101 protein-coding genes and 3 tRNA genes (1 of these 104 running past the window's edge) are annotated in these 115,343 nt (G+C 49.1%); 22 read left to right on the forward strand and 82 right to left on the reverse strand.

The window, feature by feature from the left end; genetic code table 11:
* Positions 1 to 118: 118 nt before the first annotated feature.
* Complete coding sequence (locus tag EDM56_RS02255) at positions 119 to 1,150, forward strand: cyanophycinase (RefSeq protein ID WP_246009256.1); 1,032 nt, start codon at positions 119 to 121, stop codon at positions 1,148 to 1,150.
* A gap of 229 nt (positions 1,151 to 1,379) precedes the next feature.
* On the opposite strand, the gene EDM56_RS02260 is transcribed toward EDM56_RS02255, so the two are convergent.
* The gene (locus EDM56_RS02260; protein ID WP_122916270.1) at positions 1,380 to 2,108 is read right to left on the reverse strand and encodes an NAD(P)-dependent oxidoreductase; all 729 of its coding nucleotides are present in this window, start codon (positions 2,106 to 2,108) and stop codon (positions 1,380 to 1,382) included.
* Between the two features lie 140 nt (positions 2,109 to 2,248).
* Here EDM56_RS02260 and EDM56_RS02265 point away from each other — a divergent pair, with 140 nt between their 5' ends.
* Positions 2,249 to 2,620 carry a winged helix-turn-helix transcriptional regulator gene (locus EDM56_RS02265; protein ID WP_281274934.1) on the forward strand — a complete coding sequence of 124 codons (372 nt, stop codon included), beginning with the start codon at positions 2,249 to 2,251 and terminating at the stop codon, positions 2,618 to 2,620.
* A gap of 147 nt (positions 2,621 to 2,767) precedes the next feature.
* Here EDM56_RS02265 and katG read toward each other — a convergent pair whose 3' ends face one another.
* The 5 genes from katG to EDM56_RS02290 form a co-directional block, all read right to left on the reverse strand.
* Positions 2,768 to 4,951, reverse strand: coding sequence for a catalase/peroxidase HPI (gene katG / locus EDM56_RS02270; protein ID WP_122916271.1), 2,184 nt, complete (start codon positions 4,949 to 4,951; stop codon positions 2,768 to 2,770).
* A 539-nt stretch (positions 4,952 to 5,490) separates the two neighbouring features.
* Complete coding sequence (locus tag EDM56_RS02275) at positions 5,491 to 6,336, reverse strand: DUF2785 domain-containing protein (RefSeq protein ID WP_122916272.1); 846 nt, start codon at positions 6,334 to 6,336, stop codon at positions 5,491 to 5,493.
* 283 nt (positions 6,337 to 6,619) lie between these two features.
* Entirely contained in the window at positions 6,620 to 6,955 is a 336-nt protein-coding gene (locus tag EDM56_RS02280; protein WP_122916273.1) for an EthD domain-containing protein, read from the reverse strand.
* Between the two features lie 189 nt (positions 6,956 to 7,144).
* Positions 7,145 to 7,591: an SRPBCC family protein gene (locus tag EDM56_RS02285; protein WP_246009230.1), complete on the reverse strand. Its 447-nt coding sequence runs from the start codon at positions 7,589 to 7,591 to the stop codon at positions 7,145 to 7,147.
* Positions 7,588 to 7,926, reverse strand: coding sequence for an ArsR/SmtB family transcription factor (locus EDM56_RS02290; protein ID WP_122916275.1), 339 nt, complete (start codon positions 7,924 to 7,926; stop codon positions 7,588 to 7,590). Before EDM56_RS02290 ends, EDM56_RS02285 begins: the two co-directional genes overlap by 4 nt.
* A 230-nt stretch (positions 7,927 to 8,156) precedes the next feature.
* On the opposite strand from EDM56_RS02290, the gene EDM56_RS02295 reads away from it, so the two are divergent.
* Positions 8,157 to 8,390 (forward strand): hypothetical protein, encoded by a 234-nt coding sequence (locus EDM56_RS02295; RefSeq protein ID WP_122916276.1) that lies wholly within the window; start codon positions 8,157 to 8,159, stop codon positions 8,388 to 8,390.
* A gap of 79 nt (positions 8,391 to 8,469) precedes the next feature.
* On the opposite strand, the gene EDM56_RS02300 is transcribed toward EDM56_RS02295, so the two are convergent.
* The 8 genes from EDM56_RS02300 to EDM56_RS02335 all read right to left on the reverse strand — a co-directional run bounded on the left by EDM56_RS02300 (position 8,470) and on the right by EDM56_RS02335 (position 19,982).
* Complete coding sequence (locus tag EDM56_RS02300) at positions 8,470 to 9,396, reverse strand: DMT family transporter (RefSeq protein ID WP_122916277.1); 927 nt, start codon at positions 9,394 to 9,396, stop codon at positions 8,470 to 8,472.
* A gap of 317 nt (positions 9,397 to 9,713) precedes the next feature.
* Positions 9,714 to 11,060, reverse strand: coding sequence for an APC family permease (locus EDM56_RS02305; protein WP_122916278.1), 1,347 nt, complete (start codon positions 11,058 to 11,060; stop codon positions 9,714 to 9,716).
* A gap of 120 nt (positions 11,061 to 11,180) precedes the next feature.
* The gene (locus tag EDM56_RS02310) at positions 11,181 to 12,800 is read right to left on the reverse strand and encodes an amidohydrolase (RefSeq protein ID WP_122916279.1); all 1,620 of its coding nucleotides are present in this window, start codon (positions 12,798 to 12,800) and stop codon (positions 11,181 to 11,183) included.
* Between the two features lie 34 nt (positions 12,801 to 12,834).
* On the reverse strand, positions 12,835 to 14,178 hold the full coding sequence (locus tag EDM56_RS02315) for an APC family permease (protein ID WP_122916280.1): 1,344 nt from the start codon (positions 14,176 to 14,178) through the stop codon (positions 12,835 to 12,837).
* Positions 14,179 to 14,543: 365 nt separating this feature from the next.
* Entirely contained in the window at positions 14,544 to 15,407 is an 864-nt protein-coding gene (locus EDM56_RS02320) for a MerR family transcriptional regulator (RefSeq protein WP_122916281.1), read from the reverse strand.
* Between the two features lie 223 nt (positions 15,408 to 15,630).
* A complete protein-coding gene (locus tag EDM56_RS02325) occupies positions 15,631 to 17,253 on the reverse strand; it encodes an amidohydrolase (RefSeq protein ID WP_122916282.1) in 1,623 nt (540 codons plus the stop codon).
* Between the two features lie 215 nt (positions 17,254 to 17,468).
* A complete protein-coding gene (locus EDM56_RS02330) occupies positions 17,469 to 18,944 on the reverse strand; it encodes a protein adenylyltransferase SelO (RefSeq protein ID WP_122916283.1) in 1,476 nt (491 codons plus the stop codon).
* Between the two features lie 135 nt (positions 18,945 to 19,079).
* Positions 19,080 to 19,982, reverse strand: a complete 903-nt coding sequence (locus tag EDM56_RS02335) for an NAD(P)/FAD-dependent oxidoreductase (protein WP_122916284.1) — start codon at positions 19,980 to 19,982, stop codon at positions 19,080 to 19,082.
* A gap of 292 nt (positions 19,983 to 20,274) precedes the next feature.
* Here EDM56_RS02335 and EDM56_RS02340 point away from each other — a divergent pair, with 292 nt between their 5' ends.
* The 3 genes from EDM56_RS02340 (at position 20,275) to EDM56_RS32165 (ending at position 22,819) form a co-directional block, all read left to right on the forward strand.
* On the forward strand, positions 20,275 to 20,670 hold the full coding sequence (locus EDM56_RS02340) for an Rrf2 family transcriptional regulator (protein ID WP_122916285.1): 396 nt from the start codon (positions 20,275 to 20,277) through the stop codon (positions 20,668 to 20,670).
* A 232-nt stretch (positions 20,671 to 20,902) separates the two neighbouring features.
* Positions 20,903 to 21,421, forward strand: a complete 519-nt coding sequence (locus EDM56_RS02345) for a DUF3231 family protein (RefSeq protein WP_122916704.1) — start codon at positions 20,903 to 20,905, stop codon at positions 21,419 to 21,421.
* 1,041 nt (positions 21,422 to 22,462) lie between these two features.
* Positions 22,463 to 22,819 (forward strand): DUF3231 family protein, encoded by a 357-nt coding sequence (locus EDM56_RS32165; protein ID WP_122916286.1) that lies wholly within the window; start codon positions 22,463 to 22,465, stop codon positions 22,817 to 22,819.
* Positions 22,820 to 23,051: 232 nt separating this feature from the next.
* On the opposite strand, the gene EDM56_RS02360 is transcribed toward EDM56_RS32165, so the two are convergent.
* Positions 23,052 to 23,345 carry a phage holin family protein gene (locus EDM56_RS02360; RefSeq protein WP_342772366.1) on the reverse strand — a complete coding sequence of 98 codons (294 nt, stop codon included), beginning with the start codon at positions 23,343 to 23,345 and terminating at the stop codon, positions 23,052 to 23,054.
* Positions 23,346 to 23,515: 170 nt separating this feature from the next.
* Positions 23,516 to 23,839 (reverse strand): hypothetical protein, encoded by a 324-nt coding sequence (locus tag EDM56_RS31140; protein ID WP_148040350.1) that lies wholly within the window; start codon positions 23,837 to 23,839, stop codon positions 23,516 to 23,518.
* Between the two features lie 425 nt (positions 23,840 to 24,264).
* Between EDM56_RS31140 and EDM56_RS02365 the strand changes: the two genes are divergently transcribed.
* From EDM56_RS02365 to EDM56_RS02375, 3 genes are all read left to right on the forward strand, one after another.
* A tRNA-Gly gene (locus EDM56_RS02365) sits at positions 24,265 to 24,338 on the forward strand.
* Between the two features lie 195 nt (positions 24,339 to 24,533).
* A complete protein-coding gene (locus EDM56_RS02370) occupies positions 24,534 to 25,184 on the forward strand; it encodes a YHYH domain-containing protein (protein ID WP_122916288.1) in 651 nt (216 codons plus the stop codon).
* A gap of 363 nt (positions 25,185 to 25,547) precedes the next feature.
* Positions 25,548 to 25,904: a VOC family protein gene (locus EDM56_RS02375; protein ID WP_122916289.1), complete on the forward strand. Its 357-nt coding sequence runs from the start codon at positions 25,548 to 25,550 to the stop codon at positions 25,902 to 25,904.
* Between the two features lie 125 nt (positions 25,905 to 26,029).
* Here EDM56_RS02375 and EDM56_RS02380 read toward each other — a convergent pair whose 3' ends face one another.
* The 17 genes from EDM56_RS02380 to EDM56_RS02465 all read right to left on the reverse strand — a co-directional run bounded on the left by EDM56_RS02380 (position 26,030) and on the right by EDM56_RS02465 (position 46,778).
* Positions 26,030 to 27,070 (reverse strand): glycosyl hydrolase family 18 protein, encoded by a 1,041-nt coding sequence (locus EDM56_RS02380; RefSeq protein WP_122916290.1) that lies wholly within the window; start codon positions 27,068 to 27,070, stop codon positions 26,030 to 26,032.
* A 485-nt stretch (positions 27,071 to 27,555) separates the two neighbouring features.
* Positions 27,556 to 27,708 (reverse strand): dihydrodipicolinate synthase family protein, encoded by a 153-nt coding sequence (locus tag EDM56_RS02385; RefSeq protein ID WP_246009232.1) that lies wholly within the window; start codon positions 27,706 to 27,708, stop codon positions 27,556 to 27,558.
* Positions 27,709 to 27,751: 43 nt separating this feature from the next.
* Positions 27,752 to 28,726, reverse strand: a complete 975-nt coding sequence (locus EDM56_RS02390) for an ABC transporter ATP-binding protein (RefSeq protein WP_246009257.1) — start codon at positions 28,724 to 28,726, stop codon at positions 27,752 to 27,754.
* Positions 28,692 to 29,735, reverse strand: a complete 1,044-nt coding sequence (locus EDM56_RS02395) for an ABC transporter ATP-binding protein (protein WP_122916293.1) — start codon at positions 29,733 to 29,735, stop codon at positions 28,692 to 28,694. The genes EDM56_RS02390 and EDM56_RS02395 overlap by 35 nt, the downstream gene beginning before the upstream one ends.
* 11 nt (positions 29,736 to 29,746) lie before the next feature.
* Positions 29,747 to 30,667, reverse strand: coding sequence for an ABC transporter permease (locus tag EDM56_RS02400; RefSeq protein WP_122916294.1), 921 nt, complete (start codon positions 30,665 to 30,667; stop codon positions 29,747 to 29,749).
* Between the two features lie 14 nt (positions 30,668 to 30,681).
* A complete protein-coding gene (locus tag EDM56_RS02405; protein WP_221175958.1) occupies positions 30,682 to 31,632 on the reverse strand; it encodes an ABC transporter permease in 951 nt (316 codons plus the stop codon).
* Between the two features lie 21 nt (positions 31,633 to 31,653).
* Positions 31,654 to 33,249, reverse strand: a complete 1,596-nt coding sequence (locus EDM56_RS02410; RefSeq protein WP_122916295.1) for an ABC transporter substrate-binding protein — start codon at positions 33,247 to 33,249, stop codon at positions 31,654 to 31,656.
* A 195-nt stretch (positions 33,250 to 33,444) separates the two neighbouring features.
* Positions 33,445 to 34,533, reverse strand: coding sequence for a C45 family autoproteolytic acyltransferase/hydrolase (locus EDM56_RS02415; protein WP_183192258.1), 1,089 nt, complete (start codon positions 34,531 to 34,533; stop codon positions 33,445 to 33,447).
* A 621-nt stretch (positions 34,534 to 35,154) separates the two neighbouring features.
* On the reverse strand, positions 35,155 to 36,780 hold the full coding sequence (locus EDM56_RS02420; protein WP_122916297.1) for an amidohydrolase: 1,626 nt from the start codon (positions 36,778 to 36,780) through the stop codon (positions 35,155 to 35,157).
* Positions 36,781 to 36,807: 27 nt separating this feature from the next.
* Positions 36,808 to 38,142, reverse strand: coding sequence for an APC family permease (locus tag EDM56_RS02425; RefSeq protein WP_122916298.1), 1,335 nt, complete (start codon positions 38,140 to 38,142; stop codon positions 36,808 to 36,810).
* Positions 38,143 to 38,645: 503 nt separating this feature from the next.
* Positions 38,646 to 39,845 (reverse strand): aminotransferase-like domain-containing protein, encoded by a 1,200-nt coding sequence (locus tag EDM56_RS02435; RefSeq protein WP_183192259.1) that lies wholly within the window; start codon positions 39,843 to 39,845, stop codon positions 38,646 to 38,648.
* 369 nt (positions 39,846 to 40,214) lie between these two features.
* On the reverse strand, positions 40,215 to 41,909 hold the full coding sequence (locus tag EDM56_RS02440) for a methyl-accepting chemotaxis protein (RefSeq protein ID WP_122916301.1): 1,695 nt from the start codon (positions 41,907 to 41,909) through the stop codon (positions 40,215 to 40,217).
* Between the two features lie 434 nt (positions 41,910 to 42,343).
* Complete coding sequence (locus EDM56_RS02445; protein WP_122916302.1) at positions 42,344 to 42,538, reverse strand: DUF4177 domain-containing protein; 195 nt, start codon at positions 42,536 to 42,538, stop codon at positions 42,344 to 42,346.
* 139 nt (positions 42,539 to 42,677) lie between these two features.
* On the reverse strand, positions 42,678 to 44,255 hold the full coding sequence (locus EDM56_RS02450) for an N-acyl-D-amino-acid deacylase family protein (RefSeq protein ID WP_122916303.1): 1,578 nt from the start codon (positions 44,253 to 44,255) through the stop codon (positions 42,678 to 42,680).
* Positions 44,256 to 44,328: 73 nt separating this feature from the next.
* Positions 44,329 to 45,066 carry a peptidoglycan DD-metalloendopeptidase family protein gene (locus EDM56_RS02455; RefSeq protein ID WP_183192260.1) on the reverse strand — a complete coding sequence of 246 codons (738 nt, stop codon included), beginning with the start codon at positions 45,064 to 45,066 and terminating at the stop codon, positions 44,329 to 44,331.
* Between the two features lie 246 nt (positions 45,067 to 45,312).
* The gene (locus EDM56_RS02460; protein WP_122916706.1) at positions 45,313 to 46,068 is read right to left on the reverse strand and encodes a carbon-nitrogen hydrolase family protein; all 756 of its coding nucleotides are present in this window, start codon (positions 46,066 to 46,068) and stop codon (positions 45,313 to 45,315) included.
* A gap of 107 nt (positions 46,069 to 46,175) precedes the next feature.
* Positions 46,176 to 46,778, reverse strand: a complete 603-nt coding sequence (locus EDM56_RS02465; protein WP_122916305.1) for a TetR/AcrR family transcriptional regulator — start codon at positions 46,776 to 46,778, stop codon at positions 46,176 to 46,178.
* Between the two features lie 160 nt (positions 46,779 to 46,938).
* Between EDM56_RS02465 and EDM56_RS02470 the strand changes: the two genes are divergently transcribed.
* Positions 46,939 to 48,144, forward strand: coding sequence for an MFS transporter (locus tag EDM56_RS02470; RefSeq protein WP_122916306.1), 1,206 nt, complete (start codon positions 46,939 to 46,941; stop codon positions 48,142 to 48,144).
* A gap of 44 nt (positions 48,145 to 48,188) precedes the next feature.
* On the opposite strand, the gene EDM56_RS02475 is transcribed toward EDM56_RS02470, so the two are convergent.
* From EDM56_RS02475 to EDM56_RS02510, 8 genes are all read right to left on the reverse strand, one after another.
* The gene (locus EDM56_RS02475; protein WP_122916307.1) at positions 48,189 to 48,968 is read right to left on the reverse strand and encodes an ATP-binding cassette domain-containing protein; all 780 of its coding nucleotides are present in this window, start codon (positions 48,966 to 48,968) and stop codon (positions 48,189 to 48,191) included.
* Positions 48,969 to 49,943 carry an ABC transporter ATP-binding protein gene (locus EDM56_RS02480; RefSeq protein WP_122916308.1) on the reverse strand — a complete coding sequence of 325 codons (975 nt, stop codon included), beginning with the start codon at positions 49,941 to 49,943 and terminating at the stop codon, positions 48,969 to 48,971.
* A complete protein-coding gene (locus EDM56_RS02485) occupies positions 49,943 to 50,818 on the reverse strand; it encodes an ABC transporter permease (RefSeq protein WP_183192261.1) in 876 nt (291 codons plus the stop codon). Before EDM56_RS02485 ends, EDM56_RS02480 begins: the two co-directional genes overlap by 1 nt.
* Before the next feature lie 3 nt (positions 50,819 to 50,821).
* The gene (locus tag EDM56_RS02490) at positions 50,822 to 51,850 is read right to left on the reverse strand and encodes an ABC transporter permease (protein ID WP_122916309.1); all 1,029 of its coding nucleotides are present in this window, start codon (positions 51,848 to 51,850) and stop codon (positions 50,822 to 50,824) included.
* A gap of 32 nt (positions 51,851 to 51,882) precedes the next feature.
* Entirely contained in the window at positions 51,883 to 53,457 is a 1,575-nt protein-coding gene (locus tag EDM56_RS02495; protein ID WP_122916310.1) for an ABC transporter substrate-binding protein, read from the reverse strand.
* Between the two features lie 29 nt (positions 53,458 to 53,486).
* Positions 53,487 to 55,100: an amidohydrolase gene (locus tag EDM56_RS02500; protein ID WP_122916311.1), complete on the reverse strand. Its 1,614-nt coding sequence runs from the start codon at positions 55,098 to 55,100 to the stop codon at positions 53,487 to 53,489.
* A gap of 45 nt (positions 55,101 to 55,145) precedes the next feature.
* The gene (locus EDM56_RS02505; protein WP_183192262.1) at positions 55,146 to 56,297 is read right to left on the reverse strand and encodes a C45 family autoproteolytic acyltransferase/hydrolase; all 1,152 of its coding nucleotides are present in this window, start codon (positions 56,295 to 56,297) and stop codon (positions 55,146 to 55,148) included.
* Between the two features lie 164 nt (positions 56,298 to 56,461).
* Positions 56,462 to 57,835, reverse strand: a complete 1,374-nt coding sequence (locus tag EDM56_RS02510) for a sigma-54 interaction domain-containing protein (RefSeq protein ID WP_183192263.1) — start codon at positions 57,833 to 57,835, stop codon at positions 56,462 to 56,464.
* A 213-nt stretch (positions 57,836 to 58,048) separates the two neighbouring features.
* Here EDM56_RS02510 and EDM56_RS02515 point away from each other — a divergent pair, with 213 nt between their 5' ends.
* The gene (locus EDM56_RS02515) at positions 58,049 to 58,465 is read left to right on the forward strand and encodes a VOC family protein (RefSeq protein WP_122916314.1); all 417 of its coding nucleotides are present in this window, start codon (positions 58,049 to 58,051) and stop codon (positions 58,463 to 58,465) included.
* Positions 58,466 to 58,667: 202 nt separating this feature from the next.
* Positions 58,668 to 60,611 carry a COG4705 family protein gene (locus tag EDM56_RS02520; RefSeq protein WP_246009233.1) on the forward strand — a complete coding sequence of 648 codons (1,944 nt, stop codon included), beginning with the start codon at positions 58,668 to 58,670 and terminating at the stop codon, positions 60,609 to 60,611.
* A gap of 44 nt (positions 60,612 to 60,655) precedes the next feature.
* Here the strand turns inward: EDM56_RS02520 and EDM56_RS02530 are convergent, their stop codons facing one another.
* From EDM56_RS02530 to EDM56_RS02565, 8 genes are all read right to left on the reverse strand, one after another.
* Positions 60,656 to 61,981 carry a stalk domain-containing protein gene (locus tag EDM56_RS02530; RefSeq protein WP_122916315.1) on the reverse strand — a complete coding sequence of 442 codons (1,326 nt, stop codon included), beginning with the start codon at positions 61,979 to 61,981 and terminating at the stop codon, positions 60,656 to 60,658.
* Positions 61,982 to 61,997: 16 nt separating this feature from the next.
* Positions 61,998 to 62,076: transfer RNA gene (locus EDM56_RS02535), tRNA-Leu, on the reverse strand.
* Positions 62,077 to 62,103: 27 nt separating this feature from the next.
* A tRNA-Thr gene (locus tag EDM56_RS02540) sits at positions 62,104 to 62,176 on the reverse strand.
* 96 nt (positions 62,177 to 62,272) lie between these two features.
* Positions 62,273 to 62,596 (reverse strand): hypothetical protein, encoded by a 324-nt coding sequence (locus EDM56_RS02545; RefSeq protein WP_122916316.1) that lies wholly within the window; start codon positions 62,594 to 62,596, stop codon positions 62,273 to 62,275.
* A 12-nt stretch (positions 62,597 to 62,608) separates the two neighbouring features.
* The gene (locus EDM56_RS02550; RefSeq protein ID WP_122916317.1) at positions 62,609 to 63,175 is read right to left on the reverse strand and encodes a thioredoxin family protein; all 567 of its coding nucleotides are present in this window, start codon (positions 63,173 to 63,175) and stop codon (positions 62,609 to 62,611) included.
* Positions 63,172 to 63,342: a YycC family protein gene (locus EDM56_RS02555; RefSeq protein ID WP_122916318.1), complete on the reverse strand. Its 171-nt coding sequence runs from the start codon at positions 63,340 to 63,342 to the stop codon at positions 63,172 to 63,174. The genes EDM56_RS02550 and EDM56_RS02555 overlap by 4 nt, the downstream gene beginning before the upstream one ends.
* A 154-nt stretch (positions 63,343 to 63,496) precedes the next feature.
* A complete protein-coding gene (locus EDM56_RS02560; protein WP_122916319.1) occupies positions 63,497 to 63,697 on the reverse strand; it encodes a hypothetical protein in 201 nt (66 codons plus the stop codon).
* A gap of 80 nt (positions 63,698 to 63,777) precedes the next feature.
* Positions 63,778 to 63,969, reverse strand: coding sequence for a hypothetical protein (locus EDM56_RS02565; RefSeq protein WP_148040352.1), 192 nt, complete (start codon positions 63,967 to 63,969; stop codon positions 63,778 to 63,780).
* 469 nt (positions 63,970 to 64,438) lie between these two features.
* Between EDM56_RS02565 and EDM56_RS02570 the strand changes: the two genes are divergently transcribed.
* Positions 64,439 to 66,346 (forward strand): GNAT family N-acetyltransferase, encoded by a 1,908-nt coding sequence (locus EDM56_RS02570; protein WP_122916321.1) that lies wholly within the window; start codon positions 64,439 to 64,441, stop codon positions 66,344 to 66,346.
* Positions 66,347 to 66,422: 76 nt separating this feature from the next.
* On the opposite strand, the gene EDM56_RS02575 is transcribed toward EDM56_RS02570, so the two are convergent.
* From EDM56_RS02575 to EDM56_RS02600, 6 genes are all read right to left on the reverse strand, one after another.
* Complete coding sequence (locus tag EDM56_RS02575) at positions 66,423 to 66,941, reverse strand: TlpA family protein disulfide reductase (RefSeq protein WP_122916322.1); 519 nt, start codon at positions 66,939 to 66,941, stop codon at positions 66,423 to 66,425.
* A 27-nt stretch (positions 66,942 to 66,968) separates the two neighbouring features.
* Positions 66,969 to 67,679 (reverse strand): cytochrome c biogenesis CcdA family protein, encoded by a 711-nt coding sequence (locus tag EDM56_RS02580; protein WP_122916323.1) that lies wholly within the window; start codon positions 67,677 to 67,679, stop codon positions 66,969 to 66,971.
* Between the two features lie 80 nt (positions 67,680 to 67,759).
* Positions 67,760 to 69,310 carry a two-component system sensor histidine kinase NtrB gene (locus tag EDM56_RS02585; RefSeq protein ID WP_122916324.1) on the reverse strand — a complete coding sequence of 517 codons (1,551 nt, stop codon included), beginning with the start codon at positions 69,308 to 69,310 and terminating at the stop codon, positions 67,760 to 67,762.
* A gap of 191 nt (positions 69,311 to 69,501) precedes the next feature.
* The gene (locus tag EDM56_RS02590; RefSeq protein WP_122916325.1) at positions 69,502 to 70,413 is read right to left on the reverse strand and encodes a hypothetical protein; all 912 of its coding nucleotides are present in this window, start codon (positions 70,411 to 70,413) and stop codon (positions 69,502 to 69,504) included.
* A 220-nt stretch (positions 70,414 to 70,633) separates the two neighbouring features.
* Entirely contained in the window at positions 70,634 to 70,981 is a 348-nt protein-coding gene (locus EDM56_RS02595; RefSeq protein WP_148040353.1) for a hypothetical protein, read from the reverse strand.
* Positions 70,982 to 71,293: 312 nt separating this feature from the next.
* Positions 71,294 to 73,123: a UbiD family decarboxylase gene (locus EDM56_RS02600; protein ID WP_122916327.1), complete on the reverse strand. Its 1,830-nt coding sequence runs from the start codon at positions 73,121 to 73,123 to the stop codon at positions 71,294 to 71,296.
* Positions 73,124 to 73,384: 261 nt separating this feature from the next.
* On the opposite strand from EDM56_RS02600, the gene EDM56_RS02605 reads away from it, so the two are divergent.
* From EDM56_RS02605 to EDM56_RS02630, 6 genes are all read left to right on the forward strand, one after another.
* Positions 73,385 to 74,467, forward strand: coding sequence for a hypothetical protein (locus tag EDM56_RS02605; protein ID WP_122916328.1), 1,083 nt, complete (start codon positions 73,385 to 73,387; stop codon positions 74,465 to 74,467).
* 143 nt (positions 74,468 to 74,610) lie between these two features.
* Complete coding sequence (locus EDM56_RS02610; protein ID WP_122916329.1) at positions 74,611 to 74,955, forward strand: hypothetical protein; 345 nt, start codon at positions 74,611 to 74,613, stop codon at positions 74,953 to 74,955.
* Between the two features lie 205 nt (positions 74,956 to 75,160).
* Complete coding sequence (locus tag EDM56_RS02615; protein WP_122916330.1) at positions 75,161 to 76,090, forward strand: ArsR/SmtB family transcription factor; 930 nt, start codon at positions 75,161 to 75,163, stop codon at positions 76,088 to 76,090.
* Positions 76,087 to 77,319: an MDR family MFS transporter gene (locus EDM56_RS02620; RefSeq protein ID WP_122916331.1), complete on the forward strand. Its 1,233-nt coding sequence runs from the start codon at positions 76,087 to 76,089 to the stop codon at positions 77,317 to 77,319. Before EDM56_RS02615 ends, EDM56_RS02620 begins: the two co-directional genes overlap by 4 nt.
* A 150-nt stretch (positions 77,320 to 77,469) precedes the next feature.
* Positions 77,470 to 78,381 (forward strand): class I SAM-dependent methyltransferase, encoded by a 912-nt coding sequence (locus EDM56_RS02625; RefSeq protein ID WP_122916332.1) that lies wholly within the window; start codon positions 77,470 to 77,472, stop codon positions 78,379 to 78,381.
* Between the two features lie 114 nt (positions 78,382 to 78,495).
* Positions 78,496 to 79,086: a DJ-1/PfpI family protein gene (locus EDM56_RS02630; RefSeq protein WP_122916333.1), complete on the forward strand. Its 591-nt coding sequence runs from the start codon at positions 78,496 to 78,498 to the stop codon at positions 79,084 to 79,086.
* Between the two features lie 89 nt (positions 79,087 to 79,175).
* On the opposite strand, the gene EDM56_RS02635 is transcribed toward EDM56_RS02630, so the two are convergent.
* From EDM56_RS02635 to EDM56_RS02665, 6 genes are all read right to left on the reverse strand, one after another.
* Complete coding sequence (locus EDM56_RS02635; protein ID WP_122916334.1) at positions 79,176 to 80,195, reverse strand: vWA domain-containing protein; 1,020 nt, start codon at positions 80,193 to 80,195, stop codon at positions 79,176 to 79,178.
* A 50-nt stretch (positions 80,196 to 80,245) separates the two neighbouring features.
* Complete coding sequence (locus EDM56_RS02640; RefSeq protein ID WP_122916335.1) at positions 80,246 to 81,388, reverse strand: AAA family ATPase; 1,143 nt, start codon at positions 81,386 to 81,388, stop codon at positions 80,246 to 80,248.
* Positions 81,389 to 81,404: 16 nt separating this feature from the next.
* The gene (locus tag EDM56_RS02645; protein WP_122916336.1) at positions 81,405 to 81,884 is read right to left on the reverse strand and encodes a DUF6530 family protein; all 480 of its coding nucleotides are present in this window, start codon (positions 81,882 to 81,884) and stop codon (positions 81,405 to 81,407) included.
* Positions 81,885 to 82,216: 332 nt separating this feature from the next.
* On the reverse strand, positions 82,217 to 83,128 hold the full coding sequence (locus tag EDM56_RS02650) for a DMT family transporter (protein ID WP_122916337.1): 912 nt from the start codon (positions 83,126 to 83,128) through the stop codon (positions 82,217 to 82,219).
* 360 nt (positions 83,129 to 83,488) lie between these two features.
* Positions 83,489 to 84,874, reverse strand: coding sequence for a dihydropyrimidinase (hydA, locus tag EDM56_RS02655; RefSeq protein ID WP_122916338.1), 1,386 nt, complete (start codon positions 84,872 to 84,874; stop codon positions 83,489 to 83,491).
* Positions 84,875 to 85,100: 226 nt separating this feature from the next.
* Positions 85,101 to 85,733, reverse strand: a complete 633-nt coding sequence (locus tag EDM56_RS02665; RefSeq protein WP_122916340.1) for a DsbA family oxidoreductase — start codon at positions 85,731 to 85,733, stop codon at positions 85,101 to 85,103.
* 159 nt (positions 85,734 to 85,892) lie between these two features.
* On the opposite strand from EDM56_RS02665, the gene EDM56_RS02670 reads away from it, so the two are divergent.
* Positions 85,893 to 86,741 (forward strand): SDR family oxidoreductase, encoded by an 849-nt coding sequence (locus EDM56_RS02670; protein ID WP_122916341.1) that lies wholly within the window; start codon positions 85,893 to 85,895, stop codon positions 86,739 to 86,741.
* 107 nt (positions 86,742 to 86,848) lie between these two features.
* On the opposite strand, the gene EDM56_RS02675 is transcribed toward EDM56_RS02670, so the two are convergent.
* The 13 genes from EDM56_RS02675 to EDM56_RS02735 form a co-directional block, all read right to left on the reverse strand.
* Entirely contained in the window at positions 86,849 to 88,483 is a 1,635-nt protein-coding gene (locus EDM56_RS02675) for an MDR family MFS transporter (protein ID WP_122916342.1), read from the reverse strand.
* An 18-nt stretch (positions 88,484 to 88,501) separates the two neighbouring features.
* Entirely contained in the window at positions 88,502 to 88,942 is a 441-nt protein-coding gene (locus EDM56_RS02680) for a MarR family winged helix-turn-helix transcriptional regulator (RefSeq protein ID WP_246009234.1), read from the reverse strand.
* 161 nt (positions 88,943 to 89,103) lie between these two features.
* Positions 89,104 to 89,883: an enoyl-CoA hydratase/isomerase family protein gene (locus EDM56_RS02685; RefSeq protein WP_122916344.1), complete on the reverse strand. Its 780-nt coding sequence runs from the start codon at positions 89,881 to 89,883 to the stop codon at positions 89,104 to 89,106.
* A gap of 52 nt (positions 89,884 to 89,935) precedes the next feature.
* Positions 89,936 to 91,480 carry a long-chain-fatty-acid--CoA ligase gene (locus EDM56_RS02690; protein ID WP_122916345.1) on the reverse strand — a complete coding sequence of 515 codons (1,545 nt, stop codon included), beginning with the start codon at positions 91,478 to 91,480 and terminating at the stop codon, positions 89,936 to 89,938.
* Positions 91,481 to 91,549: 69 nt separating this feature from the next.
* Positions 91,550 to 92,362, reverse strand: coding sequence for an SDR family NAD(P)-dependent oxidoreductase (locus tag EDM56_RS02695; RefSeq protein ID WP_122916346.1), 813 nt, complete (start codon positions 92,360 to 92,362; stop codon positions 91,550 to 91,552).
* A 21-nt stretch (positions 92,363 to 92,383) separates the two neighbouring features.
* A complete protein-coding gene (locus tag EDM56_RS02700) occupies positions 92,384 to 92,776 on the reverse strand; it encodes a MaoC/PaaZ C-terminal domain-containing protein (protein WP_122916347.1) in 393 nt (130 codons plus the stop codon).
* Positions 92,777 to 92,794: 18 nt separating this feature from the next.
* A complete protein-coding gene (locus EDM56_RS02705; protein WP_122916348.1) occupies positions 92,795 to 93,238 on the reverse strand; it encodes an FAS1-like dehydratase domain-containing protein in 444 nt (147 codons plus the stop codon).
* A gap of 16 nt (positions 93,239 to 93,254) precedes the next feature.
* Positions 93,255 to 94,400: an acyl-CoA dehydrogenase family protein gene (locus EDM56_RS02710; protein ID WP_122916349.1), complete on the reverse strand. Its 1,146-nt coding sequence runs from the start codon at positions 94,398 to 94,400 to the stop codon at positions 93,255 to 93,257.
* 38 nt (positions 94,401 to 94,438) lie between these two features.
* Complete coding sequence (locus EDM56_RS02715) at positions 94,439 to 96,520, reverse strand: sigma 54-interacting transcriptional regulator (protein WP_122916350.1); 2,082 nt, start codon at positions 96,518 to 96,520, stop codon at positions 94,439 to 94,441.
* A gap of 40 nt (positions 96,521 to 96,560) precedes the next feature.
* The gene (locus EDM56_RS02720; RefSeq protein WP_122916351.1) at positions 96,561 to 97,448 is read right to left on the reverse strand and encodes a GNAT family N-acetyltransferase; all 888 of its coding nucleotides are present in this window, start codon (positions 97,446 to 97,448) and stop codon (positions 96,561 to 96,563) included.
* A gap of 90 nt (positions 97,449 to 97,538) precedes the next feature.
* Positions 97,539 to 98,714: a lipid-transfer protein gene (locus EDM56_RS02725; protein WP_122916352.1), complete on the reverse strand. Its 1,176-nt coding sequence runs from the start codon at positions 98,712 to 98,714 to the stop codon at positions 97,539 to 97,541.
* Positions 98,715 to 98,931: 217 nt separating this feature from the next.
* Positions 98,932 to 100,299 (reverse strand): aspartate aminotransferase family protein, encoded by a 1,368-nt coding sequence (locus EDM56_RS02730; protein WP_122916353.1) that lies wholly within the window; start codon positions 100,297 to 100,299, stop codon positions 98,932 to 98,934.
* Between the two features lie 27 nt (positions 100,300 to 100,326).
* A complete protein-coding gene (locus EDM56_RS02735) occupies positions 100,327 to 101,835 on the reverse strand; it encodes a CoA-acylating methylmalonate-semialdehyde dehydrogenase (protein WP_122916354.1) in 1,509 nt (502 codons plus the stop codon).
* Positions 101,836 to 102,057: 222 nt separating this feature from the next.
* Here EDM56_RS02735 and EDM56_RS02740 point away from each other — a divergent pair, with 222 nt between their 5' ends.
* On the forward strand, positions 102,058 to 103,692 hold the full coding sequence (locus EDM56_RS02740) for a PucR family transcriptional regulator (protein WP_122916355.1): 1,635 nt from the start codon (positions 102,058 to 102,060) through the stop codon (positions 103,690 to 103,692).
* Positions 103,693 to 103,789: 97 nt separating this feature from the next.
* Here the strand turns inward: EDM56_RS02740 and EDM56_RS02745 are convergent, their stop codons facing one another.
* The 6 genes from EDM56_RS02745 to EDM56_RS02770 all read right to left on the reverse strand — a co-directional run bounded on the left by EDM56_RS02745 (position 103,790) and on the right by EDM56_RS02770 (position 113,677).
* On the reverse strand, positions 103,790 to 106,024 hold the full coding sequence (locus tag EDM56_RS02745) for a S8 family serine peptidase (protein WP_122916356.1): 2,235 nt from the start codon (positions 106,022 to 106,024) through the stop codon (positions 103,790 to 103,792).
* 60 nt (positions 106,025 to 106,084) lie between these two features.
* Entirely contained in the window at positions 106,085 to 108,472 is a 2,388-nt protein-coding gene (locus EDM56_RS02750) for an AAA family ATPase (RefSeq protein ID WP_183192264.1), read from the reverse strand.
* Positions 108,473 to 108,602: 130 nt separating this feature from the next.
* Positions 108,603 to 108,806 carry a hypothetical protein gene (locus EDM56_RS02755; protein ID WP_183192265.1) on the reverse strand — a complete coding sequence of 68 codons (204 nt, stop codon included), beginning with the start codon at positions 108,804 to 108,806 and terminating at the stop codon, positions 108,603 to 108,605.
* 46 nt (positions 108,807 to 108,852) lie between these two features.
* Positions 108,853 to 109,176: a hypothetical protein gene (locus EDM56_RS02760; protein WP_122916708.1), complete on the reverse strand. Its 324-nt coding sequence runs from the start codon at positions 109,174 to 109,176 to the stop codon at positions 108,853 to 108,855.
* Between the two features lie 2 nt (positions 109,177 to 109,178).
* Complete coding sequence (gene parC, locus EDM56_RS02765; RefSeq protein ID WP_122916359.1) at positions 109,179 to 111,719, reverse strand: DNA topoisomerase IV subunit A; 2,541 nt, start codon at positions 111,717 to 111,719, stop codon at positions 109,179 to 109,181.
* Between the two features lie 2 nt (positions 111,720 to 111,721).
* Complete coding sequence (locus EDM56_RS02770) at positions 111,722 to 113,677, reverse strand: DNA gyrase/topoisomerase IV subunit B (RefSeq protein ID WP_122916360.1); 1,956 nt, start codon at positions 113,675 to 113,677, stop codon at positions 111,722 to 111,724.
* Positions 113,678 to 113,996: 319 nt separating this feature from the next.
* Here EDM56_RS02770 and EDM56_RS02775 point away from each other — a divergent pair, with 319 nt between their 5' ends.
* Entirely contained in the window at positions 113,997 to 114,371 is a 375-nt protein-coding gene (locus EDM56_RS02775) for a YflT domain-containing protein (protein WP_122916361.1), read from the forward strand.
* Positions 114,372 to 114,439: 68 nt separating this feature from the next.
* Here EDM56_RS02775 and EDM56_RS02780 read toward each other — a convergent pair whose 3' ends face one another.
* Positions 114,440 to 114,748 (reverse strand): DUF1292 domain-containing protein, encoded by a 309-nt coding sequence (locus tag EDM56_RS02780; RefSeq protein ID WP_122916362.1) that lies wholly within the window; start codon positions 114,746 to 114,748, stop codon positions 114,440 to 114,442.
* Positions 114,749 to 114,828: 80 nt separating this feature from the next.
* Positions 114,829 to 115,343, reverse strand: partial view of an ATP-binding protein gene (locus tag EDM56_RS02785; RefSeq protein WP_246009235.1) — the 3' portion only. Its footprint extends 310 nt past the window's final position; only the last 515 of its 825 coding nucleotides appear in the window; the start codon falls outside the window, past its right edge; it ends in the stop codon at positions 114,829 to 114,831.

Raw genomic sequence — 115,343 nt, forward strand, 5'->3', positions numbered from 1 at the left:
TGCCGACTTTATCGACAGCCTGCGCCAACCATGGTTGGCTCGTTTTTTGCAATGTTTTATCGCTGTCACCAAATCTATTAAGGAGGCACGATCCATGCCTAAATGGTCCTTTCCAAAAATGGTAGCCAGCACCGTTCTATCAGCAGGTTTACTGTTCAGCTCCATCCCGGTATTCGCTGCATCAGCCCCTTACACGTTTTTCACCTACGGCAACACAACAGATGTGTCTACGTCCACCACCTTTGGCGAGGTGTTTATGGGCGGAAGCACTGACGTTGACCAAGCTTTCGTTTGGATGAGTGAAAAAGCGAACGGAGGTGACTTCCTCATTCTCCGCGCCTCTGGGACGGATGCCTACAACTCTTATATTTATGACTTGGCTCAAACAGCCGGAAAGCCTTTGAATTCCGTCAGCACATTGATTGTGAAAGACTTGGCAAAGGCCGGTTCCAATTCCTTTGTCATCGATAAAATTAACAACGCGGAAGCCATTTTCTTTGCAGGTGGCAATCAAGCCGATTACGTTACATTTTTGAAGGGCTCCCCCGCACTGAACGCCCTTAACTCCCGAATCGCGCAAGGCATCCCATTTGGTGGGACAAGCGCTGGCTTGGCCATTCAAGGCGAACATAGCTATGATGCGATTGCGACAAAGAACAAGAATCTTGATTCCCCCGCTGCCTTAGCCAATCCGTACAACTCCCTTATTTCCTTGACCCATGACCTGATAACAACACCCGTCAACGATCACATCACCACCGACAGCCATTTCCAGCAACGCGATCGGATGGGACGTTTCCTCACCTTCCTTGCCAGAAGTATTCAAGACGGCTATGAAGCTCCAGACAAGGCCAAAGGAATCGCCGTCAATGAACAGACTGCCCTTTTGGTGGAACAAGATGGCAGTGCGACCGTTGCTGTACAGCCCGGAGCTCCCAACCCGGGCGTGTTTATGGCTAAAAGTAATCAGGCTCCATCCGTTTGCCAAAGCGGCACTCCTTTGACCTATGCCAATATTTCGATCTACAAACTAACAGAGGGAAGCACTTTTAATCTCAACACCTGGAGCGGATCAGGAGGGTTTTCTTATCAGTTGGATGTGAACAATGGTGTTGTTAGTTCCTCAACCGGCTCGATCTACGGAAATTAACGGGTACTTGCACGTATAGGAAAACAATGAAGACACCTACACTCACTACCAGGATGGTGTCTTCATTGTTTACGGACTCGTAATGAAAGATTTCTTCTGCTTACCTAAATGAGCACTTGCAAATAGAACCGCACATCCGATGACGAGACCTGACAACCCAAACTCCAGCCACGCCCCTCCTATACCTTCGAGCAGCAATCCGAACATACAGGGCCGTCTCCTTCCACGCTCAGCGTACCTGCAGCTCGCTTTGGTAAGCGAGACCGACTCTTTTGCCTTTAAACGGCCCTGCAAGCTCGAGGTGGTTTAGCATACAGTTCGCTACATCCTCGTAAGTGACATCCAGCTCCTTCAACCGGCTGAACAGATGGCCGGCAACCTCGGCTTCGGAGAAGTTCTTGATGGTCTCCGGAACAGGCACGGGCAAAATGTCTGTGCACACATGCAAACGAACGGACGACGGTAGATCGGCCGATTCGACCATCGTGCCCGGGCACATGACGGACCAATCGAGATTGGTTTGCCGCAGTCGGTCCAAATTCCGGTTGTGAGTTTGGTACATGGGCGGGAACCCGGGCAAATTATTGCCGATCAGATCGGTATACGGAATGTCGAGCAGCCCGGCGCCACCCATTAACCATACCCGTCCGGAAAACCGCGTGTTATCTTCACACTGGCTGACGATGTTATCGACGATACGAACAAAATCTTCTCCCTGGCCGGCATGACCAGCTGCGATAATAGCGGCGTCTTGCTGCGAGAGCGCTTCGCAGACGCTTTCCGGATCCATGATGTCCTTCGCTATCACCTTCACTTGCCCCGCGATCTGCTCGCCTTGCTGCTCATAAAGCTTCCTGGGATTGCGCACGAAGGCGGTCAATTCATGCCCCTTATTTACGCCTCTGGCCAGTACCCTTCTTCCCGTATTTCCCGTTGCTCCGAAAACAATAATCTTCATCGTTCATTCCCCTTTCTAGGAATTTCCAAATTTTTCATTGCTGAATTGACTTAAGCTTAGCACCGCCCTAAAATCTTGTTAAGAACCCACTTTCATGTAGGGTCCTTACTTGAAAGTAAGCTTGAGCAGGGAGGGATTGGATGGAAGCTGGCACAGAGGCAGCAATGGAAAGAAAATGTCCGATTGAAACGGTGATTCACGTGCTTGGCGGGAAGTGGAAGCCTACGATCTTATGGCTTTTGTTAGACTCCACCAAGCGGTTCAGCCAGCTGGAGAAGCTGATTCCCGGTGTGACGCAGAAGATGCTGGCGCAGCATTTGCGGGAGCTGGAGAACGACCGGCTGGTGACACGGACGGTTTATCCATCGGTCCCCCCGAAAGTGGAATATTCATTAAGTGAATATGGCAAGACATTGGTACCCGTGATGGAAGTCATGTGTGAGTGGGGCGAAACCCATCAACGGCCGGGCTCAAGGCAAGCTGTCCCGGTATCTGCAAGTCCGACGGATTAACAGGATATAAAAGAGAAACTTCAAAAAGTTAATTTCCAAAATTTACAAAAGTAAAGCAAAGAACAGTATTTAACAACAAATACTGTTCTTTGCTTTATTTTTTCAGATTACGCTTTTAATGTTTGGAGACTTAAACCGTAGTAACCATTACTTAAGGTCGAAACGATCTGCATTCATGACCTTTACCCATGCAGCTATAAAGTCACGCACAAACTTTTCATTGTTATCATCTTGAGCATAAACTTCTGCAATGGCACGCAGAACAGAGTTTGAACCGAACACGAGGTCAACAACAGTCGCTGTACGCACGACTTCACCTGTCTTGCGATCACGTCCTTCAAAAACTCCTCCGTCTACAGGCATCCACTTTACTCCCATGTCTAGCAAGTTAACAAAGAAGTCGTTCGTGAGTGTGCCTACACGATGCGTGAATACGCCGTGTTGTGTGCCACCGTGGTTTGCACCTAAAACACGCATACCGCCAATAAGCGCAGTCATTTCTGGTGCAGTAAGGTTCAGGAGCTGTGCCTTGTCTACTAGGAGCTCTGCAGGACTTACACGATACTGCTTCTTCTGATAGTTCCGGAAACCATCTGCGATCGGCTCGAGAACGGCAAAGTTTTCAGCATCTGTTTGCTCTTGTGTTGCATCACCACGTCCAGGAGAAAAAGGAACCGTTACATCAAAGCCTGCATCTTTTGCAGCTTTTTCTACAGCGGCACTACCGCCGAGTACAATCAAATCTGCCATGCTGACTTTCTTACCAAAGTCCTCTTGAATGACTCCTAGGATCGTAAGCACTTTTTCAAGTTGTTTTGGCTCATTCACTTCCCACTCATTAAGTGGAGCAAGACGGATGCGAGCACCATTGGCGCCGCCACGCATATCCGAGCCACGGAAGGTACTAGCGGAGGCCCAAGCCGTTGTTACCAGCTCGCTTACAGTAAGACCCGAATCTAAAATTCGTGTTTTTAGCTCTGCTATATCTTCATCGGTTAATTCATATTCAGTAGCGGGTACAGGATCTTGCCAGATAAAATCTTCTTCTGGAACTTCTGGGCCTAGATATCTTGCACGAGGACCCATGTCGCGGTGTGTAAGTTTGAACCATGCACGCGCAAATGCATCTGCAAACTCTTCTGGATTCTCATAATAACGACGAGAAATCTTTTCGTATACTGGATCCATACGCAATGCCATATCCGCAGTAGTCATCATCGTTGGAACACGAACGGATGCATCTTCTGCATCTGGTGCAAGATGCTCATCAGCAGGATTTACAGCTACCCACTGGTGTGCGCCTGCTGGGCTCTTGGTAAGCTCCCATTCATATCCGAACAGTAGTTCAAAGAAACCATTATCCCATTGTGTCGGATTCGCAGTCCAAGCACCTTCAATACCGCTTGTGATGGTGTCTCGCCCTTTACCTGAACCGTGTGTGCTCAGCCATCCTAAGCCCATTGCTTCAACAGGAGCAGCTTCCGGCTCTGGGCCAACATGAGCAGCATCACCTGCGCCGTGTGCCTTACCAAACGTATGTCCACCCGCCACCAGTGCAACGGTTTCTTCATCGTTCATTCCCATGCGTTGGAAGGTTTCGCGAATGTCGCGAGCACTTGCAAGCGGATCTGGATTCCCGTTCGGACCTTCTGGGTTAACATAGATAAGACCCATCTGAACAGCAGCAAGCGGATTCTCGAGCTCTCGATCGCCGGTGTAACGCTTATCACCTAGCCATTCCTTTTCAGCACCCCAGTAAATATCTTCTTCTGGATGCCAAACGTCCGCGCGTCCACCTCCAAAACCGATGGTCTTACCTCCCATGGATTCAATAGCAGCATTACCTGCTAGAATGTACAAGTCGGCCCAAGAGATCTTATTGCCATACTTTTGTTTAATCGGCCATAGAAGTCGACGGGCTTTATCAAGATTGCCGTTGTCTGGCCAGCTGTTCAGTGGAGCAAAACGCTGTGTGCCGGTTCCAGCACCCCCACGGCCGTCTCCTGTACGATATGTACCAGCGGAGTGCCAAGCCATACGGATAAAAAATGGACCGTAATGTCCGTAGTCGGCAGGCCACCAATCTTGACTGTTTGTCATGAGATCATAAAGATCCTGTTTAAGAGCCTGGTAGTCTAACTTTTTGAATTCTTCTGCATAATCGAAGTCTTCGCCCATAGGATTAGATTTTCTGTCATGCTGATGCAGAATATTCAAGTTCAGCTGGTTGGGCCACCAGTGTTTATTAGACGTAGCACTAGGGTTGTGACTAGTAGTGCTACCATGCGAAAACGGGCACTTTCCAGTGTTAGCTGTTGCCATAGAGTCCATTTGTACCTCTCCCGTCATTTAAATTAAGTATTAAATAATAATACTTCTAATCAATTTATATATCAATTAACAAGAGAAATCAATATTTATTTGGTTCACACCATTTTCGTAAGGATTTAAGGAGCCTTAGAGGTTGCAATCATATCGATGGGCGGTTAATAACGAAGGGAACGTCAAAACACGATAAAATATATAAACGAATCATTTCCAGAATTTATGCTGATTTTTTAACATATGCAGGGGCTGTTTAGGTTATGTACAAGGGGAATTTCCGTTATTCAAATCAGAGCTTTCAGTCGACAGCTGTGTAAGCCAACCCAATTACCAACTCAAATAATGCTCGAGCGAACGAACTCCGCTAATTGAACGCTTGTCTGACTCAACTTGGTCATCGCTATCCCCACCAAACATAGTACGTGCCGAGCATTTGCTTGCGTCCTTTCATTGTCGCTGATGGTTTCTTTTTGTTTTTCTTGACATAAAAAGGGGCAAGCCCTCAGCCAATTTTCCATGGCTTTTGGGACAGCCCCTCTAATCCTTTAACGGATAGAAAACCTGTTCAGTTTTGCCTCAGTACCAAGCATGACAGCGTTAAGCTCATTCCCTCGGTTATCTTGTCCCCTTCTGAAATAGAGACTGCGTAAAAAATTCTTGCTGTTCACGCGAGCAATCACCTGACTGCGACTTCTCGGCAAATTGCAGCATTGCGCTAAGCCTTTAATCCAATCAGCGATTTCTTGATGTGGAAGTAACTCATTGTCCATCATCGTATCCACGATGTTGACCAACCGCTCATCATCCTCATCGCTAAAAATGTGTCTACCATTATGAAGCTTGCCAGAAATAGCGACAAGAACCTCACGCAGCATTGCGACGCTGCTCTCCTCGCACTGCACCAGCTCGACAAAAACATCCGCACCGTGAGAAGCGCTGTGAGCCCAACCTCCTACTGAAAGGTAACCTCGCAGATCCTTCTCCTCTTTATAATAACGGAGCATTGTATGCATTAATTGCTCAATTTCCGCTTGATTGAAAAATGGATTCTGTCTGTGGCGTTGCACAATCAAAGCTATAGGTAAGGCAGAGAACGTCCTTGTAAAAACTGACTGATCATCCTCGCTGCCAATATTATAGAATAAATGGTTCTCATCAGACAGAACAGTTAAGAGGCTACGCAACTCCTCTCCACTGAACCTATTCTCTTCCTTAATCCACATATAAAACATCGGATAAATCAGGTTATCCCGTAATTCTGGCTGAGGATCGCCAATATATTGAAGTAACAAAGGTAAGAAATCTTGATGCTGCTCACCTTCGCGTAACTGATACTCATCTTTCTCAATTCTTTGCAAATCCAGCATCAATTTGGTCCTTGTATCGCTCACTTTCCCATCCCTCTCATCATTCGTTCACTCGCCCATCATCTAATGGTTTCCTCACCAAATACTTCATTCATCATCAATCCTAAAACTTTGCGAGCTTCAGCGCTTCACTTTAGTACGAGACGCCTACTATTGCTTAACCAGACATCGCTGGTGGACCAGCGAATATATGTTTTGCGCGCCGCGCGCACAAGCTTCGGTATCCTGACGCAACGCGATCAAACCCTCGACCTGGAGAGCTAGGGTTCCAAAACAGGTTATATACATGAACGTGTTTCTTTGACCCTTACTCGGAAGTCACGTGTTCTTCGACGACATAAGACCTAGTTCGCGAACGATCAAGAAAATTGAGCTCGTCCTCTGCAACCCCAGATTTTGGAGCATACATCTTAGCTACCCAAGCTTCATATGCACCATGGTCAGGAAATACCAGTTCTGTCATGATATCGAGGTCATCTTTTGTACTAGAGTCGTCCTTTCGTAGAATGTAGTTTTGTTTGTAAACGCTAGGGATTGGTGCCAATCTAGTAATCAGTGGTACATGTTGATTCTCATAGTATTCAATAAGATCTCGTGTATTCATTCCATCCTTTTTGGTAAGAAAGGCCATTACTTTAATCATGTTGACCCACCTCGCTAGCTTTTACATTATTCTGATGGACCACACTCAAATAATCAATTTTAGATCCCGTTTGCTCAATGGCAAGGTTGAATGAAAAAAGCGATGGTTCTGTTCCACCGCTGTGCTCTTTCATTCGTTTAGCAGAATCATAACTTGCGGGACGGCCGTAAAGGCTCTTGCTGCCGTGTACTACTTCTGGTCACGAAGGTGCGTCGACAAATTGTCGAGCGTATTAGACCAGCCGTCGTACACGTACTGATCGCCGGGATGACCAGCGAATCCGCGTAGGTGGAAGATCATCTCGGTGCGATCGCCCTGTTCGGTGAGGGTTAGTGTCACGACAGGGGAGTCCTCGATGGGAGCATCGGGGTAACCCCAGGTGAAGACGAGCCGTTCGAAAGGAATGACGTCAAGGAACACACCACCGGTGTGATACTCCTGGCCAGTCTCCTTATTGACCATTGTGTAGCGGTAGCGTCCGCCTTCGCGGACGTCGAAGGAGATTGACTCCAGGGGTGTCGAAGGTAGCCAGCCAGCGAGTTCCTTCTTCTCGGTCCAGGCGCGCCATACGAGCTCGCGTCGGGCATTCAGGGTACGGGTTATGGAGAACTCCGGTGTAGATGTTGTCATGTTCATTGTTCCTCCTTTTTGGTCATGGACTTGAGGTGCAATTCCAGTGCGTCGAAGTGCTGGTTCCACTCGCGGCGGTGCTTCTCAACCCAGGCCGATACCTCATCGAGAGGCTCGGTGCGCATCGTCAGGGTCCGCCATTGGGCTTTTGCTGTGCGTCCGATCAGCCCAGCTCGCTCCAGTACTTTGAGGTGTTGGGAGATCGCGGGTGCGCTTATCTCGAAGTGCTCGGAGACCTCCCCTACTGTAGCGGCTCCCTGTGACAGCCTTGACAGGATGTTTCTGCGCGTCGGATCGGCGAGCGCAGCGAAGATGAGGCTGAGTGTGTCGTTGGCAACCAATTAAGCATCTCCTTAATTAATGATATTCTTAATAATATAGCGCATTGTGTTGTCGTGTCAAACTGCCTGGAATGGGCTGAACGGAGTTGGGATTCATACTGTACTTGATCCCCATGTCGCGGATTGAAAAAAGCTTCAAATGTCGACAATCATATCAACCTCATGATCCATTCTATTTCTAATTAGCTGTCCGAACAGGGTATACTAGAATCAGAAAGGAGCCGTGCCACATGGATCACAAATCATTTTATTTTACCGTCCCCTGGGATGAAGTCCATTATTTGAAAGAAACGCTGTCTACGATGGAGATGCCGTTTTCCATCGAGCAAAAAGATGCGATTGTGCTGGAAGAAGGGCAGGTCGCATTCGTGTTTCCCACCGTTTCCGCTCGCCATTATCAACATCTGCGCGAGCTGTTTGGCGAAGAAGGCAAGCTTTATCCGGAAGAGACCTCGTCTACCTAATAACAGGGTTCACAGCAAAAAACCAGCAAATCCCTGTTCAGCCGGGATCGCTGGTCTCTCTCCATAGATGATCTTCTCTCTATAACGGAACCGTTGTGTTTTTTTCCATTCTCTTCCGCGACTTGCCGAGTGAAAGGACGATCAGTGTACCGACAATCCCCAACGTGCCCAGCCAATCGGCGAGTCCAAACGACACATTCAACCAAACCACGGATAAAACGGCTGCCGATAACGGTTCGATACAGGCGATCAGGCTCGTTTCCGAGGCGGTCAAATATTGCAAGCTCTCCAAATAACAATAAAATGCGATGACGGTGCCGAAAATAATGATGAACAGGAAGGCGAGTAACGACGCGACCGACCAGTGTCCTGTAAATGCCCAAGGCGGATGGACAAAACTGAACCCGACCCCGCCGACGAGCATCCCCCATCCCACGATTATCGTTGAGCCCCACTTATCCAGCAGCGCTTGCGGATTCAGCGTGTAAAAGGCTAATGCAAATGCGGAGCTGATTCCCCAAAACAGTGCCCATCCGGATACCGACAGACTGGAGAGACTGCCGTGGGTCACCAGTAAAAACGTTCCCGCTATCGCTAGTACAACCGCAAGCAGCTCGCTTCGGGTCGGCAGCCGCTTTGCGCGGACCGCAGCATAGCAAGTGATGAGTACCGGCCCCAAATATTGCAGAACCGTCGCAGTAGCGGCATTGCCGTGTTGGATGGCGGCAAAATAAGTGTACTGGACGGCCAGCATGCCCAAGAGGCCGAACAGCACGAGGCTCGACCTATCATGCTTGCTTTTCCAGATCGCCCAAATTCGCTGTTTTTCTTTGCGGTAGCCAAATGTTAATAGAATGACGCCTGCCAGCAACAAGCGGACAACCGTCAGCCACTCTGGGCTAAAGTTTTGCTCTTGAAACAAATATTGCGCAACCGTGCCGGAAACTCCCCACAACACGGCCCCTATTAAAACCAACGATATCCCCATAAAACGCTTGGACCGCATACTTTCCTTACTCTCCCTTTCGCCGATTCATGATGATGGGTGTTCTTGTATTCTTGATTAGCCTTTTTTCCAGTTTTTGTTCAATCAAAATTTTGTACGCTTCACATGGAATGTAATATATCACATTCTATTAAAACGATCACGTGTTTTCTTTGAATACCAAACACCATGGAAGACTGATCGAGTAGTTTTCACATGAAAAAGACCCTCGCGAGAGCCAGCCTTACGTGCTCTCAACGGGGTCACATCCTTCTTGCTATCATGTGTCTACTACTTTTTCAATCGGTTAAAAAAACTCGAGCTTCGTTCCCCTCTTACTAATGCGCCTCTTCAATCCCAAGCTCTGGAGGCGGCTGTCTGAACATATTCGTCAGGTTTAGCAAGTACAAAAATCCGATTGTAAGCCAAGCTCCGCCCAAGATGAGCGAATGAATATCCAGCTTGACCCAAAACAGTCCGGTCAGAGCAGCTCCGATGAGAGGAATGATCAAGTATCGAATCGTCCCCGACGCTGACCTCTGCTTTTGTCGGATGTAAAAATGGGAGATCACCGACAGGTTTACGAATGTAAACGCGAATAAGGCGCCGAAATTGATCAGCGATACAGCCGTTGTGAGACTTAACAGGAGTGAGCTTAGCGCGATACAACCGATCAGCAGGATGTTGTAGACCGGCGTGCGATACTTCGGTGAAAGATAGCCGAACACTTTGCGGGGAAGCACGCCTTCGCGCCCCATCGCATACAAAATCCGCGAGGCGCTTGCCCCCGATGCCACCGCCGAGGAAAAGCTGGACATGATCCCTTCAGCAAGGATGTAGCTGACCAAAAAGTTGCCTCCGATATGCATCGCGATTTCAATGTAGGCCGATTCTGGGTCCTGAAACGATTGATAGTCAGGCCAGACGAGCTGCAAAAAATACGAGCCGACCAAGTAGTATGCCCCTGCAATGAGCGTGATCAGATAGATTGCCCGCGGAATTGATTTTTGCGGGTCTTTTGTTTCTTCCGACAGTGTCGTTGCCGCATCGAATCCTAAGAAAGAAAAGCATAAAAGTGGGATCACGGAAAGGAAATTCGGCATGCTCACATTAGGATCGATAAATGGATGCAGCGAAAAGAGCGTCCCTGCCCCAAGACCGTTGAGCAAGCCTTTCACCGAAAACGTCACGAACAAGGTGAGCGTTCCGAATTGAAAGAAAAGAAGCGCCGTATTAAATCGGGCCGCAACCGTTACCCCAAGCACATTTACGATGGTGACCGTGACGATGAACGCGATGATCCAAATGTACATGGGAATGGACGGGAAGTACGCCTCCATCGCAATCCCCAAAAGCAACGCGCTGATCATTGGACTGAAAACATAATCCAGCAAAATCGTCCAGCCCACGAGAAAGCCGACATGGGGACTCAGCGATTTTTGCGTAAACGTATAGGCGGCCCCAGCATTCGGAAACGCTTTCACGATTTGCGCATAGCTATAAGCGGTAAACAGCATGACGATCAACGCTACGAGGTAGGCGGTCGGGATCATCCCGTTTGTGCTGTGAACGGCCACACCATAGGTCGAAAACAGCGTTGTCGGCGCCATAAAAGCCAGCCCGAAAAATACAACATATTTTAACGAAAGTGAACGTTTAAGCTTTGGTGCATCTAACTGGTTCATCCTCTGTCCCCCTGTTTTCCAGCACTGCCTTTTTCTATCTCCTGCTCTTTTTTGTTCACATGGAGCAGATGCACATCTGTTCACTTGCACAGACGTGCATCTGCCAAAGTCGTCTCTTTTCTATTCCATTGTTTGTACCCGCTCACGGTCGTATACGACTTTTCCGTCAAAAACCGTCAGGCTCACCTGCACATCGGGAATGTCTTCCTCAGGCACGTCAAACAGATTCTTCTCCAGTACAACGATATCCGCCAGCTTGCCTGCTTCCAACGTACCGAGTTCGTGCTCGCGAAATGAACCGTACGCCGGGCCGGCCGTATACGCTTTCAGTGCATCAGCAAGCGTGATGCGCTCATGCGGATGCCACACAGTCTTACCACTACTATCGATCCTCGTCACCGCCCGATATATTTGCAGTAGCGGATTCAAGACATCGATTGGGAAATCCGTCCCGAAAGCCAGTTTCGCCCCGGCTTGTTGCAGCGTACGAATCGCAAACACATGCTTTTCCCGCTCGTCTCCAATGCGCTCGGTGTACACGCCCCGTTCTGACATCGCAAAATGATCCGGCTGCATCGAAGCAATGACCCCAAGCTCGTGGAAACGCTGGATGTCATCCGGATGAATCACCTCAATGTGCTCAATAGCATGACGTGAATCGCGTTTTCCGTTTGCCTGCTGCGCCTCCTCATACGCATCGAGTGCCAGGCGAATCGCTCCGTCCCCGATCGCATGGAATCGAATGCTAAAGCCATCCTTGTCCGCTGCAGCCACCCATTTTTTGATCGTCTCGGGTGGAAATGACGTCTCACCACGCGTATCCGGTTGATCGGCATACGGCTCCAGCATGTAAGCGGTACGTGAGGTGATAACGCCGTCGATGAACTGTTTCAGGCCGGATACACGCAGCTTGTCAGACTGGTAAGCAGCACGCAACCGCTTGGCCTTTTCAAGGTCGTCCAACGCTGGCCATAGGTGAATGCGCGACGTCAGCTCCCCGTTTGCCTCGAATTGGTTGAACACATCATAAGCCTCGATCGTTTTTAAGGCATGCAGGTCATGGACAGCCGTCACGCCAAGACTTGCTGCATGCGCCAAAAAATTCGCGAAAATTTCGCTCTTTTGCTCATGCGTAAAATTGAAGGCATGGCGGATCACCAAGCCGATCGCTTTTTCATACACAAGCCCGTTCGGCTCCCCGTTCTCGTCTTTGCCAATGATCCCGTACGGTGGGTTCGGCGTATCTCGCGTGATCGACGCAATCTCAAGCGCCTTGGAATTGACCCAGGCATAATGTCCCTCCGCATGAAACAGTACGGCGGGTCGGTCAGGGAGAATTCGATCTAACGAGTGGCGGGATGGGTCTTGCTGCGTATCCCAGTACCCCGCATCCCACGTAAATCCGATGATCCACGGATGCTCCGGTTTGGATGCCGCGAAAGCTTCTACCATCCGAACGGCCTCTGCTTCCGATCGGGCCGCAAACAGGTTGACGCTGCCCAACGCGACGGCACCTTGCATGATATGAAGGTGGAAATCATGGAACCCCGGCATCAGCAATTTGTCGTGAAACGCATATGTTTTCGTCTGCTCGCCTGCGTAGCAATTGATTTCCTCCTCCGTGCCGATGGCAATGATTGTATTGCCTGCAATCGCAATCGAAGCGGGTTCCGGGTGGTCGGTAAGACCGGTAAATACGGCATTACTTGTAAGTATTAGATCAGCTTTCTGCTGACTCATTTGCAATCAATCCTTTCATTTCCCAACAAGATGCTCAAGCTTCCTCAACGGCAAGCTGTGGAGGTGGCTGCCGGAACATTTTGGTTACTTTTAACAAATAGATGAAGCCAATCAAAAGCCACGAACCGCCAAGGATCAGCGAATGGGCGTCCAATTCGATGAAAAACAATCCGATGAGTGCCGCTCCGATAACAGGCATCACCAAATAGCGTATCGTTCCCGCAAACGACCTCTGTTTTTCCCGGACATAATAGTGAACGATTACTGAAACATTCACAAAGAAAAAGGCGAACAACGCTCCAAAGTTTATCAACGATACGGCTGTCATCAAATCCAGAAACAGCGCACTAAGCGTAACAGCACCAATCAGCAAAAGATTGAAAACCGGGGTATGGTACTTAGGAGACAGATAGCCGAACAGCTTTTTCGGCAAAACGCTCTCCCGCCCCATCGCGTACAAAATTCGCGAAGCGCTTGTACCCGACGCGACAGCGGAGGCAAAGCTTGCCGTAATCCCTACGGCAACAAAGAGGCTCGTAAAAAAGTGGCCGCCGATATCCATCGCGATCTCCATGTAGGCCGACGAAGGATTTTTGAAAGACTGAAAATCCGGAAAAATCAGCTGCGCAAAATAGGAACCGCCGATGAACAAAACGCCGCCGATCAATGTAATGAGATAGATCGCCTTTGGCAGCGTGCGATTCGGGTCTTTCGTCTCTTCTGCCAGCGTTGTCACCGCATCAAAGCCTAAAAAGCTGAAACAAAGAATCGGAACGACCGCGAGCAGATTCGACATGCTAACTGCTGGATCATAGAACGGAAGTGTGGAAAATAAAGTCCCTGCCCCTTTGCCTGCAAGCAGTCCTTTTATCGATAAAACGAAAAACAGCACGAACAACAAGATTTGCAAGAGCAACAAATACGTATTCAGCCTAGCCGCAAGCTTAATGCCCAAAATATTGACGACCGTGAACAGCACGACAAAAGAAATGATCCACACAGACATCGGCACAGCCGGAAAGTATGCCTTCAACGCAATCCCCAGAATAAGCGAACTAATCAACGGGCTGAACAAATAATCGATGATGATCGTCCACCCGACGATAAAGCCGAGATGCGGGCTGATTGATTTTTGTGTGAACGTATAAGCGGCTCCCGCGTTCGGAAACGCCTTAACCAGTTGGACATAGCTGTATGCAGTAAACAACATGACGACGAGTGCAATGGCATAAGCCGTCGGCATCATTCCATTCGTGCTGTGTACAGAAACCCCATATGTCGAGAAAAACGTTTTCGGGGCCATGAAGGCCAGTCCGAAAAAGACGACATATTTCAGTGTAAGTGAACGTGTAAGCGTAGGTGCGCTAGTATGTTCCATACATCAATCCTCCTTGTGATCCGTTACTTGGTAACGATCGGTTTTTGTTATTGATATGACAGTTTGTAACCGTTCTCACGATCACGTATCGTATGCCGCCAATACTGCAACGGACAGCAACTCGCACAACCACTCCTTTGCCCTTCTTGATGTCATACTTCTTTCAATCGGTGGAATTATCACTCCATTCTGTTGATGGGTTCATTATAAAGTCTCGTCTAACACCAGAGTAAAGCGGCGTCACGCAAAAACGGTCATGACCGTTTTTGCTGACCGCAAGCGGTCACATCCAATCTAATGAAAAACGTCGAGACGTTTTTCAGAAAAAAAAGCCCTGAAATGATCAAGGCATTTCGCGGGCTTTTCTACTCAGTATTCTCTTGAATCGGAATCTGAATTTCATAGTACGCTTCATCGGATTGATCCGTCAATGAAACGTCAATCTGCATGATCCGCAGTGCGTCACCGGTGATCACATAGCCGTTTTCATCGCAGTATTGGAGCAGTTTTTTCAGCTGGGACAGCATTTTTTCCCTGACGATCCCGCCATAATACGTGCATGCGTAAAGCCCTTTTTTAATCGTTTGCGTGGGCTGATTGGACTCCTCATCTTGCACCAGCAGGAAAATGTGCGATTGGTAGGCACTCAGGTGATGAGAAAAGTCGCTTGATTGCCGAATTTCATCAAAATAATCCTGCTTGATGAAGTCGCCAAATTTGTTGCTGGCAAACACCGGCAGAACGCCGCTTACTTTGTTTTCAAGCTCCAAGAGTCCGAAATATAGCTTCTCTTTATCCGCCCAGCTCACCGGCTTATCCAGCTGGATGTAGTTCCTCTCGTCGAATCGTTTGATGACGATCTCCGCGTCCTTGTAGCTGTTGGTAAACTGCTCGATGTTGCTGATTCGCGTCTGCAAAATCGCGTGAATATGCTGCAAATGCCGTATTTTGTCCTCTAGATTGTCTAACGATTTTTGAAGCAGCTGAACCGACTTTTTGACATTGCGGTCGGTGAGAAACTGCTTGATTTCCTCTAGCGAAAAACCGATTTCCCGCAATTCCTTGATCGTTCCCAACACTTCATACTGTGAAATGGAGTAGTAACGATAGCCCGAATCGGGGTCGATATGATACGGCTTTAGTAACCCGATCTTATCGTAATGCCGCAGCGTATCCACCGTTACATTCCGCAGCTTCGCCATTTCACCTATACTCAACCTCGTGTGCATGGTATTTTCTCCTTCTCGCTAGCTTCTGTAACGAAAATAACACGTCCATGACGATTTCTCCACTGTCTCGCCCCATCATTGTGAAAATAGACAACAGATAGCCGAAAAGAGACCGGTCATGCCGCTCTTCAGCTATCTGTTGTGATGTATGGTACGCGTCTAAAAATGGATGAAAATATTCCGTTACGGAACGCGAGGCAAGTTTACGAGGGTGTAGGCAACGTCATCTTTCACTACCTTTTTCAAACACCACCTTGCCATCAACGATCGTTAGCAGCACGTTCGTCTCCGGTATCGTTTCTGCCGGAATCTCAAATACATTTTGTTCTAGGACAACCAGATCGGCCAGCTTGCCCACTTCCAATGTACCGAGTTCGTGCTCGCGGAACGAACCGTAAGCAGGCCCTGCCGTGTAGGCTTTCAATGCATCGGCCAGCGAGATGCGCTGATCCGGGTTCCAAACCTCTTCCCCTCCGTTGTCAAAACGCGTGACCGCACGATAGATCTGTTGAAACGGATTCAAACCATCAATCGGGGTGTCGGTTCCGAATGCCAGTGTCGCGCCGGCACGTTGCAGCGAATGAGTGGTGAAAACATACGGTTCCCGCTCCATCCCGATCCGTTCGGTATAGACGCCCCTCTCCGACATCCCCATGTGGTTCGGCTGCATCGATGCGGTCACCCCCAGCTTATGAAAACGGTGAATATCATCCGGGTGAATCACCTCGATATGCTCGATAGAATGCCGTGAATCGCGCACACCGTTCACCTTTTGTGCGTTTTCATACGCATCTAGCGCCAGGCGGATCGCTCCGTCGCCAATCGCGTGAAACCGAATGCTGAATCCTTCCTTGTCCGCCTCCACGACCCAATCTTTCAGCATTTCTTCGGGAAAAGAGGTTTCACCCCGCGAATCCGGTTGATCGGCATACGGTTCGAGCATATAAGCGGTGCGGGCGGTCACAACGCCATCGATGAATTGCTTCAGGCCTGACAACCGAAGCTTGTCCGATTGATACTTTTCTCGCACTTGTTTCGGATAATCGAGATTGCCGTTTAAAGCGGGCCACACATGAATGCGAATGGTCAGCTCCCCGCTGTCCTCAAATTCTTTGTACAGCTCGTAATCGTAGAGCATCTCCATCGACTCGGTCGCAAACAAGTCATGGACGGACGTGATACCGAGACTCGCTGCATACGAAAGGAAGCTTGTGAAAAGCTCTCTTTTTTGTTCCTTTGTAAAATCATAGGCTTTCCGAATCACCGCATCCATTGCTTTTTCGTACAAAATACCATCCGGCTCACCGTGTTCGTCCTTGCCGATGATCCCGTACGGAGGATTTTCCGTATCCCGGTGAATGCCCGCGATCTCCAACGCTTTCGAATTCACCCAGGCGTAATGCCCCTCGGCATGGAACAGAAGCGCAGGACGATCGGGCAAAATGCGGTCCAATGCATATCGATCCGGCAGTTGCTGCGAATCCCAGTACCCAGAATCCCATGACGAACCGATAACCCAAGAAGTGTCTGGGTGCGATTCGGCATATTCACGAACGGTTTCAAGCGCTTCTTCTAGAGAAGACGCAGAGAACAAATTCGCCGTCGTCATTGAAACGGCCCCATCCATGAGATGAAGATGAAAATCATGAAACCCTGGCATGATCAATTGATCGGTAAACGTGTATATTTTCGTTGCGTCACCTGCGTGCGCTTTCATTTCGTCCGCAGTACCGATTGCGATGATTTTGTTGTCTGCAATCGCAATGCTCGCAGGCCGAGGTCCATCCGATAATCCGGTGAAGACGTAGTTGCTAGACAGGATTACATCCGCTATTTGTTGACTCATCTGTCTTTCCTTCCTTTCATTGATAGCGTTCGCTACCGGTGTATGGTAATCCCGATCCAACGGTTTTTTTGTGAGAACTACGATACCACACCAATACGTGCGTGAACTCATTATAAAGTCTCGCCTTACACCAGAGTAAACGTCTGTATGCAAAAAAAGCCTTAAAATGGAATGCCATTTCAAAGCTTTTTTACGATAGTTTCCTCTATGCTCTGTTATGTACCGCAAAACGTTTGATACGGTCGTGTTGTATCTGCGGGCGGCGCGGCGTAGTCATTCTGCTCAGCGGAATACGCAAAAGGATTTGCCAATACAGCGAGAAGCCGTTCCATCACGCTGTAATCCGCTTCCCTTACCGCCGCTTCAAGTGCTTCTTCAACCCGATGGTTGCGCGGGATAACCGCCGGATTGCTCTTGCGCATCAGTTCCAGCGAGGCGGTTTTTGCTTCCGGTTGCCTGCCCAATCTCGCTTGCCATTGCTCCTGCCATTTCGCAAATTCCTCCGTGCCGAACATTGCTGTATCCTCCGGCTTATCGATTGACAATGCGCGGAACGTATTCGTGTAGTCCTCACGGTGCTTTTCCATCATACCGAGCAGGCTTTCGATCAACGATTGATCCTGATCTTCTTCGTTAAAGATTCCCAGCTTTGCCCGCATGCCAGAAAGCCAATGACGGTTATACAATTGCGAGAACGAAGCAATCTCCCCTTCCGCTAGTTTGACGGCCTGCTCTTTGTCGTCTTGCAAGAGTGGCAAGAGAGTTTCGGCGAATCTAGCGAGATTCCACGCAGCGATATACGGCTGATTGCCATAGGCGTAACGCCCTTGAACGTCGATGGAACTGAAAACGGTCGCTGGATCAAACACATCCATGAAAGCACACGGACCATAATCGATCGTTTCCCCGCTGATCGCCATATTGTCTGTATTCATTACACCGTGTATAAAGCCGACAAGCTGCCATTTCGCAATCAATGCAGCCTGACGCCCGATCACTTGCTGCAGCAAGGACAGATACTGGTTCTCCTCATCTTTTACATGTGGATAATGCCGCTCAATCGTGTAATCTGCCAGGGCGCGCAAATCATCAACTGAACCTCGCCCCGCAGCATACTGAAACGTACCGACCCGCAGATGGCTCGCGGCAACACGGGTAAGCACGGCACCGGGCAGCATCTCTTCACGGATGATGGACTCTCCGGTGGTCGCCACCGCGAGACTGCGAGTCGTGGGAATCCCCAGCGCATACATTGCTTCGCTGATGATGTATTCGCGTAGCATCGGCCCGAGCGACGCGCGCCCATCTCCTCTGCGGGAATAAGGTGTTCTGCCTGACCCTTTCAGCTGAATGTCAAAACGTTCGCCCTGTGGCGTGATTTGTTCACCGAGCAGCAGGGCACGGCCGTCTCCCAACATGGTAAAATGCCCAAACTGATGACCAGCATACGCTTGCGCTAGCGGAAAAGCGCCTTCCGGGATCTGGTTGCCCGCAAACACAGCCGCTCCTTCTTCGCTGTTTAACACCGTTGCATTCAGCCCCAGTGATGCTGCCAGTTTATCGTTTAACACAATCAATTTTGGAGCCTGTACTGCAGTCGGGTTTGTCCTGGAATAAAACGCCTCCGGCAGACGTGCATAGCTGTTGTCAAAATTCCATCCTGCTTCATTCAAATGGGTTTTCTCGGTCATTGTATCTCCTTCAAGCATACGTCTTTGTCGGATCTCCGCTACGTGTATATCGCCACAATTAATGTTTACTTCTGCCAATTAATTATACCCGTTTCAGACGTTGCTGGCGCCCTTTGAATGTGCTAGGGGATTTCATCAACTGAAATCCTCCTCGGTCAAGTCTAGATTGACCCCGGTCGCCGTTCGACTCCCGGAAGCGGCTGCAAGGATCAGCTGGGACGGCATGAAATACGCCGCATCTCCAGCTGCAAATACGCCAGGAACTGAAGTTCTTCCCGATGCATCCGTAATGCAGCTTCCTGACTCCGCTCTTTCACAGCCAAGCTGTTCGGCAAATGGCGTGGCTGGGGCAAATCGGGGCATGATGAACCCGCCAGCTCTCTGCAATTGTGTACCGTCCTCAAAAATGACATGCGTGAGCTGCCCGTTTTGGCCGATAAAAGCCGAAATCGGTTGTTCCATCAGAACAATTCCGTTTGCCAGCAGTCGTGTTTTTTGCTCATTTGTCAGGATCATCTTCCCGTTTGTGCATACGACCAAATCATCGGTCCAATTGAGTAGTAATTTGGCCATATGATAGACCGATTGCTGTTCGGAAACGAGCACGAGCGGGAGATTCTGCATCTCCCAGCCATCGCAGTAAGGGCAGTTAAACAGGCTTTTTCCATACACCGGATAAAAACCCTCTATCTGTGGAAAAATCTCCTTCACCCCTGTTGCCAAAATCACCTTTCGCGCATTGACCGTCACGCCTGCTGTGAGTGTCAATTCGAATCCGGATTCGCTTTTGGAAACCGAAATAACCTCTGTCGGCAAATGTGCCACAGATGGATAGCGAAGCACTTCTTCATACGCAATGCGGCGGAATTCGGTCGGAGTCACACCGTCGCGTGTAAGAAAGCCGTGTGAAGCATGCGTAACCGCATTTCTCGGCCGATCATTGTCAATCAGTGCTACACTGCGTCTTGCCCGTCCAAGTACCAAAGCTGCATTAAGCCCTGCTGGGCCGCCGCCGATGATGGCACAATCGTACATCATAAAGGTCATCTCCTTCAATTCTAAGATATTAAAGACCCTCTTTGTCGTTAATAATACAATAAAAGAGCCTTAATGATGGAAAGCACGTTATTTTGAACGTCGTGTAATCAATGCTTTGACGCAAAATAACAGACTTAACATATCTACAATATCCTCAAAATGAATCAAAAGTCAAGTCTCCATTTTCATGACAGGGTTATGTAAAGTGGCGAGCCTTTGACTACTCCCCCGCTTGCAATTTCCCCCCTTCGCCTATATCATGGATGTGTAAAGTCGATCATAGAGGTGTGCCATGAAGTTTTCACAAGCAACCGATTATGCGCTCCATGCGATGCTATTCCTGATCGCGGAAGCGCCGGATAAACCGATGAGCGTGCAACTGTTAGCTGAGAAACTCGGCGTTTCACAAACGTACTTATCCAAAATGATGACCAAGCTGGTCAAGGCAGGATTGATTCATTCTGTCTCCGGTGCAAACGGAGGGTACCGTCTCAAGCGAAGCCAGAGTGATATCTCCTTCCTGGATGTCATCCATGCGATTGAAGGAACCACCTCGCTTTTCGAATGCAGCTTCAACCACGGTAGCGAGTGTCTGATCCAACAGGTCGTGTTGGACGCCGAGCAGCAGATGGAGCACTTATTGCAAAGCAAAAAAATCGTGGATTTGGCAAAGAAACTGAACGGGTAACAAACTGGATAATTTGTTTGCATTTTTCGAAGGTGAAAAATCGCTGATCAAGAAGATCAGCGATTTTTTGTGGACAAATAACGCAACGCATAAAATGTTACCCAGGATTTATGTTGATAAAATTTCCTGCATAACAATTCACCCCTAGGTAAACCATAGTAAACGGGTTAATGAAACAGTTAGGAGAACCCATATGGACATGAAAACCTTATTAAATTCTGGGAGGATGTTAATGGGAATCTTAAGTGGTAATCCTCAAAATGAACCTATGCACTATGGTGAAGTTTTTGGTGTTTGGAGTTACCTCACAGTAACTAAAGGTTTGTTAGTAACATATCAAACATTCATTAACCATACCGGGGACAAGGATCTTCGTACTTTCTTGGAAGACATAACCGTAGCTATGAAACAAGAAATCGATCAAGTCGAGAACCTCTTGAAGGTAAATGGAGTTGGGTTGCCTCCAGCTCCACCAGAGCGCCCCATTGCAAACCTAGAAAGTATCCCCGTCGGTGCACGATTTAACGATCCTGAAATTGCAGCTGCCGTTTCAATAAACATTGCAGCAGGATTGGTTGCTTGCAGCCAAATTATCGGACAATGTATTCGAGAGGATATTGCCATGTTATTCGGACAATTCCATATGGCGAAAGCCCAATATGGAGCAAGACTTTTACGTATTAACAAGGAAAAAGGTTGGTTAGTTCAGCCACCACTTCATCTGCAGACCCCTGAACTCGTTCACGCTTAACGTCAGCAACACGATCAATTCTTAGGCTCCACTTCCCCTCCCTCTAAGTCCCACTTCCTTAGAGGAGGCCACTGAAAAACTGGCGTTCTTGGAAAAAACAAAGGTTTTAGGGGGAACAAATCTATCTCCCTATACGAGAAACGAGCCTTAGAAGCGATTCTATAGGCTCGTTTTTCTTTGACTGTTTTGTTGTTCTGAAAAAAGTGGACTTTTTCAGTGGCCTCCCTTAGAGAGGGGGTATTTTTTTACAAAGACGTTATTGTCCTTCTCAAAAGTAATGATGTGTTAACTCCCTGCCTAAAACACCCTTCATTTAAGTGCAACCTCGTTTAGAATAGGATAAAGCTGTAAAGTGAGGAGACTTTACGTATTTGGCAAGAAATGTTTTGAACCCATGATACACATTTAACAAATCGTGTGTTTTGTAAAGTCAGTCCCTCCTCACAATCACCGTTTTGTTAAGATATCGTTACTAATGCCGCCAAGAAGATTGTTTTTTCTTCCTTTTGCTTTATGATGTTGATGTGAGGTGATGAATTATGAAAGTACACAATTGTCCTTCGTGTAATACCTACAGTAAAGATTGTATAATCGTCATCCAGAATGCACCGCTTTTTTCGGAAGAGAGTCTAAAGTGCAGTATCTGTTCCTGGAGCGGAAAGTGGTCGGACATGGAAGTAAAAGAGTATGACATCCCATTCAACGAAGGGATTACCGACTATCATGTACTTCATTCAGATAAAGATAGAATTACATATACGGGAGGCCTTTTCCCTCATTGTGGGGAAGATGATCCTTTATGCTGGTGCCAAACAATCTCAGTACTTGGAGCATCCTGCCCGTTAGATTACTAACGTATCGTCAGTCTATGACTGTAATTTCAGCGAACAAAATTCCTACTCGCTTTCTTCACAATAGGTGGGTGCTGCGAAAATTACATCGAATCCGTTTCTTCCCTAACTCTTTTTTTAAATTACGTATGATTTGCTTTCACGCATTCTTTTTTTCAAGCAGCCCATAATAAGCTCAGGGGTGATAGTAATGCCGAGTGTATTAGAGGCTGTAGCAACTACAATGAATGCATTAATGGAAAAAGTTCCAGATCAACCTCTACATATTGGTGAGGCAATGGCTTGTTGGGTTTATCTAGGATCACTTAAAGAATCAATCGTTATTGAACAAGTTGCCTTAAACACGACCGTAGATGAGGAATTACGACAAATTTTACACAAGGCAATTGACATGTGTACCAGTCAAGCTAAGCGTCTTGAAGACTTCATGAAACATGAAGGTGTTCCGTTGCCTCCAACTTCACCGAGTAAGCCTGAATCTGACGCAGCATCTGTCCCTTTAGGTGTGAGAGCAACTGATGTAGAAATTGCAAATACGGCAGCCTAAAAGGTTACCACTGCTGTTATCGCGTCTGCGACTTCAGCTGCTCAAGCGGTTCGAAATGATGTTGGGTTAATGTGGACAGAGTTCCAAGCAGAACAAGTAACCTTCGGCGCCACTCTCAAGAACGTTATGCGCAAAAGAGGATGGTTGACGATCCCACCTGCTTTTACTCCTCCTGGAGTACCAACCACTTAATAACTCGTTTTAAGAGCCGGCTTATAGGATGAGTCGGTTTTTATTGTACACTTCCACGGCGCGCTTGATCAGCTCCGTCACCGGCAGGCCGATGCGGCCATCGTTCTCGATGTTGAACAGAAGCTCGTTTGCCAGGGAGAAAAAGCGTCACGTCCCGAATGAAATTCTGGTCGCCCAATGACGAATCGATCAGGTGCGCGATCGCAACCATGTCGGTGATAAAATCAATGACGACAACTGCTAGCAGCACACTGAGCAGTGTGGACCATCCGCCAAAAAGAAAAGAGGCTGCTGCGCCTCCGATTGCAATTGATGATTTGATGATGTTATCCATGTCTCTCTCCCTCTTTCCCTCGATGGGAACCAAAAATAGCCCCGCTAGAAACAGGGCTGGACGCAATATCATGATGTCAAAAGAAAAAAGGAGAGCCGATTTAACAGCTCCCCGATATTCCCTAAGAAAAACCCTCATGATTTCTCCTAAGGGAATATTGATACATAAGACTATTGTAGACTAGGAATCCAATCCCCCCCATTAAATGTAATAACCAAAGTACCTGACAATACACCACCATTTTGATCGGCAAATTGATTTGCGTTTACTGTAACAGTATCTCCATTTTGTGCACCAGGACTCATATAAACTTGAAACATACCACTAGGAGCATATTTTATTAGAGTCACTGTGACACCCGGGGATGTAGTCACATAAAGTTTATCTTTGAAATCTTGTAACATTGGAATTGCAGTTCCCTGAGTTACTTCACTGGAAATTACGCCCTCGGCATGAGCACTGTAATATAATGTCGCGCCAGATCCATTGTCCAAGTTATATCGCGCACCATTATTATATGAATCGTAAGGTGCTAATGCCAAAGATGATACAGTCTCGCTATTCTCGTCTTATTCCTCTCGGTTTTATAACGAGCCTACACCGTGCGAGCGCCTTTCAGCGCACACGGCGTTCCATCAGCCGTGAATCTCAATCCTCCTCACAGTAGATTTCACTTATTTCCCCACACAAAATGTAGCATTCTCCTACTGAACATATACTGAACAAAATGATCATGGAGCCATTTTTGCAGCTCCCCTTGAAAAAACTAAGAAAAATCCCCTAGTATTTCTCCTAAGGGTACCAACGCGGGGAGTTATTGGCTCTGGAATGGAAACATGAACGAACTGTTGCTACAGTTACAAAATGGAAAAAAACGTATTGACACCAACGTTTTCTACGATTAACATATTATTTACACGCGGGTGTAGTTCAATGGTAGAACTCTAGCTTCCCAAGCTAGTAGCGTGGGTTCGATTCCCATCACCCGCTCCATAAATAAGCTCGTAAAACCTTGAGAAATCAAGGTTTTTTTGTTTTGTTACAATGTTTTGTTTCGCTCGTAATGCGATCTTGGTATTTTGGTAAACGGGCTTACATAACATGGTCTAGTATCCATTTTCATTTTGACAGTTACATCACGAGAAGCATTTTGTATCATTTTCAAATATACGAAAAAAGGAGATACCGATGAAAAAAACACTGTGCACTTTATTCCTTATCCTATCTATCATTCTGCCTTTTAATGTAATCGAGGCGCATCCGGGCAGAACAGACGCCAATGGCGGTCACACATGCAGGACGAACTGTGAAAAATGGGGCTTACAATATGGAGAGTACCACTATCATAATGGTGGAAAATCCTCTAACGGATCGTCCTCCAGCCACGCTAGCGGTTCTAGCAAGCCTTCATCCAATTCCAATCCACAATCGAAGCAAACAGTTGCCCCTACCGTTCAAAAAAAGACAATCGTAGCTGTAGATAAGGGCTATGTCTTTTCCAGTCCGTATGATTCCAACGCAATCACTTCACTTTGGTACGGTTATGAAATTAAGGATTTAGGCAGCGAGTATGAAGGCTATGCTTTTATTGAGCAAGGCTACATTTCCAAATCACTGTTGGCCCAATACGCCGTAATCAAAGCAAAAACAGTGAACGTTCAAGCTGATAAAGGGTACTTCTTTTCAACACCATCCGCTTCAAGCCTGAATCGTGGATATGCCGTTAAAGGAACTGCGGTAACAATCGTTGGTGAGGGCAATGGTTTTTATTATGGCTCCACTAAAGACGCAAATGGAAATACGTTGGTTGGTTTCATTTCCAAAACCGTAGCCTATTAATCCATCAATCCATAATGGTCATAAGTGCCGTTATGGATTTTTTTATGCCCAAAAAAAGAGGAGTCGCAATCAATTGCAACTCCCTGAAAGAATAAAGCAAAGGGATCCCCTGTAGCCCTTCTGAGGAAAATTTCTGGCATTACTCCATGCTGACCTGCACTAAGTGTATCAAGCGAGTCTGAACAAAATCTGAACACTTGGGTTTTAGCATCAAGGTAATGCGCTAAAAGTTTAAGGTCCTCCCTCCCTTATCTACTCTTATCTCGCAACACTACACACATTCTTTACAATTCGTTTAACAGGATTACCCATATCGTTACCGAACATATACCTCATTCACACATAACCAAGTAGGAGGGTTTTATGTCATCTCCCATAACAAATGCGATCGGTGCTATTTTTATCCCCGTCAGCAATATTGAACGAGCCCGCCATTGGTACAGCGATCTACTCAACGTACCCCAAGTAGGGGAAATCATGTTTGGGCACATTTATTGCCTGCCAATGCAGGGCGGCACAAATGTAGTGCTGGACAGCAAAATATTTGACCCCGCTTCTGTGAGAAATGCCCCTTTGTTCCATTTCAATACAGATGATATTCACGCATCGTACCAGTTGCTCAAAGAAAAGGGCATCGAGCTGGTGACCGGCATCGAGAACGACCATTGGTTTACGTTTAAAGACCCGGATGGAAATGTTCTGATGGTGTGCAAATGCTAGCATGAAAAAAGCGGACTCGCCTTTTAGAAGGAGTCCGCTTTTTTGTTCTTTTTATTTACAGGAAAAAACGAATTGCCCACGATTGGTTCGGGTAATCGGCCTCTCTTTGACCCCTGCCAAAATTTCTACTGTAAACCCGCAGAGATCGCTTCCCAGAAACGACCGTCTTCCATACCTAGCGCATAAACCGAAACACCCGCAAGACCATAAGTGAGGGTAAAATGCGTCTTTTGCTTGATGCTGGTCACGTCTTCGTACCAAACCACATGATTGGAACCATCCGATGCCGTATAGTTGAAATACATGGAACCGGAAGTCCTGTCTCTTTTGGGAGTTGCTTTTGTATCTGCGATGAGTTGGGGGATGTCTTTCCACTCGATGAGCTGATTGCTGTCATTGGTAGGGTCAGACAAGTTCCAGTCATTCCCATACGCCGGAATTCCCATTACAATCTTTTCGGATGGAATCATAGTACGAGCAAATTGCAGGGAAGATTTGATCCAAGGCTTACTTGCAACCGAACCTGGTTCCCCCCAAACTCCATGTTCGTCATACGTCATAACCTGTATGTAATCGGCATAGGTCCCGAGCTTTTCATAATCGAAAGCACCCGACCACTCATCAGTTGGATCATCGACCGTTATTGTAGGAACTGAGACCATCGTTAAAAATCCATTCGCTTTCATCTGTATTGCAACATCGCGAACAAAATTACTCATTGCCGTCCGGTCACCCGGCAATACGGCTTCGAAATCGATGTTGATCCCTCGATAATGGTTCGTTTTCACAAGTGATACCATATTGGAAATCAATCTTTTTTTCGTTTTCGTTTTGGTTAGCACTTGATGGGAGACCTGACTGTCCCACCCGTTTGCCCCATAATTAGATACCAAAGCGTAAGGTAAGATGTTCACTGAATTTACAAAAGAAACGTCTGCTGTAGGTATCGTCCCGATAATGTTGCCATTTACATCCGTATTAAACGTATCTGTCGAAATTTGGTTCATGTAAGAATGAAAGGCAGCGAGGGAATTGTGCGAGTCGGATGTGTAGTAACCTAGAATGATTGGCGATTCTGCACTGGTTTTTGGAACATTGATGGCAAGCACACATGTTATCAGTGCAGAGATCAGAATCATAAATCGATGCATGTTTCGAATGCTCATAGAATTACCACCCCTCCTTTATGTTAGCGCGATACCATTTAGGGATCACCTTCTGATATCGGTTATTTTTCCTTTCACTTTCCTATATGACATGTGGAACGATTACATAAACTCTCTTGAAATCGCAGTAATTCTTATTTGTTTCTTCATTTTCTGTATTCAGTGAACATTAATCTTTCTTACTACTACATCCACTCACACTTACGCAGAAATCTAGACAATAGGATCGGCTACTCATTATAACATTATATCATTTTCATTTTCATCGTCTTTATAGTGGTCTTTGGATTACATATTTACCAACGAGTTTTTCTCATTTTTGGTTTATAGAATGAAAAAGACATTGTGTCATTGTAATGACTGATTCATTCTCCTTTAACACACATCGAATTGCTTTGAGTCGAAGTAACACCGTGTCGAAAAGTGGTCATGTCACAAAGAGAGGCACCAACCCACTTTGGGAGGTGCCTCTCTTTGTGTAATAATTATCCAAGCTGTTGCAGTACGCTTTGTAATGTGTTTGTTTCTTCAGCGATTAGTGGAACCATTGGAATGCGGACATCGCCGACGTTGATTCCTTTCAGATTTAGGGCTGCTTTCACCGGTGATGGGCCTGGGGCAGCAAATCGTGCTTTCATGATTGAAAGAAGTTTGCGATGGGCTGTAGCTATGCGAGTAAGCCTACCCGTATAGATGACACGCAACCTTGCGATCTGGACGCACCTGGCGCAAGGTCGGGATCACCTGGGTGCACGCCTCTTGCGCTTGGGGGCATCTGGTATGAAACACGCAGCCAGAAGGCGGATGAAGCGGAGAAGGCACCTCACCTGTTAACAAAATTCGCCATCTTTTACCTTTCGGGTCGGGATGTGGGATGGCGGATAACAGCGCCTTTGTATACGGATGGAGCGGTTCATGGAACAATGGGTCTGTCGGCGATTCTTCCACCAGATTGCCCAGGTACATAACGCCCACCCGGTCGGATATATGGCGTACTACACTGAGATCATGCGCAATGTACAGATAAGTCAATTCAAAATCGCTCTGCAGCTCTTTTAACAGGTTGATGATTTGTGATTGGATGGATACATCCAGCGCAGAAACCGGTTCATCGCACACCACGAAGCTCGGATTCAGGGCGAGCGCACGTGCCAAAACGATTCGTTGTCGTTGACCTCCGGAAAATTCATGCGGATGCCGATAATACTGATCCTCGTTCAGGCCAACGCGATCGAGCAGTTGCATCGTGCGCTCTTTGCGCTCCCGTACCGTACCAAGCGCAAAAATTCCCATCGCCTCTTCAATCGCCTCGCCGATTGGGATGCGAGGATTTAGCGACGAATACGGATCCTGGAAGACAATCTGCATTTTTTGCCGCATCGTCCGCATTTCTTCTTTACTCATGTGGGACAGGTTTTTGCCCTCGAAGAAAACATTGCCTGCGGTAGGCTCGATCAAGCGCAAAATCAAACGGCCGGTCGTGCTCTTTCCGCAGCCCGATTCCCCAACGAGGCCATAGGTTTCCCCCCGTTGGATGGTGAGCGTGACATTGCTCACCGCTTTGACGTACTCCTTTGGTGCCAAAAGGCCCTTTTTGACGGGAAAATGCTTGACGAGCCCATTAACTTGTAAGAGTGGCTGATGTGTAGTTGCCATCGAACGCACGGTCGTCCCCTCCTTCTGCAACGATTTTGGCATGATGCCAGCAGCGCACTTTATGGTCTGATTGAAAGCTCTCCAGGTCGGGCGCTTGATGGACACATTTTTCATCGGCATAGGGGCAACGCGGGGCGAAGCGGCACCCCGTTGGCACGTGATGCAAAGAAGGAACAATGCCTTTGATCACATGCAGCTTTTCCCTGCGATCTCCATCCATCCGGGGAATCGATTGCATCAGCCCCATTGTGTACGGGTGCCGGGGACATTCGAACAATCGCTCCACCGTCGTATCTTCCACAATCTGCCCCAGATACATGACCATCACACGCGAGCAAACCTCCGCAACAACGCCCAAATCGTGTGTAATAAGCATGATCCCCATATCCAGCTCCTGCTTGATCCGCTCCATCAACTCCAGAATCTGCGCCTGGATGGTCACATCCAGGGCGGTCGTCGGTTCATCGGCTATCAAAAGCCTTGGATTGCACGCCAGTCCCATTGCAATCATCACCCGTTGGCGCATCCCGCCCGACAACTGATGAGGATATTCATGGACGCGCTTTTCGGGCGAAGGAATGCCTACCAGTTTCAGCATCTCAATCGCTCGTTCCATCGCTTCTTTTTTCGTTGTTTTCTGGTGATGGATAAACGCTTCGGCAATCTGGTCGCCGATCGGGTACACCGGGTTTAACGATGTCATCGGGTCCTGAAAAATCATGGAGATGCGATTTCCCCTGACCTTTTCCATTTCGTCATTCGTCAAGGACAGCAGATCTTGTCCTTCAAACCAAATTTCGCCATCCAGCTTAGTGCCACTATGCTGCGGAAAGAGACGCAAGATCGAAAGCGAGGTCACGCTTTTCCCGCAGCCGGATTCCCCGACAAGCGCGACGGTTTCGCCCGAACGAATCTCAAACGTAATCCCGTCCACAGCGGTAACGCGGCTTTGTTCCGACGAAAAATGGGTTTTCAGGTTTTTAACATGAAGCAACGGTTCACGCTCCATCGGAATCCCCCCTATTTTTTGTTGCTTTTGTTCGTGCGGGGATCCAGCAAATCGCGAAGTCCGTCCCCTAACAAGTTCAACCCAAGCACCGTCGCCATGATCGCGATCCCAGGGAACACCATCATCCACCAAGCCTGTCGGATCAAAATGCGGCTATCGTTGAGAATATTGCCCCAGCTCGGATCCGGTGGCGGCGTTCCGACACCGAGAAAGCTGAGAGATGCTTCGGCGATCACCGCGTAGGCAAAAATGAATGTGGCCTGAATGATCAGTGGCGACAGGCAATTCGGGGCCATGTGGCGCCAGATGGTTCGTGAAGCTTTTCCACCAAGAGCGCGAATGGCCTCAATATAGGTTTGCTCACGCACCACAATAGCTGCCGAGCGCACTGCACGGGCAATGGATGGCGTATACACGATCGCAAGGGAGATCACCACATTCTCAAGACGCGGTCCAAGCGCGGCCATGATGGCGATGGCGAGCAAAATCGCAGGAAATGCCATAAACCCATCGCATATGCGCATCAGCAAATTATCCAACGACCGGTAGTACGCAGCCGTCAAGCCCAGTACCAGTCCGACCGCACAGGAAAGGATAACTACGGAGAATCCGACCAGCATCGAAATCTGGCTGCCATATATCACGCGACTGTATACATCGCGACCAAATTCATCCGTTCCGAACAAATGCTGTGAGCTTGGCTTCTGCAGACGGTCCTGCACTTTCATCTCTAGAGGATCATGCGTAGCCAACAGAGGCGCAAAAATCGCAATTATCAGAAACAACACAACGATAACCGAACCAGATACCGCTAATCGGTTCGAGAAAAACCGCCGGAGGACAAGCTTTCTTCTTTCCACCTGCTTATTTTTCTTTGCAAGATCGGTGGAAAGCGCAAGCGCCGCTGTCGACTTTTGATAAGGTACCTGCATGATGGTCCCCCCTTCTACTTCTTCTCAAAGCGAACGCGTGGATCAATGACAGCGTACAGCAAATCGACGATCAGATTGATCAGAACATAGGCACATGCAACCATCAGGACGGTTCCCTGGATGACAGCATAATCCCGGCGCAGGACGGAATTAATCACCAGTTTGCCGATTCCTGGAATATTAAACACCATCTCCGTTACGACAGCACCGCCGATTAGCGTCGCAAATGAAAGTCCGATAACCGTCAGTATCGGGATAAAAGCGTTACGGAGCGCATGCTTGTAAATCACGATCCTTTGCTTCAGCCCTTTGGCTTCAGCGGTGCGGATATAGTTTTCCCCCAATACTTCAAGCATGGAGGAACGCGTCATCCGTGCGATCAAGGCCCCCTGCATAATGCCAAGCGAAAGAGCGGGCAGGATCATGTAGGAAAGATGAGTCAGCAGTCCTTTCGATAACGGCTGGTAGCCGGCCGCGGGCAACCAACCCAACTGAACGGCAAACAGCAAAATAAATGCAAGCCCCATCCAAAAACTAGGAATAGAAATACCCAGCAATGCGATCATCATGAACGACTGATCCATCCACGTTCCCCGCCGCCTGGCTGCTGCGATGCCCAACGGAATGGCAAACAGAACGCCGATTACCTCGGCCATAATACTGAGGGAAATCGTCGGTGTAATATAGTCCCCGATCGCTTGGGTCACTGGCATATCCATAAAGATGGAGTAGCCCAAATCCCCGTGCAGCACGCCCAGTGACCAGTTGATAAATTGCAGATAGACAGGGACGTTAATGCCAAGCTGCTCGCGCAGATTGGCTAAATCCTCCTGTGTCGCTTCCGGCCCCAGCATTAAGGAGGCCGGATCACCTGGTGTCAGATGAATAATGAAAAAGCTGACGATCGCTACGACGGCCAAAACCGGTAGTAACGAAAGAATTCGATTGAACGCATAACTCCCCACTGGCACTAGCCTCCTTCAGCTCTATTGAACCGTAGCATTCCAGAACGGCATATCGATGAAGTACGTAAAGTTTTTGAGCTTCTTGTTATAAACGGTCAGGGCATGCAGATCGCCAATTTTAATGATCGGCAAATCCTCGTAATAAAGCGTCTGGATTTGATCTGCAAGCATTTTTTGCTCCGCGGGATTTATCGTGGTTCTGAATGTGTCCAGCAACGCATCCATTCTCGGGTTATGATAGCCACCGGAAAAATTGTTGCGTGAATCCAAATACATGGCCTGACTCGGATCCATATTGAGGATAAATCCGGTTGTATAAATATCCCATTTCGATACGTTCTTCGCGTCGGAAATCAAATCGATCATCGTTGGCCAGTCATAGACCTCCACCTTCACTTTGATCCCCACTTTTTCCAGCTGATCTTTGACCACAATTCCGGTTTTGTACATGTAATCGTAGGCATTGGTTGTCAAAATTTTGACTTCCTGACCTGCATAACCCGCTTCCTTCAACAGCTGCTTTGCCAATTCGGGATTATTCGGATTGAACTTGTCCTTGCCCGCATCTGAGTACAGCGCTTGCTCGCGGTACAAGATCCCCGGATCCAAGCGGTAAAAATCAGGATTTCCTGTTATCGCCATCATGATCGCATCCCGATCCAGCGCAGTACTGACGGCTTCACGCATTTTTTGATTGCCGAATACATGGCCCTCTAGATTCAAATTAATCATGCTACTGCGCTTTGGTTTGACAACGATGGCTTCCAAGTTGGGATCTGCTTTCAACTGGTCATAATTGTCGAGAGGAACATCATCGGCAAAATCGTATTCGCCCGACTGCATTCCTGCGACACGGGTCGCCTGATCCGGTACGATGTAGTAAAATAGGTCATTGATCTTCGCTTGCTTTTTCCCACCCAAACCGGTCGAAGGCATATCGACAGCCTGATAATCTGCGTATTTTTGCAGGTGGATGTACTGATCCTGTTTCCACTCAATGAGCTTGTAGGGTCCGGTTCCGATGTACTCCTTAACCCCTTGCTTCGTCGCGGAATCAATCACTTCTTTTGGCATGATCACCGCTGGTTGTGCAGGAGAAGCGATTGCGCCGAGCACGGAGGAGTTGGGCGCTTTCATGAGAAATTGCACGGTATGACTGTCTTTCGCTACAATCTCAACATTGTCCAAGGCAGCGCGAGTCGATGCGAGCTGGCCCCAACGCTTCAGGGAAGCCACGACATCGTCCGCGACCATTTCCTTGCCGTTGTGGAACTTTACCCCTTTGCGCAACGGGAAGGTAATCGTCTTGCCATCCGGGCTCACCTCGATTTTTTCGGCGAGCATTGGGATGACCTTGTACTCCTTGTCAATCGTAACGAGCGTTTCGAACAGATTGGAGCCGACAATCTGGACGATAGCCAGCGTGGACAAGTGACTGTCCAGATTGGGCGGTGATGAAGAAATGGCAATCCGCAATTGGTTTTCTCCCTTTGCGGAGGATTCTGCTGCTGGTTGGTTGCCAGACACAGTTGAGGATGGGGATGTGGACGAGCATCCGATAAAGACAACTGAAACTGCAAGAAGCATCGACAAGAACAAGCCAGACATTTTTTTCATCTGAATAACCCCCTCGTATCATCTCGTTTGAAAGCGATTTCGAAACAGTCTGCCATCTCTGTAAAAAACGAACGTCCGCCTGCGACCATTCCAATTTTCTCTAACCATTCGTGCGATAAGCCATCGTTAAGGCAAACGCTAAGAGGATTGGCCCTTGCTGGCACGTGAATGGCTTGTGAGGTGGAGTGGTTGGCGCTACTTCAGACAGTACGTTTCATATGGATTTTCACATGGATTCCCCGCCGTAAGTTCAAAGCAGCCCTTGTTCAAGTTCATTATGATCGAAAATACGGTTTTGGCCGTACCCGCCGCTTCCGCATCCGCCATCGCCTCCCCGTGGCGGCAAATGCCAACCGGATGTCCCGCATGGTTGGTAAAAATTCGCTTGAAGGTCTCTGCATCAATCGATCCGCTCTGTGTAGTCAGCAAGCGGGTCGCGACGCCTTGGCGCAAGTGCGTATCCGGGATCCCGTTTCGTTTCGTATCCTCGATGTTGAGCATGCGCGGTGCGATAAAATGATTTGTGTGGGTGGTGCACCCGTCCAATGGATAGATCACGTCATAATCGTTGTGTGTTGCTTCCACATCCACCGATTCGCCTTCCTTGTGGGCAATCATGTAGTTGGCTGATGTGCCGCGCGGAAGTTTGGTAATTTGTCCAATTGCCTTCGGGAGGGTATTGCTATTCAAGATGCCTCTGAGGACAACATGGATGGGTACCCCACCTTCGCTAACTTCGTCCATTCCCAAAAAATTCATGCACAGGCCCAAGCCTTCGCTGTTCATGCCGATTTTTCCAACGATACCTGCTTCCGTCACCATTAAAATCGTCGGTTTTGGCGACTGATCGATTTCGACAACGATCATTCCGGGCGAGATCAGGTGATTCCAATCCCAGTTTTGGCCGATGAGCATTTCCTGCTCTTTTGTGACGATAGGCGTCGCAGCCAAACATGTGCATCCATCCAAAACCGAATGGGCTTTCCCGATGTTAATGATGATCTCACTGCGAGCATTGAGCACCACGAGGTCGAGGAGATCCAGATTTGCGCCCTCACTCATTCCTCTGATCTCGTCCATAATTTCCATATCGTATTGCTCGATCCAAGGAACGTACGTCGTGGCATAGGCTCTTGCTTCATCCCAGTCCACACGGTACACCTCTTGAAAATACTGCCGATACATCGTAATGTTTTGGCTGATTTGTTCTTTGGCAAGCTCGCCTAATTGTCTGCCGCGTTCGATTGCTGGACCACTAACTCTTATAAATGGAATCGTGTTCATCTCTTGGCCTCCGTCTCTGCTTTCATGCTGACTCGCGCGCTGATTGTTTTGAATTGCACTCTTTACGCGCCACGGGTTCGTGTTTTTCCTATTCTTGTTTTTCAGTTGCGTTCTCGTTGGCTTTCCTCCCCTCTCATTCGCCAATAATTGCAAATACAGTGCCAATAAAAAAATGCGATAACGTTCGCATTTGCAGTCGTTATCGCACCAAATCCGATCCATACTCTGATCACTATGAGACCATGCGATCAATTTTTAGATCAGTTACTTTTTTTGTTCATAAAGCCTCATCTTCCTTATAAACGTGGGCTGGCTGATCTTAAGGGCGATAGCCGCTTTGCGTGTAGACTCGTGCACCCCAGAGACGTTAGAGCTTTTGGTAATCAAACAGCTCTTCCATCGGAATCGATCCGAATTTGGATCGTCCGCTTTTTTTGATAGTTTTCGAGTATGTACTGAAGTTCCTTACAATATGCAACACCATCTTTTCTGCCTAAAACTAAAGGCTAAATCCTTTTTCTATCAAGGATTTAGCCTTTTTTGTTCCCTATTTCAACAATGTCAGCAGAACAACCCATTCCACGGGTGACGAGTGTTCAGTAAGAACAACGATTGGTTAACTTATTCGACCGTCAACAAGTGATGGTTTTCAGAATTACTGTAAACAAATTTCCCATCGACCATCGTTGCCACTACGCTAGTGTTTAGAATTTCATCTGGTGGGGCTTGAAAAATATTTTGATTCATGATGATGATATCTGCGAATTTTCCTTCTTCTAATGTACCTAATTCATGCTCCCTAAACACACTATAAGCGGATCCTTGTGTATAGGCTTTTAATGCATCAGCCACTGTGAAACTTTCTTGTTCATTCCATGTACTTTCACCAGTATGATCCATTCGTGTAACGGCATGATAGATTTCTTTCATCGGATTTAATGACGCAACTGGGAAATCCGTTCCAAAAGCTACTTTAGCCCCTGCTTTTTTTAAGGATCCACCCGGATAAAGATAAGGGTATTTCCTCTCATCTACTCGGGTCGTGTGGCTCGTCCTTGGCATGAGGGCTAAATGAGAAGGCTGCAGAGATGCAATAACCCCTAAGTCTTTCAATCGCTTTATATCATCTGGATGAATAATCTCAATATGTTCTAACGCATGACGAGAATCTCTTTTTCCATTTTGTTTTTGTGCTTCTGCAAACATATTTAACCCACTATGAACAGCTCCATCCCCAATGGCGTGAAAGCGAATTTGAAACCCTTCCTTATCTGCCTCCAACACCCATTTCGTTAACTGTTCCAAAGAAAAAACCGTTTCCCCTTTTGTATCAGGCCTATCTACATAAGGATCAAGCATATAAGCAGTATGACCTGTCACTACCCCATCAATAAATTGCTTTAATCCGGTAAATTTTAATTTCTCCGATTGATATCGATCCCGGAATTTTTTTGCACGTTCAAGCTCGTCATTTAAAGCTGGGTAGAGATGGATGCGTGCAGTTAATTTTCCCTCGTCATCAAATTTTTTAAAAAGATCAAATCCTGTATTAAGGCTAGGATATAAATCATTGACTGATGTAACACCCAATTTAGCAGCGTGCTGAAGGAAAGCTGTTAACAATTCCTCTAGTTTTTCCTCAGACAATGCCATAGCCTTTTCTGAAACCAAAGAGATCGCTTTTTCAATGAGTATCCCCGTTGGTTGCCCCATCCGATCTTTTTCAATGATTCCATATGGTGGATTCTCTGTTTGACTCGTAATATTCGCTACTTCCAAAGCTTTACTATTTACCCATGCATAATGAAATTCCGCGTGAAATAAAAAGACTGGGCGATCCTTCACCACTTGATCAAGCGCAGATCGGTGGGGAAAATCATTGTTCTCCCAATTGTTACTATCCCATCCACTTCCAATAATCCACTCATCTATAGGGTTTTTTTCAGCAAAATCCTTTACCATCATGACGGCTTCCTCTTGAGAACGTGCTGCATGTAAATGAACGCTGAAATTATTATGTAAGCTTCCTGACAATAGATGAAGATGAGCATCATGAAATCCGGCTGTAATAAGTTGATCTCCAAAATCAAATGATTTTGTGTGAGCCCCGATAAAGGGTTGTATTTCCGTAGAGTCGCCAACCGCAACAATTTTGTTTCCTTTGACTGCAATAGATGCAGGATAAGGATGATCACCTAGACCTGTAAAAACGGCTTGACTCGAAAGAATGATATCTGCTTTTGTCATGGTAAAACCTCCCGATTATTCAGTAAATTATGCGGATAGCTCCATTTCTGGTGGTCTCATTTTGAATCCCTTTGTTATATAAGTTAAATAAATAACACCTACTACAACCCATATACTTCCCAAAATTTTGGAGTGAATATCTAGGCTTAGTAGCAGCCATATATCTAAAACAGCACCTATTACGGGAAAAATAAGATAAAGAAACGTCCCTTTTATTGTTCTCTGCCGTTTTCGGATAAAGTAGTGACCAATAACTGAAAGATTAACAAATGTAAATGCAAGAAACGCCCCAAAGTTAATGAACGAAGCGACGAGTGTCAAACTCACCACCAATGCTAATAAGGAGATCAGACTAATGACAAGAATATTGTTAACTGGGGTTTGAAACTTGGAATGTAGACTTCCAAAATACTTTTTCGGCAATTGCCCATCTCTGCCCATAGCGTATAGAACACGAGCCGCACTCGCTTGAGATGCCATCGCTGATCCAAAAATACCAAATGCAGTACCTACAAGAAAGAACGTATCGACAAACTTCCCACTAACTAACAGGATGATTTCATGTGAGGCTGAATCTGGATTTTCAAAAGACATATAATCGGGCCAAACATTATGTGCAATATAAGAAACGGTCGTAAAAATTAAGCCGCCCACTATCGTAATGATGAACACCGCCCGTGGAATATTCCTTTCTGGTTGAATCGTTTCCTCCGAAAAGGTCGTAACCGAATCAAAACCAAGAAAGGAAAAACAAAGTAAAGCTGCTCCAGCGATAATAAAAGAGAATGATTCTTGCGGGTTGTAAAAAGGAAGGCTTGTTAACAGTTGTCCTGTTCCTTCCCCATGCAAAATGGCTTGGATGGCCAAAACACAGAAAAGGATAATGAACGCTACCCCAAAAATAGTGATAAAAATATTTGCTTTATTTGCTAATTTCACTCCTCTGATATTGACGATGGTTACCAAAATTAACATCGATAAAATCCATACAGAACTAGGAATGTTCGGAAAGGCTGCATGATAAAATATGCCGAATAGTAAATAGTTTACTAGCGGAATAAGCAGATAATCCATTAAGAGTGACCATCCTACCAAAAAACCTACATGGGGATTAATTGCCTTTTGGGTATAGGTGTATGCAGATCCTGCTATTGGAAAGACTTTCGCCATTTGCCCATAACTGTATGCTGTAAATAGCATAACAATAGTGGCCAGAATATAAGAACCAGCTACCATTCCATGTGAAATCTGGGACGCCACCCCATATGTGCTAAAAACCGTTCCCAATGCCATAAAGGAAAATCCAAAAAGTACAACAGGTAATAGCGTTAATGTTCGCTTCATCTCTCTCGTTTCTGACATATCTAAGCCCCCTTTTTTATATTTGCTGAGAATCTCTACTTAATTAACGTTAATTGTAAATATTATGCTATATAGTTAATCTGCTGTATATTATCCAAAAGGATAATTTACCGTGAGATTCGCGATCAGAAAAAATAAAGACCCACAGTTTTCGCGGATTGCCGATTTCTTACCTCAGCAATCTGCAACAGTGGGTTTTCACGTGATTCTTTGATTTACGTAACGTAATAGCACAATTCTGTTGAAACGGGAGAAACCCCTAACCGAAAAAAAGTGGTCGACTATACGCAGCAATGGCAAAAGCCGTTTACCGACCAGCAGGTGCGCCGCCGTTTGGATATGCTGGAAAAACGAGGCTACATCGTAAAAAGTCGCGGACGCTTTGGAACCAAATTGACACAGGCAGGCCTACAATTATTACAAGATACAGAGAAGAACAAAAAAAAAGAGTAAGGAGACTACTCCCTACCCATAACGGTTATCAAATTTTCGCTGAACTCAGGTTATGTGTAATTTTCGGTGATGAGTTCCCCTATTTTTTGAATGCCCTCAACCATCCGCTCCGGTTCTTCATAGCTGAATGAAAGCCGCAAATAGTACTTACCTTCACTGGGGGTTAAGAAAAAGTATTTTCCCGGGATAAAAGACACACCCTCACTCAGCGATTTCTCCAGTAGCAGCGAAGTATCGACGTTGGGGACATGCAACCAGACAAAGTAACCGCCGCCCGGTATCGTCCACTTAACATATTCTGGCATGGATTGTTCAAGCGCAGCTACGAGTACATCGCGTCTAGAACGATAAGCATTGCGTAGCTGCGTGATGTGCTGCTCAAGATCGGTGTGTTGCAAGTAGGTTCCAATCGTCGCTTGCGCAAAAGGATGATCTAAATCCTTTTTAAACCAATTACAGGCGGAGACCAGTTTTTCAGCACCGGCAATCCAGCCAATGCGCATTCCAGGTGCTACCACTTTCGAGAGGGACCCAACGTGCAAAACGCGTTGTTCTGGGTCGGTAACTTTGAGCGGAATGGGTTTTTCGGAAAAAGACAGCTCTCCATATGCGTCGTCCTCCACGATCAGAAAGTCAAACGTTGAGGCAAGCTGCAGCAAACGATGCCGACGTTCAGGATTCATCGTAACTCCTGACGGATTGTGAAAGGATGGGATGGTGTACATGAATCGCGGCATCGGTAATTGTTCTTGCTTTCTTTTGAGAAGCAGCGTCTCTAAAACGTCGACCTTTAGCCCGTGTTCGTCTATCGGCACACTGATTACTTGTTTTGTGTAGTTTTTAAAGGTTTCCAGCGCCTCCATGTAGGTTGGCGCCTCCATAAACACCACAGCTGTTTGATCGAGAAGTGTTCTGGCGATCAAGTCGAGGGCTTGACTGCTGCCGGAAGTAACAAGGAGCTCAGCATCCTTCACCACGATCCCTCTTTCAGACAATCGACGCTGGATCTTCTCTTTTAACAATCCAACTTGAGCGCTTCCGAGATAGTGGAGAGGCAAATCATGCTCGTTGTCTATCAGCGTGTTTACAGCAGATTTGATTTCATCGTAGGGAACAAGTGAAGAAGCAGGGTATCCCCTATGTAATCGTATGCAATCGGTGGGGATTTTTGGAATCCAAGCCCCCGGAGGGTCATTCGAAAGAGCGTTTTTTATGCTTGTTGGAAAGAAGTGATTGTAGCTCACGTTCATCTGCTCCTTTTTTATAATATAGTAGCTTATTAACCGCTGCTATTTTTCAACTTCCACTCACCGTTTGCGCTACGAATATTTGTTTTTAGTAGTTTGTATGTGCTAACGATTTTATTTGTACCTACTTTGCTATCTTAATCCCACAAAATGAAAAAGACTATATAAAATCTCTAAGCTTCTTATTGGGTCCTGCGTTCACAGTGAAAACCACCTCGACAACCTTCCCCGCTTTCATTATTACGCCTCCTTATGGCACAGTAGTGCGACATCAATTGGGGCGCAAAATAGGCGGAGTTCTGCTTGACATTCAATTCATCTACAAAAACATCCCATCCCGCTTTAAAAGGGGAAATGGGATGTTTTGTGAAACTACACTTGAAATTTACCTATTAATTTTTGAAGATTCTCCGCCATACTAGACAAAGATGAGGCAGAAGAAGCGATTTCTTCTACAGTGGCTAGTTGCTCTTCCGCAGCGGCCGAAACATTTTGTGACTCTACCACAACTGTCTTGGACTCTGCTGACAGCTCCTCAACCGTATGTACAACTTGTTCCGTGTTAGCAGCAATTTGTTGGCAAGCAACCGTTATTCCTTGTATTTGATTCGAAACCTCATCAATGTTAGTACGAATCTCTTCAAATAAATTTCCTGCATTATGAACAACGCGAATGCCTTCATCGACTTCTTTGATCCCCATATCCATCGTCTCAACGACATGATGGGTGTGTTCGGATATGGTTCTAACTAATTGTGTAATTTGATCAGCTTGCTGAGATGATTGCTCTGCTAGCTTCCTTACTTCATCGGCAACAACTGAAAATCCGCGTCCTTGTTCCCCCGCTCTCGCCGCTTCAATCGCAGCATTTAATGCTAACAGATTGGTTTGGTTTGCGATATCCGCGATTACATCCACAATATGTTCAATCTGCTTAGACTGCTCATTCATTGTCGATACAGCTTCAGCCAGCTGCTTCATGGTATCGTGGATCGAATCCATCTGCTTAGTTGTTACTTGTATAGCTTGATTACCTTCTAACGCTATCTCGGAGGTTTGGGTAGCAAGGGAAGTCGTTGTTTGCGTACTCGACGCAATTTGTTGAACTCCTGACGACATTTCATTGATTGCTTTCACACCCTCAGTTACATTGTGTGCTTGTTTTTCTGCTCGGGTTGCAACTTCTTGAATGGTAGTCGTAATCGTTTCCGTAGCCAGACTCGATTGTTCTGCACTAGCCGTTAACTCTTCCGATGATGAAGCCATGTATTCAGAGCTGTTTTGAATTTGTTGTACCAAAGCTTGTAGATTCTCCCGCATTCGATTAAATGATTGTGCGAGACTCCCAATTTCATCTTTGTTTGTTACCCGAATTTCTTCTACACGTAAGTCACCATGTGAGATTTTTTCCGCCGCTTTTGCCATTGCCACAATCGGCTTAGAAATCATCTGCGAACCATAATATCCGATCAATATCGCCATCAAAATAGCAATTCCACTGATGATGGTGATAGATGAAATTGCTTTATTGGATGCGTCTGTATTATATTTGCTCCCTTCGTTCATTAATTGCTTTTGACCGTGTGAAATTTCATCTGCCATTGGGCCAATTTGTTTCCCCACAGGGAACACTGATGTAAGAAAGAAATCAAGAATCTCTGTGGAAGGTTTATTACTTTGAACCAATTGAAGCAACTGTTCATATTGTTGTTTAAACTCTTCATTCACTTCTTTTAGTTTTTTTAGTTTTTCTCGATCCTCCTGCCTTTGGACGAGTGCATGAGTTTCATCAATGATACGGTTTACATTGTCGTTGGATGACCGTAGCTGATCCAAAAATTGTTGATCTTTCGTAAAAAGAAACCCACGCAAGCCAGCTGTTTCTTTCGCAGCTTCTACTTGAATGTCTTGAGCATTCGATAAAATCACTGCACGTCTTTCAACAAGATCTGTGTCCAAATCGTCAATCATTTTTAAGTAGTAAAAAGAAATACTACTCGTTATTCCCAATAGGACCGCAATAAGTAAAAATGCTCCCATTAGCTTTTTTTTGACGGATAAGCCCATGTTTGTTCCCCCTCAGTTATCTCATAACCCATTTCTGTTAGATTTATATATTTTAAAATTTGAATACATGAATTATAGTGAATTCTTGTAGAAAATTCTAGAAAAATTCTAGAACCATAAAATAATTTCGCTAGAATGCCTGTCCCCACTACTCCCCACAGCAAATGATTAACCAGCCGCATGCGTTTGAAGCTCTTCAACACGGAATGTTTTACCAAAGGGGACCGGAAGAGAATGTGAAAATGTATATAATACTTTTTAATGGTGAAGAAGGCAAAATCAGAAAATGAAACGCCTTATCGATATAGTAGCAGTCAGGACAAGTCATAGAGTCCTAGACTGTCGCTATACCTGTCCTTTTCGCTCAATCACAAACAAAAAACCAGCAATCCCGCTCATGATTGAACGGCAACTGCTGGCTCTATATTTACTTCTTATTTTTTCCGTTTAAACACGCTCACAACTTCACGGGACGATCCATGGGTTTGGTTTGTATCAAAGCAGGAAACCAGTTCCCAGCCTTCCTCACCCATTTCATTGAGAATTTTGTCAAACTCGGTCTCATCCAGCTTGCCGCCAAAGAATCCTGTCGTCAAGTATTTTACTGTGCGGTACTCCCACTTATCCATCGTAAACTCCTCACCTTATGCACTCTAATTGTGTTGTTTCGCTTCACAATAGGTTAATACGATCTTAACAATGGAAAAGTTACATAAAATTTCTTGGGTTCCCACAGCAAATTTCTTTCGAAAACTTTCGCCTGCGCCCCTACCGTCTCAATACCCTACCCGCCGTCACGCCTGTAAAGATGCCGTCCTGAACGGCAAGCTGCCCATTCACCAGCACGTGTGAGATGCCGACAGGCGTTTGCAGCGGATCGTCATAGGTTGCACGATCCGCGATCTTTGAAGGATCGAACACGACGATGTCCGCCCAGTTACCTTCACGAATCAGTCCTCTGTCTTTAAGTCGCATGAATTGTGCAGGTGCACTCGTCATTCTCCTCACGGCTTCCCAGATCGGAAATGTGTTCTGTTCGCGCGCATAGCGGCCAGCCACTCGTGGAAAGGAGCCGTACAGCCGAGGATGAGGTTTACCGCCGAACACCCCATCCGACCCGACCATTTGCAGCGGGTGCGTCATCGCTTGCAAAATGTCTTCCTCGACACCCCAATGAATGACCATGGTTACGGCTGCTTTTTCTTCGAGGAGTAAGTCAAGCGCGGCGTCCGCTGGATCAATGCCGCGAAGCTCACCGATTTCTTGCACGTTTTTCCCTTCCAGATGCTTGTTCGCTTCAGACGCAACCGAGGCGATTACGATGTTGCCCCATCCGTTGTTGCGTACGGTGTTGTCGTACTCGCCATTTGTCAGCATCTCGTGCTTGAGAGCCGGACGAAGCGTACGATCTTGCAGCCGCGCCAGCATTTCTTCCGTACCACCATCGTGCATCCATGGGGGCAAAATCGCGGAAAATACGGTAGAAGCAGCAGTGTACGGATATTGGTCAAAGGTGATTTCGATGCCTTCCGCGCGCCCATCGTCCAACAGCTGCAAGGCCCGCTGCCATTTGTCTCTGTTGATGCTACCGCATACTTTGAAATGCGATACGTGCAGGCGCACCCCAGAGTGGCGAGCAGCATCGATCACTTCTTCAAGCGCTTCTAACGAAAGGTTGCTTTCATTGCGGATATGTACGACAAACGAACCATCATATTTGGCGGACGCTTCGCAAATTGCTATCAGCTCGGCTTTGCTCGCAAAAACACAAGGTGGATATTGGATGCCAGAGGAGACTCCGATCGCCCCTTGCCTCATCCCTTCCTCGACCAGGAGGCGCATTTCTTCGATCTCCTGCTCTGTCGCTTCCCGTCCGTCGAAGCCCATTGCAATCGTACGGATATTGCCATGCGGCACAAGATAAGCCGCATTCCCGGCGAGCTTAGCCTGCTCGAGAAACCGCAAATAATCGTCAACCGACTCCCAAGGCCAGTCGCCGAAATCACCGTTCAAGCCTTTCAACTGCTTTTGCCACAATGGTTTGGTCGCCTCGGTAACAGGCGCCACTGAGATGCCGTCTTGCCCAAACAGCTCGGTGGTGACACCTTGCAGCACTTTGATGTGATGAACATCCGGCCTGGTACACCATAAATCAGAGTGGACATGCGGATCGATAAACCCCGGAGAGACAACCTTTCCCGCCGCATCAATCGTGAGCGCAGCTGCGCTCCCCTGCAGCTTTCCTACTTTTTTGATTTTTCCGTCTTTTACAGCCACATCCAGCTTTGTCCACGGATTGCCCGTTCCATCGCACAGCAAGCCGTTTTGGATCAACACATCGTACATGTGCCTGCCTCCTCTCTTTTCTACGATAACTATACAGAATTTTGACAAAAGAAAAAAGAGTGAGGCAATACGCTTAAGGAGCCATTGTCAGTTGGACAACCTTTGCAGCATCATCCCACCGTATATCAAGTCCCAGTGCACGGGCCAATTCGCGTGACCACGCATACGCTTTGGCATCCAGCAAAAATGTCGACAGCAGCTCCGTTCCATTTATACCCGCAAGTCTGATCACATTGTTCCACTCGACTTGTGCCCCTTTGCCAACCGCTTCGGCAAGGGCTCTCACTGGCAAAAACGATTTGCCTTCAACAATCCCGCCGATGAACGGCAAAAGCATGCCATCGTACGATATCCCGCATGCATGTGCCGGATCTTTCAGTTCGGTGGTAAAGTACTGGTCCATATATAGGACAGGATCTGTATGCAGTCCATACCCAAACGACGGTCCATCTCGGCGAACCTCATAATGCAAATGCTGCCCCGTGGCTTGACCGGTCATTCCCTCCCGTCCGACAACACTACCCGCAAGCACCTGGTCGCCGACTTTTACCCGATAATCCGTCAGATGAGCATACATGTGGAGATAATCATGGCGATCGCGCAAGATAACGGTGTTGCCATAACCGCCGACACCGGTGCCCGTTTGCCCATAAGACGCGAAGACAACCACCCCTTGGGCGAAAGCCGCGATATCCGCATAAGAAGGTTTGACCAGATCAATGCCGGTATGAAACGTTGTTTGGTTCGTTGCGGGATTTACCTGCGTTCCGTATGTTTGTGATGCACGGTACTCCCTCATGGCAGGAATCATCTTCTGTCTTCCCCTTTTATCCCCTGGCATCCGTTTCTTTCACTTTTATATGCATGCTTCCTAGGGTAGAAGACGGTACATGCGACTATTTTCGCTGGTTGGGCTTATCCCGCACATTACGCTTCAAGCAAAAAAGCCAGTTAGGGCGATGAACAGCTTGTTTGCCGTCTCTCGCCAGTGCTGGCTTTCATCTTTGCTTATATAGAATGTGGATGGACCGCTCTGTTCAAGTGGCTGGAATGGTTGTCAAAACAAGTCTGGTTGAAATCGTTTCGCCAGCAGCCCATGTGCCTGCTCGGGATCAATATCCCAAACCAACAGCCCTTCGGTATTGTCAGGCATGGAGGCTAAGCGCTCGCCGGTCGGCGAAATGAGTGTGGTCGTGCAACCCTGGTTTTCCAACGCATAATTGACGCTGGCAAAATAAATCGTATTCTCCATGCTCCGGCAAACCATCGCCGCCCTGTAAAACTCGGGGTTTTTTACCTGTCCGGTAAATTGAGGATGGAAAACGATGCGAGCGCCTTGTTGCGCTGCCCATCGTACCGTTTCCGGATAGCGCCAACCTTCATGGCAGATCGTGATGCCGATAGGCACGCCCTTCACCTGGAACAACTGCCGGTTCGTGCCCGGCACGTAACCGAATTGGTCTTCATCGGGATCAATCTGATTTTTCGTCTGATACCCCTGAATCTCTCCTTGCTCCGAGATGAAAAACGCCACGATATGCAGTCCTGTTTCATCCTCCCATTCGGCTGGCAGGATGACCGCGATGCTGGATTGTTCGGCAACCGCACGAATCTCATGAACAGCTGCACGCTGTGCCTCGTGGTCATACGCTTCCACTGCATAACCGACACCGCGTAAACCGGGCAGAATCGATTCGGGAAAACAAATCACATCGCACTGCTGCTGTTTCGCTTCCACAATTGCCCGCTTCACAATCTCAAATCCTTCTGCCAATGACTGGGGAAACCTTGTTTGGGCTAAACCTATTCTCACGTCGCCATCCCTTTCTTCTGTGTGCTGCGAAATCACCTCTCATTCATTCTTTTTATCGGCAAAAATTCCTTCTGCCCGCATAATCCTTAAAAATGTCTTTTTTTGCTTTACTTGGTTCGCTGATCGCCGCGTTGCGCAGATAAGATTCCTTCAAACACATGGGATACAAGCTGCCTTACATAACTATCGTCCACCGGATCACCCGAAACCAATAAGCGGTAGAAAATCGAGCCATAAATTAGATCTGTGCATAAAGCAATATCGAGATTGTCCTTCAACTCGCCTCGCCGAATTCCTTTTTCCAATACACCGCGAACCTCCAGTCGGCGGGGCTGTATATAGCGGATCCGATAGGCTTCCGCCAATGCGGAATCAACTTGTCCTTCACCTATAATCTCCAGAAAAATGGAGCCCTCTCGGCTTATCATAAATCGAGCCATATTCGTTGCATGTTCCAGTATATCCTGGAACACCGTACCTGTGTCCGGCACAGGCAGTCTTGCAGCTGCAGCGGTTAGAAAACCATCCATGATCACTGCAGCCTTATTCGGCCACCATTTATAGATCGTAGCTTTGCTCACCTTGGCACGTTCAGCGATTTTTTCTACTGTTACCGCCCTAAAACCATCCTCCAACAATAAATCATAGGACGCAGAAAGGATGGAATTTTGGGTTTCCATATTACGAGGACGCCCTCTTTTCGACTGCACCTGAATCCTCCTTTATTCGATCCGCTACTACAAACTGTACGTCTAGTATACAAAATGCAGAAGATGATGAAAAGTCTATTTACAAAACCAAACGTTCAGTATATTATTGGCGTATATTTAATGAACTATACGTTCAGTTTTAATTTTAGGAGGCATAATCATGGAAAACAGTAAAGGGAAACACGAAGACTCTCTCGTTTCAAGGTGGTTGATCATTCTGCTCTCTGCCGCGTGTGGACTTATCGTCGCCAATCTCTATTACGCGCAAACGTTAGTAGGACCGATCAGGGATGAACTTGGGCTTACTTCAACAGCAGCAGGATTGATTGTTACCGTGACTCAAATTGGTTATGTAGTTGGGCTGTTGTTCATCGTACCGTTAAGCGATATCCTTGAAAATCGACGTTTAACCGTATGTATGCTTATCGTTGCAATCGGTGGATTGCTTACCTCTGCTTACGCCCCACACGCATCTTGGTTTTTGATTGCATCTTTATTTATTGGCATTGGATCTGTTGTTGCTCAAATCCTCGTACCTTTCGCCGCCTATTTAGCGACTGAAGAACAGCGCGGCCGCGTGGTTGGGAATGTAATGAGCGGCCTCTTGCTTGGAATTATGTTTGCCCGCCCATTGGCAAGCTTTACCACGAGTCTTTGGGGCTGGAGAGCCATCTTTATTATGTCTGCAATTGTCATCGCGTTATTAACTTGTCTGCTGTCCTTTGCTCTTCCGGAGCGTAAACCCTCTTCTACGGTACGCTATGGACACCTGATGATCTCTTTAGTCGATATTTGGAAACGAACGCCGGTATTACGACAGCGCGCACTTTATCAAGCATGCTTATTTGGAGCCTTCAGCTTATTTTGGACTGTGGTACCTTTGCGATTGGCTGATGATTTCGGTATGTCTCAGGGAGGCATTGCCTGGTTTGCGCTAGTTGGCGTGGGTGGGGCAATCGCTGCGCCAATTGCAGGAAGATTTGCGGATAAAGGCTGGAGCCAACAGTTAACGTGGCTAGCCATGGCAGTAGCAGCGTTGTCTTTTTTGATCATTCATCTGTTCCAAGACCAGTCGACCTTTGCTCTGATTCTTCTCTACATCTCCGCCATTTCACTTGATATGGCCGTATCGGGAAATCTTGTCGTCAGTCAACGCATGATTTATTCGTTGGGCGCTGAGGCGAGGGGCCGTTTGAACGGATTATTCATGAGCATCTTCTTTATAGGTGGAGCAATCGGCTCATCATTTGGTGGCTGGACGTATACAACAGGGGGCTGGAAGCTCACCTCTCTGATCGGAACCATCTTGCCACTCTTGGCTTTGGGTTCCTTTCTCATCGAGGTAAAAGCAGCCAGAAAAAGATAACGTGCAAGAAGCTGCCGTAAAATGACCGGCAGCTTTGTTGCTGTTCACTTCACAAAAAAATTCGCCTCCAGCAGGTTCTGGGTATAGAGATGCTGTGGCTCTTCAAAAATTGCTTGAACGCTCCCGCGCTCCACAATTTCCCCTTGCTTCATGACCAAAACCCGATCCGCAAAGCTCTGTACCACATTCAAGTCATGCGTGATAAACAGATAGGTTAAATCCAATTCCTTCTGGAGCGCTTTCAATAGTTTGAGCACGCGAGCCTGGATGGAAACGTCGAGCGCGGAAGTCGGTTCGTCCAAAATCAACAATTCCGGCTTAAGTGCGATCGCCCGCGCGATGCCGATTCGCTGCATTTGTCCGCCGCTGAATTGGTGCGGATACTTGTGCATGTCCTGCTCATTCATACCAACAAGCCCCAGCAATTCCTTCACGCGATCCATCGCCTGCTCCCGAGTATAGCCATGTGTCAGCAGAGGCTCCGCAATGATCTTGAAAATCGTCATACGCGGGTTCACGGAGCCGATCGGATCTTGAAACACGATCTGCATCTGTTTACGCATTTGCAGCTGTTCAGCTGGAGAAGAGGCGCTTCTTTGTTTTTGTTGAAACCAAATCTCTCCCAATGTCAGTTTGTCCAAGCCGAGGATCAGCCGTGCTGTCGTACTTTTACCACTGCCCGATTCCCCTACCAGCGCAACGGTCTCCCCTTTATTCACATCAAAGCTGACTCCGCGCAACACCTTTTTCTCCCGCTTGCCGCCAAAACCAGAGGAGAAATAGCTTTTCTCCACCTCATGCAAAGATAGAAGCGCTTGGCTCATCTATGCTTCACACTCCTTTTCCGGATAGAAGCATGCGGTATAGATGCCTACCACTAGCTGCTCTAACTGAGGCGCATGCTCCTTACAATGCGGTTGTGCGAGCTGGCAGCGTGAAGAGTATCGGCACCCGCTCGGAAAATCCAGCGGTGAAGGCACGGTCCCCGGTATCGTATACAACTCATCGATGTTTTTGCCTTGACCTGGTAAGCACTTCAACAGCCCTTTTGTGTAGCTGTGCACCGGATTTCGCAAAATTTGTTCGGTCGGCCCCACTTCAATTACCTGGCCGGCATACATGACCATGATCCGATCGCACAAATAGCCCGCCACCCCAATATTGTGCGTCACAATCACAATCGAGACTCGGTATTCCTTTTGCAGCCGTTTGATTAAGCGCAAAATCTGAAATTGGGTGGTCACATCAAGAGCCGTCGTCGGTTCGTCTGCCACTATCAATTCAGCGTCGCAGGACAACGCCATGGCGATGACGACCCGCTGCTTCATTCCACCGCTCAGCTGATGGGGATAGGATGCGAATATATCTTCCGCTTGGGCAAGACCTACTTCACCCAACCATTTGATCGCAAGGTTTTTCGCATCCTTTTTACTCATGCGTTTATGCTCGCTGATAATATCGATCATCTGTTTGCCAATCGTAATAACTGGATTTAGCGACGTATTGGGATTTTGAAAGATCATCGAAACGTGTTCGCCTCTGTACCTCTCCCGTTGTTTAGCGCTCATGGCGAGCAAATCTTTTCCCTCATACAAGATGCTTCCTTCTTTGCGCGCCACGTTTGCCGGATATAGGCCCATGATACTGCCCGCCAGCATGCTTTTCCCGCATCCCGATTCTCCGACAATGCCAAGAATCTCCCCTTTCTCCACGTGAAAGGACACCCGATCCAATATGTTAAACGTACGCTCGTCCCCGTGGAAAAATAACGAGTGCTGCTTTACTTCCAGCAATGCCATCAGGTACTCCTCCCTTTTGACTTGGGATCCAGAAGATCTTGGAGGGCATCTCCCAAAATGTTAAAAGCCATCACCAACAGTAGGACCAAGAGCCCCGGAAACGTCGAATACCACCATTGATTGAGAATGTAGCCTCTTCCTTCACTGACCATTTGGCCAAGGTCTGCGGTCGGTGGCTGCGAACCCAACCCGAGAAAGCTGAGTGATGCCGTCGCCAGAATCACCGTTCCCATATCGACCGAAACCTGTACGATGATGGGGGTCAAAATGTTGGGCACGATATGCCGGAAAATAATCGTCATTTTGCTTACCCCCATCACTCTGGCTGCATCAATAAACAGAGAATTTTTCAACGAGATGGTGCTGCTGCGTGCGATGCGGGCATACCACGGCCACCAGCTGACCGCTAGCGCCAAAATGGCATTTTCCAAACTCGGACCCAATACCGCGACAAGTGCAATGGCTAATAGCAAAGCGGGAAACGACAAGAAGATATCGGTGATTCTCATGATGATTTCATCGAGAACCCCGCCAAAAAACCCTGCGATCGCCCCCAACGGAACCCCGATGGCAAAGGCGAGGAACGTCACAAACAGCGCAGCGAACAGAGACGTTTGCAGCCCAAACAAACAACGACTGAGAATATCCCGGCCTTGGCGGTCTGTTCCGAATAGATTTTCGCTGCTTGGAGCTGAGAGCGTATTGGTGATGTTCGATTCTCCTTTTCCTTGCTCTGGGTAAGGGGCGAGCTGATGTGCAAAAAGTGCTGCTAACAAAAACAGCAGAATAACTACCAATGCAAGTACCCCCGCGATGTCTTTGCGAAAGAGGCGCATGTTTTTGCTGAGTGCACTTCTTGGTCGAATTGTCTCCATGCTTTACTCCTCCCCTAAACGAATTCGCGGATCAAGCCAGGCTTGCAAAAGATCCGTGATCAGATTGGTCAAGACGTACACGATAGCAATCAAGAGCGTGACGGCCATGATGGCGGGATTATCAAGGCTCAAAATCGCCGCAACCGAATAGCTGCCGATGCCAGGCCAGTTGTAAATCACTTCAACGAAAAATGCCCCCGTTACCGAAAAAGCAAACATCAGCCCCAAAACGGTCAGGATCGGCCCAGCGGAATTTTTTAGCGCATAATGAAACAACATCTTCGCCATGGGAATGCGATATGCTTTTGCCAGACGGATATAATCGCTTCCAAGCACGTCGATAACATTGGAGCGAGTCATGCGCACAAGCAAGCCAAACGGATATAACGAGAGCGTAAGTACGGGCAGCACATAGTGTGGCACCATGTCGAGAAAAGCGGCCCCGTTTCCCGACAGGATGGAATCAAGCAATTTGAAGCCCGTAATGCTCGCAACCGGATTCGTCAAGGATACCTCCACCGACATTTGGCCGTTGATCGGCAGTAGGTTTAGCTTTGTAAAACAGACGTATTGCAAAACGAGTGCAATCCAGAAGCTTGGAACCGACACGCCGAAAATCGAGATGACTCTCGTAATCTGATCGACCCATTTGCCCTTGTAATAAGCCGAGATTACGCCGAGCGGAATACCGACCACGGCAGAAAAGAAGAGTGACAACAACAAGAGTTCAAACGAATTGGGCACATACTCACCGAAATCTGCGGAGATGTCTCGATGCGTCTTCAGCGAAACGCCCAAGTCTCCTTGTACCATTTTTTGCATGTATATCATGTATTGTTCAGGCAGCGGTCGATTGAACCCCATCTCATCATTCAGCTTCTCGATTTGTTCAGGGGTAGCTTTCGGCCCTAAATAGACCGCAGCCGGATTGGAGGGTACGACCCTTACAATAAGAAAGGTGATGAGCGAGATCCCGATCAGAACGATCAGGGACAGCAAGACTCGCCGCATGGTATAGTTCAAAGTCTGCATGGTTTTCCAACACCACCTCTATCCTTCATTCGTCATTTTGTTTTGAGTTTGTGGTAAAAAGTAACATACGTATAGTTCGGATTGTTCGCCTCGCCGATGAGCGACTTGTTCATGGACAGAATCTCTTTATTGTCGAAGAAGTACATCGCCGGCGCTTCGTCGATCACCAGCTTTTGAGCTTGCACATACATTTCCTTCGACAGGTCCTTCGATGTGCCTGACAACAGGTAAGCCTGTGTGACAAGCTTGTCAAACTGCGGGTTGGACCAGTACGCCAGATTCAAGCTTGGCTTCTCCTCTGTGCCAAACATTTGTTTCAGATTGCCGTACCCGTCCGCATAGGAAGGCCAAAACTGAAGAACGAAAATATCCTGTGCCGCATGGGGATCGCCTTTCCCTTTTTCCCATTGTTGATTCCACAAAATCGGTTCGACGTTTACCGTAACCCCCAGCTTCGCAAAGCCTTCTTTAATCAAGGGTGCGAAGCGGGCTTCCTCCATGCTCTCCGAAGCGTAGGTGAGCGTCAGCTTCAGGTCTGCCGGGTTTACCCCCGCTTGCTTCAGCAGCTCTTTTGCTTTCTCAATGTTAAAGCTGTACGATGGCAAGCTCGGATCGGATGGCCATAGCCCTTTAGGAACCGGTCCTTTTGCCTGGGTTCCTTCTCCTTTTGTCGCCACTTCAATAATCGCCTGATAATCGACTGCATACGATAAAGCTTGTCGCACCAGCTTGTTATCGAGCGGTGGCTTTTTCGTATTAAAGAAACCCACGAAATTGTGATACCCATTGACTCTTTCAATCTGAATATTCGGATTTTTTTCAAGCGTTTTCAGGTTCTCGACTGGCGTGGTTGTTAAATCAACCTGCCCGGATGTCAGCATTTGTTCGCGCACGACATCTTCGCCAACCATGGAAATGAAGACTTTTTCAAAATTGGTATCCAATGGCTCCCAATACTTATCATTTTTCGTTAACAGTACCTCTTTCTGCGGTTTGTAGGATTCCAATTTCCAAGGACCTGTCCCCGCTTCGCGGCCTTCATTAAACCAGGCTTCGTCCTTGTCAATCACATTGGGGCTCATGATCCAGGCTGCGTAACCCGCGCTGACAATCCGTTCAAGCGGAACCGGGGATTTCAACGTAAACTTGACCGTATATTCATCGGCCACCTCGATTTTTTCAACGGGCTCCCAGATGCGAGCTGAGCCTCTGTCGAGCTTAATCGTGCGCTCGATCGACTTTTTTACGGCTTCCGCGTTTAATGAGGCACCGTCATGGAAGGTTACCCCCTTACGAATGGTAAACGTCCACACATTGCCGTCTTCATTGTGCTCCCATTTCTCAGCCAGTGCTGGTGAAAACTCCTCAGCACTCCCAGGTGGATTTGCCCATAACAGCGGTTCATAAATATTCGCTAAAAACTCTGATTCGGTCGAGTCAGAAATGCTTGGATCCCACGTAGTGACCGAACCAGCCGTGGCAACCTTCAAAAGCTTTGGCTTTCCGCTAGCATTTTCCGTCTGTGCTTTATTGCCGGAAGACGCGCATGCCGAGATCATCACGCTCAAGACAAGCACAATCATGGCAAAAATCTTCTTTCTCTTCATCCCGATCCCCCCATGCTTCTCAGATTTGATCAATCCTGACTGTCACGGTATACCACTTTTCCGTCAACGATGGTTAGTACAACTTTGGACTCCAGTATTTCTTCTGTCGGGACGGCAAAAAGATTGCGATCTAGCACAACGATGTCGGCCAGCTTCCCTGCTTCGAGCGTGCCGAGCTCATGTTCCCTGAAAACACCGTAGGCTGGTGTTGCGGTATAGAGCTGAAGAGCCTCGGCGAGCGTAAGACGCTCCTCCGGATTCCATACGGCTCGATCCGTATGATCGATTCGCGAGACAGCTTGGTAAATGCCTGGCATCGGGTTCAGCCCAACGATGGGGAAGTCGCTTCCGAATGCGATGGTCGCCCCTGCCTCCTTCAGCCTTTTGACCGCCCAAGCGTTTCGACTTCGTTCCGGACCGATATTGGACTCATAGGCGGGGCGGGGAGTCGCATGCAAATGTTCAGGCTGCATGGAGGCGATGACACCGAGCTTTTCAAAACGGTGAATATCATCAGGATGGATAATTTCAACATGCTCGATGGAATGCCGCGCGTCACGTTTTCCATTGCTCGCTTGCGCCCTCTCAAACGCATCGAGTGCCAGTCGGATCGCCCCGTCACCAATGCAGTGAAAGCGGATGCTAAAACCTTCTCGATCCGCCTCTTGCACCCACTCGTTGATGACTTCCGGCGGAAACGTCGTCTCTCCACACGTATCCGGGCGATCCGAATAAGGTTCGAGCATGAAGGCGGTGTAGCCGGACACAACACCATCGATAAACTGCTTCAGGGCAACGACGCGCACCATATCCGATTGATACTGCTCTCGTAGCTTCTTCACACGCTCGATATTCCCGTCGAGCGCCGGGAGCAGGTGCATGCGCATGGTCAGCTTGCCAATCTCGGCGAATTCCTGAAATAACTCGAAGCTCTCCAGCTTTTTAATGGAATACATGTCATTAATCGACGTGACGCCCAAACTGGCTGCATGGCTGAGGAAGTTTTTGAAGGAGCGCTCCTTTTTCTCTTTGCTGAGATTGTAGGCCCCATCCGAAACCAATTCGATCGCCGTTTCATACAGGATGCCGTCGAGTTCCCCATCTTCATCCTTGCTGATGATGCCAAACGGCGGTGCAACCGTATCGCGTGTTACGTTCATTACTTCAAGCGCTTTGCTGTTTACCCATACATAGTGTCCTTCTGAGTGAAAGAGGATCGCTGGCCGATCAGGCAAAATCCGGTCCAGAGAGGTGCGATGGGGAAGCTTTTGCGTCTCCCATAAGCCTGCGTTCCATCCGTATCCGATGATCCACTGCTCGTCTGGACGTGACGAGGCATATTCCCGAACGATTTCGACCGCTTCCGCTTCAGAACGGGCACCATGAAGTTGGGCACTGTCTAACGAAAGCGAACCCCACATGACATGGATATGAAAATCATGAAAACCCGGCATAATCAACTGATCTTCAAAATCATAAACCGCAGTATTCTCGTCGATCCACTCTTCCAAATGTTCACGGGAACCGACGGCAGCGATTTTGTTATCGCTAATGGCGATGAAAAGAGCTGCAGGTTCCTTGTTTAAACCGGTAAACACAGCATTGCTCGATAGCACAACATCCGCTTTCCTTGGAAAGCTCATGGATCACTCAACTCCTTTTATTTGCATTCCGTGATAAAACGTGATCTAACTGAGGCGATATGTCTCATAAGCATGATCACAAGGTGTTCCATAAGTAAGCTCAAACGTGCCCTCCGCCACATTCATGATGATGGAAAACACGGTTTTTGCAGTACCCGGCACATCAGACTCGAACGGCAGCGCTTCACCGTGTCGACAAATACCAGCCGGGTGCCCCGTATGATTGATAAAAATGCGTTTAAAAGTCTCCCCATCGATCGTGCCGCGTTCCGCTGCCAGCAAACGGGTTGCGACCCCTTGACGCAGCTGTGTATCCGGAATAACGGCTCTTTTCGTATCGTCGACGGCGAGAAAACGAGGCGCGATAAAATGATTCGCATGGGCCATGCTACCGTCCAGCGGATAAATCACATCGTAATCGGTAGGTGTCGCTTCTACATCCACCGTCTCGCCCTCTTTGTGGCCGATCATATAATTGGCTGATGTACCGCGCGGAAGTTTTGTTATTTGGGAAATCGCTTTCGGGAGTGTATGGCTGTTCAAAATTCCCCTGAGAACAACATGGATGGGAACACCACCTTCGGTTAACTCCGACGTACCCAAAAAGTTCATGCAAAGCCCCAAACCGGCACTGTTCATTCCAATCTTTCCGACGATGCCCGCTTCTGTCACCATCAAAATCGTCGGCTTTGGCGGTTGTTCAATTTCGGCGATGATCATCCCAGGTGCGATGAGGTGGTTCCAGTCCCAGTTTTGGCCTAGCAAGGTTGTTCCTTCTTTTGTCACAGCGGGGGTTGCCGCCAAGCAGGTGCAACCATCCAGAACCGCATGGGTCTTCCCGATGTTAATGATGACTTCGCTCCGAACATTGAGTACAACGAGATCGAGAAGATCGAGATTCGCTCCCTCGCTCATTCCTTTGATTTCATCCATGATTTCCTGGTCATATTGCTCGATCCAAGGGATGTAAGGCACTGCGTATTCTCTTGCATCATCCCAAGAAACGTCATATACGTCTCGAAAATATTGCCGATACATCTCAATGTTTTGGTCAATTTGCTGCTTGGCGAGCTGTCCCAATTGTCTGCCGCGTTCGACTGCGGTGCCGCTCACCCTTATGTGGGGAAACGCTTTCATCATCATTACCTCCATCTCTTCTGCATGCGCGCATGTCACATGTTCGCGGTTACGATTCATTGATCGTTGTTTTTTTCCATCTCTGTTGCTCTCTTCTCCCCCTCGCCTATTTTCCAAATGCAAATTGAGTGCCAAATCCGAAAAATGCATGAACACTGATTATTTTGACGATTACTCGGCCAAATCGATCCATTTTTTGATCACTCCGACACAGTGTGATCCACTTATTGATCAGTTGCGTATTTTTGTTCATAGAGCTTCATCTTTCGGACCAACGTAGGTTGGCTGATCTGAAGGGCAAGCGCTGCTTTACGAGTCGACTTGTGCAATGCCAGAGCGCGTTTGAGCTTCTGGTATTCAAACAGCTCGAGCTCCTCCTGCAATCCTTTGGGGACGATTTGATGGAAATTGCCGAAAATTTCTTGCGGCACATGCTCAGTCAAGATTTCATTATTTGTGCAAATGATGGCCATCCGTTCAACAACATTCGTTAATTCCCTGATGTTACCCGGCCAGTCGTACCGACAGAGAAGCTCGACCACATCCGGATCGATCCGAATTTGGATCGCTCGTTTCCGCTGATGCGTCTCGAGCAAATGCTGGATCAAATACGGGATGTCATCCTTTCGCTTCCGTAACGGCGGGATGTGAATCGGATAGACCTGCAGCCGATAATAGAGATCTTTGCGAAACGTTTTTTTCTCGACCATTTCCTCCAGATTCTGATTGGTTGCCGCGATAATCCGCACATCCGAGCGAATCGTTTTGACCCCACCCACCCGGCGAAACTCCTGCTCCTCCAAAACGCGCAGCAGCTTCACCTGCAAATCAAGCGTCATGTCGCCAATCTCGTCTAAAAATAGCGTTCCGTGATTGGCCAATTCAAAAACCCCTGGTTTCCCCTCTTTATTGGCTCCCGTAAACGCACCTGATTCATAACCAAAAAACTCGCTCTCCATCAATGAGTCTGGAATCGCGCCACAGTTCACCTTGATAAAGGTTTCACCCGTTCGCGTGCTGTTTTTATGAATGAACTTGGCGACCACTTCTTTTCCGACGCCCGATTCACCGCGTAGCATCACCTGCGCATCCACTGAAGCGACTTTGGCCGCTGCGGTCAACACATTGATCATTTCCTTGCTGTGGGCGACAAGCCCGTCCAGATCAATGGCACGCTCTTTTAATCCTTTCAGTTCCTCCAGGTAGCTCTGGTTCATTTGCTTGACTTGTTCCAACGTGCGCTTTAACTCGTGCAAATCTGTCATATCGCGAACGCAATTCACCACATACATAATTTCATTATGCTCGTTGAACATGGGCATCCCGGTCGAAATGAACTCTTTTTTTCCATTCTCATCGACTGTCTGCTGCATGGTTGTCACCGGTGTGCGTGTTTCCAACACTTTAACCGCACTTGATTCATTGTTTTTGCGCCATTCCATATCGTTGATGTTGGTACCAATGAGCTGTTCCGCGGTTCGATTAACCATTCTTTCATACGCTTTGTTTACTTTTACTATGTTGCACGCATGATCGGTAATGAGTATACCGTCGGATACAAGATCCAGAAGAATCTCCCATTCATTCGAGTCGAACATGATAGCCCTCCCAATCATTCGGTTTTCTTCAACTAGAAAACTCTCAAACTCTCGCATTCGAATACTGTATATGCATTTCCATGTTTCGGCAAGCTTGACCTCCACCTCTCCACGGTTCCTGATTTATTTTTCACTGACAATACTTGTCATCTATATCTTTTATAATTAAAGATATAGATGGTTCAAAGACCCCCATTGAGGAGGAAACCGTACATGAACACGACAAATACGTTGCGCGGACTTAGCACCATCAGCTTCTGGGCAGATGATTTGCCTGAAGCAAAGAAGTGGTACACGGAGTTGTTGGAAATCGAGCCATATTTTGAACGGCCAGGGTATTTTGAGTTTCGTCTTGGGGCGTTCCAGCATGAGCTGGGGGTGATTGATCGACGCTATGCCCCCAAAGGCATGCCATCAAATCCGTCCGGCGCGATCGTCTACTGGCACGTCGATGATGTGACAGCCTTCTACGAAAAATTGCTTTCAATGGGAGCCACGACATTTGAAGCCCCGATCGAACGCGGTCCTGGGTTTATCACCGCTTCCGTCGTTGATCCTTTCGGGAACATTTTGGGCATCATGTACAATGCACACTTTTTGGAGATTCTCGGCTCAACCTCAAATCCATGATTTCGTCTATCCATGTGAAACACCGCCTCGGCATCGTTCCGGGCGGTGTTTTGTTTTTCCATCGGAAGCACGCCTGCGAACAGACTAGCGATCGCTTTTTAATCTTATTTTAATCCCGCTATATTACTGTTATTTCACACCTACAATGACAAGCAAAACAAAATAAAGCGGTGGGAACCTCCGCAACGAAAGGATTTTATTGATGGAACCGAATCAAAACAAATTGAAAATGTTACTAAGCAAGGTACCTGAAGTCACGATTTTCTTTTGGATCATTAAGGTTTTATGTACGACTGTCGGTGAAACGTTTGCCGATTTCCTCAATTTTAATTTAGGATTTGGTTTGACTTTCACGACAGTAATCATGGGAATCGCGTTTTTCTTTACGCTATTTTTCCAATTCAGAGCAAAAAAATATGTTCCAGGCATCTATTGGCTTACGGTTGTGCTTATTAGTGTGTTTGGCACGTTGGTAACTGATAATTTGACAGACAACATCGGAGTACCGCTTGAGACTAGTACAGCCGTTTTTTCCGTACTTCTCGGACTCACGTTTCTTTTTTGGTATCGTAGTGAAAAAACACTCTCCATTCACTCGATTTATACGATAAAACGTGAGGTTTTCTATTGGCTGACCATTCTTTTCACATTCGCGCTTGGAACAGCTGTCGGCGATTTATTTTCCGAACAACTCGGACTCGGTTATCTTTACACAGGAATAACCGTCATTTTGATCATCGCTTGCGTAATCGTGGCATGGAAATATTTGAAGCTTGATGGGATCTTAGCTTTTTGGATTGCGTATATCCTTACTCGTCCACTTGGAGCATCCTTAGGAGATTATCTGTCTCAAGCAAAAAATAATGGCGGGTTAGGTTTGGGGACAACCGGCACAAGTGTCATTTTTCTGATCACGATTTTAGCGATCGTCGTTTTTCTTGCTGTTACGAAAATTGAAAGCTCAGCCAAAACGGAAGAAGAAACAAAACAAGCAAATGGAAGCAAGAAAAATGTTTTGAAGCAAACCGTTGTGGTACTTTGTATTTTCTTAGCTGTTGGGGTCGGCGGTTATGTCGGGTTAAGCAATCATATCGCATCACAAACTGCTTCTGCTCAAACGACATTAGCAGGACAATTAAATGATTTTATTAAAATTGAAAATGATATGCTTGCCAATGTGAACGCGAATGATTTTGCATCTGCGAAACAAGGGGCGGACAACTTGGAGCACCAATGGGATGTATCCGAGCCTATGCTCAGAAAAATCGACGGCACCACTTGGACCAAGATTGATGAAACGATTGACATTGTGTTGGCAGCCGTTCGTTCGGGAGCACCCGATGCCAGCCAATGCAAATCGGCACTTACCGATTCGCTCAGTACCTTAACCGAAGCAAATCATATCGCATCGCAAAACGATACATCTCAAACGACAACAGGTGGTAAATCGCAATCCGACTCTGCACCAACGACAACGGATGGCAACTCGCAAGCCGAGTCTCCACAAGCAACATTAGCTGGAAAATTAACTGATTACGTTACAATTGAAAATGGCATGCTTACCAATGTAAACACAAATGACTTTGCGTTTGCGCAAAAAGGGGCGGACGATTTAGAACACCAATGGGATATAGCAGAGCCCACGCTCAGAAAAATCGATGGTACCACATGGACCAAAATTGATGAAACGATTGACATTGTATTGGCAGCCGTCCGTTCAGGAAACCCTACTGCAAGCAAGTGTAAATCTGCGCTTACCGATTCGCTTAGGGCTTTACACGAAGCAAATCAATCAGCATCGCATACCGCTTCAACACAAGCTACATCAGCTAAAACATCGCAGCCCGATTCAAAACAGGCTGCATTAGCTGGAAAATTAACCGATTTTGTTAAAATTGAAAACGGTATGCTTACCAATGTTAATGCGAAAGACTTTGCATCCGCGAAAAAAGGGGCGGACGATATAGAACACCAATGGGATATAGCAGAGACTACACTCAGAAAAATCGACGGCACCACTTGGACCAAAATTGACGAAACGATTGACGATGTATTGGCAGCCGTTCGTTCAGGAAACCCCGATGCCAACCAGTGCAAATCGGCACTTACCCATTCGCTTAACATCTTAAACGAAGCAAATCAATAACCATGCAAAACGGTCGACTGTTTTCAGTCGACCGTTTTTTTCATCTACTTTCCGGCAAGTGACACCCCATCAATCGTATTGACAGGCAAAATTTGTTCTCTTCCCAAGCTAGCAACATAAGCGAGCACTTTCTCCAGCAACGCTGGTTTTATTTCATACAGGTCCCTGTTATCCGGGTCGATACCATGCAGCATAATGATGCACCATTGCTTGTTTTCTATTGCTTGATCAATTCGCTGTTTGATCTGATCGAAAGTCGTCTCATTGGTTACGGCAATTGCAGTATGTAGCCATAATTTGTCTTCCAGTGGAACTTCGTTCTGCAGGTGTTCAAAATTTCTCGCTGCTTTGTAATATTTTTTCACGGCTGCTTCTACCCGTTTATCATACATGGAAAACGGAATCCCGATCGTTTGAACCTTTGGGACAATCTGTTCCAGCACCGCTTTACTTTCTCGCAATTCAAAGTCCAAATCCTTATCCGAGAGAGTCGTTAAGCCTTCTTCATGCGAATAACTGTGCGAACCGATTTCAACTCCACGATTATTCATCTCTTTAATTTGATCCGCATCAAGATACATGGTCCGCGCACCGTCTTTAATCTTTCCAGCAATGACGTTGTCTGTGGCCGGAATTCCATATTTTTCGTGCAACGGTAAGGCAAAATCATAAAATGTATCCAACCCGTCATCATAAGAGAACGTAATCATCGCTTGGCCGTTGAAGTCATTTGCAGAAGGATTGACGATTTTGTTCGTTATCCAGACCGCTTTTTTGGATGCATTCCATTGGACCCCACTCCCTAATGCTTCAGCCAAATCTCGAACAGGAACCCATGCTCTGCCATTAATCAGGCGGGGTGGAACCTCGGATTTGATTTCTTTCCCGTTGATTACGAGCCTCAGAGCGGGTGCCAGCGATTCCGTCTCGCTCAAATCGAATGAATCGTTCTTTTTCTGTTTTCCTGTGAATACGTAAACAGTCCGATGGGCATCATCCCACTTCACGGCAGCACCCAAATCCTCTGCGACAGCACGAACGGGAGCGAGTGCCCTCCCTTGTATGATTTGCAAGGGGACATTTGGTTTGCTCTCTTGACCGTTCACCACTAGTGTTGTGGGGGATGCCGCAGATGCGACCGCTGTCGAAGAAACAATCGCTCCAACTAGCAACCCTGTCACTATTTTTCTCATCTCACTCCTCCTAATCACAAACCAATCTAACCACGTAAATGGGCTTCTACGAGTTTGAAACGGTTCGCTATTCTTATATAAACGTAAGCTTTTGACGATTTGTTGCAAATTCGTACGGATCGGAACGACTGGGCACAAAAAAATAAGCCTATGAATCGCTTTAATCAGCAAATTCATAAGCCTATTTCACTAGTGCCGGTGAAGGGACTTGAACCCCCACGGTTTCCCTCACGATTTTGAGTCGCGCGCGTCTGCCATTCCGCCACACCGGCAAAATTCTATTCGTAAAAAAGCAAACATGCCGGCGATAGGACTTGAACCCACAACCCCCTGATTACAAGTCAGGTGCTCTACCAATTGAGCTACACCGGCACGATCATATTTTTGCATCTCTCTGATGCTTTATGAATATACCATATGATAGATTTAAAGGTCAATAGTAGATTTCAAAAAAGAGAGAATGATTGCTCATTCCCTCTCCTCTGCCTGGTTTTTCTCCTGTAGGACTTCTTCCGCCCATTTTACGAAAACGGCAAGCGCTGCTTCCACATCCGGAAAAAACTGCTCGGCTTCACAGACGTAATCCGGAAAATCGATGATCCGGTTGCGTCGGATACGAACCCCGTCTTCCTCGCATTTGATTTCTAAAAATGCAGGGACGGCTTCGTCTACGCCGTACGAGTTTTCCAGAAATTCGTAGCTGCGCACCCATTCGAGAATGCGAATCTCACTGGGGCGCAAGCGCAGCACTTGCTCCAATGACATGATCGTTTCATTGCCGTAGTAATGCATCGGCCTACCTGCTTAGAAGGAAGAGAGTAGGTCGCGCAATTCTTTGACAATCACCGTTTGATAACCAGTGCCTTCGCCGTATTGCTTCAGCATCTCGCTGCGTGCTACCTTGATGTTCTCTTCATAATCTGCCGCATTGCGGTCTGGATTCGCTTGTTTGAATGCGACCATGACCTCCTGCACATGCTTCGGACGCGGGCCCCACGTACCAAGCACGTAACCGCCGGTATCGGCGATGATGACGACCGGAATCGACCGACCGCCCATGGTCAGATATTGATCCATCGTGTCCAGATGATCTTCCATCACCAAAATTTCTACAGGCATGCCTGTCTCTTCCAGTGCTTTCAAGACGACAGGCACATTGCGCACGACATCGCCGCACCATTCAGCCGCGAGAATCAGGCAGCGCAGGTCATCACGGAACTGCAAGGATTGGAAAAACTTCTGATCCTCTTCCTGTTCCCATGCAAACGATTCGTACCAGTTCAGGAATGTCTCTTTGTTTTTTTCCATCGAATCGATAAATGCTGCGGGCTTCAATCCTTTGCCCAGTTTATCCGTCACATTTTTGCTCATTTTTCGTCTCCTCCTTTGGTTTCTTCTGTTTCCTTGCTCTCTTGGGCAAGCTCCATCAGCTTTTTCATCAAGATATGCTGGGGCATGTGCATGAGCTGCTCGAGCGGCACATTCAGTTTTTCCGCCAGCTTCACAGCTGTTTCAGCCGATATTTGCAGGGGCCTCATCCCACTTCTCCTCCTTGCTGGCATGCTCGGTTATGTAGATAACTCTCTCCATAGTACGGGAAAATAGGCGAGTTTACCAGTCTTACGCATGCGAATAGGCCACAAACGGAAAAGCCCCGGCACGGCGATACCGTACACAGGGCTTTGCGGCCGTTCATTTTCCTCTGGTCAAGATGCATGGCACGCCATAGCCGATCGCCCCTGGCTTCGACATCTTCTCCAGATAGTTTAAACCGCGCTGGCATTGCTGCTTGCATGCCGCACATGTTTGTGATGTGACAATTTTCATATTGCGTTTGCTGCGTTCAACTGCTGCCGGATCTTTCTTTTTGATCTTTTTCCCCGCTTTTGCCACAGGACCTCTGCCCCTTCCCGCCGATAGGTATCGCCCTATCATCATATGTGGGAATGGCACTGCCCTCTCTAGTTGTTCGTCTAATGTTTATCCCATATCTCGTATGGATCATTCTCCGCAATGCTGAAATAACCCCGTCTCGTCTCCTGAAAGCGCTTGCTTGGAAATGTACTGCCCTCATCGCAAGCAGCATCCGTGCCGAGATCCATGCGCGTCAGTTTGACAGAACGCTTTTCCTTTTCCACTTTGTCTAGCACTTTTACTCCTTGCACCACTGATCCCCTCCCCGCAAATCTTCGACACCCACGCACATCAAGATCCTTGCGTTATTACCTTATGTGTAGTGAAAATGGTTTATGCCATTGGCTATTGTAAAGGTTTACGACGGAAACCAAACCCGTCGTAAACAATGGTTGACAACCCGTTTTTTTCCAAGTACGATCAATTGCAGGAGATAGACGAAAGGGGAATCTAGCGAATGCCAGCTACATTGTAATGGTTAATCAATAAAGTGAAGAGCGTATTGACGTTCCAGCCGTTTTTTTGCAACAGGCTGTCGACTACGGGATACGTCCGTCCACTTTTAACCATTACAGGGAACGCAGGCAATCGGTAGCGATAAACGATTCCAAGCGGAAAACCTTTTTTGGTTTCCGCTTTTTCTTTTGGAAATCTTCTATTCTCCTTTCTCTCCGAAGTGTCGGTTCCTTCTGATCAAAACGTAATAGGAGGAAACTCAAGATGAGTACATTGAAATACTTCCCTACGCTAGAAACAAAACGCCTGCGCTTACGCGAAATGACCGAACACGACGCCATTGATCTGTTTGGCTACTATTCGGATCGCGAGGTGACAAAATATTTGGATTGGTTTGGCCCTTCTTCGGTAGAAGCGGCTAAACGAATGATCGTCAGCTGGAACGAAGGTTTTCAAGAAGATCGGCTGATCCGCTGGGGCATTACGTTAAAAAGCGTTGACACGGTGATTGGTACGATCATCCTCACACCGGTTCGCGGCCCCTTCCACTGGAAACTGCCGATCGTCATCGGCTATGAGCTGGCTCGATCCTATTGGAATCAAGGAATCATGACCGAAGCACTGCGGGCGGTCATCCCTTACATTTTTGATGAGATGCGTAATCACCGGATTTGCGCGGAAGTCTTTTTGGAGAACGGTGCCTCCGAGCAGATTTTGAAAAAGCTCGGATTTCAGGAAGAAGGCATCATGCGCCAGCACCTCTGGCACGAAGGGTACGGAACATGGCACGATGTCAAAGCATTTGCTCTGCTAAAAGAAGACGCTGTGCCAACCCAATCCACCTCTGCCAGCTGCGTATCTGCGCTTAACGACTATCTGAACGCAATGGATCGACGAGGCTATTTGAACGGCTCCGTACTCGTCGCTCACCGCGGAAACGTATTGGTAGCAAAAGGGTTTGGAACAGCTGATGCAGTGCATGACATTCCCAATACGCCGCAAACGAAATTTCGGATTGGTTCGCTGTCGAAAGGTTTTACGGCGTTCGCGATCATGCAGCTCCAAGATCAAGGGTTGCTGCATGTAGATGATCCTATCGCAAACCATCTCCCTGACTTTCCGAATGGGGAGCGTATCACGATCCACCATTTGCTGACGCATACGTCCGGGCTGTATAACTACGCGGGGACGCTGCAATTTTGGCAAAACGACATGCGCTTGTTCTCAGCTTCCATCGAGGATATTATCGCTCTGTTCCGCGATGAGCCGCTTGCTTTTGCCCCAGGTGAGGAATGTGCATACAGCAATTCCGGCTACATCCTTTTGACTGCCATCATCGAGAAAGCGAGCAGGTTGTCTTATGCCGACTATATGCGCACGAAGGTTTTGCAGCCACTTGGTATGCTCGACTCAGGCTGTGATAATGGCCGCACAGTCGTAAAAGGTCAAGCTTCCGGTTACTCTGTATGGAAAGCATTCATCCATCCCGAGTATGAGGACATGTCAAAAGCGCTTGGCGCGTATGGTCTATATGCCACAGTTGAAGATTTATACCGCTGGGATCGTGCCTTGCAGTCCAGTGAGCTGATCAGCTCCGATAGTTTGACACGCATGTTCTCGACCTATCCCGATACATATGGCGGGTATGGCTGGTTCATTTCCGACGCTACCGTGCAAGGTATGACACGCAAAAAAATCAGCCACCTCGGTGACGTCGGCGGCTTTACGGCTCATATCGCCCGCTATCCAGACGATGAACTGGTTGTGATCTTCTGTAGCAACATGATCATTTCGCCTGTTGAGCGCATCACGGACGACCTCGCTCGCATTGCTCTCGGTGAAACGGTGCAAGCGCCGCCTCACCTCCCGGCAATTGAGGTAAGCCCGTCACAGCTTGTGCCATTTGCAGGTGTGTATGACCAACGCGATATGACCGGCGGGCCTGTCATCATAACGTACGAAGACGAGCGCCTATACATCGAGATGCCAAAAAGATATGGCGTCCGCTACAAATACGGGATGACCCCCGTTGATGCTACTGGCACTCAGCTTACCTTCGTAACGGATTTTGTTGACGAGCTGGTGCGCATACTTCCTCCTGATAGCGAGGCATGCGGACAGCTTCTGTATCGCGACATTACGGGCACGGAACGTCTTTTCATAAAAAAATAGAAAAAATACTCGCATCATCAAAAAAACCGTCCAGCTACCTTACAGGCTTGGACGGTTTCGCTACATTTTTTCTCGCTTACAACAGTTTTTTCAGTTGCTTCTCCAGCTCTTCTTCATCGAGCATTCCCAGTACTTGATGCACAATCATCCCGTTCTTGTCCACGAAAAACGTCGTTGGAAACGCCATGATTTGATACTGCTTGGAGACTTCCCCTTTTTCATCCATCGGAATAGGGAATGGCAGATTAAACGTTTCTACAAACTTCTTCGCATCGGCCAGTTGGTCGTTGCTGGTTGAGTTAACGGCGTAGAAATCGACTTGACCTTTGTATTTGTTATACATTTTTGCCAGATCAGGTGCTTCTTCCTTGCACGGACCGCACCAGGAAGCCCAGAAATTGATAACCAGTGGTTTTTCTCGCTTTCCGCCCACTTTGTACGTTTGTCCATCCAGACCAACCAGCGAAAAATGCGGTGCAGAATAGCCCACCGTCGGTTTTTGTTCTGCGACGACAGCCATACTCTTATTCATATTGGTATATACGGTAAAACCGACAAGCAAGACGAAAACGAACAAAAAACCCCACTTTTTCAAAGAAGAACACCTCTTGTATGTATTGAGTTAGAATCCGGTGAATCCTCCAAACAAATTGATGAGCACCCGCGTGATGATCGTCAATTGGTCGGTGTAGAGCAAAATCCCGAACAAAATCATGACGCCGCCGCCGATTTTCATCATCAAGTCCGAGTATTTGAGAATCGCTCTGATTTTGCTGATGAAAAACGTCATAACGAAGAATGGAATCGCGAAGCCGACCGTGTACGCCAGCGTGTAGGATAACGCCCGCGTCGGGTCAGCCATACCCAGTGCGATAATGGACGTCAAGATCGGTCCGACACAAGGTGTCCACCCTGCCGCATAGGTGATCCCCACCAATATGGAACCAGTATACCCGATTGGCCGAGATTTTAAATCAACTTTCCATGTTTTCATCATCCAGTCCATTTTGAATAATCCGGTCATGACCAAGCCCATGATGGCCAACAATATGCCGCCCAATTGACGAATCAAATCTTGCTGGTTTTTGAAAAAGCTGCCGATCCAGGTCGTGGAAAGTCCAAGCGCGATGAACACGATCGAAAACCCAAGAATGAAAAAAAGCGTATGTAACAGTGCCTGACGCTGAAAAACGGTGCGCCCTTTTTTGACTTCATCGACGGTGATTCCCGTGATGTATGAAATGAACGATGGATATAGAGGCAGGCAGCATGGGGAGATAAATGACAGGAACCCTGCACCAAATGCCAATATAAGTGAAACGTTTGCTTCCATAGCAACCTCCATGCACTCTGATGGGTATCGTCCCTATTGTAACAAAAAAAGACTCGACAGGAAGCCCTGAAGAGTCGGCGTTACGAATCTGCCACATTTTGCCCATTGCTTTTGAAGCGAGAAGCCGGGAAGCTGACGGTGAAACAGGCGCCTCCAAGCAGAGGAGACTGGTCTGCGGCGATGTGACCTTGGTGATCTTCAACGATTCGCTTTGTGGTCAAAAGACCAAGCCCTGTCCCGTCCTGCTTGGTCGTAAAAAACGGCGTGAATAGCGACGATTGCACTTCAGGGGGCAGACCCGGACCGTCATCCTCTACAGTCACGACCACATGCCCATCTTTCTCCAACACACAAACCGCGACCTTGGTTCCATTATCACTCACTGCCTCAAGCGCGTTTTTACACAGGTTGAGTAAAACTTGCCGGATGCGCTGCTTCAGCCCATAGACGGTTGAATCAGCTGCTAGCAATTCACAATAGATGGCAATCCCTCTTCGATTCGCCTCGGGCTCAAGCAACCGAACGACGCCGCAAGCCTCCTCCGCCAATTGAAAATGTTCGGGCATGTGGCTGTCATGCCGAAAACGCGCCAGTACCAAGACATCGTTCAACAGCCCTTCCATCCGCTCAATCTCTGTCTGAATGACAGAAAAATAAGCGCCCGTCTCATCCACTGAGCCACGCTCCCGAATCAGCTGGATAAAGCCTTTCACGGATGTAAGCGGATTGCGTATTTCATGGGCAATCCCAGCAGCCAATTGTCCAACGGCAGCAAGCGCGTCCCGCTTGCTGAGCTCCTCCTCAAACTGCTTGCTCTGAGTCACATTCCGAAACACCGCAATGGCTCCCCACATCTGCTGCCCAAGTCGGATGGGGCGGATCGTGAAGGTGATCCATCTGCCATGATAATCGGCGACATAATGGCCGGGTGTTCCTTGCCGTACCGCCCAATGAAAGTATTGCTGCTCGGGTCGCTGCCCCATTATGAGTTCCACATGGCGTGTAATGATATGTTCCTTTTCGACCAAGAACATGTCGGCGAGCGCATCGTTTGCATCACGGATGGCTAGCTCCTGATCAACGAGAAGCAATCCAATGTCAGTTGAGTTGAACACCATGTCCACAATCTCTTTTTCGGCCGTTTCTAGCAATTGCATGGTAGTACCGGACGTAAAATCAGCTCGATCGGCACGCATGGCGGAAACACGCTCCTCATAAGCTTCCGCGTAATGCTTCATATACATGTCCAAATATTGATAAATGCGTATTTCAATCTGTTGGTAAGTAAGTCTGTCTTCAAGTGGCACGTCAATCTCTTTGATAGCAGCACGGCACGCATCAAGCAAATGATCGCGCATCAGTCGCATCCGTTCCAGCCCATAATGCAGCGGAATGCCCACTTCAGCCCGCTGTACCGCGTATTTGGTGGCACTGTCCAGCAAATACCCATCCGAACCGCTTACCAGCGTTTCAGCCAACTCGATCAGCACGTTTTGAAAAATGGCGATGGAAGCGCTTCGCTCTTCCATTAGCAGCAAGGTGAGACGTTTCGAATCCGACATTGCATCAAACGCTTGAACCCCAATCTGATGCGCCCGTTCATGGATAAAGTGATGTATGTAATGTATCATTCGATCAATGACGTCCCCTTCTCTCGCGCGTTCCACTTGTTTTCTTCTTTTAGCTCGCCCTTATTTTACTAAATAATGCCAACTACAGCAAAACAAAAGATCGTCTTTGTTCGTAACAATTGAAAAATTCGATGAATTGGCGATAGAAAAAAGCCCAGCCTGACGATCGGCTGGTTCAGTTCTGTCGCGAATTACGATTCGCGCTTTCGCTTGATTTGCTGTTCAAGCATGACGTCCATCAACAAAAGATCCTGCAGTGGCTCCGATGGGTCCGTCGTCAGCAGTGCTGAAACGGCTGCTAGCGCTGATTTGACCGCATGATAGGAATAAAAGGCGTCCCGCTCCTCATCCGTTGCTTGCGAAAGGTCGGATAGCTCATGTACAGGATACGGAAAATCACTGGTCACTCCCGCCCGATCGAGAATCAGCAGCGCTTGCTTGATCGCAAGAATCGCAGCGCTCGCACTCAAGCTATACCCTTTGCGCAGCTCGTCCCACACCTGAAAGGCTGACCGTTGTACCCGCTCACCCGTCGGCTGGGTGACGAATCCGCTTTTTCTTCCTTCGCGCAACAGCCAATCGACTAAAATATCCGTACGCGGTGGAAAGGCGTACACTTGAAGTTTCATTTCCAGCTCTGTCGGTGTATCCCGCGCAAATCGTGCGTACGGCAGAATCACTTCATAACGACGAGAAGGATGGCCGGGTACACTTACATAGACGATTCCATTGCGAATGGCGGTAATTTGCAGCTTCGTCCGTGACGGAATACGGGCTTGCGGAGCTTTTTCGCGGCGAATGTTCGCTGGCGACAGCTCGGTGCCGTATAAGTAATATTCCATCGGAGAATCGAGCCACGGAATCGGCTCTCTATGTATGATCTGATAAACGCCGGTAATCGTGATCCACTCGCTCGGCTGCTCCTGAAACCTGACTAGAACTTTATGGCGCTCCTCTTCCGGGGGCAGGGCTTGGTCCTCATCAGCCACATTCGGTTGAAGCGGACAATGCTCCATGATTAGACAGTCATGCAAACCAAGCCGGTCCATCAATTCACGCTTGTTCACGCGTTCATAGCCAATTTTATAAATGGCTTGCTTCATCTCATCGACCCCCTCCCATCATACGTTTCAGTTTGGGATATTTCCTCTTCCCTTACACATCATTCAACTCCACCGAACCATCATACATGAAAACGCATGCAAATACGATACTCTTTCTACGCTGGTTTGCGTTTCTTGTATTTGCGTGCCATGTTCTACAGCTACAAAAAAATACGCCAGCAAAATCTGGCGTATTCAAACGAGTTTGATATGTTTCCGCTTACTGTAGAACCGTACGTCCCAGTGTATTCAGACACTCTTCCAGCCATTCCCGCGATTTCGGCTGCGTAGTCACTTCCGGTACGTTTTCGAGCATTTCTTTCAGCAATTTTTGTAAGAAAAAGAGCTCTGGCAATGCCAAGGCGATGGTCACCTGTTTTGGCGGCTTTGGCTGCTCCTTCAAAAATGCCACGCCGTTTAGTAATTCTGCTGCAATCGTCTCGGTCACACGCTGCAATTCCGGACGCGTGATTAACTCGTCATAGCAGCCGTCAAAAAGCTGGCAAAGCACCAAAAAAGCTTGCGTCCCCAGCTCTACTTGTTTTTTATCCATCATTGGTTCTGTCATTTCTGTGCCTCCGTTTTCAAGCATAGCTTTGGACATTATAGCATGCTTGCCTCCTAGACGCACATTCTTATCTGTATAAGAAAAAGCAAGCCATCTGCTTTCGCGTACGGCTTGCCTGTTTTCCATGCGATGCTTATTTTTTGTGATTGTCGTTGTAATTGCTATCGCGGATGTTGCTGTTTTGATCATTGGTATCGAGTGTTTTTCCGCGGTTTTTGCCGAGGTCTTTACTATTGTTGTTTTTGCTGGACATGTCGCCACCTCCTTATTCAAGTGGTAGCTTGTCCAAGTCGCTTGATGGCTATGCCGTTATCACAGGATCCCGCCTAAACTCGCACCTTTTGCAAACAACCGCTCGATGTTCCTTTCTACTTGTGGATCCGGAATCAGCGGTGGTGCTTGATGCGGCTTGACTCGTGCGTCAATAATGACGTTGTCACAGCCCCAATGCTTGTTTTCGTAGTAGCTGTTCAAGCCGTACATATCATGAGATGGATTGCTTCGGGTAAACGTCGCCCAAAAGAAATTTTTCATCGAATCGCTCAAAAATGCACTGTCGTCGCACAGGATGATCAGCGGACACGTCGGTAATGTTCCTCGGGTCCGAATCATTTCGCACAAGTCCTGCAGCTCTTCCTGTGCTTTTGCATACGTGGTGAAAGCCGGTCCTTGCAGCGCCACGATGCCTGGCATCACCAACCGCGCCCCTGCAAAACCGCGCAGTTCGGTTAGCTCCTGCGGTGTTTCTTTGCAAAGCTCCCGTTTTTTCTCGCCATACGCTGCAAAGACCACTTTGCTCCCGCTATTTAAGCCCGTGCCGGAATAATCGAGCGTATCGATCGTCGTATTGGTTTGAAAATGAAGGTCGCGGTGCAAGTCGATCCGCTCCAGAATATAGGACAAAAATGCTACTTCATCGTGTGTATCCAACGGCTGTCTGTCTTCCGCCGTGATGAACAAATACTTAGCGAGGCTCAATTGTCCGGTACCCAAAATGCGATTGGCGATCGTCAGCAGTTCGGTCGGCTGCTTGACCGCAAGATAAGGGGTATAGCGTTCGCTCCCGATCGCAAACAGCAGAGGATGAACGCCTGCAGCGTCGACCGCATGCACTTCCTTTACGCCTGGAATCTCTTGCTTGATCGCATCTCCAGTCAATTCATGAATCAGCGCGCCAAATGACGTGTCCTCCTGGGGCGGACGGCCCACAACCGTGAACGGCCAGATTGCATTCGGTTTGGCATACACGTTTTTCACCTTCATCACGGGAAACGGATGCGTCAGGCTGTAGTAGCCCAAATGATCGCCGAACGGTCCTTCCGGTTTCGTTTCTCCCGGATGGATTTCACCCGTGATGACGAAATCAGCATCGTTGCTGATGCAATATCCGTCGATGTAGCTGTAATGAAACCGGCGTCCGGAAAGCAAACCGGCAAATGTGATTTCACTCAATCCTTCCGGCAAGGGCATGACGGCTGACAGCGTATGTGCCGGAGGGCCGCCGACAAAGCAGCTCACCTTAAGAGCTTCACCACGCCTGCTGGCTTTTTCATGGTGGACGCCGATCCCGCGATGAATTTGATAGTGCAAGCCGATTTCCTTGTTCAGCTCATACTCATTGCCACTTAATTGGACACGGTACATGCCCAGATTGGAATTCATGATGCCAGGCTTGTCCGGGTCTTCCGAATAGACTTGCGGCAGCGTAATGAAGGCGCCGCCATCCATCGGCCAGCTTTTTATAAGCGGCAAATCTTCGATATTGATTTTGTTGGTGGCAACAGGCAGGCTGCTCGTCTTTTTGGCAGGCAGCGCCTTCCATGCGGCAAGACCGTTGCCGATGTTTTTCAACGGCTGCTTAAGTGCCTTGACCGGATCATTGCGCAGCGCGACGATATTTTCCGCCGCCTCCCATGTGTGGCGGAAAATGAACTTGCTGCGCTCGATCGTCCCGAACAGGTTGGACGCTGCCCGGAATTTCGACCCTTTTACATTTTCAAACAGCAAGGCAGGACCACCCGCTTCATACACTTTCAGGTGAACTGCAGCCATTTCCAAATCCGGGTCGACCTCTTCCTTGATTCGGACCAGATGGCCGTTCCTTTCCAAATCGATGATGCAATCTTCCAAATTGCGATACATACGGGACTTGCTCCAATCTATTGAAGTTTGGTATATGTGTTGAAAACTCGGCGGTGCCGAGCCTATTGGCGTTTCACGGGAAGGTTTCATAACCACCCATCACATACAGTTAAAACGAATTCAGACAGGTTGTCAAACAATGGAGCCGCTCGTCTTTTTCGGGCGAATGCGGTGGAACAGCCAACCATACGCTTTTCCCCTTCCGAACATAGCATGAACCGATACAAGGAAAAAGACCGTGCATAAAAGGGAGAGAGAAACGTGGCAACTTTTTTTCACGCCTATTTGGCAAAAGAGAAAATGGTCAGCACTATGATGAAAAAAAGAGGCATCGCTGGCGTGGGCATCGGCTTCTTGAATGAAAAAAACCGCAAGCAAGGCGCTTGCCTCATCGTTTATACGCACGGGAACCTTCCTTCCATCATGCGGCTCGTCCCCCATGCGGTCGGCCTGCAGATCGCCGGATCATCCATCTCTGTCCCCGTGCGCGCGATCCATTCTGGCGGCTTTCGTTCATTTGCCAGCATCCAGACGAACCGGTACAAGGAAAAAATCCGCCCGGTGAAAGCCGGCTACAGTGTAGGACGGCCGGATGCGTCAGGAACGGCCGGCCTAATCGTGACCAATTTTCCGGAGCGAAACCAATTGTACGTGTTAAGCAATAACCATGTTTTAAACAGCGACAATTCACCCTCATTCACGGAAACGCTTCAGCCTGGCGGAGCCGATGGTGGACGTTCGCGCATCGACACGATCGGGAGGCTGGACCGTTTCGTCGCCCTGCGTAAAACCGGAGCTAATTTTGTAGATGGTGCGACTTCGATTCCGCTGCGTAATAGCCTCTTAACACCGCGCTATGCCACGGTTGGCGAATTGCCGGGGCATGTGTCCTCGTACCGAATCGGTGACAGAATGAAAAAAGTCGGCCGAACAACAGGGCTTGTCAAAGGCGTGGTTGAATCGATCCATACCGATATCATGGTGGATTACGGTGATTACGGAAATTTGGGGACGATCCGGTTTCGCAATCAAACGGTCATTAAAGGCACCAATCGAGTTTCTCTTCCCGGAGACTCCGGCTCCGTCTGGCTGCGGGAACGAGGTAATTTCGCAGCAGCTGTCAATTTCGCCGGTACCGTAGATGGCAGGCGCTCGATTGCCTATCCGGTCGAATGGTTCATGCAAGTGTTTCAGACCCGTGTCGCTACGGCAAAAGGTGTCGGCAGCGTTCTACGGGCGAGCAACCGCAATCACTACCAAGTCCGCCCGCTCACACCAGCGGAACTACGCACGATCCAGGTTCGCCAAGTCAAAAAACAAACCAAAAAACGTCCCACGAAATGAGCGCTTGCCATTATGGCGGCGCTTTTTTCTGTGTGTACTACTTCTCTAGTTATCCGCCCATTTTCCTGTGCATCTATCACGCCCCGGGCGAATGCACATACATTACTACAGAGAAAACTACTTACAGATTGCGAGTGAATCCGATGAACGAACAGCAAAATCAACCGTTAGAATATCAGCAACAGCCATTGCAGCATCAGCCAATGCAGCATCAGCTGGAGCACCATTTCCAATACCCGATCGATCCGACTCAATATTCCATCGAGCAAGTTCGCTTTGGCTTTGGCGGCTTTGGCGGCGCAGGCTGGATTCTCCCTCTTCTCTTCTTGACTCCGTTCTTCTTTAATCGTGGCGGAGGATATGGTGGTGGATATGATGGAGCCAACTTCGCACAATCGTATCCATTACCGTATCCATATCCGTATCCGTATCCACTTCCGACCTATCAATCCACGCCTGGCTTTCCAACTTACCCCCCCTACTACTAAACAACAATTGAACAAGCGGGGATGTCTGTTCACTTCAGACATCCCCGTTTTCTCGATTCACTGCCAAGACAAGCCTCTTGGTAAAATTTCCAAACGAACCGGATTGTTCGTTGAAATCGCTATTCCCAATCGAACAATTTTATGCTAAGCTCAATTTGTTCGATTTTAATCGAACTTATTTTTATTTTTATAGGAGTCGAACAAAATGGCATATAAACTAATCGTTGACAGCTCGCCCGTCTATGAATTGGTCACCAGCTTTTATACGTTCATTCATTGGAAGCAAATGAAGCATGCGCGGCTCGGGAGTGAATGGCGCGATCAAGTCGGTCGCGGCCTTTCTACTTCATTCGCACAGGAATTGTCAGACGAACGTTGGGAAGTGCTGCACCGCATCAATTTACTGGTCGGCCTCTGTCCAGAAAAAGATTCCGTCAGTGCATTTCTAAACTGGCTCGCTGCCCAATCGCCTGGCGACATTTATGAACGGCTCGCTCCTTGGGTCGATAGCATCCCGGCCAATCTAGAAGATATCCGCGACCAGTCCGTCTATTTGCTGTCAGAATGGAACCGTCACTATTTTCAAACGGTCGACAGTACTTTGATTGAGGGACTGCATCAGGATGCCTCCGAGAAGCGGCAGTTGGCGGACACGCTGCCAGCGTTGGAGGTTGTGGATTTGGCAACTAACGGCATGCTGATCGAGCCGGTTTCCGAGCTGCAGACGGTCTATCTCATCCCCCAATACCATTGCCATCCTTATGCGATCATCGATTTTCACCGTTCTGTCTGCACGTGCCTGTATCCTTCCCGGCTCTTAGACGAGCGACTCAACCAGCCTTCATGGACGCTTCAAGACGCTACGCAATCGCTTGCGGACGACAAGCGGCTTAAAATCCTCCGTTTTATCGCCCGGCAGCCTTGCAGTTTTTCCGATATTCAACAGTACATCGGGTTGGCCAAAAGCACGGTCAATCACCATCTGTCGTTATTACGCCGTGCCGGGATGATTCACGCACATTATGCTGGACATTCCACTGCACAGCGCTACAGTTTGCGGCCGCGCGGTTTTGAGACTTTGCACCAGCTACTGCAGACCTTCATTTTCCCGGCGAATCAGGAGGGTGGACGATGAATCGCTTACGGCTCTTTTTGCAAGAATTCCATCCGGTCGTCCATCTCTTGCTTGCAGGCGCAGTTACACTGGCAGTCGCCAATTGCATCAGCATCCTGTATTTGCCGCTGTATCTTGTGCGCGTCCATCACATCGATCCTGTCATGATCGGGTTGATCGTCGGCGTTGGATCGCTCGCATCGATGTTCGGCGGCTTTTTCGCCGGTACGCTTTCCGACATGATCGGCAGACGTAAAGTCATTCTCGTCTCGCTTTATTTGGCGGTCGCGCTGTTCGTTGCTTTGGGCATGGCTGATCATCCGTTGGCGCTATTTTTCATCATGATTCTCGACGGCTGGTGTGTCGCCTGTTACGCTCCCGTGGCAAAGGCATTGATGAGCGATATGACGCCAACGGAAAAACGGATGCGCGTTTTTTCGCTGCGCTATGTGGCCACGAATATCGGCTATGCGGCAGGACCCGCGATCGGTGCCTATATCTCACTCTCTGGCGTCTTGAACCCGTTTTACTGTTCGGCAGGGCTGCTCTTGGTTTATACCATCGCGTTACACATATGTCTCAACCGCTACGGTATCAAGCATGTTTCCGGCCAATCCGGCGATCAGACCACTTTTGCCTCCGCCATGAAAACGATCGCGCGAGATAAAATATTGCTTTCCTTTATTCTCGGGGGAATCATCAGCACAATGGTGCATGGCAAATGGTCCGTTACCATTCAGCAGCATTTGGAAGGAAGCGTCGTGAATGGCGAGTTGCTTTACGGCACGCTTGTGTCAGTCAACAGCATCGGCGTCATCCTCCTCCAATACCCGCTGACCCGCTGGGCGGAAAAGCATTCGCCGTTTTTTATGGTCGTGATTGGTACCCTCTTGTTCACCCTCGGAACGATTGGTTTCGGACTGTCGATAGGGTGGGCATCGTTCATCGCATCCATGATCGTCTTCACGGTCGGTGAGATTTTAATGATTCCAAGCGAATTCATCCTGATTGACCGCATTACGCCTGACGACATGCGCGGCACGTATTATGGCGCACAAAATTTAACTGAGCTTGGCAGTTTCCTAGGTCCAGTCTTCGGTGGCCTGCTGCTGCAAAAGTACGGGGGCACCACGATGTTTTTCGGATTCGCTGCGATTCTTTTGATCAGCCTGATTTTTTTCCGCAATGGTCATATTCGCTGGCAGAAGAAGCAGCAGAGTACGCCACATGGGCATGTGATTTCTCAGTAAAAAATGTATACAACCACAACACACCAGGATATTGACAAATATTTATTTTTGTGTTATAATTAAAAATTAACATATTTACTTCGTTCGTTTTCTTGTGATAAAAATAGAGATGCACCTACCTTCCCCCCAACTGATTAGGAGGTTATCTCTATGCAAGATCATCAACCCAGTCTGACCGCATTGATCAGCGCTTTCGGACGCGCGTATCACTCACGCTTCGATTCGCCTCACATTTTTGACGACTTCATGGCGCACCGCTTATTTCGCGAGGGAGAATTCGCTCTGCTTGGACGAAACATGGCGGCTGCGCTTCCTTTTTTTGCCCCTCAGTATGCCGCTCAGCAGTTGGATCATGACGAAGCACTGTCCATCGTCATGCGCAACCAGAGTACACCGATCACGCTTTCACGTGCCAAATATACGGAAGATTCACTTCATGCAGCCCTTGCCGATGGCGTGCAGCAGTATGTCATCTTAGGCGCCGGGTTCGATACGTTTGCGCTCCGAATGCCGCCAACTACGCAGCTGCATGTTTTTGAAGTGGATCATCCCGCGACACAGCAAGAAAAACGCGAACGGATTGCTGCTTTTTCGCCAGAGCTTCCTGACTGCCTCCACTTTGTACCTATCGATTTCACCCGAGAACGTTTGACCGACATTTTGCTGGAATCATCTTTTTCTCCGAATAAACGGAGCTTTTTCAATTGGCTCGGCGTTACGTATTACCTTCCACAGGATGTCGTGCGAGATACGCTCCGGGCCATCGCCCAGCTTGCACCTTCCGGCAGCACCATCGTCTTCGACTATCTCGATACCGATGCATTCGATCCCGCAAAAGCCGCTCCTCGTGTACAAAAAATGCTTCAGGTCGTAGCCAGAACCGGCGAACCGATGCAAACAGGTTTTGACCCACAGACGCTTGGCGCTTTGCTTGCAGACCTTGGCTGGGAGCTGGAAGAAAATCTCGCTCCCGCTGACATACAGACTCGCTTTTTCCAAGGACAGAGCAATGGCTACTCCGCTTTTGAGCATATCCATTTTGCGCGCGCCGTCGTGAAGTAACCGAGTTCTGATTAGAAATCCTAAACGTCCGCATCAGAACTTTCAATTTTACGGAACAGAGAATGTGGCTTATGATCCTTGTAGATCACACATCAGACAAGGAGTGAGAATGGAATGAAACGAATTTGTTTGTTGTTGCCCAATGGATTTGAAGCTGTCGAGGCGAGCGTGTTCACCGATGTGTTCGGCTGGAACAAAGAAGAAGGCGATGGTGCCACCGAGCTGATTACGGTTGGGACACGCCCTCAGTTGACGTGCACGTGGAACTTTACTGTACTGCCGGAAAAAACGCTCGACGAGGTTACCGTCGACGATTTCGATGCGTTGGCGCTACCCGGGGGCTTTGAACAAGCAGGCTTTTATGAAGATGCATATCGTCCGGATGTGCTTGCCTTCATCCGTGAATTCGATCGTCAAAACAAGGTCATTGCTTCGATCTGCGTCGGCGCGCTGCCAATCGGCAAAAGCGGGGTCCTGCAAGGTCGCAATGCAACGACGTATAACTTGAGCAATCGCAACCGCCAAAATCAGCTTGCCGAAATGGGTGCGAACGTGCTTGGCGATGAGCCGATCGTCGTCGACCGGAACGTCATCACCTCGTTTAATCCTTCGACTGCATTCGATGTGGCGTTCACGTTGCTCGAAATGCTGACTTCGACCGAAAACTGCAATGTGGTGAAAAAGCAGATGGGCTTTATCGCCTAACAAATGACAAAAACGCCGACCATGCTTCTCAACATGGCTGGCGTTTCGTCGTTCATGGTATGCTTGTCACTGAACCACCAACGAAAAACCTACAAATAACGAGCGATCATTCGAACTAGCTTTGCAGGGAACTCTTGCAAATTCGTAATATCCAAAAATCTGTCATTCCCATAGATTTCACTAATTACATCCTTGTCTTGACCGATTGCGGCTGCAAGTACCGTAATACCTTTCCGTTCGTACTCCTGTATGGTCTGTTTCATATCGTTCACAGCATAACTTCCGGTATAGTCATCCATCGCTTTCGGCTGTCCGTCGCTGATGCTAATCAACAGCTTTGTCTTTTGGGGGGATTTCACTAACCGTTCCGCCATGATTCTGAGTGCCATCCCATCCCGATTATTACTTCTCGCACGAATCCTCATTAACCTGTAGCGATCAGTGGCATCCGGTTTATCAAAGTCCGTATAAGCAAAAATCGACATTTGCTCCATCTTCGAAACATCCGCCGTATCACCATTAATCAAAATGGGAATCTGACAAAGTTGACAATATTCATATACCGCAATGACTGCTCGTTTCGCTGCTTCTAATCTCCCGTAAGCCGACATCGATGCGGATTCATCAACTCGCAGACCAACGACAAGGGAAGGGGATTCCGTTGGAGGACGTTTCTTGGCAAAATAACGGTAATCCCGATAAGCGACGCTGTCTGCTTGAAATTTGCTGCCATAGTATCGACTCCTTGCAAAGTCGGATGCCACCTCATGTTCTAAGTAGGGAAGTGTCTTTCTGGCAATCTCTTGCACAATCGGCATGAGTCCTTTGCTAAGCTGGACATATTCCTGTTGGTCCTCCCATTCGAAGTCCGGACGGTGAACAATGAGTTTTACTTTTTTATGAATCGAATCGGAAATAAATTCTCTTGCCTCTTGATTCAGCTTTTTACGGAAAGCTCGTTCCTTTTGTTTCGCATCCTCTGACATCGATTCGAGATTTGCCTGATGATAAGCGGGTAAGCCATCCTCTCCCAAGTCAGAGCTTTCCATCTGGAGAGATTCGTCAGTGACACGGGTAGAACCACTGTCACTATCGGCAGATTTTTTCAATGCGATTCCCTTTTTCTCATCAAGGTTGTCTTTGGCGAAACCAGTCTCGTCTATATCTCCCCATGTCCGAATTTCGATGGCATCATCCGATTTTCGTTTTTTTTTAACTCAATCTGCGCTTCTACCAAGCTGGCAAACAATCCGTGATTGGTAAGTGCTTCTTCCAACAGTTTTATTTCTTCCGAATCGGTTGTCATTTTATAGATGACCTTATGATAAAGGGATTCGTTTGCGGAAGCTCCTTCGGCAATTGCATCTGCCCAGTAAAAAAACGAACGCATTCCAGCCACGCCTTTGATCGCATTGGCCCGCGCTGTTTTGTCCAAAATCATAATGATATCCGCTAAAATTCCTAGCATGTTTTCGTCTTGAAATCCGGTTTTGGCTTTCACACGCTCCATCATGATTTCTTTTGTCGGAAGGTCCATCTTTTCCGTATGCTGAACCCTGTCGCGAAGCGCTTCGTTCAACGGTCTGGTGCCGGCATAGCTGCGGTTTGTCGTGATGACCGCGATGAAGTCTGGATGCCTGTGTATGATCTGGGTAGGAAGGTTTATGCTGCCATCCAGCTCCAGGGCAGAGTTTAATGCTAGTAACACCGCAGCATCACGAATCACGTTTGGTTCTTGGATTTCTAAGAGATATCCTTTTTGATAGGCTCTGACGATCTCTGAAGGGTAAAAGCGGTATTCAACCGCTTCGCCATCGGTGTTTTCGGCTACGCGCTTCAATAATTGCTTCATTTTGATGGAAGCTTGTTCCTCAGTAATCCCCAGTGTGTTCCTCAATACGTCCGTAATGCTTTGAAACCCATCGCTTTCGTATAGTGCTTGTAATGCGGCTTGTTCAGCAGGCTCCATTCTCTCTATATGTTCGGGAGATATGACCGGCAATATCGCCCCAATGATATCGGATTTATCCATATCGGCAAAACAAGTCACTTTCGTATACGGCAGTCCAAAATTCGCGGATAATGCTTTTGCTAGCTGTGTTTTGCCAGAACCGGCGTCCCCTTCCAACAAAATATTCGCGATTTTCATTTCCCCACGATTCCAGTTACGCTTGATTTCTCTACTTATGCGCAGTTCTTCTTCACTGACCTTATGCGTGCCTGGTTTTTGCCAAACAAGCTTTTTTTCTACATCGGTCAATTGTCTTCCCGGTGATAAAAGAAAGTCTCCAAATTCAGTCATCCCAATCTCCTCCGTGCTAATATCCCAATTCCTTTAACACTCTTGATAACGTTCTCAGTCGCTCGCTGATCATCTCATCGTCTTTGCTCAAAGCCTGGCTGAACAGCTTGATATCTTCATTAATTTTCTCATTGTCCGTACAAATCGCTACGCTCATCGCATCCCCTTGCAGACCGACTCGGTCAAGCTCGGGCTTCTGCGGGTCATAAAGATGCTCATATCTGTATGCATCACGGAAATGTTCGATCGTTCGGCAAATCAGAATGGACAGGTCAAGAACGCGATGGAGTGGCAGTTCCTCCGATTTCTCTGACCATGTTTCTCCCGTATATCTCCAAACCTTGGCAGAAAGATCAACCTTTCCTGTATCGTTCCACTGAGCCAACCCCAGTGATAGACCTTTCGCATCTGTGTTCCTGGCGAATCTGCCATCAACCCGTTCATAATTTTTCGATACGACAACAGGCTTATGATTCAATGTTGTAGGTATTTTCATGTTCTTCCCCTTCTCTCCGTTTACTGGATACCACCTTGCTGCCCATCTAATCTGATGCGTGAACTTTTGATGGGGTTCAGCTGGATCTTACTTGTCAATTATTAAACAACATATAGATGTGTTTGTAAATAGAACAAACAAAACTAATTTGTGTTTGTTTTTTTGCATTTCAGGGTTGTTCCGAATTATGTAGCTGAAATGAGTACGAAAATAAGGCACACAAAACCAAAAAAGCCAACTTCCCCGAGTTAACGGAAAGTTGGCTTTTATTGTTTCTCGATCGCAATCAGTCATTCACTTGCTAGACAAAATGGTTCTTTGTTTGTAGCCGATTACGTCGTCACCGTCATTTTCTTCGGCAGTTGATGTTTCCTTCGGTTGCTTTTTCGATTAACAAAATAAATGCTCAGTATAATCAAAACCAAACCGGCCAAAAGCGAATAGGTGAACGGCTCGTGCAAAAACAGCGTTCCAGTCGCGACTGCGATCAGCGGGACGAGGAACGTGAAAGAAGCGACCTTGCTCGCTTCACCGCTGTTGATGAGGGTGAAGTAAATGACAAACGCTACTGGAATACCGAAAGATGAACCGAACCCGATCCCCAATAAGTAACTTCCGTTCCACACGATATCGGACCAGCTTTCCACCCCTGTACCGATCGCCGTCAAAATCGTGCCGCCGATGATGAATTGCAGTGCGACCATCCACAAGGAGTCGACTTTTCCGCTCTCTTTTTTCACATAGATGACGCCAAGCGCCCAGCTGACTGCCGTCATGAGTGCCATGAGAACGCCGACCAGCGAGACTTGTCCGGACAATCCATCTGCACTAACGGCCAAAATGCCTAAAAATCCAATGGCCAACCCAATCAGTTTGAGTAGTGTCATCTTCTCTCCCAGCCACATCCATGCGAACAACCCGATCAGCACAGGCTGAAAATAGACCAGGACGGAAAACAAGCCACCCGGCAAATAAATCAAGCCAACGGTCTGGATACCGTAAAAGAATACAGCGTTGAGCAGCGCTGAAATGGTGTAGCGGTGCCAGTTTTCACGCCAATGAATCTGCTTTCGGCGCGGCAATAAAAACAGGGCCAGAAGTAAACCGCCAAACAATGAGCGCATACCTGCGAACAAGATCGGCGGTGTATAATGCAAGGCAACTTTATAAATGGACCAGGATACACCCCAGATCAATACCAATGAGGCGATCGCGATCGCTGTTTTTGCTGAAAATTTTCCCACGATGGGAACCTCCTTTTGTTGATAACCCGATTGCTGACTTGCCTGTCAGAAGACATTCTCCTGAAAAATTCTGCCGCCCGACGAAAAAAGTCCGTTACAAGGTTATCAACAATAGGAGAATCCGACAACCCGGCTGTACCCGCGAAATAGACGGAATCGGGATGGCTCGCTTGCTTCTGCTCGATTATGAGCCCCTGCCCGCCATTTCCACTGCCGCACGCCAGAAAACGCCCTTACCCTTGCTCGACTCCGCACTTTTAATAGCAGTCTGGTTGCTGTGCAAGTGACGAGACAAAAAAATCCGGGCGCACGCATTCCTGCGTTTTGCCACGGATTTTGTCTCAGCACATCTCCTGACCATTATGGCTTAGCGAATCGTTTCCGATGGAGATACTGTCCAGCACCTGTTGACCCGACATACTGGCGTTCACGTATGACAAAATTACCCCGTGACAGTACTGAGACGACATCTCCCTGCAGCTTTATCCCCTCAAACGGATTGTAATCCACATTCATGTGGTGTGTGTTTGCGGAAACGACGCGGGTCGCCTTCGGATCGAAAATGACGATGTCAGCATCGGAGCCAATGGCAATCGTGCCTTTTTTGGGGAAGAGGCCGAACAGTTTCGCCGCTTTTGTCGAGGTGACATCGACGAATTGGTTCAGACTGATGCGACCGGCATGCACGCCTTCCGAGAACAGGATGCCGAATCGATCCTCGATGATCGGTCCGCCATTCGGAATTTTGCGGAAATCGTCGCGGCCAAGCTCCTTCTGCCCGACAAAGTTAAACGGGCAGTGATCCGATCCTATCGTTTGCAAAATCCCGCTGCCAAGTGCGCTCCATAGCGTCTCCTGGTGCCATGCTTCACGCAGAGGCGGCGACCAGACATATTTGGCGCCGGCAAAATCCGGGCGTTCCAGCTCATGAATATCGAGGACCAAATACTGCGGACAAGTCTCCCCATAAATGTTCCAGCCTTTTTCCCGTGCTTCCGCGATGCGTTGGACCGCTTGGGCACAAGACACATGGACTACGTACAGCTGCGCATCCGCAAGGGCAGTCAACGCGATCGCGCGTCCTGTCGCTTCTCCCTCGGCTTCGGGTGGGCGGGTCAACGCATGGTAGATCGGCTCCGTATGTCCGGCAGCGATCGCTTTTTGCGTCAAATAATCGATGACATCCCCGTTCTCGGCGTGGACTTGCACAAGCGCACCGATTTCTTTCGCCCGGATCAACGTTTTGAACAAGGTCTCATCATCGGCTTGCAGCACGTTTTTGTACGCCATGAACACCTTCAAGGACGTAATGCCCTCGTGTTCGACCACGCTGCCGAGCTCCTCGAGAATCGCGTCGTTCGCTTCTGCAATCATCAAATGGAAGCCGTAGTCGATAACAGCTTTTCCCCGTGACTTTTCATGCCAGATCCCGATCGCTTCCTGCAAGGTTTGCCCTTTGCTCGATAGGCAAAAATCGAGGATCGACGTCGTTCCGCCAAAAGCCGCCGCAATTGTACCCGTTGTGAAATCGTCCGATGTCATCGTTCCGCCAAACGGCATGGATAAATGCGTGTGCGGATCGATGCCGCCGGGAAACAGGTAGCAATGTGCGGCATCAATGATTTCCGCCCCTTCCGCATCAAGGCTCTCGCCGATCGCGATCACTTTTTCTTGATCAATCAGGACATCCGCTTGATACGTATCAGAGGCAGTGACGACCGTTCCTCCACGAATGATTTTTTTCATTGCTCATTCATCCCTCGCTTCGCATTCGTTTTCGCCTGACAGGTCATGCGCTTGTCTGTACAACCTATGCGTGTGAGAAGCGGAACATGCTCGGAAGAATGCGTTCCCAAGTGGATGAGAAAAAGGATTTTTCGCCGCACGTCTCGTATTTTCAAGTCGATGCGAGAATGCCCCCTGCTGAAAAAAAAGAAGATGCACGTTATGCTCTGCACCTTCTTTTCTACCATTACTCTTGCTCCGACAGGGATGCCTGCTCAAACGCCTTCAAAAAGTTTTCCGCGGGATGTGCGCCGGAAAGAGCCAGCTTTTCATCGATGACGAAAAACGGAACGCCGGTAATTTGCAGCTCGCCAGCCAGATTGAGGTCTTCTTCAATCTCTGCTTGCTTCGATACGTTGGCCACTTCAACTCGGACCGCTTCTGGATCGAATCCTTGCTCTTTGGCGATGTTTACCAAAACGTCAAGATTGCCGATGTCCTGCCCGTCTTCAAAATACGCCCGATAGATGGCATCGACCATTTGCGTTTGCTGTTCCTCCGGTGTTACTTTAATGAGGTTGTGGGACAAGAGGGTATTCGGTTTGTATTCGACCCGATCAAAACGGAACGGCACGCCAACTCGCTCGCCAGCCTGCGTCACATGCTCCAAAATCCGATCGACACCTCCTGGACCACCCGCGATTTTTGCCATCGCTTCACGGAACGGGTACCCTTCCTTCGGTGCATTCGGATCAAGGAAAAACGAACGGTAACGTACAGTGATCGGCTCTCCCTGCCACTGTGCAATCGCATCAAAGAGATTTTTTTTGCCGATGCGGCACCACGGACAAATCGTGTCTTGATAAATATCGATGATCATGGAATCTTCTCCTTCAAAAGCCGGCAGCACCTTGGAACATGCTGCCCTTGGCTGAATTTTTCCTGCTCTGTGTAGAATCAGTTTCTATCATACAGCCGAAGCTATCATTTTGCAATCAACTATTAAAAAGTAAGTAACAAAACAATATGGGAGGACATTATGCAGCAACCAGCAGAAGATAAAATCGTGTTCATCACAGGCGCTGCCAGTGGATTTGGAATGGGAGCTACCCTTTCCTTTGCACGTCGGGGGTATCGCGTGATTGCGACCATGCGGAACTTGGCAGGAAACACCAAATTGCAGGCCGCTGCCGAGGAGCAGAAGCTCCAATCCCGCCTTGATTATCTGGAGGTGGATGTCACCGTTCCGGCCACGATCCAGCGAGCTGTCGAGGAAACGATCAAACGATACGGGCACATCGATATACTGATCAACAATGCCGGTTACGCATTGGGCGGCGCGATCGAGGAGATTCCGCTCGATTCCTGGCGACACCAGTTTGAGACGAACTTGTTCGGCTTGATCAGTGTGACACAAGCCGTGCTCCCTTACATGCGCAAAGAACGCAAAGGTACGATCATCAACATCAGCAGTGTCAGCGGACGGATCGGCTTGCCTGGGTATGCGCCCTATGCCTCCTCCAAATTCGCCGTCGAAGGCTTCAGCGAATCGTTGCGGATGGAGCTTCTGCCCTTTGGGATTCGTGTCGTGCTGATTGAACCGGGCGCTTACAAAACGAGCATTTGGCAAAAAGGCTTCAATGGCATGGAGGTTGCGACAGACTCCCCGTACCGTGCCATGATGGACACTGTTCTCACCTACTCCCGTAAGACAGCCGAAACGGCTGCCGACCCAAGCGAGGTTGTTGAGGCGATTGTAAAAGCGGCAGAATCACCCTCGCCGCGCCTGCGCTACACAATGGGCAAAGGCACAGGACTTCTCCTGTCAGCAAAGGCGCTGCTTCCGTGGAAATGGCTGGAGTTGTTGATCAAGCGGGCGCTGCGATAAGCTGCATTTGGTGCGGTCGAGAGGATTTGAACCTCAACAAGAGAAAATAAAGAAAAGAGGCGTTTCTCCACGATCGGGAGTAACGCCCTTTTCGTCTTCTGTTTTATTTATTTCGTGTTTACCGAATTTGCAACTGCCTTGATTTCAGTCCCTTCCTCCTGCTCTGCTTTTCCTTTTGCAGCGGAGAGCTTGATCGTGCCAATGAAAAAGGTGAGCACAATCCCTAGCACGATGAAGGCAAGACCGTACAAGTATACGTGGCTCAACGTTTCGACCAATGTCGACTGAAGCGTCGGCACGATTGTCTGCTGGATCGATGCCGGAATTTTCGCCATCGCTTCCGGGCTGAGCAGCATGGAGTACAGGCCTTGCGGAGATTGCGCGATCATGCCTTCAAGCTGCTGCGCGATGCCATGTGCTTGCGCTGGCAGTGCCTCCAGCTTCGGAACAAGCTGCTCGTTCAGCAAGTTTGCGGAGCGTGCATTCATGACCGCGCCCAAAATGGTCATTCCGAACGTTCCCCCGATTTGGCGGAAAAACTGGCTCGAGGACGTTACTACGCCAAGCTCGGATTTCGGGAAGCTTTCTTGCAGCGCGAGCGTAATGACCGGCATGACCAGACCCATCCCGAGACCAAGCACGACCAGATTGGCTGCTGCAACAAATTTGGTTGTATCCAGATTCATCATGGAAAGCAGAACAAACCCAATTCCCATTAAAACCATCCCGAACATGATTTGCTTGCGTATCCCGACTTTGCGGACAAACCGCCCGCCGAGAATGCTTGTGACCATCATCGAAAGCATCAGCGGCAGCATGTTCGTGCCTGATTCAGACGGGCTCATGCCGATGATTCCCTGCATGAAAAACGGCACGAACATGATGGCACCGAACATGCCGATAGACATCAAAAACCCAATCCCGTTCAGCACGGTAAACCCTTTGTTACGGAACAAATGAAGCGGTAAGATCGGTTCGCTCGCCCGTGATTCAACCCGTACAAACGCTGCAAGGAATACGACTGCCAGCGCGAACAGTCCGATGATTTGCCAGGAGAGCCATGGATACTCTTTGCCGCCAAAGGTCAGTGACAAAAGCAGGCTGACGACCCCTGCGATCATCGTAAACATGCCGGCGATATCCAACTTGATCGGTCCGTCGACGCGGCGGTTTTTCAATCCCAGGAAAATCAGCACGGTCGCCAAGATGCCGACCGGCAAATTGATGTAGAACACCCATCGCCAGTTGAGCGAATCGACAATCCATCCGCCAACCTGCGGCCCAACGATGGAGGATAGGCCGAATACGGCACCAAAGACACCTTGCCATTTCGCACGTTGCTCACCGGTAAAAATATCCCCGATGATGATCATCGCCATCGGCATCATGACGCCCCCGCCGATCCCTTGAATCCCCCGGTAGACGATCAGTTGCGTCATCGTATCCGCCATCCCGCAAAGCGCAGACCCAGCGATAAAAATCACCAGACCCGTTACATAAACGGTTTTGCGCCCGATCATGTCAGCCAGCTTCCCGGCAATCGGCACGACTGCGGTCGAGGTTAACATGTACGCCGTCGTCAGCCAGGTCATGACGGCCAAGCCGCCCAATTCACCGACAATGCGTGGCATCGCCGTTCCGACGATCGTATTATCCAAGGCTGCGAATAACATCGCAACCAGCAAGCCGGCCAAGAGCACCCAGCTGTTTTTCTGTCGATTCTGTGTTGTCTGTTCACTCACGTTACGTTCACCTCGTATTTATTTCTTTGCCAGCACGATATCGGCCAGCTTTTCATGCGTTCGAACCAGCGCGTCCAGCTCACTCTCGTCAAGCTGGCTCAAATAACAGGACAAGATTTCTTTCCGCTTTTGATCGGTTGTGTGGAGTGTCATTCGCCCCTTGTCCGTCAATGCAATGAATACGACTCGCCGGTCTTGTTCGTGGCGCAGACGCTCAACATACCCTTGCTTATGCAGTCGTTCAATCATCACCGTAATCGCACTCGGCTTGACTTGCAGCATCTGAGCCAGCTCGCTCCCCATACACTTGCCTTCTTTATCAAGAATCCGCAAAATAAAGTACTGCGGTCGGGTCAGCCCGATCTCACTTTCTTCCAGCATGTCATGGCCAAGCCGCTTCATCGAGATGGCGATGGCGGTCTGTAGCCGGTCGATTTTTTCATCCATCGCGTTCATCATGGTCATCTCCTTTTTCAAAAAAACACAGATTGATTAATTTGTTTTATATTTAAATTGATTAACTATATAGTACATAAATTATTTGTTTTGTACACTGGGAAATTTGCCCATTCTTCGATCGCGAAAAAGAGGCCAGCATAGTATGCCGACCTCTCCTTTTCCTATTCTCCTGTAAATTCTGGCGCACGCTTCTCAAAAAATGCGCGAACGCCTTCCTGATGGTCTTTCGTGGAAAACGCGATGCCCTGCGCCATCGCTTCCTCATGTAGCAGCTGCTCCAGCGACAGCTCGTGGCTGCGATTCAAGATTGCTTTTGTCATACCCAGGGCAGCGGTCGGTCCTGCTGCCAAAGACTCGGCGATTACTCTGGCCCGCTCCATTAGCTCATCCTGTGCTGTCACCTCCAGCACAATGCCGTATGCATGCGCCTCTTTCGCGGTGATGATCCGTCCGGAGTACATCAGCTCCTTTGCGCGGGCAAGCCCGACTACTCGCGGTAAAAAATACATGCCGCCAAAATCCGGGATTAGTCCGACCTTAGAGAAAACTTGCCCGAATTTGGCCTCCTCACCAGCGATGACCAAGTCGCAGGCAAGTGCAATGTTAAAGCCCGCTCCCGTCGCAAATCCGTTCACCGCGGCGACGACCGGTTTTTCCAGTCCGTGCAGCGTGAGCAGCAACCGATAGGCCTGCTGTAAATACCGCTTGCCCTTTAGTGCATCCAACTCGGAAAAGCTGGCAAGATCGCCACCCGCGCTGAACGCTTTTCCGCTGCCTGTAAGGATCACACTGCGCACGTGCGGATCGGCTGCTGCCTGCTCCAACGCGCTTTGGAAACCGCTCACCAGTTCTGCAGAGAGCGCATTCATTTTCTGTGGGCGATTGAACGTAATCGTTGCCACGCCATTTTCCACTACATACCCAACGATCTGCTCCATCATTTGTTTCTCCTCTCCGGTGGCTTTTCAAATCGGGCACCGCTTTTTGATTCGTTCAGCCTGTGGCGTCATTTTTGAAACCGTTCTCATGAAGTTCATCACGAAGCTTGTATTTCAAAATCTTTCCCGATGCGTTGCGCGGCAATTGCTTGACCATATGCAGCACGCGTGGGATTTTGTAGCCTGCCAAATACGTGCGGCAAAACGCTTGCAGTTCGGAAAGGTCGATCGTAGTCTCCGGTTTCGGCACGATGATCGCTGCAACCGTTTCCCCCCAAACCGGATCCGGCACGCCGATGATTGCTGCCTCCAACACAGCCGGATGGGAATATAGCACTTGCTCCACTTCCACAGAGTAAATATTTTCGCCGCCAGAGATGATCATATCTTTTTTTCGATCGACAAGCGTCATGTAGCCGTCCTCGTCCATCACCGCCAAATCCCCGGTATGAAGCCAGCCGCCGCGCATCGCCTCCGCAGTCGCTTCCGGATTTTTGTAGTACCCCTTCATGATCGTCTCTCCACGCATGACCAGCTCGCCGATCACGCCTGGCGGCACGACACGATCGTATTCGTCGACGACACGCGCTTCAGTAAGAAACATCGCTGTACCGCTCGCCCCTAGCTTTGTCTTGTGTCCGTCTGGTCTGAGTGCAATCCCGCCCGGACCGCCTTCTGTCAAGCCGCACAGGTTATAAAACTGGTCGGTGCCAAACAGCTCCATGCTTTGACGGACCAGCGCCGGAGCCATTGGGGCTGCTCCATAGCTGCAGCGCGTGACCGATGACAGATCGTATTGGCTGCGGTCCGTAACCTGCAGCATGAAATTATACATCGCGGGAACGCCGAAGAAAAAGCTAATGCGGTGCTCATGGATCGCAGCCAGTGCCGCCCGCGGATCGAAATCGCGGTGGATGAGATTGACACAGCCAAGGAATATCCCGGTAAGCAAGCATAGATTCAGCTGTGCCGCGTGAAACAACGGCGCTAGGTGGAGTAGTCGGTCGCTCGGATTGAGTCCCATCTCGGCCATCATCTTAACGCTCACCTGCATCACGCGATGGTGATCAAGGACTACTCCTTTGGGCTTTCCGGTCGTACCGGACGTGTACAGGATTTCCAGGTCATCCCGCTCACCGAGTTCAACTTCGGGATCGTGCGTCTGGTCAGACAGCACGTCTTTGTATCGGAATTGCCCTTCGCATACGTTTTCGCCCGCGACGACCACACCGCATACTAGTGGCGCTTCCTGCACGGCGGACGCAATCAGCCCCGCATACTCTTCATCACAAACGACCAGCATTGCATCGGAATGCTCCAGAATGTAGGCGACCTCTACAGCTGTCAGGCGAAAATTCATCGGCACCAGCACCGCTCCGAGCTTGGCAGCCGCATAAAAGGTGATCGCGAACCAGTCGGAGTTTTTCATCATCATGGCTACCTTTTGTCCTTTGGTTACACCAAGCCTCGCCAAGCCGTGGGCCAAATGGTTCACTTCCGCGTTCATTTCTGCATATGTCCATGTGCGCCCTTCGCAAACGAGCGCCCCTTTCTCTGGATGCCGCCGTGCATTCCGTGCTAAACTACTGCCGATATCCATAGCCATCTCCCTCTCACATGCATGTGATGAATACGCGCGTGTAACGAAATGAACCGATTTTATATGAAATTACGTGTACATGCCCCCGTTGATGTGCAGCACCTGTCCATTCACATAGTTGGAAAGCGGGGAAGCCAAGTAAAAGATCCCTTGCGCAGCCTCTTCTGCCAGCCCTGCGCGCTTTTGTGGAATCGACTGCTCGAACATGGTCCGTACTTTTTCCGGTATGCCGACTGCTACACCATCCACCGTCTCCCCTTTTTCTTTGGCCTGCGTCAGCCGCGTGTCGATCAGCCCAAATGCAACGGCATTACAATTGACTTGGAACCCTGCCCATTCTTTCGCCACCGTTTTGGTCAGCCCGATCAAGCCTGCCTTTGCCGAGGCGTAGTTCGCCTGACCGACATTGCCCATCACGCCTGCCACCGACGTAACGTTCACAATTTTCCGATAACTGTTGATACCCTGCTCGGCATCTGCTTTGCCTGCGTCACGCATATAAGGCGCTGCCTCGCGAATCAGACGGAATGGGGCGATCAAATGAATGTCCAACATTTTCTGAAATTGATCATCCGTCATCTTATGAATCAGGCTATCCCATGTGTAGCCTGCATTGTTCACCAAAATATCGAGCTGTCCGAATGACGCAACCGTTTCTTTTATGATCAAGGGAGCAAACTCGGCAGCCGTCACGTCGCCACAAACGGCAATCGCTTCCCCCCCGTTTGCCTTGATCGCTTGCACCACTTCTTCCGCCGGACCTTGATCCTTGTCGGAGACCACGACGCGTGCGCCGTGCGCCGCCATCATTTCGGCAACGGCGCGACCTACGCCGCGCCCTGCCCCTGTAATGAGTGCCACCTGTTTATCGAGCATGCCCATTTTCCTTCCCCCTTCGTTCTGCTATTGTTCCGGTTTAACTACCGTAAACGTACCGCTCAGCTTTACCTCGCCTTGTTCATTTTTTACTTGAAGCTCTCCTTGCAGCAAACGTTCGCCCGCCTGCTCCACTTCTTCCGTGATGCTCCCGTAGACGGTCAGCTGTTCGCCCGGACGCGTCATTTTGGAAAAACGCACTTTAAACCGGCGCAAATGCTGACGTGGGAACCACTGTGCAAGCGCTTGACCCGCAAAGCCCATCACGAGCATGCCATGTGCGATTACACCACCAAGCCCCGCTTTCTCACCGATCGGCACGACCGTATGGATCGGATTGAAGTCGCCGGACGCTCCGGCATACCGCACCAGCTGGGTATGGGTGATTTCGTTTTTAATGATCGGTTGCAATGGCTCCATCATACATCCTCCTACCTTTTAAGGGCGCTCAATAATCAGGCTGGTGGCGTGCAAAACGACCTCGCCTGTTTGGTTGGAAAACGTCGTCTTTAAGGTAATCAACGACATGCCACGTTTCACCGCTGCATGGGTAACCTCGGTTTGGCCGGTGATCACATCTCCTGCGACGATGTCTTGAACATACTCATAGCCCTGCTCGCCATGCAGCACCTTCATCGGATCCAGCTCAAGCACCTGAATCAGCTCGTCGAAATCCGCTCCCGCCCACATTTCAATTACCGTCGGAAATGTCGGTTGAATCGGCACATCCCGAAACCCGGCTTCACGTGCTGCTTCCACGCTGTAATAAATTGGGTTCTCATCGCCGATCGCCAGCGCAAATTCTTTGATTTTTCCACGTTCAATCGCGAATTGGAACGGCGCAAAGCGCAATCCCACCTTCGCCGCGATATCTCGCTCCATCCTTTTCAGCTCCTTCTTACAGTCCCAGGTTTTTGGCAATAATCGTTTTCATGATCTGGTTTGTTCCCGCATAGATCGCTGCCACCGGAATATCGCGGTAGCGCCGTGCGATCGGGTACTCCTCCATATAGCCGTAGCCGCCATGCAGCTGCATGCATTCGGAGGCGACCTTTTTGGCCATCTCCGTCAGCCACATTTTGGCCATGGACACTTGTGTGACGACATTTTCACCCTTCATGTGCTTGCCGATCAAATCGTCGAGAAACGTACGGCCGATCTCGATTTCTGTGGCTAAGTCAGCAATTGCAAACTGCGTGTTTTGGAACTGGCTGATCACCTGGCCAAAAGCGCGGCGGTTTTTCACATACTCGATGGTCATGCGCAGCATCTCCTCCGCCGCCACCTGTGCCGAAATGCCGACAATGAGCCGTTCTTGCTGCAGCTTTTCCATTAAATAATAGAAGCCCTTGCCTTCCTCGCCAAGCAAATTGGCCGCCGGAACGCGAGCATCTTGAAAAATCAGCTCTGCCGTATCTTGCGCATGCAGTCCGACTTTATCCAGCTTTTTCCCCCGCGTAAAGCCCGGTGTATCGCGTTCGACGACAAGCAGGCTGACACCTCTGTACGCCGGCCGTACCGCCGTGTCCGTCTTGCAAGCAACGACGATCAGATCGGCATGGATGCCGTTCGTAATGAACGTTTTCTCGCCATTGACGATATAGTGGTCACCATCCCGGACGGCAGTCGTCTTGATCGCCGCCAAATCCGATCCTGTCCCTGGCTCCGTCATCGCGATCGCCGTTATGGTCTCGCCTGTAATGCAGCGCGGCAGCCACCGCTGCTTCTGCTCGTCGGTCCCGTAGGTGTCCAAATACGGGACGACGATATCGTTATGCAGCCCGACACCGATGAGGCTGGTGCCGACACGTTCCAATTCCTCATTCAGGACGACCGAATAACCAAAGTCCGCATTCAGTCCGCCAAACTCCTCATCGATCCAAGCGCCGAGGAACCCTTGCTCGCCCAGCTTGCGCCAAAACTCCCGCGGAATCATGCGCTCCCGTTCCCACTGGTCATAATGGGGAACCGCTTCGATCGCCAAAAACTTGCGCAGCGATTCGCGAAACATGTGATGCTCTTCTTTCAAATAGCTTGCCGTCATGAAGATTCTCCTTTCTACGTTTCACTTCCTATGTCGTTTTATCGGACATCTGTTTTTTGCCGACGGAGCTTTTCATATAAGACAGAACGGCTGATTCCTAAAAGCTGTGCGGCACGCGTTTTGTTTCCGTTCGCCTCGCGAAGCGCCTGACGGATCGCAGCTTGCTCGGCTTGTTCCATCAGCTTGATCGGCTGTTCATGCAGCTGTCCAAGGTCATCGGCATTCGTCTTTTTCAGCAAATAATCCGGCAAATCCTCAAGCTGAATCCGTCCATGCTCGGCAAAAATCATCGCCCGTTCCAGCACGTTTCGCAATTCACGCACATTGCCTGGCCAAGGATACTCTTGCAAAAGCCTCTGGACATTCGGTTCGAGTCCGGTGATGCTGGTCCCACTTTGCTTGTTTAACTCCTGAATGAAAAACTGAGCGAGCAGGAGAATGTCATCCTTGCGTTTGCGCAGCGGTGGAATTTCGACGGAAATGACGTTCAGCCGGTAAAACAAGTCTTCGCGAAACTGCCCTTGCTCCACCATCGTCTCGAGATAGCGGTGTGTCGCAGCGATGATTCGCACTTCAACATGAATTCGCTCTGTGCCCCCTACCCGATAAAACTCCTTCTCCTGCAGTACGCGCAGCAGCTTTGCTTGCAACGTGAGCGACATGTCGCCTACTTCATCCAAAAACAGCGTCCCGCCATTGGCCAAATCGAACTTGCCTAGCTTGCCTTTTTGTTTGGCGCCGGTAAAAGCACCTTCCTCATAGCCGAAAAATTCCGATTCAAGCAAATGCTCGGGTATTGCAGCACAGTTCACCGTAACGAATGGTCCCGCATTGCGCGAGCTGCTTCTATGGATCGCATGGGCGAACAGCTCCTTGCCCGTCCCGCTCTCCCCGCGAATCAGAATGGTCGACGGTCCTTTGGCCGCCTTCGTCACGCTGCGGATTACCTTTTGCATTTGTTCATCCTGGGTCATAATCTGATCAAATGTGAACCGAGCACCTTCCGACCTCCGCAGCTGCGTCGTGGCGGACTGGTCTTTTTCTTCATTTTTTTCAAATCGCCGGAAACGCTCCCGCACTTCTTTCAGCTGGCGAAAGACGATTTTTCCAACGGCGCCGATCAACTCATCGCCCTGGAATACCGGAATCCGGTGAATGATATAGGCGATCCCTTTCACTTCCATGAACTCGCTGACATCCGCAATACCCGTTTTCATCACGTTGCTTAACCCGAGCTGCGGCAAAAGCGCATCGATTTTGGCGGCTTCCATCTTCTCTTCATCGAGCTCGAACAGTTCGAGCACCGATTGGCTGATGAACGTGATTTCTTGCTGCTCATTGATCATCACAAGCCCGTCGTACGCGTGGTCGATCACGGTTTGCAGCAAGCTTTTCCATTTTTTCGCCGTCTCCAGTTCCTCTGCGATTTTTTCCACTTCTGAAACCGGCTGGACCAGCGCAATCAGCCCATCTTTTCCGCTCACGGTTTCATACGTACAAACGCGGATGACCATTTGCTGTCCACCCAGCTGCAAAGGACGGTGAATCTCGTTGCTCCATTCACGCTCTTCTAGCGGTATAAACTCCGCCAAATCCCGATGCAACAGCTCCGCATCGGATTTCCCGACAAGTGCGCAGAGCCTGCGGTTGACGAACTGAATCCGTCGGTTATCATCGGTCAGCAGTGCCCCCAGCTGCGAGGTGTCCAAAATTTCCTCCAGCTGCTCCTTTAAGAGTCTTGTTTTGTGGAAGAGGGCGAAGATCACATCCGTTTTCGTGATCAACCCGACAACCCGTCCATCTTCGTCAACGATCGTTCCGGTCCCCACCGGGCTCGTCCAGACGATCTCCTCTAGCTCTTCATAGCTGATGGTTACCGGAATCGTGGATGCGCTCCCTTTTTTAATATAGGCCGAGATCGGTGTCTCCAGCTCTTTGCCTTCGACCAGCATCTGGTATAAGGAGCTTTTCGGAAAAGCGCCGATCGGGCGCCCTTCCTCATCCGTCACCGGGACGGTATTCCATTTGAGCCGCTTGATCAATTCGATCGCCTGTGCCAGTGTGTCGGTAGCAAGCAAGCCTTTGTCTAGCGGTGTCATGATGTCACGAACGGAAATCACCGGCTTCCCTCCTATTGTACCAATCGCCTGGATACCAGCTTTAAAACTCCGCGATGAGCGGCCACGCCAGTTGACGTTCTTGCAGTGAATGCGGCCCACGTGCCATCAGCTTGTTCTCTTTTTCGATCAGCAAAGGCGTAAATATATGCTTTGCTTCGAACAGATCGGGACAAAAATGTAGTTCCACCTGATCGATTTTCTCTTGGATCAGTCCGACAATTCGTTCGAACGATGGCTGCTCCAGCCCAATGACAGCGTACAAATGAAGTGTCTCCTCGATTACTTCGAACACGAGTACGGCATCGAGCTCACGGGAATAGTACAGCTTTTGCTGCCACTCTGGGTCATATAGATTCAAGAAAAAGGAAGATCGATAGTCAATTGGTACGAACGCGTGCGATATCGCCGTTTGCTTGTCGAAGCAAGCGCGGATGACAGCAACATCCGACTCGGAAAATATCGATAGACGCTTCAGCCCGGTCTCCGCTTTCTTCTCTTGGAACGGGTACGGATTCGCAGTCCGCCAGCGATGATGCGGGACGACTTCAAAGCCAACCGGCTCATACAGTTCGGGCGACGACGTGTACAAAAACGTCCACTGAATCGTAGCATCGATCTGCTTGAGCATTTCTGTCATCAACCGCTTCATCAGTCCCTGGCCCCGATAGGCCGGATCAGTCATGACTGACTGGATGCATGCCACCTCGATTCGCTTGTCGTCGAACATCATCGGCATGACGAAAAAGGAGGCATTGGCAATCGCGTTCCCTTGTTCGAAAAAAGTGACAGGGGTGTAGGTGGGGTCCCAAAAGCCGCGTTGATAAAAATCTGCTAGCAGATTGGCGTCCAATCCAAACACTTTTTCAAAGAGCGGGTATAGTTTTTCACGCCATTCTTGTTGGCTGGCGTAACCGGTCGCAAATTCCATTTTTGTTAGAACCTTCTTTCTACTTTACCTGCTTTTACCTTACCACACGACGAATAGCCGGAAAAGCGAAAGTAAAGCTGGCGTACTTCTCTACGATTTCTGATAGATCGTGATGACGCACGCGCCACCAAGACCGAGGTTATGCTGGAGCGCAATGTTTGCATCCGGCACTTGTCGTTCTCCCGCTTGCCCGCGCAGCTGCCAAACTAGCTCTGCGCACTGGGCCAAACCGGTCGCTCCAAGTGGATGTCCTTTTGACATCAATCCTCCTGACGGATTGACCACGTATTTTCCGCCATAAGTGTTATTTCGCTCACGAATAAACGCCTCGGCTCCACCTTCCAAACAGAGACCGAGCGCCTCGTAGGAAATCACTTCGTTTGGGGTGAAGCAATCGTGCAGCTCGACGACCTGTACCGAATCGGGTCCGAAACCAGCCTGCTCATATGCTTTGTGGGCCGCCCTCCGTGCCATGTCATAGCCGACGAGATTCATCGCATTCTCACTCATCGCCCCCGTATCAGTCGTCATCGCTTGAGCAACGATTTGCACGGCGCCGCTTCCGCCATGCTTGCGGACAAACGCGTCACTGCAAACGACAGCTGCTGCTGCCCCGCATGATGGCGGACATGCGCACAGACGGTTCAAGTGCGGAAATAACAGAGGAGACGCCAACACTTCCTCCACTGTGAGCGGGTCGCGGAAAATCGCAAATGGGTTATGGGCTGCATGTGCACGCGTCTTAACGGCGACATGAGCAAAAATGTCGGGATTGGCTCCGTACGTTTCCAAATAGCTCTTCCCTGCTGCACCAAACAGACGCGGGGCAAGCGGTGCTTCTGGTGTGTCCGGTGCAAGCTCATCGAGTTGGCTCAAAAACGATTGAAAAGGCGAAGTGCGGTCATTCCAGACCGAGCCGAGGGCACCGGGCTTCATTTCTTCGAAACCAAATGCGAGGACACATTCAGCCGCTCCCGATTCAACGGCTTGGCGGGCCAAAAATAAGGCTGTCGCTCCGGATGAACAGTTATTATTCACATTAATGATGGGAATTCCGCTCAAGCCGATCCGATACAACGCGGTCTGCCCGCATGTACTGTCCCCATACACATAACTGGCATATGCCTGTTCAATGTCCCGATAGTCAATCTGCGCGTCCGCAAGCGCCTGCTGCACCGCCTTTGCTGCCATGACTTCATACGGTTCCTGATGTCCAGGCTTTTTGAACGGGACCATACCAACCCCGATGATGTTCGCTCGTGCCATTTGACTGCCTCCTTTTCATTCGATGGATCTATGTCTCTCTTCTCTTGCAACAACCCTGCCATTCGGTAAAGAGGTAAATACAGGCGCTGCCTGAACTGTTTTTCGTGCGATGTGTTCAAAATCCGTACAGTATAAGCTATACAACTGTACAAAATCAGGACGTAAGTTGACGAAAAAATCCCCCACCAATGGAAGGCAGGGGATTGCATTCTTTTTGTTATTGCAGCGTATCAAACGCCTCTTTCAGCGTATTCACGATGAAATCGAGCTCTTCAGACGTGGTGCTGAACGGCGGGGACAGTGTCAGGACATTGTTAAAGCCAGGTACGGTATCTCCGTTGCGTCCGATGATCAGCCCGCGTTTTTTGCACTCGACGATCACTTGTGTTACTTTTTCAACCGCTGCTGGTTCTTTCGTGCCGCGATCTTCCACCATTTCCAAGCCAGCGAGGAACCCAAAGCTGCGGATATCGCCGACATACTTATGGTCTTCTAAGATCGAGAGTTTTTGGCGCAGCTCTTTGCCGAGCTCTTCCGCGCGCTGCACTAAGCCTTCTTTCTCAAGCAGCTCCATGTTTTTCACAGCGAGCGCACAAGAAGCAGGGTTGCCGCCGAATGTGTTGACATGACGGAAATGCTGATTGAAGCCTGGTTCATTGAATTTGTCAGCGAGTTCTTTGCGAACGGCCGTCGCAGACAACGGCAAGTATCCGCTCGTGATACCTTTTGCCATCGTGATGATATCTGGCTGGACGCCAAAGTTTTGATGTCCGAAGTTTTTGCCGGATCGGCCCACGCCGCAAATTACCTCGTCAACGATCATCAAGACGCCGTGCTTGTCGCAAATCTCGCGCACCTTTTGCATATAGCCTGCCGGTGGCACGATCACGCCTCCGCCAGTGATCGCTGGCTCCATGATGACTGCTGCTACGGTGCCAGCGCCTTCCCATGTGATGACATCATCGTACAAGGTCGCACAAGCCATACCGCACGAATCCTCCGTTTTGCCAAACGGGCAGCGGTAGCAATACGGCGGATGCACATGCAAGAAGCCTGGTGCCAACGGCTCATATTTTTGCTTGCGGACAGCCTGGCCCGTTGCAGCGAGCGCCCCCATGGTGTTGCCGTGGTACGCACGGTGGCGGGAAATGAATTTGTAGCGACCTGGCTCGCCATTTTGATGATGGTATTGGCGTGCCAGCTTGAATGCCACTTCATTCGCTTCCGAGCCGCTGTTGGAGAAGAAAACACGGTATTCACCGCCCAGCCATTCGCTGATCTTGTCCGCCAGCTCGATCGCAGGCACGTGGCTGTTCGACAGCGGGAAGTAAGCCATTTTTTTCAGCTGCTCGGCTGCCGCGTCTGCCAGCTCTTCGCGGCCATAGCCGATATTCACGCACCACAATCCGGACATTGCATCCAGATAGCGGTTGCCGTCAATGTCTGTCACCCAAGAGCCCTTCGCCTCTGTCGCGATCATCGGGTTCGGGTTGTAAACGGACATGTGATGCCACATGTGTTCCCGGTCTTTTTCAAGCAATTCCTCTTTGTTCAGCTCTGGAATGGTTTGGTTTTCCATGGACATGGGCGGTGCCTCCTCAATCTATTTCGATTATTTTACGAACACTTTTTGCGAGCCGATTGATTGGTCGCCTTGATCGAACCAGCGCTCGGTGACGGTTTTCTTTTTCGTGAAAAATTCGACTCCGTCTTTGCCGTTCGCATGCAGATCCCCGTAGAACGATTGCTTCCAGCCGGAGAAGGCAAAGAAGCCCATCGGTGCAGGAACACCCACGTTCACGCCGACCATGCCGGCTTCGACACGCTGTACGAACTCGCGGCCATAGCGTCCGCTGTTTGTATACACGCATGCACCGTTACCGAAACGGGATTTGCTGATGACGTCAAGACCTTCTTCAAAGCCGCTGACACGCATGACAGACAGTACCGGTGCGAAAATCTCGTCGCGTACGATGACCATTTCGGCATCGGCTTTGTCAAAAATGGTTGGGCCGAGGAAATAGCCGGCTGGCAGGGCTTCCGCATCTTTGCGTCCATCGCGCACGAGCTGCGCGCCACCTTCCAGACCGCGGTCGATATAGCCATGTACTTTATTCAAATGCTCGGAGCGGATGACAGGGCCGAGATCGTTGCCCGCGATCATGCCATCGCCCATTTTGAGCGCATCGGATTCTTCAATCAAATATTGCACGAATTCATCCGCAACCGAATCATCCACCACAACTGCGCTCGCCGCCATGCAGCGTTCGCCTGCGCATCCGAAAGCGGCGCTGACAATCGTTTTGGCCGCGCGGCGCAAATCGGCGTCCGCCAATACGAGATGGTGGTTTTTTGCGCCTGCCAGCGCTTGTACGCGCTTACCGTTGGCAGCTGCTGTTTTATACACATACTCGGCGACCGGTTGAGAGCCGACGAAGGAGACTGCTTTAATGTCTGGATGCTCCAGAATGCCGTTGACGACATCATGCGCACCGTTGACGATATTGAAGACGCCATCTGGCAATCCTGCTTCTTTCAAAAGCTCTGCGACACGCGCGCTTGCAAGCGGTGTACGCTCAGAAGGCTTCAGGACGAAACAGTTACCAGCTGCGATCGCGATCGGGAACATCCACATCGGCACCATCACCGGGAAGTTGAACGGCACGATGCCTGCCACTACGCCCAGTGGGAATTTTAATGTATAGCTGTCAATGTTGCGCGCGATGTTCGGGACAGTATCGCCCATCATCAATGTCGGCATACCAGCGGCGAACTCGACCATTTCAATGCCGCGCAACAGTTCTGCTGCTGCTTCCGGCACGTTTTTGCCGTTTTCCAGCGTTACGATCTGTGCCAGTTCATCCTGATGCTTGAACAGCAGCTGCTGGAAGTTGAACATGATCCGTGCACGCTCGATAACTGGAGTCGCACTCCACGCTGGGAAGGCTGCTTTCGCTGCCGCTACAGCGCGTGCCACATCTTCTTTGCTGGAGAGCGGAACTTGAGACAACACTTCTTCCGTCGCCGGATTCGGCACATCCGCGTACTGGGTTGTAGCCGCTTCCACCCATTCACCGCCAATATAGTTTTTCAACTTTTTCTCAAACATGGTTGAACTCATTGATTCCGCTCCTTTTTTTCGAAAAACAGTGCGTTTTCCGGTTCATTGTCAGGCAATTTCAACAATTGCCCTTGCTCACCATTTCGATGAACGCACGCTTTTTCCTTTGGATTCGTATGCCTTTATTTTATCAGAAGATTTTTATTTGCTTCACTAGACGGACTGTCGCGCTTTTGTCATAATGTATCATACAAAATGTCTATTTGGGGGTCTGCATATTTCTTGACGGGCAATTGGAATTTAACCATCGCAGAAGTTATTCAACGGCCGGTTTTCGCGCATGCCGAAGTCGTCGCTGGCGAGAGAGGACTCACCCACCCAATCCGCTGGGTCCATATTCTTGAAGCAGCAGCCAACGCCCATTTTTTGAACGGCGGCGAGCTGATCCTCTCGACGGGAGTGGGATTCGGGGAGGACACGGACAAGCGCCTCGATTATTTGCATGAGCTGATCAACCGTAAAGCGGTGGGCTTGTGCATCGAGCTCGGCTCCTATGTCCCCCAAATTCCGTCGGACATGCTGGAAGTCGCCGAACAGAACCAGTTTCCCTTAATCGTGTTCCACCAGCCTGTCCGCTTTGTCGACATTACGCTTGATCTACATGAGCTGATCGTCAGCCGTCAGACGGAAGCGCTGCGCAAGCTGGAAGCCTATTCGCGTGACTTGCAGCAGCTCACGTTGCAGGCGCAAGGGATTCCCAAGCTGTTGAACCATTTGCAGGCGCATGTCCACGAGACCGTCTTTTTTATGCCTGTAGAGGAGGCGCCGATTTACGCGCCGGAGCGGCCGAAAGCTGCACAGGAGCAGTTGACCGAGCAGCTCGCAACCGCCCTTTCCTCCGACAAGTTTTCGAACAAAGAGCATGGCCTGTTCGACATCGCGGATAACGAACAGATCATGTATCAGCCGATTCAGCTGATGGGACATGTTCTCGGTTACTTGGGCATTCTTTTGTATAAACGGGAGCCAGAGGAATTTTTGCATCTTACTTTGGACTATACCGCCACAGCAATGGCGCAAATCCTCATGCGTAAAATGTTTGCCGAGGAGCGTTCGCTGGACAGCCAGAACCGCTTGTTTGACGATTTGTTGGCAGACCGCTACAAGCAGGAGGAGCAGATTCGCGGTTTGCTGGGCATTCGTCCGACAAAAAAAATCGCCACCTACTATACCGCGATGATGGAAGTCAGTTGGGGGAAAATGCGGTTCGATGCGGTGGCAGAGTCGCCGTTTCACGATATGACCGGTGTGATCCGCTCCGTCCTGCTGCGCAAAGGCTTCCGCTCCCTACTGCGCATCAAAGGGCACCGGCTCTACCTTTTGCTGATCGAAAAGCAGAGCCTAGAAGAGCCACGCGAACAAGTCGCGGATGCATTCAAAGAGCTGGAAGGAATCTGCTCCCAGGCACTCGGGCGCGACGATGTGCTGGTATATGGAATCAGCCGCCCATCCGATCGTTACGCCGACGTGTACCGCCATTTTCAGGAGGCGGAGCAGGTTCTCTCCATTCGCACTGAACTGAGCAGTCCGTTTTTTGACGATCTCGGTGTGTACCGTTTGCTGATGCACGTCCAAAGTGGCCAGGCGCTTCAATCGTTCATTACCGATTATCTCGGTCCGCTGATCCGTCATGACCAAGAGTACAACAGCCAGCTGCTGCAGACGCTGCGCGTCCTGTTGGATCACAACGCATCGAAGCAAGAGACAGCGGAGGCGCTGTTTATTCACCGCCAAACACTGTATCATCGGCTGGATAAAATCCGCTCGCTGATCGGGGATCATTTTTTGGAGCCGCACCAGCGCATCTGTTTGGAGGTCGCGCTGCGGGCGTACGAATGGGTGGAAAAGAAAAGGTGATTCGCAACGTGATAGGAATGCAGTTCGAATCGATAGCAAAAAGTCTTGGCATATCGCCAAGACTTTTCTTCGTTACCTGCGCACAAGTCGTACCGCTTTACTTATTCACTTGTTTTTTCGGATATTTCAATTCAATCGTATAATCGGCTTCACCACTCAAGACTCGCACCTGAACAGTGTAGGTCGCTGCTTTTTTCCCCGTATAGCTGATCGTTTTCGGCTTGCCTTTGCGATTCGTCGCTTTGGCAACCGTCTTGCCTTTGCTGTCGATCAAGTATAGGTGGAGATTCGCCTCGCTCTTCCAGTTTAAAGACAGCGAAATGGTTCCTGCTGCTCCCGTTTTGATGGCGTACTCCTTTACCTTCGTCTCGAGGCTGCCGGTGCGGACTGTTCCTGTGTGGGTCTCTTTTTTGAGGTCCGAACCCGTTTGATTTTCGCCGATCGTAGCATTGGAGACGAGCGCATAATGCTGCGGCCCCTTCGGTATGTTCACACCATCAACGGTGATGGAATACGTCCCTTTTACCGGATGAGGAATGATGACTCGCTCCACATTGTTCGTTTCGTCCGCTTCATCATCATATGGTGCTTCTCGATCGTTTCCGCGATAAATCTCGCCCCCGGGCGTGTCAATCGTAAGATCGAGGTTGTTGACCAGCTGGTCCAACGCGGTGACGGAGCCAGGAGCGTCCGTCCAAGCCAATGTTGCAATGAGCGGCTGGTCGGTATTGGTCACTTGTACCGTGTACGTGCGCTTATTGCCGGTCTGCAATCCGTCTGTTTGCTCATCGATGTAGCTTGTCCCAATTGCGGCTCGCAGATTGGCACGTCCGAACCCTTGTGCCATCGTATCTTGGTTGAGGTCATCCGCACCATTGATCACCATCGCCTTGATCAGCGCTGCGCTCGGGTCGCTTGTTCCATTTTCCTGCAGAAACTGGCGGATTTGCGCCACGCCGCCCGCCAAAATCGGCGTCGCCATGCTCGTCCCGCTCATGTATGTATAAAGGTTCGGATCGATTCCCTGATCAGCCGATGCTTCTCCTTCTGCGGCAAGCTGTGAACGCAGCGACAGGATCATGCTTCCCGGCGCGACCACATCAGGCTTGATGCGTCCGTCAATCGTCGGACCACGACTGCTAAAATACGCAATATCGTCCGGATTGTCGGCACTGCGATCTTTCAAAGCAAGCCGTACGCTTTCCGACGCCCCGACTGCGATCACATTTTTGGCCGTGGCAGGGCTGCTTATCGTTCCCTCATCGCTGCCGTCATTGCCCGCCGCGACCAGTATGGCCATGTCCGGATGCTCCCAGACAAAACGGTCCATGTCTTGTGCATCGCTGTAATATTCGCCGCTTCCATGATCCTCTCCCCACGAGTCACTGTGAATCCGTGCGCCGTCATCGTACGCTTCTGTCAGCATAGCCGTCAGATTGTCGTCGTCGATCGCAAGAGAATCACCTTCATCAAGAACGGAGTGAAAAATCAGCTTGGCATCGGGCGCCATCCCTTTCACTTTGCCATCTGATGCTGCACCCGTGCCCACAATCGATCCCGCCACATGCGTACCGTGGCCGTTCGGATCGCTTGCATCGCCTTTTCGGCTGACAGCGATCAGCTCCTTGACCTGCCCTCGCAGATCGGGATGCAATGTCGCTTTTTTGCCGCTGTCGATGCCCGTGTCGATCACGCCGACAATTTGGTTCGCACCGGTATGTCCCGTATCCGCCAGCTTGTCCGCATGAATGATACCGCTCGCTACGTTGTTCAGTGGCACACGCTTGCTTGCAGGCACGATCGCGACTACATCGTCGGAGGCGAGATAGCCAGCTAAGTCACGCTTTGTGATCGTTTCTGTGGTGATTTTCCGGCCCATCTCGGCCTGCAAACCATGGATGGCGACAGTCGCGCTGCCGTCCCGATTAATGGCATCAAGCAGCTCCTGCGAAATTTTATACGATTGCCGGTACGGCACAATTCGTTTCACAAACGAATATTGCTTCAACTTGCTCTGATCGGTATCTTCCGACAGTTTCGCCACGAATGAATAGTCTGGCACATAATCACCCAAAAGGACCCCGTCCAGTGCAAGCTCATCTTTCCATTCTGTTTGCACGGGGCCTGCCATTTGGATGATTACCAGCCTTGACTTTACAGCGGCCGTCCGCAAGACATGTGGCTGCGCAAGCTCGGTGTTTTTGTTTCTGAGCGAAAGCTCTTTTCCTGTGAAATCCTCAAGCGTTGTTCCACTTGCAAACGTCGGCATGGCGGCAAAAAGCAATGCAATCGCCACCGAACTGGATAATGCAGCATGCCATTTTGTTTTCAATGAAGTCGTCCCCTCTGACCGCGTTATGATTAACTTGAACAAGCCGTTACCAGGAGTGTATCACCCGTTATCCGGCATGAACAGAGGGGATTCTTCCGATACGAAATCTTCACGCCCAAGCTGCACAAAAATGTCCGGCGACGGCGCCTCCTTTGCGTTTTCGCTGATGCGCAGCGCTTGGCGGATGATCGCCTCGTCAACCAGATGGCGCGCAAACCTGGCATTGCCGCCGTTTACTCCTTCAACATGAAGCGATGCGATGAGGGTTTCGATTTCTCCCAGCACGTCCGGCTTCACCCGATACCCTAATTCCTCCACGCGTTGTGCAATGATCGCAACGAGCTCTTCTGCCGTGTAGTCGGGGAAATGGACGAACCGGGTAAACCGCGAGCGTAGTCCCGGATTCATCGCTAAAAACTGCTCCATTTCCACCGGGTACCCTGCAACGACGATGACCAGATTTTCACGATGTCGTGTCATTTCCTCCACTAGCGTGTGGATCACTTCGCGACCAAAGTCGTTTTCGCTTCCTGAAACCAAGGCATACGCCTCATCGATGAACAAGACGCCGCCGAGCGCTTCCTTGATCTTTCTCCGTGTTTTTTCCGCTGTTTGCCCGACGAAACCAGCAACGAGATCGGTACGGCTTGCGACAACAAGATGGCCGCGCTTCAAATACCCGTGTTCTTTTAACAGCTCCGCATACAGACGCGCGATCGTCGTCTTGCCTGTGCCCGGACTTCCGCTGAAGACAGCATGCATCTCGACCGGCACGGAGGCGAGTCCATTGGCGATGCGCAGCTGCTGAACCTGCAGGAAAGCTTTAATCTTGCGGAATTCAGCCTTTACCGCCCCGAGCCCGATCATTCGGTCCAGCTGCGCCGATGCCCCAGCAGTCGATCGCTGATGCGCTTGCAGGTCATTTGGCAAAATATCATCCGGATACAGCACCGTGAAATCATCTACCTGCAGTCCTTCCTGACCGCTCTCCTCGACTCGCTCGCCTTTATGAAAAATTGCATCAAGGACGATGCTTTTGACTGCGCGCGCATTTCCAAACGTTTCATCGACGCGTTCGCGCTCGATTCGCTCACGCAACGCATGAAGCGCTTCTGTGGTTAACGAAAAGTCATTGCGCTCCGCCACTTGCTCGCCGATCGTGATGAGCTCTTCTGTGGTATAGTCCGGCAGCAAAAAATGCCCTTTCTCAGGAAAACGGCTGCGCAGCCCCGGATTGGCAAACAGGAATTGTCGCATTTCTTCCGGATAACCCGCCAAAATGACAACGAATTTACCCGCATATTCACCGCTGGTCATCGCGGATACCAGCGTATCGATCACTGTCTGGCCGTAATCGCTGCCGCTGGCATCAGGGCGCTTCAGACTGTAAGCTTCGTCGATGAACAGGACGCCGCCGATCGCCCGCGCAATCGCGTCAATCGTTTTTTGCTCCGATTGGCCCACAAAGGCTCCGACGAGCTGGGAACGGTCAACCTCGATCACCTCAGCGCTTGGCAAAAGCCCCAGCTCGTGATACATACGCGCGATCAGCCGAGCCAGCGTCGTTTTCCCTGTGCCCGGGTTGCCCATCAGCACCATGTGCAGCTCAGGCTTGTCCTGCATGACCCAGCCCCTTTTGCTCCGCACTTGCTGATAGCGTAAAAATTGGGCGAGCTTGCGGATACGCTCCTTTGGCGCCGCCAAGCCAATCAGCTCCTCCAGCTCATCTAATGCGGTAGGAGCAGTCGTGTTCAAATGGTGACCACGATACGGTTCAAGCAGCTGTTCCCGCTCGGCTACAAGTGTAGCAAACTCGCGTATAGCACGCTGTACCTCCGCCAGCATGTCGGATGAGTAAAAACTGCCTCGCAGCGACTCCAGATACCCCTCGGCAAGCTCTCTCAACTGACTGAGCTCCACCAGCATCCGTTCATCGATCCGTTTTAACGGTAGCGACTGCTTCCCAGCTTGCGAATGTTCCACCTTCGCCGCGATTTGTTCCAGTCGGTCGATTTTGCCCATCCGCTCACGAATGTGTTCCTCCACGCTTCCGATCGTCTCGGTGAGCGCTGCCGCCTGAGATTTGCGCATCATCGCACTGTCCGTTTCGCGTATCACCGGTAACTCCCGGGCATGATCGTCGGCTTGTGCCAATTGGGCTAGCAGGATGTTCATGGCGAGCTCGGCTGTTTCCATTCGCTGTGGTTCGAGCACCAGCGCCCGTTCGATCCATTCCCAGGCCAAATCAAGCCCGGTCCGTTTTTCAAGCCGATGTGCGGCAAGACGAGTCAAGACAGCTGCTTCCACAATTTCCAACGAAGCATGCTCCTGTTCTTCTGTATCTTTCCGCTGCGTCTCTATTGTTCGCAGGGCCGCATACAGTTCCCCTGTCGTTTTCATCGATTGAATGTCATGTCGGTTCCATTGTTTCCGTTGTTGGTTTTGCATATGTCCACCCATTCGTTCCTCATATCTTTGCTCTTATTGTATCCTTTGCAACCTCGCCGGAAAAGAACAAGCTGCCGGCGTAGTGCCAGCAGCTTGTCAGGACGGGCTTAAAAACAGCCCGCACCGCTTGTTAGATTTTGAGATTGCCCATCTCGATATCCGCTTTGACGTGTGCAAGGGCAGCTGTAAACACGTCATTTTCCTCGTCAGCAGCAATTTTGAACATCGTCACGACCTTCTCACCACTGCGAACTTGCACATTGTACTGTGAATCTCCGTCGTACGTAGTGGCAAAGTTCAACTCACGGCCATTTACCTCGATGTTTTGTTCCACTCCCAACACCTCCTGCCCTTAGTGTTGCCAAGCGCCACAAAAATATCTACAGCAGTGAAAAGTGAGCGAGCTCGGTCGGCTGTTCCAAAACTTCTCCGGTAGGCATGGTTATCGCCACCGTTCCATTATCGGCTCCGCTTTCTTTCCAGCTGATCGCAAACCGCTTCTTGTCAAAAGGCGTATCCTCGGATAGCTGCTCGACCATGGTCCGCAAGCTTTCAGCCGTCAAAGGGACGGAAACAGTCTCCCCGCTGGCCGCTGGCAATGATAAAAGCTTCGGTGCATCTTCAAAATAGGAGGCGGTGTCCGCCAACAGCGAGAGCTGCTGCCAGCTCAATTCGGTTTCAAAGGCTTCAAATGGCTTCTCCATGCTCATTCCTTCTTCTCTTTCATGTCATCGAACAGACTTGCCTGTCCTGCCGGCTCATTTCGCGTTCCTGGTCCTGGAGTATCCTGTGCGGGGCTTTGTTCGTCGTCATTTGGAATCGCTGCTTCCAGCAACAACGCTTTGACGCCACCCTCGATAACGAGCCGGCCATTGCCGCCAAGCTCCGTGAACGGTACTTTATCTGTTTCAATCTGCGTATAGCCATTGCCGGTTCCCGCTGCATAGAGCTTTTCCGCTCCTTCGAGTTGAACCATCAAAAGCTGATGCGGATTGTTTTTTCGTTTGCGAAGCAACACGAGTCCTTTGCCAGCACGGCCCTGTGGAGACAATTCGTTCAGGCGGGTGCGTTTGACCATCCCTTCCCTCGTGACGGCACGGATCACTTTGCCTTCGTCGCTGCCATCCACGCTAATCAGGCTGATCACCTCATCGCCTGCAGTGAGGTTGACGCTCTTCACGCCGCTTGATGCGCGACCCGTTGGGGAAACCTCCGATTTGGCAAACCGGATGATCATGCCGTCTTTCGTGGAGACGACGTAATCGCCTGTTTCATCTGTTATTTGAACCGTCACGAATTCGTCTTCATCCGACTTCAGCTTGGCAGCCGCCAGCGCACCGGAACGGTTCGTAGCGTATTCAGCAAGCAGTGTCTTTTTCATGAAGCCTGTTCGCGACAGATGACAAACATACACGGGCTTGGAAAAATCGTCGACGATCGCAAGCCCGACGATCTTCTGATGCTTTTCAAGCGGAATGATGTTGACCAAGGCATTGCCGAGATCTTTCCACTTTGCTTCCGGTATGTCGTGCAGAAGCATGGCGAAATATTTGCCATCCTGTGTAAAGAACAGCACCGTGTTCGAGGTGTTCGCCTCAGCAAACACCCTCACCTTGTCGCCATCCTTTACGCCGCACGTTTCAATCGTGCCACCCATCGACTTGAAGGAGCGCGGGCTGACCCGTTTGATGTATCCTTCGTGGGTAAACGTGAGAATGCAATCTTCAACGTTGATTTGCATCGCCAAGTCGAGCTTGATCTCCTCGATCTCGCCGCGAATTTCCGTCAAGCGCGGTTCATCGAAGCGCTTCTTGATATCCGTCAGCTCATGCACAATCACTTGAATCAGCTTTTTCTCGCTGGCCAAAATCGCTTCCAGCTCCTTGATTTCTTTGCTCAGCGTCGCCAGCTCTTTTTCCAGCTTAACGATATCGATGCGCGTCAAGGATGCCAGCTGGATCGACAGGATCGCATCCGCCTGCTGCTCCGTGAAGCCATACTGCGCGACGATGTTTCTACGCGCATCCGCTCGGTCCTCGGACGCCATGATCGTATCCACGATTTGACGCAAGATCGATTTGGCGCGAATCAACCCTTCCACGATGTGCTCGCGCGTCTTCTTCTTATCCAGATCATAGCGGGAACGATTCGTCACCACTTCTTTTTGGTGAATAATGTAAGCGTCCAGCAGCTGCTTGAGCCCCATCTGCTTGATCGTGCCCTCGTGGATCGCGTTCATGTTGTAGTTGTAGTAAATTTGCAGATCGGTGTTTTTGAACAAATATTGTAAAATCGCATCGGGGTTCACGTCTTTACGCAAATCGATGACGATCCGAACCTTCTTCTGTTCTGCTTCTTTGCGCCCCGTTTCATCGCGGACTGCGAGTGCCCCCTCGATTTTGCGCTCCAGCACCAGCTCATCGATTTGCGCAACAAGGCGGGATTTGATCACGTCATATGGGATTTCCGAGATGACGATCTTTTTCACCTTGCTTTTTTCCGGCTCCTCGATGTGCGTTTTCCCACGGATGATGAATTGGCCACGCCCGGTTTCAAACGCCTTGCGGATGCCAGAGACGCCTTGTACGATTCCCCCGGTCGGAAAATCAGGCCCTTTGACATGCTCCATTAGCTCATCCAACGTAATCTGCGGATTTTTCATTTGTGCGATCGTCGCATCGATGACCTCGCCCAAGTTATGCGTCGGGATATCGGTCGCAAACCCTACGGCGATACCGGAAGCGCCGTTAACCAGCAAATTCGGGAAACGGGCTGGAAGGACAGCTGGCTGCATCTCCGAGTTGTCATAGTTCGGGATGAACGTGACTGTCTCTTTATCGATGTCGCGCAGCATCTCGTTAGCAATGGCAGACAAACGGGATTCCGTATAACGCATTGCTGCAGGCGGGTCTGCGTCCAAGCTACCGAAGTTTCCATGACCTTGGATCAGCACCTGACGCATTTTCCACCATTGCGCCATCCGCACCATCGTTTCATAAATCGCGGAATCGCCATGCGGATGGAATGTACCCATGACGTAGCCGACGGTTTTTGCCGATTTGCGGTACGGCTTGTCAATCGTATTGTTCTCCTGGTACATCGCGTACAAAATCCGCCGCTGCACAGGCTTTAGGCCGTCGCGTGCATCCGGGATCGCCCGGGACAAAATAACCAGGTTGGCGTAATCGCCAAAGCGTTTGCCCATAATCTCAGCAAAGCTTGTTTCAATGATTCGATTGGATAACATGCTTATTCATCCTCCCCGACTTCAAACGTCACGTGGTTTTCGATCCACTCGCGTCGTGGAGGAACTTTGTCACCCATCAAGGTGGTCACCAGTCGTTCGCACTGAGCCATATCTTCCAGCGTTACCAGAATTAGCTTCCGCGTTTCTGGATTCATTGTCGTATCCCACAGCTGGTCTGCATTCATCTCGCCGAGACCTTTGTAGCGCTGGATTTCGCTGCCGCGGCCCATTCGCTTCAACGCCTGCTCCAGCTCGAAATCATTCCAGCAATAGACACTTTCCGCCTTTTTCCCTTCCTTTTTCACTTGGTAGAGCGGCGGTTGCGCGATGTAGAGCTTGCCTGCGCCGATCAATGGCTGCATGTAGCGGAAAAAGAAGGTCAAAAGCAGTGTCTGGATGTGGGAACCATCGACGTCCGCATCGGACATGATGATGATTTTGTCAAACGCGCAGTTTTCGATGGAAAAATCCGTACCGATATCGGTTTCCAGCACTTCCAGCACCGTACGGAATTCTTCATTGGCCAAGACGTCGGACAGCTTCGCTTTTTCCGTATTCAACGGCTTACCGCGCAAACTGAAAATCGCCTGGAACTCGGAATTGCGCGCTTGCTTCGCCGAGCCGCCAGCAGAGTCACCCTCAACCAGAAACAGTTCGTTTTTGCCCGAATCCTTGTATTGTGGCGGTGTGAATTTTTCTGAAATGGATTTGCGTTTTTTCGCGCCTTTTCCCTTTTTATCGCCACGGAGTGCTTCCCGTTGTTTTCTCAATTCTTCGCGGATCTCCGCAGAGCGGACTGCTTTTTCAACCAACAGCTTGGCGGTTTCCGGATTTTCCTCCAGGAAATAGCCGAGCTTTTCGGCGATAATCTGCTCAACGATCGGCCGCGCTTCCTCGTTCCCCAGCTTGTCCTTCGTCTGCGACTCGAACTGTACATCCGCCATCTGGAGAGACAGGATGCCAAGGAAACCTTCGCGCAAATCGTTTCCTGACAAATTCGGGTCTTTTTCCTTCAAAAGCCCTTTTTTGCGGGCGAATTCATTGAAAACCCTTGTTGTCGCATTGCGGAAGCCGGTCACATGCGTACCGCCGTCTGTCGTCGGAATCGAGTTGACGTACGACACGAGCGTCTCCGCATAGCCATCGTTGTATTGGAAAGCGAGCTCGACAAACACATTGTCCTTTTCGCCATTAAAATAAATGATCGGATGCAGCGTGTGCTTGCCTTCGTTCAAGTAATCCACATAGGACTTCAAGCCGTCCTCGAAGTAAAATTCCTCGCGTTTTTCCTCCGGGCCCCGCTTGTCAATCAACACCATTTTCAGTTTGCTGAGCAAAAAGGCCGTCTCGCGAAAACGATCGCGGATCAGCTCAAAATCGAATTTGGTCACCGAGAAGACCTCTGGGTCCGGCAAAAAGGTGACCGTTGTTCCCGTCCGACGGGTATTACCGGTAATTTGCAAATCCGTTACCGCTTCTCCCACATGCTCGACGCCATTTTCGTCGACGAAATACTCGAAGCGTTGCTTATGTATTTTTCCATCTCGATGAATTTCTACTTCCAACCACTTCGAAAGGGCCACCACGACGCTTGAGCCGACGCCATGCAACCCGCCGCTCTTTTTGTAGCCGCCGCCGCCGAATTTCCCCCCGGCGTGCAATGTCGTGAAAATCACTTCTGGCACTGGACGACCCGTTTTGTGCATACCGGTAGGAATGCCGCGTCCATGGTCCTCAATGCTTACACTGCCATTTTTGTATAAAGTGACGATGATTTGGTCGTTGAAACCAGCCAGCGTTTCATCCTTGGCATTATCCACGATTTCCCAGAGCAAATGGTGCAGTCCGCGGGTACCTGTCGAACCGATGTACATGCCCGGCCGCTTCCGTACCGCAATCAAGCCTTCCAGTACCTGAATATCCTCTTCCGTATAGGAAAGTGTATGGCTATCGTTCATCCAGTTCTCTCCTCTGTTAGTTGCACTTCTACAGGATAAAATATTATCCGTCGCTTGCAGCCGCTTTTGCATAGATAATAAATCAGCCACCCTGCAATGGCAAGATGGCAGATACGGTTACTCTATCATAATAGGTTTTCCATTTCGTTGTCATCTATTTCAAAAGTGGCGAACATGCCCTGATCCTGTAAAGATTTCCGTCTATTAGTTTAGCACTTCGATGTTCGTGTGGTCAAAGGAAAATGAGAACGAGTATTCACCAGCCAAAATCGGGAACGCTAACGATGTATTGATCCCGCACTGAGAGGAGGGCTTTTGCATGATCTCTGCAACCAAACCATTTGTCAAATTGCACAAGTATGACCAAGAGCTGGTGTCCGACATTCAAGCGCTCAATTCTTCCGGCTACGCGAAAGATGACATCTATGTGCTGAAATGGAATCCCGACAAAAATCATTCCAATCAACGGAACAACTTTTACAAGTACAGCACCCATTTCGAAAGCGCTGTTGGGGATATTGATTCCAAAGCCCAGTTTTTTGATAATGGCGGCGAGGAACTTCGGACCAAAATGGAGCATCTCGGCTTGACCAAAGATGAGGCTTCGGCACTGTTCCGTGAGATCCAAGAAACCGATAAGACCTGCATTCTCATCGTTCGCGACTTAAAGGACAATATCATCAAAATGTCCTAGCGGCTTTTCAAAAAAGAAAAAACCCGTCATTTCCTTAGCGTAGCTGCAAGGATGGCGGGTTTTCTTACTTACTTGTCTTCTGGCTCGATCAGTTCAATGTCTTCCAGAACTTCGTCCAGCTTTTCGTAAATCTCTTCTTCTTGTCCTTCATCAAGTGGAACCAGTTCTTCCCCATCCACTTCGAAAACAAAGATATCCAGCTCTTCGTCTTCTTCCGATTCGTTATCTTCGTCAACGGAGTTGGTCAATGCAACATACTGTTTTCCTTTGTGGTCAAACAGAGCAATGACTTCAAAATCTCCCAGAAGTTCACCGTTTTCATCATCCAAGCTGATGATGTCTCCTAATTCGATGCCTTGTTTTTCTTCATTTGTCAATTGAGACACGTCCTTCGCAAAAAAAGTATCCTACATTTCCATCTTACTGATTTTTGCTGCAAGAAGCAAAATCTTTTCGTTCATTCGGTCGGTAACTGGATTTCGACCGTGGTCCCTTTTTGCGGCGTGCTCCTTACCTGTATGTGTCCGCGGTGGTTTTCGATGATTTTGTAGCTCACCATCAAGCCGAGACCTGTTCCTTTTTCCTTCGTCGTATAAAATGGTTCCCCCAATTTCGGCATGATCTCCTCGGGGACGCCTACACCGTCATCAATAAACTGGACCACGACGCGATCATTGCCTTCGCAGTTCACTGTGATCAAAAGCTCGCCGCCATCCGGCATCGCTTCAATCGCGTTCTTCATAATATTCACGAAAGCTTGTTTCAGTTGACTCTCCTCGCAGAGAATGAGCGGAAGTTCAGGCTCAAAATGCAAAAAAATCTGAACATTATTTAAGATTGCGTGTGTTTCGACCAAGACAATAATGTTTTGCAGGAGGTGAATCAAATTTCTGCGCTCTTTCATGACCAACTGAGGTTTGGCAAGCACAAGAAATTCACTGATAATAAATTCAATGCGAGCAAGCTCTGTCA

The sequence above is a fragment of the Brevibacillus fluminis genome (genome assembly GCF_003710825.1).
In the GTDB taxonomy this organism is placed as follows: Bacteria; Bacillota; Bacilli; order Brevibacillales; family Brevibacillaceae; genus Brevibacillus_D; species Brevibacillus_D fluminis.

Excerpts from the sequence above, each read along its gene's own strand:
- EDM56_RS02255 (WP_246009256.1), top strand. The coding sequence starts at position 119 with ATGGTAGCCAGCACCGTTCTATCAGCAGGTTTACTGTTCAGCTCCATC.
- EDM56_RS02260 (WP_122916270.1), bottom strand. The coding sequence starts at position 2,108 with ATGAAGATTATTGTTTTCGGAGCAACGGGAAATACGGGAAGAAGGGTA.
- EDM56_RS02265 (WP_281274934.1), top strand. The coding sequence starts at position 2,249 with ATGGAAGCTGGCACAGAGGCAGCAATGGAAAGAAAATGTCCGATTGAA.
- katG (WP_122916271.1), bottom strand. The coding sequence starts at position 4,951 with ATGGACTCTATGGCAACAGCTAACACTGGAAAGTGCCCGTTTTCGCAT.
- EDM56_RS02280 (WP_122916273.1), bottom strand. The coding sequence starts at position 6,955 with ATGATTAAAGTAATGGCCTTTCTTACCAAAAAGGATGGAATGAATACA.
- EDM56_RS02285 (WP_246009230.1), bottom strand. The coding sequence starts at position 7,591 with ATGAACATGACAACATCTACACCGGAGTTCTCCATAACCCGTACCCTG.
- EDM56_RS02295 (WP_122916276.1), top strand. The coding sequence starts at position 8,157 with ATGGATCACAAATCATTTTATTTTACCGTCCCCTGGGATGAAGTCCAT.
- EDM56_RS02300 (WP_122916277.1), bottom strand. The coding sequence starts at position 9,396 with ATGCGGTCCAAGCGTTTTATGGGGATATCGTTGGTTTTAATAGGGGCC.
- EDM56_RS02305 (WP_122916278.1), bottom strand. The coding sequence starts at position 11,060 with ATGAACCAGTTAGATGCACCAAAGCTTAAACGTTCACTTTCGTTAAAA.
- EDM56_RS02310 (WP_122916279.1), bottom strand. The coding sequence starts at position 12,800 with ATGAGTCAGCAGAAAGCTGATCTAATACTTACAAGTAATGCCGTATTT.
- EDM56_RS02315 (WP_122916280.1), bottom strand. The coding sequence starts at position 14,178 with ATGGAACATACTAGCGCACCTACGCTTACACGTTCACTTACACTGAAA.
- EDM56_RS02320 (WP_122916281.1), bottom strand. The coding sequence starts at position 15,407 with ATGCACACGAGGTTGAGTATAGGTGAAATGGCGAAGCTGCGGAATGTA.
- EDM56_RS02325 (WP_122916282.1), bottom strand. The coding sequence starts at position 17,253 with ATGAGTCAACAAATAGCGGATGTAATCCTGTCTAGCAACTACGTCTTC.
- EDM56_RS02330 (WP_122916283.1), bottom strand. The coding sequence starts at position 18,944 with ATGACCGAGAAAACCCATTTGAATGAAGCAGGATGGAATTTTGACAAC.
- EDM56_RS02335 (WP_122916284.1), bottom strand. The coding sequence starts at position 19,982 with ATGATGTACGATTGTGCCATCATCGGCGGCGGCCCAGCAGGGCTTAAT.
- EDM56_RS02340 (WP_122916285.1), top strand. The coding sequence starts at position 20,275 with ATGAAGTTTTCACAAGCAACCGATTATGCGCTCCATGCGATGCTATTC.
- EDM56_RS02345 (WP_122916704.1), top strand. The coding sequence starts at position 20,903 with ATGGGAATCTTAAGTGGTAATCCTCAAAATGAACCTATGCACTATGGT.
- EDM56_RS32165 (WP_122916286.1), top strand. The coding sequence starts at position 22,463 with ATGCCGAGTGTATTAGAGGCTGTAGCAACTACAATGAATGCATTAATG.
- EDM56_RS02360 (WP_342772366.1), bottom strand. The coding sequence starts at position 23,345 with ATGGATAACATCATCAAATCATCAATTGCAATCGGAGGCGCAGCAGCC.
- EDM56_RS02370 (WP_122916288.1), top strand. The coding sequence starts at position 24,534 with ATGAAAAAAACACTGTGCACTTTATTCCTTATCCTATCTATCATTCTG.
- EDM56_RS02375 (WP_122916289.1), top strand. The coding sequence starts at position 25,548 with ATGTCATCTCCCATAACAAATGCGATCGGTGCTATTTTTATCCCCGTC.
- EDM56_RS02380 (WP_122916290.1), bottom strand. The coding sequence starts at position 27,070 with ATGAGCATTCGAAACATGCATCGATTTATGATTCTGATCTCTGCACTG.
- EDM56_RS02385 (WP_246009232.1), bottom strand. The coding sequence starts at position 27,708 with ATGAAAGCACGATTTGCTGCCCCAGGCCCATCACCGGTGAAAGCAGCC.
- EDM56_RS02390 (WP_246009257.1), bottom strand. The coding sequence starts at position 28,726 with ATGGCAACTACACATCAGCCACTCTTACAAGTTAATGGGCTCGTCAAG.
- EDM56_RS02395 (WP_122916293.1), bottom strand. The coding sequence starts at position 29,735 with ATGGAGCGTGAACCGTTGCTTCATGTTAAAAACCTGAAAACCCATTTT.
- EDM56_RS02400 (WP_122916294.1), bottom strand. The coding sequence starts at position 30,667 with ATGCAGGTACCTTATCAAAAGTCGACAGCGGCGCTTGCGCTTTCCACC.
- EDM56_RS02410 (WP_122916295.1), bottom strand. The coding sequence starts at position 33,249 with ATGAAAAAAATGTCTGGCTTGTTCTTGTCGATGCTTCTTGCAGTTTCA.
- EDM56_RS02415 (WP_183192258.1), bottom strand. The coding sequence starts at position 34,533 with ATGAACACGATTCCATTTATAAGAGTTAGTGGTCCAGCAATCGAACGC.
- EDM56_RS02420 (WP_122916297.1), bottom strand. The coding sequence starts at position 36,780 with ATGACAAAAGCAGATATCATTCTTTCGAGTCAAGCCGTTTTTACAGGT.
- EDM56_RS02425 (WP_122916298.1), bottom strand. The coding sequence starts at position 38,142 with ATGTCAGAAACGAGAGAGATGAAGCGAACATTAACGCTATTACCTGTT.
- EDM56_RS02435 (WP_183192259.1), bottom strand. The coding sequence starts at position 39,845 with ATGAACGTGAGCTACAATCACTTCTTTCCAACAAGCATAAAAAACGCT.
- EDM56_RS02440 (WP_122916301.1), bottom strand. The coding sequence starts at position 41,909 with ATGGGCTTATCCGTCAAAAAAAAGCTAATGGGAGCATTTTTACTTATT.
- EDM56_RS02445 (WP_122916302.1), bottom strand. The coding sequence starts at position 42,538 with ATGGATAAGTGGGAGTACCGCACAGTAAAATACTTGACGACAGGATTC.
- EDM56_RS02450 (WP_122916303.1), bottom strand. The coding sequence starts at position 44,255 with ATGTACGATGTGTTGATCCAAAACGGCTTGCTGTGCGATGGAACGGGC.
- EDM56_RS02455 (WP_183192260.1), bottom strand. The coding sequence starts at position 45,066 with ATGATTCCTGCCATGAGGGAGTACCGTGCATCACAAACATACGGAACG.
- EDM56_RS02470 (WP_122916306.1), top strand. The coding sequence starts at position 46,939 with ATGGAAAACAGTAAAGGGAAACACGAAGACTCTCTCGTTTCAAGGTGG.
- EDM56_RS02475 (WP_122916307.1), bottom strand. The coding sequence starts at position 48,968 with ATGAGCCAAGCGCTTCTATCTTTGCATGAGGTGGAGAAAAGCTATTTC.
- EDM56_RS02480 (WP_122916308.1), bottom strand. The coding sequence starts at position 49,943 with ATGGCATTGCTGGAAGTAAAGCAGCACTCGTTATTTTTCCACGGGGAC.
- EDM56_RS02485 (WP_183192261.1), bottom strand. The coding sequence starts at position 50,818 with ATGGAGACAATTCGACCAAGAAGTGCACTCAGCAAAAACATGCGCCTC.
- EDM56_RS02490 (WP_122916309.1), bottom strand. The coding sequence starts at position 51,850 with ATGCAGACTTTGAACTATACCATGCGGCGAGTCTTGCTGTCCCTGATC.
- EDM56_RS02495 (WP_122916310.1), bottom strand. The coding sequence starts at position 53,457 with ATGAAGAGAAAGAAGATTTTTGCCATGATTGTGCTTGTCTTGAGCGTG.
- EDM56_RS02500 (WP_122916311.1), bottom strand. The coding sequence starts at position 55,100 with ATGAGCTTTCCAAGGAAAGCGGATGTTGTGCTATCGAGCAATGCTGTG.
- EDM56_RS02505 (WP_183192262.1), bottom strand. The coding sequence starts at position 56,297 with ATGAATCGTAACCGCGAACATGTGACATGCGCGCATGCAGAAGAGATG.
- EDM56_RS02510 (WP_183192263.1), bottom strand. The coding sequence starts at position 57,835 with ATGTTCGACTCGAATGAATGGGAGATTCTTCTGGATCTTGTATCCGAC.
- EDM56_RS02515 (WP_122916314.1), top strand. The coding sequence starts at position 58,049 with ATGAACACGACAAATACGTTGCGCGGACTTAGCACCATCAGCTTCTGG.
- EDM56_RS02520 (WP_246009233.1), top strand. The coding sequence starts at position 58,668 with ATGGAACCGAATCAAAACAAATTGAAAATGTTACTAAGCAAGGTACCT.
- EDM56_RS02530 (WP_122916315.1), bottom strand. The coding sequence starts at position 61,981 with ATGAATTTGCTGATTAAAGCGATTCATAGGCTTATTTTTTTGTGCCCA.
- EDM56_RS02545 (WP_122916316.1), bottom strand. The coding sequence starts at position 62,596 with ATGCATTACTACGGCAATGAAACGATCATGTCATTGGAGCAAGTGCTG.
- EDM56_RS02550 (WP_122916317.1), bottom strand. The coding sequence starts at position 63,175 with ATGAGCAAAAATGTGACGGATAAACTGGGCAAAGGATTGAAGCCCGCA.
- EDM56_RS02555 (WP_122916318.1), bottom strand. The coding sequence starts at position 63,342 with ATGAGGCCCCTGCAAATATCGGCTGAAACAGCTGTGAAGCTGGCGGAA.
- EDM56_RS02570 (WP_122916321.1), top strand. The coding sequence starts at position 64,439 with ATGAGTACATTGAAATACTTCCCTACGCTAGAAACAAAACGCCTGCGC.
- EDM56_RS02580 (WP_122916323.1), bottom strand. The coding sequence starts at position 67,679 with ATGGAAGCAAACGTTTCACTTATATTGGCATTTGGTGCAGGGTTCCTG.
- EDM56_RS02585 (WP_122916324.1), bottom strand. The coding sequence starts at position 69,310 with ATGATACATTACATACATCACTTTATCCATGAACGGGCGCATCAGATT.
- EDM56_RS02590 (WP_122916325.1), bottom strand. The coding sequence starts at position 70,413 with ATGAAGCAAGCCATTTATAAAATTGGCTATGAACGCGTGAACAAGCGT.
- EDM56_RS02595 (WP_148040353.1), bottom strand. The coding sequence starts at position 70,981 with ATGACAGAACCAATGATGGATAAAAAACAAGTAGAGCTGGGGACGCAA.
- EDM56_RS02600 (WP_122916327.1), bottom strand. The coding sequence starts at position 73,123 with ATGTATCGCAATTTGGAAGATTGCATCATCGATTTGGAAAGGAACGGC.
- EDM56_RS02610 (WP_122916329.1), top strand. The coding sequence starts at position 74,611 with ATGAACGAACAGCAAAATCAACCGTTAGAATATCAGCAACAGCCATTG.
- EDM56_RS02615 (WP_122916330.1), top strand. The coding sequence starts at position 75,161 with ATGGCATATAAACTAATCGTTGACAGCTCGCCCGTCTATGAATTGGTC.
- EDM56_RS02620 (WP_122916331.1), top strand. The coding sequence starts at position 76,087 with ATGAATCGCTTACGGCTCTTTTTGCAAGAATTCCATCCGGTCGTCCAT.
- EDM56_RS02625 (WP_122916332.1), top strand. The coding sequence starts at position 77,470 with ATGCAAGATCATCAACCCAGTCTGACCGCATTGATCAGCGCTTTCGGA.
- EDM56_RS02630 (WP_122916333.1), top strand. The coding sequence starts at position 78,496 with ATGAAACGAATTTGTTTGTTGTTGCCCAATGGATTTGAAGCTGTCGAG.
- EDM56_RS02640 (WP_122916335.1), bottom strand. The coding sequence starts at position 81,388 with ATGACTGAATTTGGAGACTTTCTTTTATCACCGGGAAGACAATTGACC.
- EDM56_RS02645 (WP_122916336.1), bottom strand. The coding sequence starts at position 81,884 with ATGAAAATACCTACAACATTGAATCATAAGCCTGTTGTCGTATCGAAA.
- hydA (WP_122916338.1), bottom strand. The coding sequence starts at position 84,874 with ATGAAAAAAATCATTCGTGGAGGAACGGTCGTCACTGCCTCTGATACG.
- EDM56_RS02665 (WP_122916340.1), bottom strand. The coding sequence starts at position 85,733 with ATGATCATCGATATTTATCAAGACACGATTTGTCCGTGGTGCCGCATC.
- EDM56_RS02670 (WP_122916341.1), top strand. The coding sequence starts at position 85,893 with ATGCAGCAACCAGCAGAAGATAAAATCGTGTTCATCACAGGCGCTGCC.
- EDM56_RS02680 (WP_246009234.1), bottom strand. The coding sequence starts at position 88,942 with ATGATGAACGCGATGGATGAAAAAATCGACCGGCTACAGACCGCCATC.
- EDM56_RS02685 (WP_122916344.1), bottom strand. The coding sequence starts at position 89,883 with ATGATGGAGCAGATCGTTGGGTATGTAGTGGAAAATGGCGTGGCAACG.
- EDM56_RS02690 (WP_122916345.1), bottom strand. The coding sequence starts at position 91,480 with ATGGATATCGGCAGTAGTTTAGCACGGAATGCACGGCGGCATCCAGAG.
- EDM56_RS02695 (WP_122916346.1), bottom strand. The coding sequence starts at position 92,362 with ATGGGCATGCTCGATAAACAGGTGGCACTCATTACAGGGGCAGGGCGC.
- EDM56_RS02700 (WP_122916347.1), bottom strand. The coding sequence starts at position 92,776 with ATGGAGCCATTGCAACCGATCATTAAAAACGAAATCACCCATACCCAG.
- EDM56_RS02705 (WP_122916348.1), bottom strand. The coding sequence starts at position 93,238 with ATGGAGCGAGATATCGCGGCGAAGGTGGGATTGCGCTTTGCGCCGTTC.
- EDM56_RS02710 (WP_122916349.1), bottom strand. The coding sequence starts at position 94,400 with ATGACGGCAAGCTATTTGAAAGAAGAGCATCACATGTTTCGCGAATCG.
- EDM56_RS02720 (WP_122916351.1), bottom strand. The coding sequence starts at position 97,448 with ATGGAATTTGCGACCGGTTACGCCAGCCAACAAGAATGGCGTGAAAAA.
- EDM56_RS02725 (WP_122916352.1), bottom strand. The coding sequence starts at position 98,714 with ATGGCACGAGCGAACATCATCGGGGTTGGTATGGTCCCGTTCAAAAAG.
- EDM56_RS02730 (WP_122916353.1), bottom strand. The coding sequence starts at position 100,299 with ATGTCCATGGAAAACCAAACCATTCCAGAGCTGAACAAAGAGGAATTG.
- EDM56_RS02735 (WP_122916354.1), bottom strand. The coding sequence starts at position 101,835 with ATGAGTTCAACCATGTTTGAGAAAAAGTTGAAAAACTATATTGGCGGT.
- EDM56_RS02750 (WP_183192264.1), bottom strand. The coding sequence starts at position 108,472 with ATGCAAAACCAACAACGGAAACAATGGAACCGACATGACATTCAATCG.
- EDM56_RS02760 (WP_122916708.1), bottom strand. The coding sequence starts at position 109,176 with ATGGAGAAGCCATTTGAAGCCTTTGAAACCGAATTGAGCTGGCAGCAG.
- parC (WP_122916359.1), bottom strand. The coding sequence starts at position 111,719 with ATGTTATCCAATCGAATCATTGAAACAAGCTTTGCTGAGATTATGGGC.
- EDM56_RS02770 (WP_122916360.1), bottom strand. The coding sequence starts at position 113,677 with ATGAACGATAGCCATACACTTTCCTATACGGAAGAGGATATTCAGGTA.
- EDM56_RS02775 (WP_122916361.1), top strand. The coding sequence starts at position 113,997 with ATGATCTCTGCAACCAAACCATTTGTCAAATTGCACAAGTATGACCAA.